This window comes from Pseudoduganella dura (assembly GCF_009727155.1).
Taxonomy (GTDB): Bacteria; Pseudomonadota; Gammaproteobacteria; order Burkholderiales; family Burkholderiaceae_D; genus Rugamonas; species Rugamonas dura.
On the sequence record NZ_WNWM01000002.1, the window covers coordinates 2,471,286 to 2,586,628 of the forward strand.

Annotated in this window: 84 protein-coding genes (2 of these 84 cut by a window edge); 20 read left to right on the plus strand and 64 right to left on the minus strand. The window is 67.0% G+C overall.

Annotated features, from left to right (window positions below):
- The 3 genes in view from fdhF to GJV26_RS10870 are tightly spaced (at most 9 nt apart) and all read left to right on the plus strand, a layout consistent with a single transcriptional unit that may run on beyond the window.
- A protein-coding gene (fdhF, locus tag GJV26_RS10860) for a formate dehydrogenase subunit alpha (protein WP_155708831.1) crosses the window boundary here: on the plus strand, positions 1–2,275 show its 3' portion. It extends 599 nt beyond the left edge of the window; 2,275 of the gene's 2,874 nt are visible here — the last part of the coding sequence; the start codon falls outside the window, past its left edge; it ends in the stop codon at positions 2,273–2,275.
- A 9-nt stretch (positions 2,276–2,284) separates the two neighbouring features.
- Complete coding sequence (locus tag GJV26_RS10865; RefSeq protein ID WP_155708832.1) at positions 2,285–2,566, plus strand: formate dehydrogenase subunit delta; 282 nt, start codon at positions 2,285–2,287, stop codon at positions 2,564–2,566.
- A complete protein-coding gene (locus GJV26_RS10870) occupies positions 2,563–3,198 on the plus strand; it encodes a DUF6928 family protein (RefSeq protein WP_155708833.1) in 636 nt (211 codons plus the stop codon). The genes GJV26_RS10865 and GJV26_RS10870 overlap by 4 nt, the downstream gene beginning before the upstream one ends.
- A 16-nt stretch (positions 3,199–3,214) precedes the next feature.
- On the opposite strand, the gene GJV26_RS10875 is transcribed toward GJV26_RS10870, so the two are convergent.
- Together GJV26_RS10875 and GJV26_RS10880 are read right to left on the minus strand one after the other, a co-directional pair.
- The gene (locus GJV26_RS10875) at positions 3,215–6,214 is read right to left on the minus strand and encodes a TonB-dependent receptor plug domain-containing protein (protein ID WP_155708834.1); all 3,000 of its coding nucleotides are present in this window, start codon (positions 6,212–6,214) and stop codon (positions 3,215–3,217) included.
- 82 nt (positions 6,215–6,296) lie between these two features.
- Positions 6,297–7,253 carry an alpha/beta hydrolase gene (locus GJV26_RS10880; RefSeq protein WP_155708835.1) on the minus strand — a complete coding sequence of 319 codons (957 nt, stop codon included), beginning with the start codon at positions 7,251–7,253 and terminating at the stop codon, positions 6,297–6,299.
- A gap of 600 nt (positions 7,254–7,853) precedes the next feature.
- Between GJV26_RS10880 and GJV26_RS10885 the strand changes: the two genes are divergently transcribed.
- The gene (locus tag GJV26_RS10885; protein ID WP_173346181.1) at positions 7,854–8,600 is read left to right on the plus strand and encodes an RMD1 family protein; all 747 of its coding nucleotides are present in this window, start codon (positions 7,854–7,856) and stop codon (positions 8,598–8,600) included.
- Between the two features lie 128 nt (positions 8,601–8,728).
- Positions 8,729–10,381 carry a DUF4394 domain-containing protein gene (locus GJV26_RS10890; protein WP_155708837.1) on the plus strand — a complete coding sequence of 551 codons (1,653 nt, stop codon included), beginning with the start codon at positions 8,729–8,731 and terminating at the stop codon, positions 10,379–10,381.
- A gap of 18 nt (positions 10,382–10,399) precedes the next feature.
- Here GJV26_RS10890 and GJV26_RS10895 read toward each other — a convergent pair whose 3' ends face one another.
- Positions 10,400–11,110: an anti-sigma factor gene (locus tag GJV26_RS10895; protein WP_155708838.1), complete on the minus strand. Its 711-nt coding sequence runs from the start codon at positions 11,108–11,110 to the stop codon at positions 10,400–10,402.
- The gene (locus tag GJV26_RS10900) at positions 11,107–11,664 is read right to left on the minus strand and encodes a sigma-70 family RNA polymerase sigma factor (protein ID WP_189441796.1); all 558 of its coding nucleotides are present in this window, start codon (positions 11,662–11,664) and stop codon (positions 11,107–11,109) included. The genes GJV26_RS10895 and GJV26_RS10900 overlap by 4 nt, the downstream gene beginning before the upstream one ends.
- Before the next feature lie 278 nt (positions 11,665–11,942).
- Between GJV26_RS10900 and GJV26_RS30205 the strand changes: the two genes are divergently transcribed.
- Positions 11,943–12,674: a PEP-CTERM sorting domain-containing protein gene (locus GJV26_RS30205; RefSeq protein ID WP_229419261.1), complete on the plus strand. Its 732-nt coding sequence runs from the start codon at positions 11,943–11,945 to the stop codon at positions 12,672–12,674.
- Positions 12,675–12,713: 39 nt separating this feature from the next.
- Here the strand turns inward: GJV26_RS30205 and GJV26_RS10910 are convergent, their stop codons facing one another.
- From GJV26_RS10910 to GJV26_RS10945, 8 genes are all read right to left on the minus strand, one after another.
- A complete protein-coding gene (locus GJV26_RS10910; protein WP_155708839.1) occupies positions 12,714–13,493 on the minus strand; it encodes an enoyl-CoA hydratase in 780 nt (259 codons plus the stop codon).
- A 123-nt stretch (positions 13,494–13,616) separates the two neighbouring features.
- On the minus strand, positions 13,617–14,813 hold the full coding sequence (locus GJV26_RS10915) for an acetyl-CoA C-acyltransferase (RefSeq protein ID WP_155708840.1): 1,197 nt from the start codon (positions 14,811–14,813) through the stop codon (positions 13,617–13,619).
- Between the two features lie 27 nt (positions 14,814–14,840).
- Positions 14,841–17,255, minus strand: a complete 2,415-nt coding sequence (locus GJV26_RS10920) for a 3-hydroxyacyl-CoA dehydrogenase/enoyl-CoA hydratase family protein (protein ID WP_155708841.1) — start codon at positions 17,253–17,255, stop codon at positions 14,841–14,843.
- A 17-nt stretch (positions 17,256–17,272) separates the two neighbouring features.
- Positions 17,273–19,063: an acyl-CoA dehydrogenase C-terminal domain-containing protein gene (locus tag GJV26_RS10925; RefSeq protein ID WP_155708842.1), complete on the minus strand. Its 1,791-nt coding sequence runs from the start codon at positions 19,061–19,063 to the stop codon at positions 17,273–17,275.
- Between the two features lie 89 nt (positions 19,064–19,152).
- Complete coding sequence (locus GJV26_RS10930; protein WP_155708843.1) at positions 19,153–19,740, minus strand: TetR/AcrR family transcriptional regulator; 588 nt, start codon at positions 19,738–19,740, stop codon at positions 19,153–19,155.
- A gap of 346 nt (positions 19,741–20,086) precedes the next feature.
- Positions 20,087–20,467 (minus strand): RNA-binding S4 domain-containing protein, encoded by a 381-nt coding sequence (locus tag GJV26_RS10935; protein ID WP_155708844.1) that lies wholly within the window; start codon positions 20,465–20,467, stop codon positions 20,087–20,089.
- Between the two features lie 21 nt (positions 20,468–20,488).
- Positions 20,489–21,658, minus strand: a complete 1,170-nt coding sequence (gene clsB, locus GJV26_RS10940; protein ID WP_155708845.1) for a cardiolipin synthase ClsB — start codon at positions 21,656–21,658, stop codon at positions 20,489–20,491.
- A 4-nt stretch (positions 21,659–21,662) separates the two neighbouring features.
- Complete coding sequence (locus GJV26_RS10945) at positions 21,663–22,472, minus strand: endonuclease/exonuclease/phosphatase family protein (protein WP_155708846.1); 810 nt, start codon at positions 22,470–22,472, stop codon at positions 21,663–21,665.
- A gap of 243 nt (positions 22,473–22,715) precedes the next feature.
- Between GJV26_RS10945 and GJV26_RS10950 the strand changes: the two genes are divergently transcribed.
- Complete coding sequence (locus GJV26_RS10950; RefSeq protein ID WP_155708847.1) at positions 22,716–23,138, plus strand: hypothetical protein; 423 nt, start codon at positions 22,716–22,718, stop codon at positions 23,136–23,138.
- Positions 23,139–23,161: 23 nt separating this feature from the next.
- Here the strand turns inward: GJV26_RS10950 and nudB are convergent, their stop codons facing one another.
- The 9 genes from nudB to ubiE form a co-directional block, all read right to left on the minus strand.
- Positions 23,162–23,620: a dihydroneopterin triphosphate diphosphatase gene (nudB, locus tag GJV26_RS10955; protein ID WP_155708848.1), complete on the minus strand. Its 459-nt coding sequence runs from the start codon at positions 23,618–23,620 to the stop codon at positions 23,162–23,164.
- A 194-nt stretch (positions 23,621–23,814) separates the two neighbouring features.
- A complete protein-coding gene (gene aspS, locus GJV26_RS10960) occupies positions 23,815–25,620 on the minus strand; it encodes an aspartate--tRNA ligase (RefSeq protein WP_173346182.1) in 1,806 nt (601 codons plus the stop codon).
- 44 nt (positions 25,621–25,664) lie between these two features.
- On the minus strand, positions 25,665–26,252 hold the full coding sequence (locus GJV26_RS10965) for a DUF502 domain-containing protein (RefSeq protein WP_189441800.1): 588 nt from the start codon (positions 26,250–26,252) through the stop codon (positions 25,665–25,667).
- Positions 26,253–26,268: 16 nt separating this feature from the next.
- Positions 26,269–26,592 (minus strand): FmdB family zinc ribbon protein, encoded by a 324-nt coding sequence (locus GJV26_RS10970; RefSeq protein ID WP_155708850.1) that lies wholly within the window; start codon positions 26,590–26,592, stop codon positions 26,269–26,271.
- A gap of 231 nt (positions 26,593–26,823) precedes the next feature.
- The gene (locus tag GJV26_RS10975) at positions 26,824–27,441 is read right to left on the minus strand and encodes a methyltransferase (protein WP_155708851.1); all 618 of its coding nucleotides are present in this window, start codon (positions 27,439–27,441) and stop codon (positions 26,824–26,826) included.
- Positions 27,442–29,010 (minus strand): ubiquinone biosynthesis regulatory protein kinase UbiB, encoded by a 1,569-nt coding sequence (gene ubiB, locus GJV26_RS10980; protein WP_155708852.1) that lies wholly within the window; start codon positions 29,008–29,010, stop codon positions 27,442–27,444.
- On the minus strand, positions 29,007–29,633 hold the full coding sequence (locus GJV26_RS10985; RefSeq protein WP_155708853.1) for a ubiquinone biosynthesis accessory factor UbiJ: 627 nt from the start codon (positions 29,631–29,633) through the stop codon (positions 29,007–29,009). The genes ubiB and GJV26_RS10985 overlap by 4 nt, the downstream gene beginning before the upstream one ends.
- 114 nt (positions 29,634–29,747) lie before the next feature.
- Entirely contained in the window at positions 29,748–30,749 is a 1,002-nt protein-coding gene (locus GJV26_RS10990; protein WP_155708854.1) for a Tim44 domain-containing protein, read from the minus strand.
- A gap of 20 nt (positions 30,750–30,769) precedes the next feature.
- The gene (gene ubiE, locus GJV26_RS10995) at positions 30,770–31,504 is read right to left on the minus strand and encodes a bifunctional demethylmenaquinone methyltransferase/2-methoxy-6-polyprenyl-1,4-benzoquinol methylase UbiE (RefSeq protein ID WP_155708855.1); all 735 of its coding nucleotides are present in this window, start codon (positions 31,502–31,504) and stop codon (positions 30,770–30,772) included.
- Between the two features lie 254 nt (positions 31,505–31,758).
- Here ubiE and GJV26_RS11000 point away from each other — a divergent pair, with 254 nt between their 5' ends.
- A complete protein-coding gene (locus tag GJV26_RS11000; RefSeq protein WP_155708856.1) occupies positions 31,759–32,016 on the plus strand; it encodes a hypothetical protein in 258 nt (85 codons plus the stop codon).
- 69 nt (positions 32,017–32,085) lie between these two features.
- Here GJV26_RS11000 and GJV26_RS11005 read toward each other — a convergent pair whose 3' ends face one another.
- Together GJV26_RS11005 and GJV26_RS11010 are read right to left on the minus strand one after the other, a co-directional pair.
- Positions 32,086–33,402 (minus strand): LLM class flavin-dependent oxidoreductase, encoded by a 1,317-nt coding sequence (locus GJV26_RS11005; RefSeq protein ID WP_155708857.1) that lies wholly within the window; start codon positions 33,400–33,402, stop codon positions 32,086–32,088.
- Positions 33,402–35,708 carry a TonB-dependent receptor gene (locus GJV26_RS11010; RefSeq protein WP_155708858.1) on the minus strand — a complete coding sequence of 769 codons (2,307 nt, stop codon included), beginning with the start codon at positions 35,706–35,708 and terminating at the stop codon, positions 33,402–33,404. Before GJV26_RS11010 ends, GJV26_RS11005 begins: the two co-directional genes overlap by 1 nt.
- A 153-nt stretch (positions 35,709–35,861) precedes the next feature.
- Between GJV26_RS11010 and GJV26_RS11015 the strand changes: the two genes are divergently transcribed.
- Together GJV26_RS11015 and GJV26_RS11020 are read left to right on the plus strand one after the other, a co-directional pair.
- The gene (locus tag GJV26_RS11015; RefSeq protein ID WP_155708859.1) at positions 35,862–36,935 is read left to right on the plus strand and encodes a LacI family DNA-binding transcriptional regulator; all 1,074 of its coding nucleotides are present in this window, start codon (positions 35,862–35,864) and stop codon (positions 36,933–36,935) included.
- Positions 36,936–36,957: 22 nt separating this feature from the next.
- On the plus strand, positions 36,958–37,899 hold the full coding sequence (locus tag GJV26_RS11020) for a sulfonate ABC transporter substrate-binding protein (protein ID WP_155708860.1): 942 nt from the start codon (positions 36,958–36,960) through the stop codon (positions 37,897–37,899).
- Positions 37,900–37,970: 71 nt separating this feature from the next.
- Here the strand turns inward: GJV26_RS11020 and GJV26_RS11025 are convergent, their stop codons facing one another.
- From GJV26_RS11025 to GJV26_RS11050, 5 genes are all read right to left on the minus strand, one after another.
- Positions 37,971–39,686, minus strand: a complete 1,716-nt coding sequence (locus tag GJV26_RS11025; RefSeq protein ID WP_155708861.1) for a methyl-accepting chemotaxis protein — start codon at positions 39,684–39,686, stop codon at positions 37,971–37,973.
- A 325-nt stretch (positions 39,687–40,011) separates the two neighbouring features.
- Positions 40,012–40,434: a gamma-butyrobetaine hydroxylase family protein gene (locus tag GJV26_RS11035; protein ID WP_155708862.1), complete on the minus strand. Its 423-nt coding sequence runs from the start codon at positions 40,432–40,434 to the stop codon at positions 40,012–40,014.
- A 6-nt stretch (positions 40,435–40,440) separates the two neighbouring features.
- A complete protein-coding gene (locus GJV26_RS11040) occupies positions 40,441–40,905 on the minus strand; it encodes an HIT family protein (protein ID WP_155708863.1) in 465 nt (154 codons plus the stop codon).
- A complete protein-coding gene (locus tag GJV26_RS11045) occupies positions 40,905–44,918 on the minus strand; it encodes a DUF3683 domain-containing protein (RefSeq protein WP_155708864.1) in 4,014 nt (1,337 codons plus the stop codon). Before GJV26_RS11045 ends, GJV26_RS11040 begins: the two co-directional genes overlap by 1 nt.
- Before the next feature lie 244 nt (positions 44,919–45,162).
- Positions 45,163–45,657 (minus strand): YqaA family protein, encoded by a 495-nt coding sequence (locus GJV26_RS11050; RefSeq protein ID WP_155708865.1) that lies wholly within the window; start codon positions 45,655–45,657, stop codon positions 45,163–45,165.
- Between the two features lie 271 nt (positions 45,658–45,928).
- On the opposite strand from GJV26_RS11050, the gene ilvA reads away from it, so the two are divergent.
- Positions 45,929–47,461 carry a threonine ammonia-lyase, biosynthetic gene (ilvA, locus tag GJV26_RS11055; protein WP_155708866.1) on the plus strand — a complete coding sequence of 511 codons (1,533 nt, stop codon included), beginning with the start codon at positions 45,929–45,931 and terminating at the stop codon, positions 47,459–47,461.
- Positions 47,462–47,475: 14 nt separating this feature from the next.
- Here the strand turns inward: ilvA and GJV26_RS11060 are convergent, their stop codons facing one another.
- A complete protein-coding gene (locus tag GJV26_RS11060) occupies positions 47,476–48,588 on the minus strand; it encodes an RNA-guided endonuclease InsQ/TnpB family protein (protein ID WP_229419262.1) in 1,113 nt (370 codons plus the stop codon).
- Between the two features lie 207 nt (positions 48,589–48,795).
- On the opposite strand from GJV26_RS11060, the gene queF reads away from it, so the two are divergent.
- From queF to rapZ, 5 genes are all read left to right on the plus strand, one after another.
- Positions 48,796–49,629: an NADPH-dependent 7-cyano-7-deazaguanine reductase QueF gene (queF, locus tag GJV26_RS11065; RefSeq protein WP_155708867.1), complete on the plus strand. Its 834-nt coding sequence runs from the start codon at positions 48,796–48,798 to the stop codon at positions 49,627–49,629.
- A gap of 317 nt (positions 49,630–49,946) precedes the next feature.
- Complete coding sequence (locus GJV26_RS11070) at positions 49,947–50,429, plus strand: PTS sugar transporter subunit IIA (protein WP_155708868.1); 483 nt, start codon at positions 49,947–49,949, stop codon at positions 50,427–50,429.
- Between the two features lie 34 nt (positions 50,430–50,463).
- A complete protein-coding gene (gene hprK, locus GJV26_RS11075; protein WP_130186459.1) occupies positions 50,464–51,399 on the plus strand; it encodes an HPr(Ser) kinase/phosphatase in 936 nt (311 codons plus the stop codon).
- Positions 51,400–51,850: 451 nt separating this feature from the next.
- Entirely contained in the window at positions 51,851–53,104 is a 1,254-nt protein-coding gene (locus tag GJV26_RS11080; protein ID WP_155708869.1) for a cation:proton antiporter, read from the plus strand.
- Between the two features lie 53 nt (positions 53,105–53,157).
- The gene (rapZ, locus tag GJV26_RS11085) at positions 53,158–54,021 is read left to right on the plus strand and encodes an RNase adapter RapZ (RefSeq protein ID WP_155708870.1); all 864 of its coding nucleotides are present in this window, start codon (positions 53,158–53,160) and stop codon (positions 54,019–54,021) included.
- Between the two features lie 130 nt (positions 54,022–54,151).
- On the opposite strand, the gene GJV26_RS11090 is transcribed toward rapZ, so the two are convergent.
- The 10 genes from GJV26_RS11090 to GJV26_RS11135 form a co-directional block, all read right to left on the minus strand.
- A complete protein-coding gene (locus GJV26_RS11090) occupies positions 54,152–55,798 on the minus strand; it encodes a diguanylate cyclase (protein ID WP_155708871.1) in 1,647 nt (548 codons plus the stop codon).
- 355 nt (positions 55,799–56,153) lie between these two features.
- Positions 56,154–57,140, minus strand: coding sequence for an amidohydrolase family protein (locus GJV26_RS11095; RefSeq protein WP_155708872.1), 987 nt, complete (start codon positions 57,138–57,140; stop codon positions 56,154–56,156).
- 7 nt (positions 57,141–57,147) lie between these two features.
- Positions 57,148–58,230, minus strand: a complete 1,083-nt coding sequence (locus GJV26_RS11100) for an enoyl-CoA hydratase/isomerase family protein (RefSeq protein ID WP_155708873.1) — start codon at positions 58,228–58,230, stop codon at positions 57,148–57,150.
- A gap of 157 nt (positions 58,231–58,387) precedes the next feature.
- Positions 58,388–58,762 carry a ribosome hibernation-promoting factor, HPF/YfiA family gene (gene hpf, locus GJV26_RS11105; RefSeq protein ID WP_155708874.1) on the minus strand — a complete coding sequence of 125 codons (375 nt, stop codon included), beginning with the start codon at positions 58,760–58,762 and terminating at the stop codon, positions 58,388–58,390.
- Positions 58,763–58,853: 91 nt separating this feature from the next.
- Positions 58,854–60,329, minus strand: coding sequence for an RNA polymerase factor sigma-54 (locus GJV26_RS11110; protein WP_155708875.1), 1,476 nt, complete (start codon positions 60,327–60,329; stop codon positions 58,854–58,856).
- Positions 60,330–60,335: 6 nt separating this feature from the next.
- Positions 60,336–61,100 carry an LPS export ABC transporter ATP-binding protein gene (gene lptB, locus GJV26_RS11115; RefSeq protein ID WP_229419263.1) on the minus strand — a complete coding sequence of 255 codons (765 nt, stop codon included), beginning with the start codon at positions 61,098–61,100 and terminating at the stop codon, positions 60,336–60,338.
- On the minus strand, positions 61,097–61,744 hold the full coding sequence (gene lptA / locus GJV26_RS11120; RefSeq protein WP_155708876.1) for a lipopolysaccharide transport periplasmic protein LptA: 648 nt from the start codon (positions 61,742–61,744) through the stop codon (positions 61,097–61,099). Before lptA ends, lptB begins: the two co-directional genes overlap by 4 nt.
- A gap of 30 nt (positions 61,745–61,774) precedes the next feature.
- Positions 61,775–62,368 (minus strand): LPS export ABC transporter periplasmic protein LptC, encoded by a 594-nt coding sequence (lptC, locus tag GJV26_RS11125; protein ID WP_155708877.1) that lies wholly within the window; start codon positions 62,366–62,368, stop codon positions 61,775–61,777.
- 31 nt (positions 62,369–62,399) lie between these two features.
- Complete coding sequence (locus tag GJV26_RS11130) at positions 62,400–62,942, minus strand: KdsC family phosphatase (protein WP_155708878.1); 543 nt, start codon at positions 62,940–62,942, stop codon at positions 62,400–62,402.
- On the minus strand, positions 62,942–63,940 hold the full coding sequence (locus GJV26_RS11135) for a KpsF/GutQ family sugar-phosphate isomerase (protein ID WP_155708879.1): 999 nt from the start codon (positions 63,938–63,940) through the stop codon (positions 62,942–62,944). The genes GJV26_RS11130 and GJV26_RS11135 overlap by 1 nt, the downstream gene beginning before the upstream one ends.
- 167 nt (positions 63,941–64,107) lie before the next feature.
- On the opposite strand from GJV26_RS11135, the gene GJV26_RS11140 reads away from it, so the two are divergent.
- Both GJV26_RS11140 and GJV26_RS11145 read left to right on the plus strand, forming a co-directional pair.
- Positions 64,108–66,081 (plus strand): monovalent cation:proton antiporter family protein, encoded by a 1,974-nt coding sequence (locus GJV26_RS11140; protein ID WP_155708880.1) that lies wholly within the window; start codon positions 64,108–64,110, stop codon positions 66,079–66,081.
- Positions 66,082–66,092: 11 nt separating this feature from the next.
- Positions 66,093–66,422: a YnfA family protein gene (locus tag GJV26_RS11145; RefSeq protein ID WP_155708881.1), complete on the plus strand. Its 330-nt coding sequence runs from the start codon at positions 66,093–66,095 to the stop codon at positions 66,420–66,422.
- Here the strand turns inward: GJV26_RS11145 and GJV26_RS11150 are convergent.
- From GJV26_RS11150 to GJV26_RS11175, 6 genes are all read right to left on the minus strand, one after another.
- The gene (locus tag GJV26_RS11150; RefSeq protein ID WP_229419264.1) at positions 66,397–67,497 is read right to left on the minus strand and encodes a TonB family protein; all 1,101 of its coding nucleotides are present in this window, start codon (positions 67,495–67,497) and stop codon (positions 66,397–66,399) included. The two genes, GJV26_RS11145 and GJV26_RS11150, sit on opposite strands and share 26 nt — an antisense overlap.
- Positions 67,498–67,686: 189 nt before the next feature.
- On the minus strand, positions 67,687–68,346 hold the full coding sequence (locus tag GJV26_RS11155; protein ID WP_155708883.1) for a TonB family protein: 660 nt from the start codon (positions 68,344–68,346) through the stop codon (positions 67,687–67,689).
- A 328-nt stretch (positions 68,347–68,674) separates the two neighbouring features.
- Positions 68,675–69,760, minus strand: a complete 1,086-nt coding sequence (locus GJV26_RS11160; protein ID WP_229419265.1) for a TonB family protein — start codon at positions 69,758–69,760, stop codon at positions 68,675–68,677.
- Between the two features lie 16 nt (positions 69,761–69,776).
- Positions 69,777–70,904: a GGDEF domain-containing protein gene (locus GJV26_RS11165; protein WP_155708885.1), complete on the minus strand. Its 1,128-nt coding sequence runs from the start codon at positions 70,902–70,904 to the stop codon at positions 69,777–69,779.
- An 11-nt stretch (positions 70,905–70,915) separates the two neighbouring features.
- Positions 70,916–71,767 (minus strand): MOSC domain-containing protein, encoded by an 852-nt coding sequence (locus tag GJV26_RS11170; protein ID WP_155708886.1) that lies wholly within the window; start codon positions 71,765–71,767, stop codon positions 70,916–70,918.
- Between the two features lie 221 nt (positions 71,768–71,988).
- Positions 71,989–73,710, minus strand: coding sequence for an NYN domain-containing protein (locus GJV26_RS11175; protein WP_229419266.1), 1,722 nt, complete (start codon positions 73,708–73,710; stop codon positions 71,989–71,991).
- Between the two features lie 126 nt (positions 73,711–73,836).
- On the opposite strand from GJV26_RS11175, the gene GJV26_RS11180 reads away from it, so the two are divergent.
- The gene (locus GJV26_RS11180) at positions 73,837–74,385 is read left to right on the plus strand and encodes a nuclear transport factor 2 family protein (RefSeq protein ID WP_229419267.1); all 549 of its coding nucleotides are present in this window, start codon (positions 73,837–73,839) and stop codon (positions 74,383–74,385) included.
- A gap of 3 nt (positions 74,386–74,388) precedes the next feature.
- On the opposite strand, the gene GJV26_RS11185 is transcribed toward GJV26_RS11180, so the two are convergent.
- From GJV26_RS11185 to GJV26_RS11225, 9 genes are all read right to left on the minus strand, one after another.
- Positions 74,389–75,429 carry a Rieske 2Fe-2S domain-containing protein gene (locus GJV26_RS11185; protein WP_155708887.1) on the minus strand — a complete coding sequence of 347 codons (1,041 nt, stop codon included), beginning with the start codon at positions 75,427–75,429 and terminating at the stop codon, positions 74,389–74,391.
- A complete protein-coding gene (locus GJV26_RS11190; protein WP_173346183.1) occupies positions 75,429–76,544 on the minus strand; it encodes a GNAT family N-acetyltransferase in 1,116 nt (371 codons plus the stop codon). Before GJV26_RS11190 ends, GJV26_RS11185 begins: the two co-directional genes overlap by 1 nt.
- Positions 76,535–77,683, minus strand: a complete 1,149-nt coding sequence (locus GJV26_RS11195) for an ATP-grasp domain-containing protein (protein WP_155708889.1) — start codon at positions 77,681–77,683, stop codon at positions 76,535–76,537. Before GJV26_RS11195 ends, GJV26_RS11190 begins: the two co-directional genes overlap by 10 nt.
- Positions 77,676–79,034: a F390 synthetase-related protein gene (locus tag GJV26_RS11200; protein ID WP_155708890.1), complete on the minus strand. Its 1,359-nt coding sequence runs from the start codon at positions 79,032–79,034 to the stop codon at positions 77,676–77,678. The genes GJV26_RS11195 and GJV26_RS11200 overlap by 8 nt, the downstream gene beginning before the upstream one ends.
- Positions 79,018–79,866, minus strand: coding sequence for an MBL fold metallo-hydrolase (locus GJV26_RS11205; protein ID WP_173346184.1), 849 nt, complete (start codon positions 79,864–79,866; stop codon positions 79,018–79,020). Before GJV26_RS11205 ends, GJV26_RS11200 begins: the two co-directional genes overlap by 17 nt.
- Positions 79,863–80,870 carry an NAD-dependent epimerase/dehydratase family protein gene (locus GJV26_RS11210; protein ID WP_155708892.1) on the minus strand — a complete coding sequence of 336 codons (1,008 nt, stop codon included), beginning with the start codon at positions 80,868–80,870 and terminating at the stop codon, positions 79,863–79,865. Before GJV26_RS11210 ends, GJV26_RS11205 begins: the two co-directional genes overlap by 4 nt.
- Before the next feature lie 44 nt (positions 80,871–80,914).
- Entirely contained in the window at positions 80,915–81,913 is a 999-nt protein-coding gene (locus tag GJV26_RS11215; RefSeq protein ID WP_229427921.1) for a 3-oxoacyl-[acyl-carrier-protein] synthase III C-terminal domain-containing protein, read from the minus strand.
- Between the two features lie 297 nt (positions 81,914–82,210).
- Entirely contained in the window at positions 82,211–83,371 is a 1,161-nt protein-coding gene (locus GJV26_RS11220; protein WP_155708893.1) for a hypothetical protein, read from the minus strand.
- Positions 83,372–83,409: 38 nt separating this feature from the next.
- Entirely contained in the window at positions 83,410–84,978 is a 1,569-nt protein-coding gene (locus GJV26_RS11225; protein WP_155708894.1) for a hypothetical protein, read from the minus strand.
- A gap of 24 nt (positions 84,979–85,002) precedes the next feature.
- Here GJV26_RS11225 and GJV26_RS11230 point away from each other — a divergent pair, with 24 nt between their 5' ends.
- A complete protein-coding gene (locus GJV26_RS11230; protein WP_155708895.1) occupies positions 85,003–85,344 on the plus strand; it encodes a hypothetical protein in 342 nt (113 codons plus the stop codon).
- A 35-nt stretch (positions 85,345–85,379) separates the two neighbouring features.
- On the opposite strand, the gene ychF is transcribed toward GJV26_RS11230, so the two are convergent.
- From ychF to GJV26_RS11280, 10 genes are all read right to left on the minus strand, one after another.
- A complete protein-coding gene (gene ychF / locus GJV26_RS11235; protein WP_155708896.1) occupies positions 85,380–86,471 on the minus strand; it encodes a redox-regulated ATPase YchF in 1,092 nt (363 codons plus the stop codon).
- A 99-nt stretch (positions 86,472–86,570) separates the two neighbouring features.
- Complete coding sequence (locus GJV26_RS11240; RefSeq protein WP_155708897.1) at positions 86,571–88,166, minus strand: sensor domain-containing diguanylate cyclase; 1,596 nt, start codon at positions 88,164–88,166, stop codon at positions 86,571–86,573.
- Positions 88,167–88,222: 56 nt separating this feature from the next.
- Positions 88,223–89,107, minus strand: a complete 885-nt coding sequence (locus GJV26_RS11245; protein WP_155708898.1) for a 4'-phosphopantetheinyl transferase family protein — start codon at positions 89,105–89,107, stop codon at positions 88,223–88,225.
- Positions 89,079–89,834, minus strand: a complete 756-nt coding sequence (locus GJV26_RS11250; protein WP_173346185.1) for a thioesterase II family protein — start codon at positions 89,832–89,834, stop codon at positions 89,079–89,081. The genes GJV26_RS11245 and GJV26_RS11250 overlap by 29 nt, the downstream gene beginning before the upstream one ends.
- A gap of 11 nt (positions 89,835–89,845) precedes the next feature.
- Entirely contained in the window at positions 89,846–91,069 is a 1,224-nt protein-coding gene (locus GJV26_RS11255; RefSeq protein ID WP_155708900.1) for a DUF711 family protein, read from the minus strand.
- A 2-nt stretch (positions 91,070–91,071) separates the two neighbouring features.
- The gene (locus GJV26_RS11260) at positions 91,072–91,263 is read right to left on the minus strand and encodes an MbtH family protein (protein WP_155708901.1); all 192 of its coding nucleotides are present in this window, start codon (positions 91,261–91,263) and stop codon (positions 91,072–91,074) included.
- Between the two features lie 37 nt (positions 91,264–91,300).
- Positions 91,301–98,884, minus strand: a complete 7,584-nt coding sequence (locus tag GJV26_RS11265; RefSeq protein WP_155708902.1) for a non-ribosomal peptide synthetase — start codon at positions 98,882–98,884, stop codon at positions 91,301–91,303.
- Between the two features lie 27 nt (positions 98,885–98,911).
- Positions 98,912–104,464, minus strand: a complete 5,553-nt coding sequence (locus GJV26_RS11270) for a type I polyketide synthase (protein ID WP_173346186.1) — start codon at positions 104,462–104,464, stop codon at positions 98,912–98,914.
- A 31-nt stretch (positions 104,465–104,495) separates the two neighbouring features.
- Entirely contained in the window at positions 104,496–108,557 is a 4,062-nt protein-coding gene (locus GJV26_RS11275) for a non-ribosomal peptide synthetase (protein ID WP_155708904.1), read from the minus strand.
- Between the two features lie 18 nt (positions 108,558–108,575).
- Positions 108,576–115,343, minus strand: partial view of a non-ribosomal peptide synthetase/type I polyketide synthase gene (locus tag GJV26_RS11280; RefSeq protein WP_173346187.1) — the 3' portion only. The gene runs 4,044 nt beyond the window's last position; 6,768 of the gene's 10,812 nt are visible here — the last part of the coding sequence; the start codon falls outside the window, past its right edge — the gene reads right to left on this strand; its stop codon occupies positions 108,576–108,578.

The following is a 115,343-nucleotide window of genomic DNA, read 5'->3' on the forward strand; positions in this document are numbered from 1 at the left end:
GCGCGTGTCGGCCGGCCAGAACGAGGCATTCATGGAATCGGAGTGCGTATCATGCGGCGCATGCGTGGAAGCCTGCCCGACGGCGACGCTGACCGAAAAGTCGGTGATCTGGCTGGGCCAGGCGGAACACCGCGTGACCACCACGTGCGCCTATTGCGGCGTGGGTTGCTCGCTCAATGCCGAGATGAAGGGCAACGAAGTGGTGCGCATGGTGCCGGCGAAGGACGGCAAGGCCAACGAGGGCCACGCGTGCGTCAAGGGACGCTTCGCGTGGGGCTATGCCACGCACCGCGACCGCATCACGAAACCGATGGTCCGCGCGAAGATCACCGATCCGTGGCGCGAGGTGTCGTGGGACGAGGCGCTGGACTACGCGGCCAGCGAGTTCCGACGCATCCAGGCGAAACACGGCCGCGACGCGATCGGCGGCATCGTATCCTCCCGTTGCACGAACGAGGAAGGCTACCTGGTACAGAAGCTGGTGCGCGCCGCGTTCGGCAACAACAACGTGGATACCTGCGCGCGGGTGTGCCACTCGCCCACCGGCTACGGCCTGAAGCAGACACTGGGCGAATCGGCCGGCACGCAAAGCTTCAAGTCGATCGAGCATACCGACGTGGTGCTGGTGATCGGTGCCAACCCCACCGATGGCCACCCGGTGTTCGGTTCGCGCATGAAGAAGCGGCTGCGCCAGGGCGCGCGCCTGATCGTCATCGACCCGCGCCGGATCGACCTGATCAAGTCGCCGCACGTGCGGGCCGACCACCACCTGCAACTGCGGCCGGGCACCAACGTGGCCGTGCTGTCGGCGCTGGCGCACGCGATCGTCACCGAGGGCCTGCTGGCCGAGGAATTCATCGCCGAGCGCTGCGAGGACCGCGCCTTCCTGCAATGGCGCGACTTCGTCGCGCAGCCCGCCAACTCGCCGGAAGAAACCGCAAGCGTGACCGGCGTGCCGGCGGCGCAACTGCGCGCCGCGGCACGGCTGTACGCCACCGGCGGCAACGCGGCGATCTACTACGGCCTGGGCGTGACCGAGCATGCGCAGGGCTCCACGGCCGTGATGGCGATCGCCAACCTGGCGATGGCCACGGGGAACGTGGGCCGCGAGGGCGTCGGCGTCAATCCGCTGCGCGGCCAGAACAATGTGCAGGGCTCGTGCGACATCGGCTCGTTCCCCCACGAGCTGCCCGGCTACCGCCACGTTTCCGACAGCACCGTGCGCGGCATGTTCGAGCAGGCCTGGGGCGTGCCGCTGCAGGACGAACCCGGCCTGCGCATCCCGAACATGTTCGAGGCGGCGCTGGACGGCAGCTTCCTGGGCCTGTACTGCCAGGGCGAGGACATCGTGCAGTCCGATCCGAACACGCAGCACGTGACGGCGGCGCTCTCCGCGATGGAGTGCATCGTGGTGCAGGACATCTTCCTGAACGAGACGGCGAAATACGCGCATGTGCTTCTGCCGGGCTCGTCGTTCCTGGAAAAGGATGGCACGTTCACCAATGCCGAGCGCCGGATCTCGCGCGTGCGCAAGGTGATGCCGCCGCGTGCCGGGCTGGCCGACTGGGAAGTGACGATGGCGCTGTCGAACCGCCTTGGCTATCCGATGACGTACCGGCACCCTTCCGAGATCATGGACGAGATCGCGCGGCTGACACCCACGTTCACCGGCGTCAGCTACGGTCGGCTGGAGCAGCTGGGCAGCATCCAGTGGCCATGCAACGACGCCGCGCCCGAAGGCACGCCGACGATGCACGTGGACACCTTCGTGCGCGGCAAGGGCCGCTTCATCATCACCCAGTATGTGGCCACCGCCGAGAAGGTCACGCGCAGGTATCCGCTGATCCTGACCACCGGCCGCATCCTGTCGCAATACAACGTGGGCGCGCAGACGCGGCGCACCGAGAACGTGCAGTGGCACGCGGAAGACCGGCTCGAAATCCACCCGCACGATGCGCAGGAACGCGGCATCCGGGACGACGACTGGGTGGGGATCCAGAGCCGCGCCGGCGAAACGGTGCTGCGCGCGCTGGTGACGGAGCGGATGCAGCCGGGCGTGGTCTACACCACGTTCCATTTCCCCGAATCCGGTGCCAACGTGATCACCACGGAGAATTCCGACTGGGCCACCAACTGCCCCGAGTACAAGGTGACGGCCGTGCAGGTGATGCCGGTGCAGCAGCCTTCCGAATGGCAGCGCGAATACCGGCGCTTCAACACGGCCCAACTGGGACTGGCCGATCCGGCGGCTGTCTCGCCATCCATTGCCCTCTGAGGTGCAGCGATGAACATCGACAACCTGGTCACGATGGCCAACCAGATCGGCACGTTCTACGCCTCGTTCCCGGACCGCGACGAAGCCCATACCGGGATTGCCCTGCATATCCAGCGGTACTGGGCACCGCGGATGCGGCACCGGCTGTTCCTGCACGTGGACAGCGAACGGGGCGAGGGCCTGGACCCGATCGTCCTGAACGCCCTCGCGGCGCATCGTGCCGGGCACGATGCGCCGGCGGACAATACCTCGGTGCCCGAGGACGCCGATACCGGCGGCGACGCGGGATGACGCGATACACGGGCCCGATGCGCTGGGAGATGTCCATCGTGTGCGCAACGGATCGGCCGGGCAGCTTCGGCCCGGGCACCGGCAACGACGTGGCCTCGGCGGCACGCATCCAGCGCGCACTCGCCGGAGATGGCTACGAGTACGGCGGCGAAGTGACGCTGTGGAACGCCCTGCATCCGGACGAGGATGCGATGTTCATCGGTGTCCGCCCAGGGGGCGTGCTGGTCTGCCATGCCGACCTGGCGGGGGCACTCATCCACGGCAACGCGTGGTCGCGCATCAACCGCAGCCTGCGCGGCAACTACCGGGAAACGGTGCTGCGCTGGTTCCCGGCCGGAGATGTCATGGCGATGGCGCTGCACTGCGTGCCGAACCTGTGGGGTTTCAGCGCCTACCACGCCGGCCGGCGCATCCGTACCGTGGCGGGTTCGGCCGAGGATGGCCTGTTCGCGGACAGCGGCGTGCCGCTTCCCGAGGAACTGCCGCTGCGCGCGGGCGCCGTGCCCGGCCTGCTGGACGCGCCGGCGGCCGGGGAGGAGCTGGTGCTTGCCGTCTCCGCCAGGATGTTCGGCGCCTGCATCGACCGGCTGGCCGGCACCGGGCCGGTGCTCAGTCATTTCCACAGGCGCTGACATCGAACGCGGCTCCTCAGAAGTTCATGCGCACGCCGGCGCGGTAGGTGCGGCCAACCGCGTCGTAGATGGCAGGATTGAGGGCAAGGCTCAGGTTCGTTTGCGGAACGAGCACCGGATCGCGGTCCGCCAGGTTGTCGATCTTGACGTACGCGGTCACCTGTTTCGAGAAGTTGTACGTGCCGCCGAAATCGATGTAGACGGCGCCCGGCATGTGGTTGTCGAAGATGGTCGGGTGCGCCGCGGTCGGCAACGGACAATTCGCCTGGCACTCGATGTATTCATTGTTGAACACCCCCGCGCTGATCCACCGTTCGGTCAGCGCGACACCGAGCTTGCCGTCCAGCAGGCCGTCCCACGACTGCGTCAGCAGCGCCTTCCATTTCGGCGTGGCGCCCGTCATGTTGCCCGCGCCCTCGCTCGGCGTCGTGCCGGGCACGCCCGGATCGGAGATCGCGTGGATCGTCCGGGATGCGAGGCCGCGCAGCGTCACGCTGCCCGGCAGCCCGAAGTCCCGCATGTTCCGGCGCCAGGCGGCTTCGACATCGACACCCCGCGTATGCAGCGAGGCGAAGTTGAAGCTCTGCGCCAGCACATAGTTCGTGCCCGCCGGGCCGTCGATCGAGACGGCGGAGCACACTTCCTGGTTGCCGCCGTAGCACAGGTCGACTTCCTGCTGGGGGTTCAGGGAACTGATCACGTTCTTCACCTCGATGTCGAAGTAGTCGACCGACAGGTTGAAGTTACGCGCCCAGCCCGGCTGGCTCAGCACGATCCCGAACGAATTGTTGCGCGCCGTTTCCGGCTTCAGGTTCGGGTTGCCGACGTTGCGCTGCTGGATCTGGATCGACGAGCCCTGCGCATTGTTGACCGCCTGGTTGGTCACCGTCATGGCGGCGTACAGCTCCGACAGGTTGGGCGCGCGCACATCCTGCGAGCTGACCGCGCGCAGGCGCAGGCCGTCGACCGGGGTTTGCCAGGTTGCGCCGACCTTCCAGGCGCGCGCATGGCCGGCGGTGCTGTATTTCTCTTCGCGGTCGGCGAGGTTCAGGTTCGCCTCGCCCAGCGTGGCCGACTTCAGGAACGGGATATTCACTTCGACGTAGGCTTCCTTCACGTTGAAGCTGCCCTGGCCGTTGTGGTAGTTGCCCGCGAACCAGTTGTCGCCCGTCGCGGACAGCGTGGGGTCCTGCGGATATGCCGGGCCATATGGCGACTCCCCGCTGGCGCCGGCGCCATAGGGATCGCCGTGCACGGCGTATTTTTCGCGGCGGTATTCGGCGCCGAACGCCAGCGATACCGGGCCGGCCCAGCCCTGCGCCAGCTCGCCGTTGACGTTGACGCTGGCAACGTTCTGGGTCGACTCCGTATGCTGCATCGGGCCGTTGCGCGGCGCGATGTAGTTCCAGCCCGCCATGTCGATCGGCACCTCGCCGAAGATGTTGACGGGCTGGCAGCCGGCCGCGCGCGCGGCGGCGCTGCGGCAGACCGCCCGGCCGGTGGCCGGATCCCTGACCGCGTCGATGGCGAAGTTGTAGCGCGGATTGAGGGTAATGTCGCGCACGTGGATCACGGTCGTGTTTTCGCCGTGCTCGGCATACGCATCGTACGACCAGTCCTTGCCGAACAGCGCGAATTTGCCGTTGGCGCCCACCACGGCGCGGCGCTGGGTGCGGGTCGGATGCACATTGATGTTGGCCGGGAACTGCGCGTTCGCGGTACCGACCTGCATGGTGCCGCCCGGATAGCCGGCGGTGCAACCGGCGGCCACCGATGGCGGCAGGAAGGCGTTGTCGCACCGGATCGACAGGTTGCCCTGCTTGGCCGCGCCCGGATTCGGCGAGAACACGGATTTGACCTGTGCCCAGTTGCCGGTCACGTAGATTTCATTGTCCGCGTCGAGGTTCCAGGATACCCGGCCATACGCGACCTGGCGCTTGAAGTTCATCGCCAGGTTGGTGCCGGCGCCAACGCTGCCGGAACGGTCGCCGCCGATGCAGAAGTTGCCGACACAATCCGTGCCGTACTGGAACGGGTATGGCGTGCCGCCGGGGCCGAACGCCGTGCCGCGCAGCGGTCCGCTGGTGATCAGGCCGTATTTCGCGTACTGGATGTGCTGCGCGTGCGTGATGCTCCGGTAGCGCGGTGCGCCGGCGGCCTGCATGGCCCTGGTCGATTCCTGCAGGGCGGGATTGTTGTACCACGTGCGGCCGTTCGCGCCCACTTCGCCGAAACCCGGCGAATCGATGCCGTTCTGCTTGGTGAATTCGCCGCTGACCGTCACGTGCAGGCGGTCGTCCAGGAATCCCTTGCCCCAGGCGGCTTGCAGCGTGCCGCTCTTGTCGTCGTCGTACCTGGTCATGCCGCCCGCGACGTTGGCCTTGAAACCGGTAAAGCGCTTGTCGGTGATGAAATTGACCACGCCGCCGACCGCATCCGATCCGTAGGACGCCGAGGCGCCGCCCGTCACGACATCGACGCGCTTGACCAGCAGTTGCGGGAACTGGCTGACATCGGTCACGCCGGTGACGTTGGCGCCGACCACGCGCTGGCCGTCCAGCAGCGTCAGCGTGCGGATCGTGCCCAGTCCGCGCAGCGACAGCGACGACAGGCCCTGGATGCCGCTGGACGTGCTGAAGGTATTCGTGGTGCGGCCCGTGCTGCCCTGCAGCGCCGGCAGCTCGGTGAGCGATTCGAACATGTTCGGCTTGGCCGCCCTGTCGAAGTCGGCGGCCGTCAGGCTCGTGGTCGGCGTGGGCTGGGTGAAGCCGCGCGCCGCGATGCGGGACCCGGACACGACCACCGTGTTCGCCGGGCTTGCGGCCGCGGGTGCCGGTGCCGGTGCCGGTGCCGCCGGGGCCGCGGCGGCATCCGTCGTTCCGGCGCCTTCCTGTCGGACATCCGGCGTGGCTGCCTGCCCTGCCTGCGCCTCCGTGGCATGGCCGGGCAGCCACGGGATGCCGCAGGCGCTGGCCACGGCAAGGTTGATCAGGGTTCGCTTGAATGGTGTCTGCATGTCGTCTCCAGTATTTTTTTAGTGGCAAAACGAGCGGGCGCAGCGCCGCAAGGCTGCGCCCTGCCCGCGGCCGCGTGGCGGGCTAGCCCCGGGCTTTCAGGTAGCCGTGCATGCCCAGCCAGCGCACGTAGCTGTCGAACCAGCCGGTGCTGGTGGTGGGCTTCGGATACATGCCGAATCCGTGACCGCCCTGTTCGAACAGGTGGAACTCCACCGGACGCCCGGCCTTGCGCCAGTTGTCGATCAGCCCGTAGCCGGCGCTGGCGAAGAATGGATCGTCGGCAGCCAGCGCGACGAACAGCGGCGGCGCATCCGCCGGCACGGCGACCGCCGACAGCGGGCCGTAGATATTGCCGATGAAGGCCGGCTTCGCATCCTGGCCGTGCAACGCTGTCGACATCGTCAACATGGCGCCGGCGGAAAAGCCGAGCATGCCGATGCGGTCGGTATCGACATGCCACGCGCCGGCGCGCGAACGCACCAGCGCGAATGCGGCGCGGGCATCGACGATCTGGGGCGCATAAGTGGCGGCGGGGTCCTGCGGTGCCGGCGGCCGCTTCGCCGTCGCCGAGAACATTTCCGCCATCGAACGCTCGAATCCGGCCATGTCCGGCGGGGTCTGGTTCAGGCGGTACTTGAGCACGAATGCCGCCACGCCCCGGTCGGCCAGTGCCTGTGCGACATCCCAGCCTTCGTTGTTCATCGACAGCGTGCGGAAGCCGCCGCCCGGTGCCACGATTACCGCCGCGCCGGTTGCCTTCCCCGCCGGCGGCAGGAACGGCGTCAGCGTGGCGATGGTGACGTTGCGCGCGAACACGCTGCCATACTGGCTGTGCCAGCTCTCCGGCGCCGCCCCGCCCGGCAGCGGGCCCGTGCCGAGGGTGATCGCCGCCGCCTGGTGCGGGGTCGCGATCGGCACCATCCTGTCGCTCTGCGCCATCGCAGGCGAAGCCATCGCCCATGCCAGCGCCATGGCTCCCGCTACCGATCTCGCCATCGCATGCACGGCGCCCGGTCCATCCAACCGTCCTGGGTTCATCCTTGTCTCCTTTGTTTTTTGAATTGGCATCCGCCAAAGCGCCGCCGATGACAAAGATAGCGCAAACATTTATGGTACGGCGATGTTAGTGACAATGTTGTAGACAAGGCACAGCATGCGTCCGGGCCATCGACGATCACCGCGCTGGAATGAAATCGTTGTCATAGAGTGAAAGCAAAATTTCCCGGTCGGCGGATCCCGCCACTGACGTATCGATTTCGTTATCACAACAATCGAAAAATTGATTGGCTTTGGCGGGGATTTCTTCTATCGTCCTAAGGTAGCGTTATCAGCCAATGCGGAAAACAGTGGAATTCCATGCGGACGTTGCGCTGGGCATTGTCGATGCGGAAAATACGCCGGGCGGGGGTGACAGGGCGATATTCGCAAGGCGAGACTACGGTGCGGACGCGTCTTCCGATATGATGTCGCCGTTTCAGCATCACCTGCGCAGCGAAAATCATGGAAAGCCAGAACAACAGAAAACGGATACGCTGGACTCCGCGCCCGCGTACCCGGCCCGGACTTCACGTCAAGACAGAAAAACTGCCGTTCCAGCGGCCGGTCATCCCGCACCACGCGTTCACGGCAAGCGCCATCATGGCCGCCGAACGCATCGACGTGCGGGCGATCGCCGAATTCGAGATCATTGCAAAGTCGCCCTTCCTGGTCAGGCTGGGCCACGGCGGTATTGCCGCGATCTTCCGATACGGGGCGCTCGTGCTGTTCAACGCTTCGGCCGAGGAAAAGGCCCGCCTGCTGGAAACGATCGCCGCGCACTCGGCCGGTCCCGGCGACATCGGCGCGGAAGAAGCCACCATGATTCACGTGAATCCCGAGGACGAGGAAGGTCCATCGGGGCCATACATCAACATCAAGAACGCGGACCGCCTGCGCCTGCAGCTCATTGCCGAGGTCATGGCAAAGGCCACGATGCTGTCGTTCCAGGAACGCCGGGCCGCGCGCGATTTCGACCTGAGCGAGCCACTGGCGCGCGACCTGGCCGAGGATGGGCGCTTCTCCGCGAAGCCTTCCGAGCTGCTGAAGGCGGTCGGCAACATGCTGCTTGCCGATAACCGGCTGAACGGCCGGGCCGGTGTTCTCGACCGCCCCGACCTGTTGTGGGATAACCCGGGGCTTTCGGGGATGTATGCGCGGCTGGAAGGCGACTACGAACTGCACGACCGTGCGGCGGCACTGGACCGCAAGCTCACCACGCTGGCGCATACCTCGGAAACGCTGGTCGACACGATGCGCTATCACAGCTCGCATCGGCTGGAAGTGGCGATCCTGCTGCTCATCTTCGTGGAGCTGTGCCTGGGGCTTTACGGGCATTTCGGCCATTGACCGGCAGTTGCGCCTGCCGGTAAAAAAAATCCGGCAGCGCTGCATCCGATCGGCCGCCTCGCGCGTAGTACAAGTTCCAACATTGCCGACCCGGCAGCTGTTGAGCTTACAACTACCGAGGACAGACCATGAACACACCACGCCATTCCACGCTTGCCCTTGCCGTTTCCATCGCGCTGACCCTGGCCGCCTGTGGCGGCAGCAGCAACCATAACGATACCGGCACCCCGATGCCGACGCCGACGCCGGGCGTGCCGGTGGCCCCGGGCGATGTCTTCGCCCTGACCGCCGGCAACAGGCTGATCTCGTTCAACCGCGATACGCCGGCCACGGTGCGCACCACCGCCACGGTCTCCGGACTGCAGGGCGGCGAGAACCTGCTCGGCATCGATTACCGGCCGGCGGATGGCAAGCTGTATGGCGTGGGTTCGACGGGCCGCCTGTATACGATCGACACCGAGAGCGGCATGGCAACGCTGAAATCGACGCTGGCGGCCGATGCGGCCGACACGACCGCGCCATTCACGGCGCTGGCCGGCACGGACTTCGGCGTGGACTTCAACCCGGTCGCGGACCGGCTGCGCATCGTGAGCAACACGGGCCAGAGCCTGCGCATCAACGTCGACACCGGCGCCACGACCACGGATGGCGCGATCAACGGCGGCGCCGCGACGACGCAGGTCACCGCATCGGCCTATACGAATTCGTTCGCCGGCACCGGCACCACCACGCTGTATGCGCTCGACACCGTCACCGACACGCTGTACATCCAGAATCCGCCGAACAACGGCACGCTGGCCACGCCGGCACCGCTGGGCATCGACGCCGGCAGCGCCAACGGCTTCGACATCGATGCACGCACCAACATGGGCTACGTGATCGCCACCGTGGGCGGCGCGCGCAACCTGTACAGCATCAACCTGGCGGCGACCTCGAACGCGGCCACGCTGGTGGGCGCGGTGGGCGGCACGGAAGACATCCGCGGCATCGCGCTGCGCCCCGCCGCCGCGCCGGTGGTGCACGGCCTGACCGACGACAACCGCCTGGTCGGCTTCAAGGTAACCACGCCGAACACGATCGACACCACCGTGGCCGTCACGGGCCTGGGCGGCGGCGAAACGCTGCTGGGCATCGATTACCGGCCGAAGGATGGCCTGCTGTATGGCATCACTTCCACGGCGCGCATCGTCACGATCGACCCCGCGACGGGCGTCGCCACCGCGAAGGCCACGCTGATGGCCGATGCCGCCGATACCACGGCGCCCTACACGGCGATTGCGGGCACCGCCTTCGCCGTGGACTTCAACCCGGTGGCGGACCGCCTGCGCGTGATCGGCAACGGGGGCCAGAGCCTGCGCATCAACGTGGACACGGGCGCGACGACGACCGACGGCGCCATCAACCGCGCCAGCGGCGCGGCCACGGTCACGGCCGCCGCGTACAACAACAGCATCGCCGGCGCGGCGACGACGATCCTGTACGACCTGGACAGCGCCACCGACGTGCTGGCGATGCAGACGCCGCCGAACGACGGTACGCTGGTGGATGTGGGCCGGCTGGGCGTGGATGCCGCCGGCGACGGCGGCTTCGATATCGCCGGCGGCGGCAACGGGCTGGTGCTGGCGGCGCTGCGCACGTCGGCCGGCGGCGCAAGCACGCTGTACCGGATCGATTTGCTGTCGGGCGCGGCGACGCCGGTCAATGGCGCGGCAACGCCGGCCACGTCGGTGATCGGCAATGGCATTCCGGGGCTGCGCGATATCGCCATCGCGATCAAGTAAGCAGCCCGCGGGCCGCGCCTACATCACCTTGACGGCGCGGCCGATGTACAGGATCGGTCCGGTCGGGCGGCCGATCGGCGAGCCCTGCTCCGGTTCCAGCGTGATCTCGAACAGCTGGTTCGGCTGCAGCGGCGGCAGTTTATCCAGGCGCACATTCACGGCCTTGCCCGGTGTGACGAGGCCCAGCGAGACCGGCCCCTTCCAGCCATCGGCCTTGGTCCACAGCTGCAGCGCGCGCTGCGCCGGCACGGCCGTCCTCACCAGCGGTTCGAGGCGGATCGTGTTCGAACCGGTGGCGCGGATCACCCAGCCCGGCGCCGCCGTCGAAGGCGTGGCCAGCACCACCATGTAGCCCGGTGCTTCCGGCGCCTGCATGCGCACGCCCACCACCACCGCCATGATCGCGGCGGCCGCGAACCCGCCGGCGGCCAGGCCGCGCCACAGGTCGAGCTTGTTCCACCAGCCGGTTTTCGGCGCCTGGCCGCGCGCAGGCGCCGCTGCCTGTGCCTGCACCGTGCTGCGTTCGATACGCTGCCACAGCGCCGCGGAAGGTTCGACCGGTCCGGCAAGGCTGGTCAGCGGCAGCAGCCGCTCTTCCCAGTACCGGACGGCGGTGCGCAATGCCGGGTCATCGGGCAGCGCCCGCTCGACCTCGCGCCGCCTGTCGGCCGACAGCGTGCCGAGCACGTATTCGCCGGCCAGTTCGTAAGGATCGCGGACCGGGCTCATACCATGCACTCCCGCAGAGCGCTCAGGCCGCGCTTGATCCATGCCTTGACGGTGCCCAGCGGCGACTTCAGCCGCTCGGCGATTTCACTGTGCGAGCAGCCATCCACATAGGCATACAGGATGCTGTTGCGCTTGGCGGCATCGAGCTGGGTCAGGCAGTGCTCCAGCCGGCCGAGATCCTGCCGCAGCTCGAACGCATCGGCGATCGAAGCCGCGCCATCGGCATCGAGCGCTTCCAGCGTTTCCTCGTCGTCGACCAGTACTTCACGCGAGCCGCTGCGGATCGCGTCGAGCGCCTGGTAGCGCACGATCGTGTAGATCCAGCCGCGGCCCGCGCCACGCGCCGCATCGAAGGTGCCGGCTTTCGTCCAGATGCTGACGAAGGCATCGTGCACCACGTCTTCCGCGGCCTGCCGGTCGCGCACGATGCGCAGCGCCACGCCCAGCAGCCGCGGCGCCTCCTGGTCGTACAGGTTGCGCAGCGCCTGCCGGTCGCCGCGCGCACAGGCGCGCAGCGCGGCTTCGTAGTCGAATTGGTCGGATGCGATGGGCACGGTAGTCCGTCGTCAGGTGGCGGGCGAACCATGGCCCGGGTGTGGGCGATTATATATGGATGAGGCAGGCCGGTGCGCACTCAACCGGATTCGACTACCTATCCGATAGTAATTGTCGGAAACCTTTACAAGGAGACCTGAAGTTACAGCACCCGTAAAAATGCATTGTCGATTTATTGAGAAAGATCAATCCGTTAGCGCTTACCCATTGAATTGGCACATGTCTTGCCTAGTGCTGCCCTGGGTGTCCTGATTGTTCAACGATAAATGGAGTAACAATGCACAAGTTCAAGAAAATAGTCGTGGCTGCTGCCATGACCATCGCGGCCAGCGCCACGGCGGCCCCGATCACCGTCGGCGGTGTAACGTGGGATCCGGATTATCCTCTCGATTTCGCCTCCTCGTCCGTGCAACTGCATCAGTTCGTCGCACCGGACGGCTCCGTCAGCGGCTTCGGGATCGTGTCGACGATGAACGGCTATTCGCAAGACCAGTTCTGCCCGGGATGCGAGCTGACAATCGTCTACGGCGGCTATAACTTGATCGGTTCGGCTGGCAATACCAACCTGTTCACCGGCGGGTACATCAACATCTACCGCAATGACGGCCCTTCGACGATCGATCCCAACGACCCATTGACAATGAATGCGGGCAATACCGGCATTGGCGAACTCTGGCTCAGTCTCAGCGGCCATACCTACAACGGCACGACACTTCTCGGCACGCTCAACGCGCTGAATCCGCCCAATGGCAGCGGCCTGGGCCAGCTCGATGTCGCCGGCGGCGTGGCCGCGGCCTACTTCGACACGAACCAGCAAATCGACGGAGCGGACGTGGCGTTCTCGTCGAGTTTCACGCAACCGTATCCCGGTTCCAGCGGCATCGAACATATCGTAGGCACCGGCAACCTGTTCGGCCAGACCATCGTACCGGTCCCTGAACCCGGGTCGCTCGCGCTCATGGGACTGGGGCTGGCGGGACTGGCGGCAATGCGCCGCCGCAGGCAGTAACGGGCGCCGGCGCGGAGAGCGCCGGCGCGGGGCCGGATTTCAGGCGAACTTCGTGAAGTCCGGCTTGCGCTTTTCAAAGAAGGCCGTGAAGGCTTCATTCGCCTCGGCGCCCTGCAGCATCTCGAAGAACAGCTTGCTCTCCTCGGCGATGATCGCCTCCAGCTGCGCCTTGCGCGAAGCCGTCATCAGCCGCTTGGTGGTGCGGATCGACGCGGCCGGCAGCGCCACCAGCTTGGCGGCCTGCGCGCGGGCATGTTCCAGCACGTCGGCGGCCGGCAGCACCTTCGACACGATGCCCATGTCATATGCCTCCTGCGCGGTGAACGGCTCGCCCAGCATCAGCTTCTCGGCGGCGCGCGCGTGGCCGCCGGCCAGCGGCATCAGCAGCGACGAACCGAATTCCGGGCACAGGCCCAGCTGCGTGAACGGCACGGAGAACTTCGTGCCGTCGGCCGCGTAGACCAGGTCGCAGTGCATCAGCAGCGTGGTGCCGATGCCGATGGCCAGGCCGCTGACGGCGGCCACCACCGGCTTGGCCGAGCCGGACAGCGCGCGCATGAACTGGAACACCGGGCGGTCGCCGAACGCCACGCCGTCGTTGGCGCGGGTGGTCTTCATGAAATCTTCCAGGTCGTTGCCGGCCGTGAAGGCTTCCGGCTTGCCTGCCAGCAGGATCGCGCGCACTTCAGGGTCGTCCTGGGCGGCGTTGATCGCATCGGCCAGCGACTGGTACATGCTGGAGGTGATCGCGTTCTTGCGCTCGATACGGTTGAACTCAAGCGTGAGGATGCCGTTTGCCTTGGTGACTTCGATTGCCATGTCTGTTTTCCTTTGTTTCGATGATGACGGCGCGATGAGGACTGTGCGATGACGGCGGCGCAATGATGAAGGGCGCCGGGATTGTGTCCGCGGCGCCCTTTTCAATTCAGCCAGCCGTGTGGATTACACGCGCTCGATGATCCCGGCCGCGCCCATGCCGGCACCCACGCACATCGTGACCATGCCGTACTTCAGGTTGTTGCGGCGCAGGGCGTGCACGACGGTCGCGGCGCGGATGGCACCGGTTGCGCCGAGCGGATGGCCCAGCGCGATCGCGCCGCCCATCGGGTTCACCTTGCTCGTATCAAGATTCAGGTCGCGGATCACGGCCAGCGCCTGCGCCGCGAACGCTTCGTTCAGTTCGATCCAGTCCAGCTGGTCCTGGGTGATGCCGGCGGCGGCCAGCGCCGCGGGAATCGCCACCTTCGGGCCGATGCCCATGATTTCCGGCGGTACGCCGCGCACGGCGAACGACGAGAACTTGGCCAGCGGGGTCAGGTTGTGCTCGCGCAGGATCTTTTCGGAGACGACGATCAGCGCGCCGGCGCCGTCGGACATCTGCGACGACGTGGCGGCCGTCACGGTGCCCTTGGCGGCGAACACCGGCTTGAGCTTGCCCATCGATTCCATCGACGCATCGGCGCGCGGGCCTTCGTCGTTCTCGACCAGGCGTTTCGAGACCTTGATCTCGCCGGTGCGCAGGTCCGGCGTGCGGGTGACGGCTTCCACCGCGGTGATCTCGTCCCTGAACAGGCCGGCCTGCTGGGCGGCGATGGCGCGGCGGTGCGATTCCAGGCCGAACGCATCCTGGTCTTCGCGGGAGATCTTCCACTGCTTGGCCACGTTCTCGGCCGTCAGGCCCATGCCGTACGCCAGGCCCACGTTCTCGTCCCTGAACGTTTCCATATTAATGGAGGGGTGGTGGCCCATCATCGGCACCATCGACATCGATTCGACGCCGCCGGCGATCATCACATCGGCTTCGCCGACGCGGATGCGGTCCGCCGCCATCGCCAGCGCGGTGATGCCCGATGCGCAGTAGCGGTTGACGGTGACGCCGCCCACGGTGTTCGGCAGGCCGGCCAGCACCACGGCGTTACGGGCCACGTTGAAGCCCTGCTCCGCTTCCGGGAACGAGCAGCCGATGATCGCGTCGATGATCAGCGCCGGGTCCAGGTTCGGCACGGCGGCCATGGCGCCGCGGATCGCGTGCACCAGCAGGTCGTCCGGGCGGGTCTTGTTGAACACGCCGCGCGGCGCCTTGCCGATCGGGGTGCGGGTCGCGGCGACGATGTATGCGTCTTGAAGTTGTTTGCTCATGTCATTTTTCCTTGATGTAGCCGCGGTTTAGTTGCGCACCGGTTTGCCGGTCTGCAGCATGCCCATGATCCGCTCCTGCGATTTCGGGTTGTTCAGCAGCTCGAGGAATGCCTTGCGTTCCATGTCCAGCAGCCACTGCTCGCTGACCACGCTGCCCTGGTCGATGTCGCCGCCGCTCACGATCTCGGCGATCATGTCGCCCAGCTTGTAGTCGTGCGCGGAGATGAAGCCGCCGTCGCGCATGTTCACCAGCTGGCCGCGGATCGTGGCCCAGCCGTAGCGGCCGGTCACGGTCACCGGGCGCTGCAGCGGCGCGCGGTAGCCGGCATCGAACATCGAACGCGCGGTGACTTTCGCCACGTGCAGCAGTTCATACGGGTTGAAGACGATGATGTCGTCTTCCTTCAGGTAACCCATCGCCTTCGCTTCCAGCGCGGATTTCGACACGTTCGCGGTGGCCGCGTTCATGAAGCCCGTTTTCAGGAATTGCAGGATGTCGTTGCCCTTGGCTTCCTTGAAGGCGCGCACGGCCGCCTCTTTCAGGCCGCCGCCGGCCGGGATCAGGCCCACGCCCACTTCCACCAGGCCGATGTACGACTCGATCGACGCCACGCGGCGCGATGCATGCAGCGCCAGCTCGCAGCCGCCGCCCAGTGCCAGGCCGGCCACCGCGGCAACGACAGGCACGTTCGAATACTTCATCGCCATGAACGTGTTCTGCAGGTCGCGGATCAGCGGATCGAGCGCCTTGGCGCCACCGGCCATGAAGGCCGGCAGGGCCGACTGCAGGTCGGCGCCGGCGGAGAACGCGCCGCCTTCGGCCGCATCGGTACCCCAGATCACCAGGCCCTTGAAGTTCTTCTCGGCTTCGGCGAGACCGCGCTTCAGGCCGTCGATGACGCCCTGGCCGATCACGTGCATCTTGGTCTTCAGCGAGATCACCAGCACGTCGTCGCCGGCGTGCCACAGGCGCACGTCATTGTCTTCGAACACGGTGGTGCCGGCTTTCGACGGATCGGCATCGCCGGAGCCCAGTACCGGTGCGCGGAATGCCTGGCGTTCATAGACGGCCAGGTCCGAACGCGGCACGTAGCTGCCGGACTTGGCGGAGTACGAACCTTCCGGCGTGTGCACGCCCTTCTCGATGACTTTTTCGTCGAACACCCAGGCCGGCAGCGGCGCATCGGTCAGCGCCTTGCCTTCTTCGATATCCTGCTTGACCCACTCGGCGATCTGCTTCCAGCCGGCGGCCTGCCACGTTTCGAACGGGCCCACTTTCCAGCCGAAGCCCCAGCGCATCGCGAAGTCCACGTCGCGCGCGTTGTCGGCGATCGTGTCCAGGTGATAGGCGATGTAGTGGAACGCGTCGCGGAAGATCGCCCACAGGAACTGGCCTTGCGGGTTGGTCGATTCGCGCAGCGCCTTGAACTTCTTGACCGGGTCCTTTTCCTTCAGGATGCGGGCGATGATGTCGGCGGCCTTGCCGCCGCCGGCCACGTATTCGCCGGTGGCCGTGTCCAGGCGCAGGATGTCCTTGCCCACTTTCTTGTAGAAGCCGCCGCCGGTCTTCTGGCCCAGCGCGCCCTTCTCGATCAGCTTCGCGAGAACGTCAGGCGTCTTGTACACGCCGAAGAACGGATCGTCTTTCAGGTTGTCCTGCATCGTCCTGATCACGTGGCCCATCGTGTCCAGGCCCACCACGTCCGCGGTGCGGAACGTGCCGGACTTGGCGCGTCCCAGCTTGGAACCGGTCAGGTCGTCGACCACGTCCACCGACAGGCCGAACTTCTCGGCTTCGTGGATCGTGGCCAGCATGCCGAAGATGCCAACGCGGTTGGCGATGAAGTTCGGCGTGTCTTTCGCGCGAACCACGCCCTTGCCCAGCGCGGACGTCAGGAACGTTTCCAGCTGGTCCAGGATTTCCGGGCGCGTTGCCGCGGTCGGGATCAGTTCCACCAGGTGCATGTAGCGCGGCGGGTTGAAGAAGTGCACGCCGCAGAAGCGCGCCTTCAGTTCCGCGTCGAAGCCTTCGGCCAGCTGCTCGATCGGCAGGCCGGACGTGTTCGAGGCGAAGATCGCGTTGGCGCCGATGTGCGGAGCCACTTTCTTGTACAGGTCGTGCTTCCAGTCCAGGCGCTCGGCGATCGCTTCGATGATCAGGTCGCAATCGGCCAGCTGGTCCAGGTTGTCTTCGTAGTTGGCCACCTGGATCAGCGACGCGTCTTCCTTGTCGCCCAGCGGTGCCGGCGACAGCTTTTTCAGGTTCTCGATGGCGCGCAGGACGATAGAATTCTTGCCTGGACCGCCGGAGGCATGCTCCGGCTTGGCAGGCAGGTCGAACAGCACGACCTGCACCTTGGCGTTCACGCAGTGGGCGGCGATCTGCGCGCCCATCACGCCGGCGCCCAGAACGGCGACTTTTTTCACACTGAAGTTTGTCATTTCTATCCCTTGGTCTGTTAGAACAGGTCGGCGTCCAGCGCCATCAGGTTCGATGCGCCCGAGCGTGCCTGGCGGATCAGCATTGCGGTTTCCGGATACAGGCGGCCGAAGTAGAAGCGCGCGGTCTGCAGCTTGGCTTCGTAGAACTTGTCGCCCGAATCCTTCTTCTCCAGCGCGATCTTGGCCATCTGGGCGAAGAAGTAGGAGAACACCAGGTGGCCGGCAACGCGCAGGTAAGGCACGGCGGCGGCGCCCACTTCGTCCTGGTTCTGGAAGGCCTTCATGCCGATTTCCATCGTCAGCTTGGTGAGTTTCTCGCCCAGGTCGCCCAGCGGGGTGACGAATTCGGACATCGCTTCATCGGTGCCGTTGTCTTCGACGAACGCGCGGATCTTCTCGCCGAACTTGCGCAGCTTCGAGCCGTTGTCCATCAGGATCTTGCGGCCCAGCAGGTCGAGCGACTGGATGGTGTTCGTGCCTTCGTAGATCATGTTGATGCGGGCATCGCGCACATACTGCTCCATGCCCCATTCGGAGATGTAGCCGTGGCCGCCGAACACCTGCATCGCTTCGGAGGTGGCGATCCAGCCGTTGTCGGTGATGAAGGCTTTCACGATCGGGGTCAGCAGCGCCACTTCGTCGCCGGCTTCCTTGCGCACTTCCTCGTCGGGGTGGTTCAGTTCGCGGTCGATCTGCAGGGCCACGTAGCTGGTCAGCGCGCGGGCGCCTTCGGCGAACGCTTTCGCCGTCAGCAGCATGCGGCGCACGTCCGGGTGCACGATGATCGGGTCGGCTGGCTTTTCAGGGGCCTTGGCGCCGGACAGCGAGCGCATCTGCAGGCGGTCTTTCGCGTAGACCAGCGCGTTCTGGTACGCCACTTCGGTCAGGCCCAGCGACTGCATGCCCACGCCCAGGCGGGCCGCGTTCATGAACACGAACATGGCGTTCAGGCCCTTGTTCGGCTGGCCGATGATCCAGCCTTTCGCGCCGTCCAGGTTCATCTGGCAGGTGGAGTTGCCGTGGATGCCCATCTTTTCTTCGATGGCGCCGCAGAAGATCGGGTTGCGCTCGCCGATGCCGCCATCGGCCGTGGGCAGGAACTTCGGCACCAGGAACAGCGAGATGCCTTTCGAGCCTTCCGGTGCGTCCGGCACGCGGGCCAGCACCAGGTGCAGGATGTTTTCGGACATGTCGTGCTCGCCGGCCGAGATGAAGATCTTGTTGCCGGTGATGGTCCAGGAGCCGTCGTCGTTCGGCAGCGCCTTCGAGCGCAGCAGGCCCAGGTCGGTGCCGCAGTGCGGCTCGGTCAGGCACATCGTGCCGGTCCACTCGCCGGACACCAGTTTCGGCAGGTAGGTCTTCTTCTGCTCGTCGGTGCCGTGTTCCTTCAGGCACTCGTACGCGCCATGCGACAGGCCCGGGTACATCGTCCATGCCTGGTTCGACGAGTTCAGCATCTCGTAGAACGAATTGTTCAGCACCACCGGCAGGCCCTGGCCGCCGTATTCGGGATCGCATGCCAGCGCCGCCCAGCCGCCTTTTACGTACTGCTTGTACGCTTCCTTGTAGCCCTTCGGCGTGGTCACGGTCTGCGCCGCGGCGTCGTGGTGGCAGCCTTCGCGGTCGCCGGAGTGGTTCAGCGGGAACAGCACTTCGGACGTGAACTTCGCGCCTTCTTCCAGCACCGCGTTGATGATGTCGGCATCGGTTTCGGCGTGGGCCGGCAGTTCCTTGAGCTGCTCTTCAACCTTCAGGAACTCATGCAGAACGAATTGCATATCCCGGATTGGCGCGACGTATTGACCCATGTTTATCTCCTGCGACTAACGCTTTGTGTGATTGGTTGCCGGCCTTGCGGGCCGGCGATTGATATGACTGTTAATGCAAAACCGGTGAATCAGGACTGATAACTTTCGACCAGGCGGTTGAAGCCCACCGTGGCCCGCTCGACCGCCCCGGGAATGCGCAGGAAGCGGGCATCGTGATGCACGGCCAGGATCAGGCCATACATCTCGTACACCAGTTGCTGCGCATCCGTGTCCGCCTTCAGGTGGCCGCATTCGATCGCCTGCTGCGTGGCGCGCAGCAGCGCTCCCTGCCAGGCGCCGACCATCGTCACCAGCGCCTCGCGGATCGGGCCCGGACGGTCGTCATACTCGACGGCGCCGCTGATGTAGATGCAGCCGGATGCGATCTCGACCGATACGCGCTTGACCCAGTGCGCGAACATCGTCTTCAGGCGTGGCAGGCCGCGCGCTTCCTTGATGCTGGGGTAAAACACTTCTTGTTCGAAACGGCGGTGGTAGAGCTTCAGCACTTCCAGCTGTAAATCTTCACGCGAGCCAAAGTGGGCGAATACGCCGGATTTACTCATGTTCATCCGGTCCGCCAGCAGGCCGATGGTCAGCCCTTCCAGCCCATCGCGGCTGGCAAGGTCCAACGCCACGTCGAGGATGGCGGCGCGGGTCATTTCGCCCTTGCGCATGAATTTTGTCGAGGTGTTAATGGCTAAAGTGCTCACTTTGGCATCCGGCTTCGGGAGAGATAGGAACTCCGATTCTCCCTCGGCACATTTGCTTCGTGTGAAAAAAATTACGAACGCTCGTACTATTATCCAGGGCCGGATAAATGTCAAACGGGATCGTTAGAGGTGGCGTTCTATTTTGCACCCGGCGTTGCGCGCGGGGGTTGACAGGGGATTTGGCGATGGAAGAACGAGTTGGCATTACCGCTACAGGTGCGCCGGCGGCACACCGGTGTCAGACGCCATTTCCGGGGAAATTCACCCCGGAAATGGTGCCGGACACCTGGCTTTCTTGCATCACGGGTGCTTATTCGCCGTGGTTGAAGCGTTCGTGCTCGCGCCGGTCACGCTTCGTCGGGCGCCCCTTGATGTCGGCCGCCGGTTCATGGAACAGCTTGCGCCGCTCCGATTCCTTGACGCGCCGGGCGATCGATTCCTCGCTTTCCTCGTACAGCGTGCGGGCGATCGGCGCGCCCTGCCGCTGGTCGGAGAGCCCGACCACGAGAATGTCCCACTCGTCCGAGCCATTGTCGATATGGAGCTTTTCGCCAAGCTTGACGAGACGCGCCGGCTTCACCCGGTCGCCGTTGACCTTGACCTTGCCGCTGTCGATCGCGTCGATGGCCAGGTTGCGCGTCTTGAAGAAGCGGGCGGCCCACAGCCATTTGTCGATCCTTACGTTATCCATTGCTTATCAATCCTTCCTTCTTCAAGCGTACTTTCCCGGCGCAAAAATGCGCATCAGCGTGCGGTACACCACGTAGGCGATCTCGTAGCCGATGCGGCGGAAGTGGCCGACGTGTTCGTATTCGTGGGCATGGATTTCCACGCCTTCGGTGATCGCCACCTCGATCTGCCCCCGCAGGCTCTTGGCAAAGGCGGCATCCTTGATCACGACATTCGCTTCCTGGTTCAGGAACAGGCTCAATCCGTCCACGTTGGAAGAACCGACCGTGGCCCATTCATCGTCGATGACGGCCACCTTCGCGTGGAGCTGGGTCTTGTGATATTCCACCAGCCGCACTCCGGACGCAAGCAGCTTCGGATAAAACGAGTGCGCCACCGCATCCTGCAGCCAGTGTTCGCCCACGCCGATCAGCAGGATCACCTCGACGCCCCGCTGCGCCGTCTGCGACAGCGCGCGCCGGAACTTGCGGCCCGGCGCGAAGTACGGGTTCGCCAGCAGCACGCTCTTCTTCGCGCGCCCCAGCGCTTTCAGGTAGGCTTTCTGGATGGTATGGCGGTTGCGCAGGTTGTCGCGCACCACGAAGCCGGCCTGCACGGTGGTGCTGGCTTCGACGGCGGCCTGGTTGGCGCGCCGCGTTTCCTTGTACAGGCCGATCCGCTCCGTCAGCGGCATCTTGCCCAGGCGCCGCCATTGGGCCACGGCTTCGCGGTGGATGCTCGCCACCAGCGGCCCCTTCACCGCCACGGCGAAATCCCAGCGGGGTGCCGAAAGGCTGATGTTGTGGTCGTAGTCGCAGAACATGTCGTCGTTGATGTTGATGCCGCCCACGAAGGCGATGCAGCGGTCGACGACGCAGATCTTGCGGTGCGTGCGCGTGATGCCGCGCCTGAACCATGGATTGAAGATACGGTGCTCGACCCCCGCCGCGAGCGCCTGCGCATGCATGCGCTGCACCCGCCCGGCGCCCGTGCCGAACCAGTCGGTGATCATGCGCACCGTAACGCCCCTCTGCGCCGCCCGCATCAGCGCGGCCAGCACGGCCTGCCCCGTTTCATCGTCCGCGAAGATATAGGTCTCGAAATAGACGTCGTACTGCGCGGCATCGATTGCTTCCATCAGTGCCGGGAAGAATTCGGTGCCGCAGTGCAGGAGTTTCACTTCGTTGTCGGCGATGAAATCGACGGATCGCATAACGCTATAGCAGTTTCAGGGTAGCGACGAGCGGCGCGTGATCCGACAGTTTCGCCCAGATCGGGCCATGCAGGACCTGCGCCGATTCTACCTCGAAGCCGCGCACGTAGATACGATCCAGGCGGAAGAAAGGCAAGGCGGATGGGAAGGTGCGGGCCGGACGAAGCGCCGACTGCCTCCGGGCCAGGGTACGGACCAGGTCGCCCAGGCTGGAGCCCGCGCCGACTTCGTCGAAGACCTCGACCACTCCCAGCGCCTTGCGCAGTTTGGCGCTCAGCGTGTTGCGCCAGTCGTTGAAATCGCCGGCGATGATCACCGGCTCGTTATTGGGTGCGGACAGCTTGACCGCTTCGATCAGCGCCTCCACCTGCCGCACGCGGCTGCGTTCGAACAGGCCGAGGTGGATCACGTAGCAATGCACATTCCCTTTCGGCGTTTCGACGACCGAATGCAGGATGCCGCGCGCTTCGTACGCATGGTCGGAAACATCGGTGTTCGTCCATTTCGCGATCGGATAGGCCGACAGCAGCGCGTTGCCATGGTGACCATGGTCGTACTGCGCATTCAGCCCATAGACGGACTGGTGCGATTCGCCCGCGAAGAATTCGTGCTGGCCGCCTCCCGGCCAGTGCTTGGCGCCGTGATGCTCCTCGCCGAAGCGGGCGGCAATCCGGTCATGCTGGCCCTGCACTTCCTGCAGGAAGATCAGGTCGGCTTCGAAAGCCGCGATGGCCTGCTTGAGCGCCAGCACCCGCGGCTTGCTGCGGTAGGAAACGCCCTTGTGGATATTGTAGGTGGCGACTTTGATCTTCATGAAACCATTCTAGCCCCAACCGTGTTCTTTGATCGCGGGCAATCGTGCGCGAGGGACACGATTGGGCACGCCGGGCCGCCGATCCCCCCAGTGTACTCCGACATCGGGCCTTCCTGCCCAGCCTGATGCAATTGTGTACCCTGCGCACATAAAATTGCTGCCGATCGCCGGGCAATCGCCTATAGTCTGATCAACAGAGGAACCTTCAGGTTCCCATGACAACCGATGTGAAAGGGAGATGATATGGCGATCGGGACTTTCTGCACGACTCTCTGCACTGCCCTGGCCACGCTGGCGGCAGTCCCTGCATGGGCTTCCGGGCCCGCGCCAGCTCCGCACGCGGCAATTGCCGCCACCACGGGCGACGCATACCGCAATCTCGTCACACCCCGGCAGTTCGCCGAACGCACGGTGCTCGATACCACGACATTCGACCTGGCCGGCAGGCCGGCCATGCTGGTGCCGCCAGCGCTGCCGGGCACCGACGGCAGCGCCGATCCGGTAACGCAATTCTGGCAGACGGCTACCGGCGGCACGGCGTCGCACCCTTACGGCCCGGAAGAACTCCAGCCTGCGCCGGAAACCGGCAACCTGCCGCTGCTCGGCGCGGCCGCCATTGCGCTGCTGGTGGCGCAGTTGCGGCGATCGCGCTGGCCCACGGTGTAACGATCCCGGTGTAACAGCCTCGGTCAGCGGCCCAGCACCCGGGGAAGCTGCAGCAGCGCTTCGGCATTCGACGCGCTGAAGCACTTGTCCGCCGCCTCGAGATGGGGCAGCCACACATAGGCGGTGTGCTCGCGCGGCGCCAGCGTGACGGGAATGTCGCGCGGCACTTCCACGCTGAACACGTGCTCGGTGTTGTGCGTCACGCCGGGCGCATAGCGGTGGCGCCAGACCGGGTAGATTTCGTACACGTTCGACAGGTGCCAGTCGCGCAGCGCAATGCGTTCGCCATCGGCCGCGATGCCGGTTTCCTCGAACAGTTCGCGGGCGGCGGTCGCGAGCAGGGGCTCGTCCACGGCGTCCAGCGAGCCGGTCACCGACTGCCAGAAACCAGGATTGCCGGCGCGTTCGATCAACAGCACCTGCAGGTCGGCCGTGTGGATGACGACCAGGACGGATTCGGGGATTTTGTGAGTTTTTTGCATATTTCCGGCAAATCAGGCGGAAAAAAAGGCGCCAGAGCGCCTTAGGATATACAACGTTGAGGGACCTCGAGAAACCGTAGCGAGCGGCGTCAGGTCTGGTCGAGACGCGCAGCCGTATGTCGATACGGCCGGTCCGCCGGAGCGGAGCATCGCAGACCGGAGCTGGCGTCGCGCAGTAGGTTTATCGAGTGTCCTTACCCAGCCACTTTCGGCTCGGTTGCGCGCAGGCGGATATGCAGCTCTTTCAGCTGCTTCTCGTCCACTTCCGAAGGCGCGTGCGTCAGCAGATCCTGGGCGCGCTGCGTTTTCGGGAACGCGATCACGTCGCGGATCGAGTCCGACTTCGTCATCAGCGTGACGATGCGGTCCAGGCCGAAGGCCAGGCCGCCGTGCGGCGGCGCGCCGTACTGCAGCGCGTCGAGCAGGAAGCCGAACTTCAGGCGCGCTTCCTCGGCACCGATCTTCAGCGCGCGGAACACTTTCGACTGCACGTCTTCCTTGTGGATACGGATCGAACCGCCGCCCAGTTCCCAGCCATTGAGCACCATGTCGTAGGCCTTGGCGATGCAGGCGCCCGGATTGGTTTCCAGCATGTCTTCATGGCCGTCTTTCGGGGCCGTGAACGGATGGTGCGTGGCGGTCCAGCGGTCGCCTTCCTCGTCGTATTCGAACATCGGGAAGTCGATCACCCACAGCGGTGCCCACACGTCGTCGAACAGGCCGTTCTTCTTGCCGAATTCGCTGTGGCCGATCTTCACGCGCAGCGCGCCGATCGCGTCGTTGACCACTTTCGCCTTGTCGGCGCCGAAGAAGATCAGGTCGCCGTCTTCGGCGCCCGTCAGTTCCAGGATCTTCGCCAGTGCTTCGTCGTTGATGTTCTTGACGATCGGCGACTGCAGGCCGTCACGGCCCTTGGCCTTCTCGTTGACCTTGATGTAGGCCAGGCCCTTGGCGCCGTAGATGGCGACAAACTGGGTGTACGCGTCGATTTCCGAACGCGGCATCTCGGCGCCCTTCGGCACGCGCATGCCAACCACGCGGCCGTTCGGCAGGTTGGCGGCGGCGGCGAACACCTTGAAGTCGACCGATTTCATCACGTCGGTCAGTTCGGTGAACTGCAGCTTGACGCGCATGTCCGGCTTGTCCGAGCCATACAGGCCCATCGCTTCCGAGAAGTTCATCACCGGGAACGGGTTCGGCAGGTCGATGTCCAGCGTGTTCTTGAAGGTCTTGCGGATCATGTCCTCGAACAGGTCGCGGATTTCCTGCTCGTTTAGGAACGAGGTTTCGCAGTCGATCTGCGTGAATTCCGGCTGGCGGTCGGCGCGCAGGTCTTCGTCGCGGAAGCACTTGGTGATCTGGTAGTAGCGGTCGAAGTTCGCCACCATCAGCAGCTGCTTGAACAGCTGCGGCGATTGCGGCAGCGCGAAGAACTGGCCGGCGTTCACGCGGGAAGGCACCAGGTAGTCGCGCGCGCCTTCGGGCGTGGACTTGGTCAGCGTCGGCGTCTCGATGTCGATGAAGCCCAGGTTGTCCAGGTACTTGCGCACTTCCATCGTCACCTTGTAGCGCAGGCGCAGGTTGTTCTGCATCTGCGGACGGCGCAGGTCCAGCACGCGGTGCGTCAGGCGGGTGGTTTCGGACAGGTTGTCGTCGTCCAGCTGGAACGGCACGGCCACGGAGGCGTTCAGCACTTCCAGCTCCGAGCAGATCACTTCGATCTTGCCCGACTTCAGGTTGTTGTTGACGGTGCCGGCCAGGCGATCCTTGACGAGGCCGGTGACGCGCAGGCAATACTCGTTACGAACGGACTCGGCCGCCTTGAACACTTCCGCCTGCTCGGGATTGCAGACGATCTGAACCAGGCCTTCGCGGTCGCGCAGGTCGATGAAGATCACGCCGCCGTGATCGCGGCGACGGTGCACCCAGCCGCACAGGCTGACGGTTTGGCCCAGCAGGGCTTCGGTGGTGAGCCCGCAGTAATGAGTACGCATTGACATAATTGATTCTCGTTCAGGTTGAATTGGTGTTGTCACTCGGGCGCTTACTCAGGAGCAACCACGCCCATCGACACAATGTATTTCAGGGCGGCGTCGACGGTCATGTCGAGCTCCACCACGTTTTCGCGCGCCATCATCAGGAAGAAGCCGGAGGTCGGGTTCGGCGTCGTCGGCACATACACGCTGACATAGTCTCCCACCAGGTGGTTTTTGACGTCGCCACCGGGAGTCCCGGTCAGGAACCCGATCGTGTACGAGTTCGCGTGCGGGTAAGGGATCAGCACGGCCTTGCGGAACGCGTTGCCGGACGACGAGAACAGCGTGTCCGACACCTGCTTCACGCTGCCGTACAGCGAGCTGACGACGGGAATGCGGTGCAGCAGCTTTTCCCACAGCTTCAGCACGTAGTTGCCGATGAGGTTGTTGGCCAGCAGGCCGACGACGAACACGATGAGGATGGTCAGGATCGCGCCGAAGCCGGGGATCTCGAACCCGACCAGCGTGCGCGGCTGCCAGCGCTCGGGCACGAACAGCAGCGACTGGTCCAGCGTGCCGATGATGATGTTCAGCACCCACGCCGTGATGGCGAGCGGCACCAGCACCAGCAGCCCCGTCAGGAAGCACTTGCGGATCGTGTTCATCGGCGCCTTACTTCTTGTCACCGGAACCGGTGGCAGGCGCCACGGTCGGGGACGCGGCGGGCGCGGCAGGGGTCGCGGCGGACGACGATTCGGCTTTCGACCCGTCGGCCTTTGCCGCACCGCCGGCCACGCCGGTGGCTGGCGCATTGCCGCCACGGAAATCGGTCACGTACCAGCCCGTGCCTTTCAGTTGGAACCCGGCCGCGGTCAGCTGCTTCTTGAAGGTGGACTTGCCGCAGGAAGGGCATTCCGTGAGCTGCGGATCGGAGATCTTCTGCAGCACATCCTTGGCAAAGCCACATTCCTCGCAGCGGTAGGCATAGATAGGCATCTGTTACTCCGCAAAAAACATCAAAAACCCTGAATTATAAGTGCTTTTGCGGACACAGCCTCAAATGCCGTGAGGAAAATCGGTGACAGCCATGGTTTTCCGGGATATTCCGGATGACGGGAAGGTCCGCCGCGGCGGCTTGCCACCGCGTCACACCCCGGCTTCCATCACGGTCGAGCCCATGTCATGGGGTCAGGCCCCTTGACACGGGCTCGACCGTGAAATGCCGCATTACCGCCGCCGCCACTCCATCCAGCGTTCCTTGCCTTCGAAGACGGGCAGCGAATCGGGCACGGGTTCCTCCTCCACGAGCGTGAAATATGGCGCCAGCAGCGCATCGAGTTCGGCGCGGGCGATGCCGAACGGCGGGCCTTTTTCCGATTCGTCGAAGAAAAAGTAACCGGCCAGCAGGCCATCGTGCGGCAGCAGTTCCGCCCAGCGCTGCACGACCCGGAGCCGGTGCGCGGGCGGCAGCGCGCACAGGAAGGCACGCTCGTAGATGACATCGGGCGGCCGCGGCGGCTGGTAGGTGAAGAAATCGGCCTGCACGATGCGCTCCGGCCAGCGCCGCACCACCTGCTGCGCCCGTGCCACGGCGTTCGGCGAGAAATCGATGGCGGTGGCTTCCCAGCCCGCCTCGCACATCAGGTCCAGCTCGTAGGCCGAGCCGGCGCCGGGGATCAGTGCCACCGGCGACACGACATGCGCGTCGGCCGCCGCGTCGCGCGACGCCACCAGGCTGCGCAGCTGCTCGGGAATGCCGCCCTGGTCCCAGGGCATGAATTGCCGGGCAAAGCGTTCATCCCAGAAGCCGGGATCGAGAGGGTCGCGCGTGTCGAATTCGGGCATTCACAGTACTCCATGCCAGCGCAGGTAAGCCTGGAAGCCGATAGCCCCGGCCACGAACGCGCCGACGAAATAAACGAAAAAGCTCAGCAGCCGGTTGGTGCGGCGCTGCTCCTCGGCGAGCTGCTGCAGCAACGTGTTGGTGGTCTGGTCGCGCTCGCCCAGTGCCGTCAGCGCCTGGTGAGTGAGACGGGGCAGCTGCGGCAGGATGTGCGAATAGCGCGGCGCTTCCGCCTTCAGTTTCTCCACCAGGCCGCGCCACCCCACCTGCTCGGACACCCAGCGCTCCAGGTGCGGCCGGGCCGTCTTCCACAGGTCCAGGTCCGGGTCGAGCACGCGGCCCATGCCCTCGATGTTCAGCAGCGTCTTCTGCAGCAGGACCAGCTGGGGCTGCACCTCCACATTGAAGCGGCGCGACGTCTGGAACAAGCGTAGCAAAATCTGGCCGAACGAGATGTCTTTCAGGGGCCGGTCGAAGATCGGCTCGCAACAGGCGCGCACGGCCGCCTCCAGCTCGTCGACCCGGGTGTTCTTCGGCGCCCAGCCCGATTCGATGTGCGCCTCGGCCACCCGCTTGTAGTCGCGGCGGAAGAACGCCAGGAAGTTCTGCGACAGGTAATCCTTGTCGTAATCGTTCAGCGTGCCCACGATGCCGAAGTCAAGCGCGATATAGCGGCCGAACGTGGCGGGATCGATGGACACCAGGATATTACCTGGGTGCATGTCGGCATGGAAAAAGCCGTCGCGGAACACCTGCGTGAAGAAAATCTCCACGCCGTCGCTGCTGAGCTTTTTCATGTCGACGCCCGCTTCCACCAGCCGGTCGATCTGCGATACCGGAATGCCGTTCATGCGTTCCATCGTGATCACGTCGCTGGAACAATAGTCCCAGTACATCTCCGGCACCATCAGCAGGTTCGAATCGGCGAAGTTGCGGCGCAGCTGCGCGGCATTGGCGGCCTCGCGCATCAGGTCGAGCTCGTCGTGCAGGTATTTGTCGAACTCGGCGACGACTTCCTTCATCTTCAGCCGGTGCGCATCCTTCCACAGCCGGTTGATCACGTCCGCGGCCAGGTGCATCAATGACACGTCTTCGTCGATCAGCTTCTTCATGCCCGGGCGCAGCACCTTGACGGCCACCTGCGTGCCGTCCTGCAACGCGGCGAAGTGCACCTGCGCGATCGAGGCCGATGCCACCGGCACCCACTCGAAACGGGCGAACAGCTGGTCGGGATGGGCACCCAGCGAGCGTTCGATCTGCGCCACGGCCAGTTGCGAATCGAAGGGCGGCACGCGATCCTGCAGTTTCGACAGTTCGGCAACGATGTCCGGCGGCATCAGGTCGCTGCGGGTGGACAGCACCTGCCCCAGCTTGACGAAGATGGGGCCCAGGTCTTCCAGCGCCATGCGCAGGCGGATCGCCCGCGCCGTGGAGATGTCGCGCCAGAAGAACGCCGTGTCGAAGAAGCGGTTGATGCCGGGCCGGTCGAAACCGGAAATGGCGATTTCGTCCAGCCCGTATTTGACGATGACACGCAGGATTTTGAACAGGCGAAGGAATTTCAGGATCATCGAGGGTCGGTGCTCTTCTTGTTGAATTTCTGTTCCAGCTTTTCCAGCCGCTTGGCAAAACGCTCGACATCGTCACGCAGGCGCGTCACGTCGCCGGCGAACGCCTGGGCCGTCACGGGGCGCACCAGCACAGGATTCTCTTCCAGGAAATACTCCGCCACGTTTTCCGACACCTTGCGCTGCCCCTGCCGGATCGAGGCGACGACCGATTTCACGCCCGATACCATGCGCACGGCGGCCATCGGCCCGACCAGCTTTTCCAGGTCATGTTCGGCTTCCCAGCGCAGCGACTGCGACAGCCGCGAAATCGCATTGGCGAACTCGGCATCGCCCTCGATCTGCACATAGGAAAAGGCCCGCTCGCGGTTTTGTGCGATCAGCGGCAGGTCGGAAAGCTTCAGCCGGATCGTCACGGCGGCGGACTGCCCGGCATCGGCGGCCTCGACCATGCCATCGGCGGCCACGCGCAGCCGCAGCTCGACCGGCGACGCATCGATGCGGGCCACCTTGCCCGCATACTGCTTCAGCTCGGCGCGAGCCCACGGCTCCTGCGCCAGCAAGTGGTTGATCGTGGCGGCCGCCGGCATCGACAGCGTCGGCAACGCATTGGGAAATGGGAACATGTAAGGTGCTGCCAATAAGGGACACGAAAAAAACAAAACCGCCCAGGAAATCCGGGGCGGTTTCGATCTTACCAGTTTGCAGGGCATTGACCCTGCACGATGGAATCAAATGGTTCAGGCAACCTGCTGGATACCACCCAACAGCCAGCCGCTGTTGCCGTTGACCGGCTTGATCAGGTTCCACACTTCGTTCAGCGGCTCCGGCAGCGCGTCCGGAGCCGGCTTGGTGCGGCCGGAGAATTGCACCGAAGCCACGTATTCCGTACCGGTGTTTTCGATGCCCAGCAGTTCGGCTTCGAGTTCCACCACGTCGGTGTAGTCATCCTTGCCGCCGCGTTCCTGGATCTGCAGGCGCAGTTCCGCAAACACTTCCGGCGTGGTGAATTCACGGATGTCGTTGATGTCGCTCTTGTCCCAGGCGGCCTGCAGGCGGATGAAATTGCCCTTGGCATGGCGCAGGAACGCCGCCTGGTCGAAGTCCGCCGGCACGCCCCACTGCTGGTGCGGCTGTTGCACGTTCGATACCGGTTTGTTCAGGTCGATGCCCGACGACGCCGGCTGGAAGGCCGACGGCTGCAGGCGCGAGCCGATTTCCGGCGTTGCAGAACCGCCCTGCGATGGAGCATTGCCGAAGTTGCCGTTATTGCCGCTATTGCCACCGAAGCCGCCATTGCCGCCGCCGAAAGCGGTGGCCGGCTGCGCGCGCGAACCTTGCGACTTGCCCTTGATCAGGCGCCAGATGAAGAAGATGGCGGCGGCGATCAGTGCGAACGTGAGCATCGTGGCGATCGCACTTGCCAGCGCGCCGCCGAGGCCGAAGTGCGACAGCAGCGCGCCCAGGCCAAGGCCCAGCAGTGCGCCGCCGAGCAGGCCCTTCCACATGCTCGGGCGTTTCGCCGGCACCGCCGGGGCCGCCGCGGGCTGGTTGGCCGGACGGGCCGCGTTCTGCTGCTGCGGCGTGGCCGGCTGCGCCTGGCGCGGCGCCATGTTCTTGACGCCCTGCGACTGGCGGCCGAACGATTTGCCGCCGCCCATCGGCCGCGCGGCAAGCTCCGCCGTCATCGAGATGGCGGCCAGCGCCAGGGTGGCGCCAACGAGGAGTTTTTTCAGTTTCATGGCTCTGTCCTAGGATGAAGTTACAGTTTGATGCCGGTGTGCAAAGCGGCCACACCCGCCGTCAGGTTGTAATACTGGACCCGCTCCAGTCCTGCCGCCTGCATCATCGTCTTCAGGGTTTCCTGGTCCGGATGCATGCGAATCGATTCCGCGAGATAACGGTAGCTTTCCGAGTCGTTCGCGATGCGCTGGCCCAGCCAGGGCAGCACCGAGAACGAATACAGGTCGTACGGCTTCTTCAGCGGCTCGGCGACCTTGGAAAATTCCAGCACCAGCAGCTTGCCGCCCGGCTTGAGCACGCGGCGCATTTCCGCCAGCGCCATGTCCTTGTGCGTCATGTTGCGCAGGCCGAACGCCACGCTGACGCGGTCGAAATAATTGTCCGGGAACGGCAGTTTTTCGGCATCACACAACAAGATGGGGGTAACGAGGCCCTTGTTCAAGAGCCGGTCGCGGCCCACCCGCAGCATCGACTCGTTGATATCCGTGAGCCATACCTCGCCCGTCGGCCCCGCCTGCCTTGCGAACGCCTTGGCCAGGTCGCCCGTGCCGCCGGCGATGTCCAGCACCTTCATGCCGGGCCGCACGGCCGCGTTGGCGATCGTGAACGTCTTCCAGATGCGATGCAGGCCGCCGGACATCAGGTCGTTCATCACGTCGTACTTGGCGGCGACGGAATGGAAGACCTTGGCGACTTCCTTTACTTTCTCATCCTCGTTGACGGTCTTGTAGCCGAAATGGGTGGTGTTGGTCATGTGTAGGCGAATACGGGACGGGTTGATCTTCCGGCATTATACAAGCGCCATCCGCAGGGGAGCGCCGGCTGCGAAGCGGGCCTTCCCGGGGGCTGCCCGTGGCGCACGCCCGGGCCTGCTGCAAGACACATTGCCGTATTTACAATTTCCAACACTTTTTCAAATTCATGTCAACCGCCCTCCGCAAGGCCGCGTTAAGCGAGCAAGCCGGTCTGTTCGACGCGGCATCTGTCTACTGAATACGGAGGAAGGCAATGGAGCTTCAACATCAACTGCCCAAGGATATTGATTTCCCGGAGATCGATGAGGCAACCCGCCAGATGATCGACGCCACGGACGCGCAGGCGCGCCGGGCCCAGGGCGGCAAGCCACCGAAACCGATGGCATTCAACGCCGAAGCGATCCGCACGCTGCCGCCGGCTGCCCGCGCCGCTTTCCGCTACATCTGGGAACGCGAACAGCGCCGCTACGAGGAATTCGTGCAGCGCCGCAGGACCGCCCAGGTCAACTGAGGCCGATGATCAGGGTGCCGCGAGGCACCCTGTTTTGTCATGGCGCTGTCCGGGCGCACAGCGCCTTTGTCATTGCCCCGGATGTTGCAGCCCCAGGTGGCTGCGCAGCGTGCTCCCCTCGTAACGCGTACGGAACAGGCCGCGCCGCTGCAATTCCGGCACGACATGGCGCAGCACATCGTCGAGCCCGCCCGGCAGCGTCGGCGGCATCAGGTTGAAGCCGTCCGCCGCCCCCTCCTCGAACCATGCCTGCATCTGGTCCGCCACCTGCGCGGCCGTGCCGATCACGGTAAAGTGGCCGCGGCCGCCCGCGATGCGCCCGTACAGTTGCCGGATCGTTAAATTTTCCCCTTGTGCAATCGCCGTCAGCAATTGCTGCCGGCTGCGCTGGCCATCCTGCGTGACCGGCAATTCCGGCAGCGGCCCGTCCAGCGGGTAGCCGGACAAGTCGAAGTTGCCGATCATCCGGCCCAGCAGCGCCAGGCCCGCCTGCGGCTCGATCAGGTCCTGCAGCAGGCCGAACTTGTCCTGCGCCTCCTCTTCCGATGCGCCGACGATGGCAAAAATGCCGGGCGTCACGCGCAGGCTGTCCGGCGCGCGGCCGTGCCGTTCCACCCTGCCCTTCATGTCGCGATAGAACGCCTGCGCATCGGCCAGCTTCGACTGCGCCGTGAACACCACGTCCGCCGTGGCCGCGGCCAGGTCGCGGCCCGTTTCGGAACTGCCGGCCTGTACCACGACCGGCTTGCCCTGCGGGCTCGGCGGCACGTTGAGCGGGCCGGACACGGCGAAGTGCTCGCCGCGGTAATCCAGCCGGCGCACCTTCGACGCATCGAGCAGTCTGCCCGCCGCCTTGTCGTCGACGAATGCGCCGTCATCGAAGCTTTGCCACAGGCCGTCGACGACGTCGTGGAATTCGCGGGCCCGCGCATAGCGCGCGGCATGGTCCACGTGCCGGTCGCGGCCGAAGTTGGCCGCCTCCGCGGCATTGTCGGAGGTGACGAGGTTCCAGCCGGCGCGGCCGTTCGAGATGCTGTCGAGCGAGGCGAACTGGCGCGCCACCGTGTACGGCTCGTTGTAGGTGGTGGTGGCCGTGGCGATCAGCCCGATGCGGCTGGTGACGGCCGCCAGCGCCGACAGCAGCGTGACCGGTTCCACCGACGGCGCGCCGGTCAGCGCCACGCTGTCGGCCAGGAACACCGCGTCCAGGCAAGCACGCTCGGCGTTCTGCACCACGTCGCGGTACACCTCGAACGGCGTCGACGCCAGGTCGGTATCGGGATGCCGCCACGCGGCCACGTGATGGCCGTAACGCATCAGGAAGGCGGTCAGGCTGAGCTGCCGCCGCGGTGTCGAAGCCGGTGCGGGTACGTATGCGTGCGCCATCAGAACTCCTTGCGCGCGGTGATGCCGAAGTAGCGGCTGTCGTCGCGCGGCACGCCGCGGTACACGTAGCCGGTGCTGGTCACCAGGTTCGTCGCATACGATTTGTTGGCCAGGTTCTTGCCGACCAGCGCGATGCGCCAGCCGGCCGCCGGCTGCGCCAGTTCGATGGCCGCGTTGACGATGCCGTAGCCCGGCTGGATCGCATCGGGCGACTGGAACAGGTCGAACTGCGTGCGGCTCTGGTACGTGTAGTCGGCGCTGAAGTTCACCTCTTGCCCATTTGCCAACGGTACGTTGTAGCCGCCGCGCACGAAGCCCTTGAAGCGCGGCGCGAACGGCAGCGTCTTGCCGTTCAGGTTGCACGACGCGGCCGCCGCCGCCGGGCAATTGAACGCATCCACCTGCGCATCCGTCCAGGCGAACGCGCCGGTGAAGGTCAGCTGCGGGGTTGGCCGCGCGGTCACGTCGAGCTCCACGCCGCGCGTGGACACGTCGCCCGCGTTGACGAGTCGCGTGACGACCGCGCCGGCCACCGTGTCATAGAAATTGGCCTGGTAGTTCGAGTAATCGGTGTGGAACAGCGCCACGTTGGCCGTCAGCCGGCGGTTGAACGCGGAGGTCTTCAGGCCCAGCTCGAACGAGCTCGACGTTTCCGGCGCCAGCGCCAGCGTATCGCGCGGCAGCATGTTGAAGAACACGTTGTAGGCCGGGCCCTTGTAGCCGCGCGACCAGGTGCCGTATGCCGTCACGGTGGACGAGAAATCGTGCTGCAGGCCGAGGCGTCCGGACCAGGCATCCGTATCCGTGCCGCCATCGCTGCGCGTGCCCGGCTGCACGCCAGCGAACGCGGTGTTCTGGGTGGAGGTGCGCACATGGTCGTACGACAGTTCGTCGCGCGTCCAGCGCGCGCCGCCGATCACGCGCCATGCGGGGCCGATGTGGAACGTGCCTTCGCCGAAGGCGGAATAGCTGTCGCTCTCCACGCCGTAGTCGGCACGGCCGCTGTTGGTGGCGGCCGTGGCGGGGTTCGTGGTCACAATGCGCCGGTAGGTTTCGCGATCCTTGCCGTGCAGGTAGAACAGGCCGGCCACGTAGTCAACCTCGCCCAAGGAGGACAAGGCGATGCGGGGCGACGCCACGCGCAGCTCCTGCGACACCTGCGTGAACTCCAGCGTGCCGATGTCGCGGGTGGCCGGGAACGCGCTCGTGATGCGCGCCGTTTCGGTGCTGTTGCCGATCGGCGAAGTGGTGGTGTTCTGCGTGTTGTCCCACGCGCGCCACGCGGTGATCGAGGTCAGCGTATAGCCGTTGCGGCGCCAGTTCACCTGCGCGGAGATGCCCTTGTTGGTATCGTCGATCGCGTTTTCCAGGTCGGCGTTCACCTGGCGGTTTTCCGTGCCCGCCACGACCGGCAGCAGCGCCTGCGCGAACGGCGCGCTGGTCTGCCTGTAGGCCGCCTGCGTGGGCGAGCTTGCCGATTTCAGGTAATCGGCGATCAGCGAGATGTCGGTGTCGGCGTTCGGCGTGATGTCCAGCCGCCCGCGCACGCCGCGGCGCTCGTAGCCGTTTACCTTGCCGCCGCCGGCATGCACGTTGGTCACGTTGCCATCGTAGTCCGCGTAGGCCGCGTTGATCGAGGCGCGCAGCACGCCAGGCTGCAATGCGCCGCTGACACCGGCGCGCACGCGCTTTTCGTGCCCGGTGTAGGCGGAAGCGTCGACATAGCCCGTCAGCTGCTCCGAAGGGGTGCGGCTGACGATGTTCAGCACGCCGGACGAGGCGTTCTTGCCGAACAGCGTGCCCTGCGGGCCGCGCAGCACTTCGATGCGGTCGATGTCCAGCAGGTCGATCGTGGCCTGGCCGGGGCGCGCGTACACCACGCCGTCCACCACCGTCGACACGGTGGGTTCGACACCGGGCGAGGTGGAGATGGTACCGATGCCACGAACGAACAGGGTCGAATCCTTGTTGCCGCCCTGCTGGCGGAACGCTGCGCTCGGGATCTCCTGCACCACCGTGTCGATGCTGGTGCGGTTGGCCAGTTCGAGCTGCTCGCCGCTGACGACGGACACCGCCAGCGGCACCGACTGCAGCGAAGCCGAACGGCGCGTGGCCGTGACGGTGACGGATGCCACCACCGCTTCGCCCCGCGCGGCGGGCTCCGCGGCCGCAGCAGGGTCCGCGGCCGGAGCCGGCACGGGCTCGGCGGCGCCGGCAAGCTGCGCGCCGAGCAGCAGGCCGGCGGCCACGCCGAGGTGGATGTTCCGATGTGTGTTCTTTTGCTTACCCGCTTGCTGCCGTTTCATGAGATCCCCAATATGCGAAAAACCGTTCTGCACCTGCGTAAAACCAGCTTGGTGCCCGATGCGAAGACTGCTAGACTTTTTTATATGGTACCGATACCGTCGCAGTGTCGGCCAACGCAAAAATGAAGTCAAAGAATCAAATGGAGCATCGATATGTCGTTTGAGAATAAGGTTCCGGAAAACAGCGGGCCGCCGAAGAAACGCCGCGGTTCCGGGCGCGCCACGATCCACGACGTGGCCAGGCTGGCCGGCGTGGGCTCGATCACGGTATCGCGCTACCTGAAGAAGAACGGCTATGTGTCCGACGAACTGGGCGCGAAGATCGATGCGGCGGTCGCGCAGCTGAACTATGTGCCGAACCTCGCCGCCGGCGGCCTTTCGTCGGCGCACAACAAGGTGGTGGGCATGGTGGTGCCGAACATCTCGGGGCCGATCTTCGCCAGCACGATCCAGAGCTTCAACGACACGCTGAACCGCCACGGCTACCAGGTGCTGCTGGCATCGAGCTACTTTTCGGACGAGCAGGAGGAAAATGCGGTGCGCGCCTTCCTCGGCTGGTCGCCGGCGGCGCTGGCCGTGGTGGGCCGCTTCCACACGCGCGGCACCGAGGCGATGCTGGCGGCGGCGGGCATCCCGGTCGTCGAGACATGGGATTACGCGCCGCGCCGCAAGCCGATCCAGGTGGGCTACTCGAACCGCGAAGTGGGCGCGCAGTCGGCGCGGCACCTGCTGGCCAAGGGCTACAGGCGCATCGCCTTCGCGCAGAACAGCGTGGCGGGCGACCTTTCCGCGCTGGACCGGCGCGACGGCTACGCGGCCGTGCTGGAAGAGCACGGGCTGGAGCCATGGACCTATGCGCCGACCGAGGCGGCGCCGTTCGAAGCGGGCCGGCAGGCACTGGAGGCACTGACGCGCGGCCGCAGGGGGGAGCGGAAGCCGGCGGATGCGATCATCTTCGCCAACGACAACCTGGCCGCCGGCGCCCTGCTCGCATCGCAGCGGGCCGGCCTGGCGGTGCCGCAGCGCTGTGCGCTGATGGGCTTCGGGGACTACGCGTTCTCGCCGCTGCTGCTGCCGAGCCTCACCACCATCCGCCCGCCGGGCCGGGAAATCGGCGAGATCGCCGCGCAGCGCATCCTGCAGGCGCTGGGCGAATTGCCGGCCGATCCGAAGCCGGCGCGGCTGAACCTGCTCGATTGCGAACTGATCGAGCGCGAAAGCACCTGAACACCACGAACAAGGAAATCGCATGACGAAGATATTGACCGCACTGCTTGCCCTCGCGCTGCTCGGCGCCCTGCCCGCACGGGCCGTTGCCGCCGAACCGGTCCGGATCGGCTTCCAGAAAGGCGGCGGGCTGCTGACGGCGCTCAAGCGCCAGGGCGCCGTCGAGAAGGCGTTCGCCCCGGCCGGCACCACGGTGAAATGGATCGAGTTCCCGGCCGGCCCGCAGATGCTCGAAGCGCTGAACGCGGGCAGCATCGACTTCGGCACGACGGGCGCGCCGCCGCCGGTGTTCGCGCAGGCCGCCGGCATCGATGTCGTCTACGTGGGCGCCGAGCCGCCGCCGGTCGCCAGCGAGGCGATCATCGTCAAGCCGGATTCGCCGATCCGCACCGTCGCGCAACTGAAGGGCAAGCGGATCGCCTTCGCCAAAGGCTCGGGTTCGCACCTGCTGCTGGTGGCCGCGCTGAACAAGGCGGGGTTGACGATCCGCGACGTGAAGCCGATCTTCCTCGGCCCATCGGAGGCGCGCGCCGCGTTCGACGGCGGCAGCGTCGATGCATGGGTGGTGTGGGACCCTTACCTGGCGGCGGCGCAGAAGGCCTACAGCGCGCGCGTGGTGGCCGACTACACGGGCCTGTTGCAGGCGAACGGGTTCTACCTGGCCTCGCGCGCGTTCGTGAAGCGTTCGCCGCAGGCGGTGGGCACGCTGCTGCAACAGATCGCGCTGGCCGGCAAGTGGGCCAACACGCACCGGAAGGAGATGGTCGCGATCATGGCCCCGCAGGTGGGCGTGGCGCCGGACGTCATCGCCACATGGCTGGGTCGGCAGACGGCGGGGGTGGTGCCGATGGATGCGGCGATCGTGGCCAACCAGCAGAAGGTGGCCGACCTGTTCTACCGGGAGAAGCTGATTCCGCGGCCGGTCACGATCGCGACGCAGGCCTGGACGTGGCAACGCCGCTAAGCGACGCTGCCGTCATGACGAAGCCGGCGGCGCCACCGGGCCGCCGCCGGCTTTCGTGAAGCGCCTTCAGCTCAGAACTCTTCCCACTCGTCCGCCGCGGGCGCCTTGCTCGGCGCCGGCTTTTGCGGCCGTGGCTGCGGCGCTTTCGCCGGCGCCACGCGCGATGCGACGGCGATGGCGCGCCGTGGCGCCGCCGGTGCGGGCGCCCGCGACGGCGCATGCGCCGCGCCCGCGTCGCCCGACAGCTTGAAGGCGCTGACGGCGCTCAGCAGGTTTTCCGTTTCGTGCTGCATCGCCTGGGTGGCGGCGGCCGCTTCCTCGACCAGCGCGGCATTGCGCTGGGTGACTTCATCCATCTGCGTGATCGACTGGTTGACCTGCGCGATGCCGTTGCTCTGCTCGCGGCTGGCCTCGGCGATGTCGACGACGAGGCCCGTCACGCGTTCCACGCTCGTCACCATCTCGTTCATCGCCTGCGCGGCCTGACTGGCCAGCATGGTGCCCGAGCCTACCTTGTCCACGGAATCGGCGATCAGCCCCTTGATTTCCTTGGCCGCCGCGGCGCTGCGCTGCGCCAGCGTGCGCACCTCGGAGGCCACCACCGCGAAGCCGCGGCCCTGCTCGCCGGCGCGGGCCGCTTCCACCGCCGCGTTCAGCGCCAGGATGTTGGTCTGGAACGCGATGCCGTCGATCACGCCGATGATGTCGACCACCTTGCGCGACGACGCGTCGATCGCCGCCATCGTCTCGGCCATCTGGCCCATCACGACCCCGCCGGCGGCCGCCTTCGTGGAAGCCGCTTCCACCAGTTCGCGGGCCTGCATCGTGTTGTCGGCGGTGCTTTGCACGGTACTCGTCAGTTCTTCCATCGTGGCCGCGGTTTCCTCGAGCGCGCTGGCCTGGCTCTCGGTGCGCGACGACAGGTCCTGGTTGCCCATGGCGACTTCGCTGGCGGCGGTGCCGATGGCCTGCGCCCCGCCACGCACGTTCGACACCATGTCGATCAGGCTTTGCTGCATCTTCCCGATGCCGCTCATCAGGCGGTCGATCTCGTTGTTGCCTTTCGCTTCCACGCGCGCGGTCAGGTCGCCGTGGGCCACGCCGTCGAGCAGTGCGACGGCACGCTCCAGCGGCGCGATGACGAGGTTGCGCAGGAAGAGGTGCATGCCCACCACCAGCGCCAGTGCACCGGCCAGGCCAATCGCCACGAGCCACAGCACGAGGCGGTATTCGCCGTCACGCTCCCGCATCAGCGTTTCGCCGCGTTCCGTGTTCTGCTTCTGGAATTTTTCGAGCAGCGTGGAGATCTCGGCGCCGCGCGGCGTCAGGTCGCGGCTGTTTATCGTGGCGAAAGCGGCGATGTCGTTGCGGTTCAGCTCCGTGATGGCGCCGTCGAGGGTGTCCAGCAGGCGGGTGGACGCCGCGACGAGGTCGTTGCGCAACTGCGCATCCGTGCCTGCGGACGGTGGCGCGGCGACGAACGCGGCCAGCGCCTTGCGGGTGCGGGCCAGGTAGTTGGTGGCGTTGCCGAGCGCGCTGCCGTTGGTGTCCACCTTGCCGCCGTCGCGCGCTTCCGAATAGGCCCGGTTCAGGCTGGAGCGGACGCGCGTGGCATCCTTGTAGATATCGTTGATCGCCTGCGTTTCCATGGCGATGTCCTGCACCAGCGACAGCGCACTGTTGGAACGGTTGATCATGAATACACCGAGCGCGGCGCCGATCGCGATCATCGCGGTGAACAGGCACAGCGCAGCCATCAGGCTGGCGCGGACAGTAAGTTTGGGCATGGGGATCTTCCTGTGAAAGCGGAGCGGTTACAGAACCATATTCTCATGCTCCACTTCGGTGCGCACAATATCGCGCAGACAAGAAGTAGCCTGCCAGCAACAAAATAATGTCTTTCCGGCGTCGATCCAACGATCGTCATCCCATTTGGCAATGTATTACAAAAAATATTGCCGACAACCGGGGTCAGACCCCGATTTTTGGAAATGTTGCCGAAAACTGGGGTCTGACCCCGGTTTTTGGAAACATCGCGGAGGATTGTCGAGCTGGTGGGATGCGATACGACCCGGTACCGCGGCGATGCGGGACCGGGTGTTCAGGCGGCGTTCAGTGCCGGTGGCCACAGCCCTGGTGGGCGTGAGTGTCGGTACCGTGGAGGACGGCGCCGGGTTCGCGGCCGGTGTCGCCGAAGAAGCCGGCGGCGTGCAGGCGGCCGATGTAGTCGTGCCAGCGCGCATCGAGGTTCGCGCCCAGGTCGTACAGGTACTGCCACGTGTAGAGGCCGGAAGCGTGGCCGTCGGTGAAGATCGGCTTCAGCGCGTACTGGCCCACGGGCTCGAGGTCGGTGATGCCGACGTCGCGCTTGCCGACCTGCAGCGTTTCCTGGCCGGGGCCGTGGCCCTGCACTTCGGCCGACGGCGAATACACGCGCAGCAGCTCGAACGGAATATTGAAGGAAGCGCCGTCGTCGAAGGCGATCTCGAGGTAGCGCGACTTGTTATGCAGCGTCAGGGCAGTAGGATTGGCCATGGCAATTCAGCTCGAAAGGGGTTCGGACAGGTCGTTCAGGCGTTCGCGGATCGTCGCATGCAGCTCGGGCAGCAGCGACGATCGTACCGCAATCGCCGCCGCGTCGGGATCGCGCTGCCGCGCCCCCCACGTGGGGTTCGGGAAGTGCACGTCATCCGCATAGCGCGGGATGACGTGCCAGTGCACGTGGGGCGTCATGTTGCCGAAGCTGGCCACGTTGACCTTGTGCGGCGCCAGCACGTCGCGCTGCGCCGCCTCGACGGCCCATACGGCCCGCATCACGCGCTCGCGTTCGCCGGGCGCCAGGTCGGTCATTTCCTTCACGTGCGCATTCCACACCACGCGCGTGAAGCCGGGATAGCCCGGTTCGTCGACGGCGACCACCGTCAGCGCATCGTCGCGCCAGACGATGTTGCCGGCAACCTCGCCCGCGGGAGACGCCGCCAGCAGCGCGCACAGGTCGCACGCCATCAGACGAGCACCCGCTCGATGCCGCCGTCGTTGGCGCGCTTGACGAACTCCGGCAGCCAGTTCTCGCCCAGCAGGTGCCGGGCGATTTCCACCACGATGTAGTCGGCGGTGGTACCCGAATCCTCGTTGTAGCGCGACAGGCCCTGCAGGCACGACGGGCAGCTCGTCAGGATCTTGACGTTGCCGTCAAAGCCGTCGGCGCGCAGCTTGTCCGAACCCTTGACCATTTCCTCTTCCTTGCGGAAGCGCACCTGCGTCGAGATGTCGGGGCGCGTCACGGCCAGCGTGCCGGATTCGCCGCAGCAGCGGTCGTTCTTCTCGATCTTCACCGTGTCGATCGTCTGCACGAGCGAGTTGACCGTCTTGAGCGGATCCTGCAGCTTCATCGGCGTATGGCAGGGATCGTGGTACATGTAGCGGGTACCGGTCACGCCTTCGAGCTTCACGCCCTTCTCCAGCAGGTACTCGTGGATGTCCATGATGCGGCAGCCCGGGAAGATCTTCTCGAACTCGTAGGAGGACAGCTGGTCGTAGCACGTGCCGCAGGAAACGAGGACCGTCTTGATGTCCAGGTAGTTCAGCGTGTTGGCCATGCGGTGGAAGAGGACACGGTTATCCGTGATCATCTTCTCGGCCTTGTCGTAGTCGCCCGCGCCGCGCTGCGGATAACCGCAGCACAGGTAGCCCGGCGGCAGCACCGTCTGCACGCCCACTTCATACAGCATCGCCTGCGTGGCCAGGCCCACCTGCGAGAACAGCCGCTCGGAGCCGCAGCCCGGGAAGTAGAACACCGCCTCGGTATTGGCGCTGGTCTTCTTCGGATCGCGGATGATCGGGATCATCTTGTTGTCCTCGATATCGAGCAGCGCGCGCGCCGACTTCTTCGGCAGGTTGCCCGGCATCTTCTTGTTGATGAAGTGGATCACCTGCTCGCGCACCGGCGGCTTGCCGGTGGTCGGCGGCGGCGCCTTGGTCTGCTGGCGCGCCACCTTCTTGAAGATCTCGTTGCCCAGGCGCTGGGCCTTGGCCGCAACGCCGGTGATCGCAAACCGCGCCGCGTTGATGGTGGCCGGGTCGGATGCGTTCAGGAAGAACATCGTTGCCGCCTTGGCCGGCTTGAACGAACGCTTGTCCATCTTGCGCAGCAGGTTGCGCATGTTCATCGACACGTCGCCGAAGTCGATGTTCACCGGGCACGGCGTCACGCACTTGTGGCACACGGTGCAATGATCGGCCACGTCCTCGAACTCCTCCCAGTGGCGGATCGAGATGCCGCGGCGGGTCTGTTCCTCGTACAGGAACGCCTCGATCAGGGCCGACGTGGCCAGGATCTTGTCGCGCGGCGAATACAGCATGTTCGCGCGCGGCACGTGCGTGGAGCACACCGGCTTGCACTTGCCGCAGCGCAGGCAATCCTTGATGCTGTTGGCGATCTCGCCGATATCGCTTTGCTGCATGATCAGCGATTCGTGGCCCATCAGGCCGAACGACGGCGTGTACGCGTTGCGCAGGTCGGCATCCATGCCGGGCAGGTTCAGCAGCTTGCCCTTGTTGAAGCGGCCTTCCGGGTCGACGCGCAGCTTGTAGTCGCGGAAGTCGCCGATCTCTTCCTCGGTAAGGAATTCCAGCTTCGTGATGCCGATGCCGTGCTCGCCCGAGATCACGCCGTTCAGCGAACGGGCCAGCTTCATGATGCGGGCCACGGCCTGGTGCGCGTCCTGCAGCATCTCGTAATGGTCCGAGTTCACCGGCAGGTTGGTGTGCACGTTGCCGTCGCCGGCGTGCATGTGCAGCGCCACGAACACGCGGCCGCGCAGGATCTTCTTGTGGATCGCCTGCGCCTCGTCGAGGATCAGCTTGTACGCGGCGCCGTTGAAGATCTGGCGCAGCACGGCGCGGATATCCTGCTTCCAGCTGATGCGCACGGTGCGGTCCTGCACCACGTCGAACAGCGTGGCGTCGGGCTGGCGCTGCAGGCGTTCCTCGAACACGCCGGAGAGTTCCTGCAGGCCGAGCTGGTACAGTTCGAGGCGCGCGGCGTCGAGCGGCTTGTCCAGGTTCGCCAGGATGAATGTCCAGCGTTCCTGCACCCCGTCGAGCAGCGCGAGCGCCTGCTGCGGGCGGTCGCCCAGCATCTCGGCATCGCCCACGTGATCGTCGGTCGCGTCGTCGCTCTTGCCGACCGGGAGGTTGCCCGCCGCGACGAATTCGCGCAGCGCCTGCGCCAGCTGCAGCTTGTTCTTGATCGACAGCTCGACGTTGATGCGCTCGATGCCGTCGGTGTATTCGCCCATCCGGTTCAGCGGAATGACGACGTCCTCGTTGATCTTGAACGCGTTGGTGTGCCTGGCGATCGCCGCGGTGCGGGCGCGGTCGAGCCAGAATTTCTTGCGCGCCTCGGGGCTGACGGCGACGAAGCCTTCACCCACGCGGGTATTGGCCAGGCGCACCACTTCCGACGCGGCCAGCGCCACGGCATCCTCGTTGTCGCCGACGATGTCGCCGAACAGCGCCATCTTCGGCAGCACGCCGCGCTTCGATTTCGTCGCGTAGCCGACGGCGCGCAGGTAGCGCTCGTCGAGGTGTTCCAGGCCGGCGAGGCGCAGCGTGGCGAACTGCTCGCCCTGCGCCGGCAGGCCGTCGAGGTAATCCTTGATCTCGACGATCGACGGAATCGCGTCGCGCGCCTGGCCGAAGAACTCGAGGCAGACGGTGCGCGTGAACTTCGGCATCTTGTGCAGGATCCAGCGGCCGGACGTGATCAGGCCGTCGCAGCCTTCCTTCTGGATGCCCGGCAGGCCGGCCAGGAACTTGTCGGTCACGTCCTTGCCCAGGCCTTCCTTGCGGAATGTGCGGCCGGCGATCTCGAGAATTTCAGTCTTGAACGGCGCGCCCTTCGCTTCGCCCTTCGCGTTCGGGTGCGTCCATTCCAGCTTGAAGCGGGCCAGCGGCGTGTCGTGGATCTTCGACAGGTTGTGGTCCAGGCGCGTGACATCGAGCCAGTCGCCGTTCGGATCGACCATGCGCCACGATGCCAGGTTGTCCAGCGCGGTGCCCCACAGCACGGCCTTCTTGCCGCCCGCGTTCATCGCGATGTTCCCGCCAATGCACGAGGCGTGCGCGGAAGTGGGGTCGACCGCGAACACGAAGCCGGCCTTTTCGGCGGCGCCGGAAACCTGGTTCGTGATCACGCCCGCTTCGGTGTAGATCGTGGCGTATTCGCGTTCGAGGCCCGGCAGCACCTTCATTTCCACCGCGTCGATGCGCAGCAGCTTTTCGGTGTTGATCACGGCCGACAGCGGCGTCAGCGGAATCGCGCCGCCGGTGTAGCCGGTGCCGCCGCCGCGCGGGATGATCGTCAGGCCCAGTTCGATACAGCCCTTCACGAGGCCGGCCATTTCCTCTTCCGCGTCGGGCGTGAGCACCACGAACGGGTATTCGACGCGCCAGTCGGTGGCATCGGTGACGTGCGAGATGCGCTTCATGCCGTCGAAGCGGATGTTGTGCTTGGCCGTGTAGCGGCCCAGCACCTTGACCGCGCGCTTGCGCAGGTCGTACATGTGGCGGAATTCCTCGCCGAAGTCGGCCACGGCCTTGTTGGCGGCGGCCAGCAGCTTTTCGACATTGGCGGCACGCCTTGCGGCCACTTCGCCCGGCTCGTCGCCATCGACGGCCATGCGCCGCTTGTCCACCTCGGACAGGCGGTGATGCAGCGCATCGATCAGCGCCTGGCGCCGTTTCGGGTTGTCGAGCAGGTCGTCCTGCAGGTACGGATTGCGGCGCACCACCCAGATGTCGCCCAGCACCTCGTACAGCATGCGCGCGGAGCGGCCGGTCTGGCGCGCGCCGCGCAGCTCGTCGACCAGTTGCCACGCCTCTTCACCCAGCAGGCGGATGACGATTTCGCGGTCGGAAAACGACGTGTAGTTATACGGAATTTCACGGAGGCGGCTCGGCGCGTGGCCGTCCGGCGATTCTGCAAGCAGGGCCTGGATTTGTGCTGGGGCGTTCATTATGTGGGGACAGAGGACGCTGAGAGAGTCCATTTTAACTTATTGCGGCGCACCACGCCCCAACAGCCCTGCTTTTTGACAGGTTCCGTTTACGTCAAGTGACAGAATATTATTTGGTTGCCGGAGTGAATCATCGAAACGGATGCGGCTCATGCAGGTAAAAATGTCAAGAAAATGCGCGGATTCCGCTTGGGCAAAACAAAGTGTCTACGCCAAACCATGTTCTTCGCCGGTACCGTGCGGCTCAACCGCCCAGCATGTGCACCAGCGAGCGCCAGAAGCCGTCGGGGATGTACAGCAGCGCCACCGTCATCGTCACATACCGCCCGAATTTGCCGATCGCCATGTAGCCGACCGCGGGCCAGAACGGCAGTTTCAGCCAGCCGCCCAGCGTGCACAGCGGATCGCCGATGCCGGGCACCCACGACAGCAGCATGGTCTTGGCGCCATAGTGCGACAGCCAGGCGAACCAGCGGCTCTCGCGCTCCCGGGCAAATGCGGCCTTGGCGTAATAGCCCATCCAGTAGTCGACGATGCCGCCCAGCGTGTTGCCGCAGGTGGCCACGAGGATGGCGGGCCAGAACAGGTCGGGATTGGCCTTACAGACGGCAAAGACAGCGGGCTCGGAGCCGAGGGGGACGAGGGTCGCGGAAACGAAAGCGATGATGAAGACCGACGTCAGACCCACTTCCGGCGCGGCCAGGAAGGCCAGCAGCCAGGCGATTGCAGATTCGATCATCGAAGATTTGGCGGGTAGCGTGAGCTTCACATTATAATGTTCCGACCCCTGTCAACCCCGCACGAATGAACAGGCGCGCATCACCTTGCGCCACCTGCCCTCCTTCGCGCACTTGCCCGGTTACCGCCGCCGGCCCCTTGCAGTCATCTGCACGCATCTGCATTCACCTGCACTCACCTGCATCGCCTTTGCATTGCCTGCACATCGTCTGCAATCCTGCACCGGCCATCCGCCGTCCGCCATCCGCCTGGATTCATACTGCCCGACGACCATGACTATCGATTACCTGAAGAAGATCCTGACCGCGCGCGTCTACGACGTTGCCCACGAAACGCCGCTGGAGCTGGCGCCGACCCTGTCGCAGCGCTTCGAGAACCGAATTTACTTCAAGCGCGAGGATATCCAGGACGTCTTCAGCTTCAAGATCCGCGGCGCGTACAACAAGATGGCGCACCTGTCCGAAACGCAGCTCAAGCGCGGCGTGATCTGCGCATCGGCCGGCAACCATGCCCAGGGCGTGGCGCTGTCCGCGGCCCGCATGGGTTGCCGCGCCGTCATCGTGATGCCGACCACCACCCCGCTGCTGAAGATCGAGGCGGTCAGGGCGCGCGGCGGCAACGGCGTTGAAGTGGTGCTGCACGGCGAGTCGTACACCGATGCCTACAACCACGCGCTGACGCTGGAAAAGGAACAGAAGCTCACGTTCGTGCACCCGTTCGACGATCCGGACGTGATCGCCGGCCAGGGCACGATCGGCATGGAGATCCTGCGCCAGCACTCCGGCCCGATCCATGCGATCTTCGTCGCGATCGGCGGCGGCGGGCTGATCTCCGGCGTGGCCGCGTACATCAAGCAGATCCGCCCCGACATCCGGATCATCGGCGTAGAAACGATGGATGCCGATGCGATGGCGCGCAGCCTGAAGGCCGGCGAGCGCGTGACGCTGCCGGACGTGGGCCTGTTCGCCGACGGCACCGCGGTGCGCCTGGTGGGCGAGGAAACGTTCCGGCTCGCGCAGCAGTACGTGGACGATGTGATCATCGTCGACACCGACGCGATCTGCGCGGCCATCAAGGACGTGTTCACCGATACCCGCTCGATCCTCGAACCTTCCGGCGCGCTGGCCGTGGCCGGCGCCAAGGCCTACGTGGAGCGCGCGGCGCTGACCAAGAACCCGATCCGCAACGAGACGCTGGTCACGATCACGTCCGGCGCGAACATGAACTTCGACCGGCTGCGCTTCGTGGCCGAACGCGCCGAACTGGGCGAGTTCCGCGAAGCCGTGTTCGCCGTGACGATGGCCGAACAGCGCGGCAGCTTCAAGCGCTTCTGCGAACTGGTCGGCCCGCGCAACGTGACGGAATTTAACTACCGGATCAGCGACCAGGACCAGGCCCACGTGTTCGTCGGCGTCCAGATCGCCGACCGCGGCGAATCGAGCGCGCTGGCGCGCCGCTTCGAGGAACACGATTTCCGCACGCTGGACCTGACGCACGACGAACTGGCCAAGTCCCACCTGCGCCACCTGGTCGGCGGCAAGAGCGCGCTGGCGCGGGACGAGCTGCTGTACCGCTTCGAATTCCCCGAGCGCCCGGGCGCGCTGATGCGCTTCCTGGACAGCATGGCGCCGAACTGGAACATTTCGCTGTGCCACTACCGCTCGCAGGGCGGCGACGTGGGCCGCATCCTGATCGGCCTGCAGGTGCCGCCGGAAGAAATGGACGAGTTCGCCAAGTTCCTGGCCACGCTGGGGTACCGGTACTGGGACGAGACGCAGAATCCGGTGTACAAGATGTTCCTTTGACATCCTCCCCCACCTTAGCGGAGAGCTGCCGCGTGCGCGGTAAGGAGGGGGATTCCTACAGCTAGCGTCGCATGTCCGCGACGGAGTATGTTCTTTGCGGCGTTCACATCACGATCGTGAATGGCGCCGCATCGATTGCACGTCCATACTCTTATTTCAAGATCTTTCAGCCCTTTCGGTCCGCTGCGTGCCTCGCACACAGAACAGTCTTGAGTAGAAAACGCTTCGTCGACCTTATCGAACCATACACCAGCGCTATCGCTTTTGTACCTGAGCATGGCTCTAAATTGCGACCAGCCGGCATCGAGAACGGATTTCGCCATTCTGGTCTTCGCCAAGGCGGACGCGTTGACATTGCCAACGAAAATGGCACCGAACCTTTGTACAAGTTCGGTACTTCTCACATGGTGCTGGTGCTTGCGCTGGTTCGCGATGCGCGCGTGGATCGTCTTGACAAGCCTTTTCTTTCCTGCACGATGGGCCATCGCAAGCTTGGCTTCGTGGTGCAGATAGTGCTTCAGCGCCTCGATCTTTTCGCCATTCGAGAGCGTGGCGAAATGCTTCAATCCCAAGTCAATCCCGACGGCATTCGTTGCGGCCGATCGAGGCTCGCGCGCTACCTTGACATTGATGTTGATATACCAGCGGCCGCGCGCATCCTCTGAAAAGGAACCAGCACCCAATTGATATTTCGAGAGACCGTAGCTGTCCCAAAGGCCGAGTGCCTGATCGATTCCCGACATCCATAGTTGGCCATTTCGATAACGTAGCGCCGAAGCCTTGAACGGTATCCAGCCGAGGGAGCGGCGAGCACCACTTGATTTCCGCCAACGCAGCTTCGCCTTGTTGAACTGCTTGCGTCGCCTGGCATATTCCTGGCCTATCGCCTGGATGGTTTGAGAGTGCAGCGGGACACCTTCCTTACTGGCGCCAGTTGTCATTTTGTCGAGATCGTACCCTGACAAAAACCGCCGCTCGCGCTGCCATACCTTGTAGGATGTTTCGTTACAATAATTCCAGCACTGATTTACCCAAAATGCCTTTGCACGCAGTACGCAAGCGTGCTTGTCCTTCAGCCGAAGCCGGAGCACACGCATTATGTCAGAAGCAGCACTTGAGGTATTCATACTGGCTTTTACTGTATGAATCAGCATAGCAAGCTATAACGAAAACTCAATAGGCCAAGAATATCCGCGCTGACATCTCCGCCCTGAAGGATGGAGCTTTACACGCTTTTTGGTAAATTGGGCACCAGCGCAGTCCTGAAAACCGGGACTGTCCCGGGTTTGGGTTTTCCGCTACCATGGCAGGCTGTCCCGTCCTGAAGGCATGCCATGTCGAACGCTCCCGAACACTCCCCACTCGGCAAGAACTCCGCTTACCGCACCGATTACGCGCCGGAACTGCTGTTTCCGATTCCGCGCATCGGCAAACGCGACGAGCTCGGCCTTTCGGGCACACTGCCGTTCTTCGGCGTCGACCTGTGGAACGCCTACGAACTGTCGTGGCTGAACATGCGCGGCAAGCCGCAGGTGGCCGTGGCGCGCATCACGGTACCGGCCGATTCGCCGAACATCATCGAGTCGAAGTCGTTCAAGCTCTACCTGAATTCGTTCAACCAGACACGGCTGGGCGGCCCGGAGGCGTTGCGCGACCTGCTGCAACAGGACCTGTCCGCCGCCACCGGCGCGAACGTGCACGTGGTGCTGACGATGCAGGAGGAGTTCGGCAAGCTGCAGATGGGCGAACTGGAAGGCATGCTGCTGGACCGCCTCGATATCGAAGTCGACAATTACTCGCCGCAGCCGTCGATCCTGCGGGCGAACTTCGACGAACTGCCGGTCGAGGAAACGCTGGTGTCGCACCTGCTGAAATCGAATTGCCTGGTCACCGGCCAGCCGGACTGGGGCAGCGTGCAGATCACCTACGCGGGTCCGCAGATCGACCAGGAAAGCCTGCTGAAGTACCTGATCGGGTTTCGCGAGCACAACGAGTTCCACGAACAGTGCGTCGAGCGGATCTTCGTCGACATCCTGCGCGAATGCAAACCGTCGCACCTGACCGTGTACGCCCGCTATACCCGTCGTGGCGGTCTCGACATCAATCCATGGCGCAGCAATTTCACCCGGGCCGGCCGCCCGACGAATTTCCGCAACGCAAGACAATGATTGAGCCATCGCAAAGCTGGCCACTTGGGAGTATGCTCAGCTGCAGGATGCAAACGGCACGATCCTGAAAAACGCGCAATAATTGGTCAAACCCGGCTGCTGCAAGTGAATAGCCGGTGTTTGCCATTGTTTTGACGTGGAAATAGCGTAGTGCGGGATCGTGGTCATTCCGATCAATTTTCAACCTGGACAGGACGAGCCGGCCACCGGCCCGGCACAGTTGCCGGTCCGAGCAATTTCGGGTTACACGGCGAACAAACAGGCCTATAATTCTGCTCGCCAGCCATCTTTGTGCGCCGCACCAATTACGTCGCGTTATGAACAACCTGAGTAAAATTCTATCCGCCGAAAACGTTCAGCTCGACCTGGAAGTCTCCAGCAAGAAGCGCGCTTTCGAACAAGCAGGCCTGATCTTCGAGAACAATTGCGGTATCGCCCGCTCGACCGTTTCGGACAATCTGTTTGCCCGCGAACGTCTCGGCTCCACCGGCCTAGGCCACGGCGTAGCCGTGCCGCACGGCCGCGTGAAGGGTGCGAAGACGCTGAAGTCGCCGCTGGCGGCGTTCGTGCGGCTGGCCGAGCCGATTCCGTTCGAATCGCCGGACGGCAAGCCCGTGAACCTGCTGTTCTTCCTGCTGATTCCCGATCACGTGACGCAGCAGCACCTGGAAATCCTGTCCGAAATCGCGGAAATGTTTTCGGATGATGCATTCCGGCAGGCGCTTGCCACCGATCCGGATCCCAGTTCCGTCTATCGCCGTATCGTCAACTGGCAACCCAGCCTGCAGGCGGCGGGTTAAACTGGAGCTTCTATTCTTTCCATAAGATAAGCCCATGCTGCAAAATCCCCTGACGATCCAACGCCTGTACGACGACAATCGGGAATCTTTGCAACTGGGCTGGTTCGCCGGCTTTCCCGGCGGCGAACGCACGATCTCCGGCGACGCCGCTTCGGCCGCCGACCAGGTGGGCCACCTGAACACGATCCACCCCGGCCGCATCCAGGTGTTCGGCCACCAGGAAATCAACTACTACCACCGGCTTAAGGCGCTCACGCGCGCCCATGTCATCGGCGAGCTGATCGCCGGCGGCCCGCCGGCGCTGATCGTCGCGCAAGGGCTGGAAACGCCGCCCGACATTCTCGCGATCTGCGACGAAAAGAACATTCCGCTGTTTTCCACGCCGTTGCCGGCGGCGCAGGTGATCGACTTCCTGCGCGTGTACCTGTCGAAGAAGCTGGCGCAACGGATTATCATGCACGGCGTGTTCATGGATGTGCTGGGCGTCGGCGTACTGATCACGGGCGATTCCGGCCTGGGTAAAAGCGAGCTCGGCCTGGAACTGATCTCGCGCAGCCATGGCCTGGTGGCCGACGACGCGGTCGAGTTTTCCCGCATCGCGCCCAACATGATCGAAGGCCGCTGCCCGCCCCTGCTGCAGAACCTGCTCGAAGTGCGCGGGCTGGGGCTGCTCGACATCAAGGCGATCTTCGGCGAGACGGCGGTGCGCCGCAAGATGCGCCTGAAACTGATCGTCCACCTGGTGCGCCGCTCGGCGCTCGAGGAAGAAGTCGAACGCCTGCCGTTCCAGTTCCCCACCGAGGATGTGCTGGGCCTGCCGATCCGCAAGGTCGTCATCCCCGTCGCGGCCGGCCGCAACATCGCCGTGCTGCTGGAAGCGGCCGTACGCAATACCATCCTGCAATTGCGCGGTATCGATACGCTGCAGGAGTTCATGGAACGGCAACGGCAAGCGATGAGCGGGGACTGAAGTCCCCTCCATCGCAACGTTGCCAAGGAGTGATCGCTTGCAAGCGATCACCGTTCCACAGGCGCGGGGCGATGCCCCACGAATTCCCTGTTCCACCAACGGCAAGCGATGAGCGGGGACTGAAGTCCCCTCCATCGCAACGTTGCCAAGGAGTGATCGCTTGCAAGCGATCACCGTTCCACAGGCGCGGGGCGATGCCCCACGAATTCCCTGTTCCACCAACGGCAAGCGATGAGCGGGGACTGAAGTCCCCTCCATCGCAACGTTGCCAAGGAGTGATCGCTTGCAAGCGATCACCGTTCCACAGGCGCGGGGCGATGCCCCACGAATTTCCTGCTCCACCAACGGCAAGCGATGAGCGGGGACTGAAGTCCTCTGCAGTATTAACTCATCGCTGGCGCCGCATTCGCTAGCAAGCCGATACCATCGCCGTTTGGACCTGGGTTCTTCCATGGCGACTTACCAGTGGTTCCTGCTGATCGGCTGCCTGATGCTGGCGCGCGGGCTGTGGGGAACGCCGATCGCCCATCTGCCGTTCACGTCGGCGATGATCTACCTCGCCGTCGGCCTGGCGCTGGGCCCGCTCGGCCTGGGAATATTCTCGTTCGATCCGCTGGAGACGGCGCCGCTGCTCGAAGTGCTGACGGAAGTGGCCGTCCTGATTTCGCTGTTCTCGGCGGGCATCAAGATGCCCGTTCCGGTCTCGGTTCCGCGCTGGCTCGCACCGATCCGGCTGGCATGGGGCGCGATGGCGATCTCGATCCTGCTGATGACGCTGTTCGCGTATTACGTGCTGGGCCTGCCGCTCGGCGCCGGCGTGCTGCTCGGCGCGATGCTGGCGCCGACCGACCCGGTGCTGGCAAGCGACGTGCAGCTGCGCCACGCGGGCGACCGGGACCCGCTGCGGTTCACCCTCAGCTGCGAGGCCGGCATGAACGACGGCAGCGCGTTTCCGTTCGTGATGCTGGGCCTGGGCCTGCTCGGCCTGCACGACCTGGGCCCGTACGGCCTGCACTGGCTCGGCCATGAACTTCTGTGGGGCACCATCGGCGGTATCGCGATCGGCGGCGCCTGCGGCGCCGGCCTGGCGCGGGCGAGCCACGCGTTGCGGCAGTGCAGGCCCTCCCACGAGGTGCTGGACGACCTGATGGGCCTGGGCCTGATCGCCGTCGCCTATGGCCTGACGGTATCGGCCGGGGCATGGGGCTTCCTCGCTGTGTTCGCGGCAGGGGTGGCCCTGCGCCAGACCGAGCTGAAGCTGGCGGCACGCTGCGGCAAGGCCATCGTCACCGAGAAAGGCGTGGAACCGGTCCAGGACACGATCTCGGCCAACTCCCTGCTGTTCAAGGAGCACCTGGAGCGGCTGTCGGAGCTGACGCTGGTGCTGCTGCTGGGCGGCGCGGCAGTGGTCTGGATCGACGACTGGCGCGGCTGGGCCACCGCGCTGTTCCTGTTCTTCGTGGCCCGGCCGGTCAGCGTGCTGGCCGTGCTCGGCGGCGGCAATCCGCGTTCGCGGGCCATCACGGCGTGGTTCGGCGTGCGCGGCATCGGCTCGCTGTATTACCTGATGTATGCGATCAACCACGGTTTGCCGGAACCGCTGGCGCGCAGCCTGACCGGCATCACGGTGGCCGTCATCATGCTGTCGATCGTCATGCACGGCACCAGCGTGACACCGCTGCTGGACCGTTTCTGGCGGCGCTGAGCGCCGCTCGTGCGGCCATCGGGGTCCGCGCTCTTTTCAGGTATCATTCGCGCATGCGCATCGTTCTCATTACCGGTATTTCCGGCTCGGGCAAATCGGTGGCCCTGAATGTTCTCGAAGACACCGGCTATTACTGTGTAGATAATCTGCCGCCAGCCTTGCTGGCCAGCCTCGTTGCCACGCTGGCCGACGAAGGCACCGCCGCGCTGGCCGTGGCGGTCGACGCGCGCAGCGCCGCCTCGCTGGCCAGCCTGCCGGCGGACGTGCGCAAGCTGCGCGAACTGGGGCATGACGTGAAGATCATGTTCCTGACCGCGAACACGCATTCGCTGGTGGCGCGCTTCTCGGAAACGCGGCGCAGCCATCCGCTGTCCCACGAACTGCGCCCCGGCCAGAATCCGGCCGCGCGCCGCACGCTGATCGAATGCATCGGCGAGGAACGCGAGCGGCTGTCGGCCATCGAGCAGCTCGGCCACGTGATCGACACATCGGAAATTTCGGCCAACAAGCTGCGCGCCTGGATCAAGGAACTGGTCGAGAGCGAGAATGCGCCGCTGACGCTGTTCTTCGAATCGTTCGCGTTCAAGGTGGGCGTGCCGCAGGATGCCGATTTCGTGTTCGACGTGCGGGCGATCCCGAACCCGTACTACGACCTGGCGCTGCGTCCACTGAACGGCCGCGACGCGCCCGTCATCGCCTTCCTCGATGCGCAACCGAGCGCGGAGGAAATGTTCGGCGACATCCGCGGCTTCATCGAGAAATGGCTGCCGGCATTCAAGACGGACAACCGCAGCTACCTGACGGTGGCGATCGGCTGCACCGGCGGGCAGCACCGCTCGGTGTACATGGCCGAGCGGCTGGCAAGGCATTTCAATGCGGCGGAGCGGGTGGTGCTGCGGCACCGTGAGCAAGCCTAGCTAGACGGTGCAAAGGAGTGTGCGCTTGCAAGCGCACACCGCTGCGCCAGCGACGAGCAGGGCTCGTCGAAACCATGGCTACGCCATCGCGAACAAAACTAATAAACTTGCGCTGCGCGAGAACCCCTTCTCAGGCAGCCATCTGGACGTTATTCCTGCCGCGGCGTTTCGCTACATACAGTGCCGCATCGGCAGCCCGGACCAGGGCGTCGCCATCCAGCCCGAAGACCGGGTGGCTCGCGACGCCGAACGAAGCTGTCACCGGTGGGATATCACGCCCATCGTGCTCTATCCGCACGGCTTCGATAGCCTGGCGGATCATCTCCGCCCGTTCCATCGCCATGCCTTCCGAACAATCAGGCATGACCACGATCATTTCCTCGCCGCCGTATCGGCAAACGATGTCCGCCTTTCGCACCGCGGCTTTCGTGGCCGTGGCGACAGCCTTCAAGACCACGTCGCCAGCATCATGCCCAAAGGTATCGTTCAGGCGTTTGAAGTGGTCGACATCGAACATGATCACGGAGAGCGACGCCTGATTTCGCACGCTACGAGCGAGCTCGCGTTTCAGTGACTCTTCAAGGAACCTGCGGTTGTACAGGTCGGTCAGCGGATCGATAATCGACTGTTCACGCAAGGCTTCCCGCAGCCGGACATTGGACAATGCAAGCGAGACCTGTTCCGCCAGTACGTTCACCAGCTCACGATGCAGCTCGAAATTCTTGTCTTCCAGCTGGTCTACCTTAACCGACATTAACCCCAGTACCGCGCCCTGGGTCACCATCGGGATACAGAGATGGTGTTTTCGCGGCTCGCTGAGCAGGTGGTGGCAGCATAGATCGGTATCGATGTGGTGATCATGAGCTCGACCGAAGCGAAGTGCCCAACAGTCTTCTGATGAAATGACGGAATCCGCCTCATCGTGGCCAAAATTCGCCAGCGGCTCCAGAACTTCCTGGGAATCACGGTACAGGTAAACCGTCCCGGACACGTTTGGCAACAAAGCCGTAAGGCATGGCGTCAGTACCGCCGAGGTGTCATTGAGCGTCTGCACCGAGTCAAGAGCCTGTAGCAGGCGGGCACTGCCCGACATCATCGAGTTGCGCGTTTCAGCCAGCACAACAGCTTCTTTCAGCTTATCAGCAGCAAGCGCACGATCTTTGAGAAGCCGGCGAACGCTCAATACCGCCGTCCCAAGCAGTAAAGCATTGAACAAGCCCGCAAAGGCACTGTAATACGCAACCTGGGCCGATCCATCCACCAGGGTCTTCCGGGCGAGATTTCGTCGCTCTGCCATCAACGTAATCTGCTTGCCGATGAGGGCCCTCAGCTTGTCCATTTGCGCTTTGCCAAGCGCGGTCGATGCATACAGGCTCTCCGGTGTCGCGCCATGGTTTCTGCGTGCAAAAATGCTATCGGCTGCGTTCGACAGCTTGGCGTCGGTGAGCTCGTTTATTTGCCTGATCGCCTCTCGCTCATTGTCATCCAGTGCCCCCTTCAGGAGCTCGCGCTTCAATGACGGAATCTCGAGAACTGCTGCTGTGTATGGATCGAGAAAAGCGTCCATCCCGCTGAGCGCGAAGCCTCTCTGACCAGACTCCACATCCCGCAACATACCCAGGAGATCTGTGTAGGCTGTCTGGCGATCTGCCGCAATTTTGAGCTGTGGTACACCTTCGCTGACGCGATTGTTGATAAAAAACGGGATAGCTGCCACGACGGCAGAGACAACGACTGCAACTATGGCGATATGTCGAACACGAGCTTCGGCAGGCATAACAAAAATCGTATAACCAGGGAGGTTTGGCCTGGTATTGAAGAAGCTGCGGGGATGGAGCAGGGACTGCACTTTACCATGATACAAAGCAACTATCAGGTCAATAGCCCTTTACAATGAGAATTAGTTGCCAGGGAACAACTAAACTAGTGGTGTATCGGACAACCGGACAGGAAAAAGCCGCGTGGCGGCCCGACCATCGCCCGTCCTGTCGTACCGATGCAGGACGAACACCCGGCATTCACTGGAACTGGGCATCGTGGCGCCGCCCCCCGTCTGGCAACGGAAAGCACTGTTCCGCAGTGCGCGAAGCATGCGCCGCGAAATCCCTGCCTTGAACCTCCAGCGACGGCCGCTACCGCATATACGGCGCCAGGTTCCCCGCGATCTTCGCGAATTCCGCGTCCGTCAGCGGCAGTTGCCGGAACGCGGCCCAGCTTTCGCGGGGCCGCAGGTTCTTGCCGGCGGCGGCGTCCGAGCCGAACAGGATGCGGTCCGTGCCGATCTGCCGGATGCGCTGCGCCAGCTTCGCCTGTTGCGCCGGCGTGATCTCCGGGTTGGCCATCGTGGCCACGTCGAACCACAACCGTTTCGTGCGCCGGTCGTGCGCATCCACCGCGGCGGCCAGCACGCCCAGCGCCTCGTCCGACGGCGCGTCGTCGTAGCCTGGGCCGGTGCCGGCCAGGTGCGCCACCTGCACCGTCACGTCCGGCGCGGCGGGCAGCAGCTGTTCGAGGAAGACGCGGGCCTGGGCGGCGCCGTACGGCCGGTGCTTCGATACCGATGCCCGCATGTGCACGGCGATCGCCATTTTCTTCGCGTTGGCGGCCGCGAACACGTCGCGCAGCCGCGCCGCATGCTCGGGCAGCTCCAGCTGCACATCCGAGTTACCGAAGTGCAGCTTCAGGCCGTGCTTCAGCCCGGGCAGCGCCGCGCAGCGCTCCAGCTCTTCGAGCGCATAGTCCTTCAGCGGGTTGACGCTGCAGAAGGCCAGCAGCCGGTCCGGGTACATGGCCGCCTGCGCCCCGTTGAAGTCGTTCTCGGCGCGCACCTTGGCCTGCTCGTCGTCGATCCTGCGCGACGGGCTGCCCCACACGTAGGCGACCGACAGCAGCACGGCGCGCCGGATGCCGGCCGCATCGAGCAGCGCGATCACATCCTTCGCGGCGATCGCTGGCGGCCCGCCGGCCCCGGTATCGAGCAGCCGCGCCATCGCCGGACTGAACAGGTGCTGGTGGTGATCCGCAACGGGCACCGGGCCGGCGGCCGGCGACGGGTCCGCGCCGAAGGCCGGCGCGGCCAGCGCGGCGGCGGAGAATGTCAGGAAAGCGCGGCGGTGCATGGCGGCCTCACAGGTGGCGCAACGGGTGGGCCCACGTGGGCCAGGCAGGTTCGAAGAAGCGCGCCACCATGTCGTCGGTCACACCGTCCAGCGACGGCGGATTCCAGCGCGGCGCATTGTCCTTGTCGATCGCCAGCGCGCGCACGCCTTCGATCACTTCGCCGTGCTCGAACGTGCGGCGCACCAGGTTGCGCTCCATGCGCAGGCAATCGGCAATGCCCATCGTGGCACCGCGCCGCATCATCTCGAAGGTCACGCGCATCATCAGCGGCGAGCGGCGCTCCATCGCGGCCAGCGCGGTGCGCGCCACCGGATGATCGTCACTGCGCAGCGAAGCGACGATCTCGTCCACCGAGCGGTGCGCGAAATGGTCGTCGATCAGCGCGCGGTGCGCCTGCAGCGCGGACGGGCCCGCTTCATGGCGCAGCGAGCGGCCGAACAGCGCCACCGCTTCGCGCAGGCCCGCACCCGCCGTGGAGCCGACCAGGTCGGCCAGCTGCGGCAATTCGGAGGCCGGCACGTAGTGGTCGGCCAGGCCGCAATACAGGGCATCGGGCGCGTCGATCGCCAGCGCCGTCAGTGCCAGGTACACGCCCAGCTTGCCGGGCGCGCGGGACAGGAAGTAGCTGCCGCCCACATCGGGAAACAGGCCGATATTCACCTCCGGCATGGCCAGCCGCGTGCGGTCCGTCACCACCCGCACGCCGCATTGCGGGCCGCCCTGGGCGATGCCCATGCCGCCGCCCATCACCACGCCGTCCATCACGGCCACGTAGGGTTTCGGAAAGCAGTGCACGAGGTAGTTCAGCGCATATTCCTCGGTGAAGAAATCCTCGATCTGCGCGCTGCCGCCCTGCGGCGTGGCGCGACCGGCCGCGTGGAAGAAGCGGATGTCGCCGCCCGCGCACAGCGCCTTCTCGGTGGTGCTGCGGATGACCACGGCGGAAATGTCGTCATTGTCGCGCCAGTCCAGCAGGGTGCCGGTAATCGCCCGAATCATGTCGAGCGACAGCGCGTTCATGGCCTTGGGCCGGTCGAGGGTAATGAAGCCGGTGTCGTTACCCACCTTGGCATGGACGTGGTCGGTCATGGTGTCTCGTATCGTTGTCGTTATGGCCCCATTCTAGCCATGGATGCGAACCATGTGGCGGAAAGCTTTGCCCCGAATGTAAATGGGACACATGATGCGGATATAACAAAGGGCGCATTGCAAGCGCCCTTCTGTTGCACGGTACCTGCGGCGGTCGTTATGCAGCCGGCGCGGGAATCTCGCTCTCGCCTGCGCTCTCGTTCTCGCTCAGGTGCTTGATCGTTTCATGATTGTGGTTCTGCACTTTATCCTTGTGCTTCATGACCTGGCGGTCCAGCTTGTCGATCAGCGTGTCGATCGCCGCATACAGGTCGTGCGCGACACTTTCCACGAACACGGTCTTGCCCGACATGCGCAGGTTGATTTCCGCCTTCTGCCTTTTTTCCTTCTCGGTGAGATTATCTACACTCAGGATCACACTTACATCGATCAATTGATCGAAATGACGTCTAACGCGTTCCAGCTTGCTCTGCACATACTCGCGAATGGCAGGGGTTACGTCGATATGGTGTCCACTGATGGTCAGATTCATACACACACTCCTAAAGAAAATATTGCAGGTTCATGCGGTCTCCATTGACAAGACATGGAGGCGTAGAGGAACCCGAGCACAACCAGGATTTCTACAAGGACTTGCGGAGGCTGACTGGGGGAATTTTCAATGCTTCGCGATATTTGGCAACAGTGCGTCGCGCAATCACCATGCCTTGTTCACCCAGCATGTCCGCAATCTTACTGTCGGATAAAGGGTTCTTCGGGTCTTCGGCTCCTGTGAATTGCACGATCAGCGCCCGTATCGCAGTCGAGGAAGCTTCCCCACCAGCTTCGGTTGCGACATGGCTGCCAAAAAAATACTTCAACTCAAACATGCCGTGCGGGGTCAGCATATATTTTTGAGTTGTTACCCGAGAGATAGTGCTCTCGTGCAGGCCCAGTGTATCAGCAATTTCACGCAACACAAGGGGCCTCATTGCCACCGCGCCATGCGAGAAAAAGTTCTTCTGCCGCTCGACAATGGCCTGGGCCACCCGGAGGATCGTGTCGAAGCGCTGGCGCATGTTCTTGATCAGCCACTTGGCTTCCTGCAGCTGGGCATTCATCTGCGTTTCGCCCTTGCCCTGCTTGAGCAGGCTGGCATACAGCGCGTTGACGCGCAGGCGGGGCATCACGTCGTTGTTCAGCGTGACGATCCAGCCGTTGCGTCCCCGTTTCACGACGACATCCGGTACCACGTAGTCTGACACGTCGGCCGCGAACGCGGCGCCCGGATGCGGGTTGCACTGGCGGATCACGGCCTGCGCTTCGCGCAGGTCTTCGTCGTCGCAGTCGAGCGCCTTCTTCAGCTTGTTGAAATCGCGCTGCGCGAACCACTGCAGGTGTTTCTCGACGATGCACAGCGCCATCCGCCGCGTGACCAGCGGCACGCCCGACATGCGCCGGATCTGCAGCGCCAGGCATTCGGAGGCGTTGCGCGCGCCGATCCCGGCCGGGTCGAAGCTCTGCAGCAGCTTCAGCGCGGTGCGCAGCTCGTCGGCCTCGATTTCCAGTTCCTCGGGCAGGCGGGCATGGATCTCTTCCAGCCCTTCCTCGAGGTAGCCGTTGTCGTCGAGCGCATCGATGATCAGCTCGACCAGCCCACGGTCGCGCGGCTCCAGCACGGTCACGCGCATCTGTTCCATCAGGTGCTCGCGCAGGCTGCGGTGGCTCGCTTCGAGCTGGGGGCGGGAATCGTCGTCGTCCGGGCCCTTGCCGCTGCCGGCATTGCTCCAGTCGGTATCGCCGGCGCCGGCATCGAGGCCTTCGCCGTCGCCGCCTTCGAACGGCTCGGGTTCGGCCGCCGCCGGCGCATCCTGTGCCGGCGGCCCTTCCGGCGGCGCTTCGCCGTTGGGCTGCGCATTGTTGATGGCGCCATCGCCGAGCAGGCGCACCGAGCGGTCGAGCGGATCGTCGAGCCTCTCGAGCAGCGGGTTATCGGTCAGCAGCTGCTCCAGTTCCTGGTGCAGCTCCAGCGTGGACAGTTGCAGCAGGCGGATCGACTGCTGCAGCTGCGGTGTCAGCGCGAGGTGCTGGGAGGTGCGGAGTTGCAGAGACTGTTTCATGGCTGATCACATACGGAAATGTTCACCCAGATACACGCGGCGTACCGACTCGTCCGCAATGATGTCGTCGGGTCGGCCGGAGGCCAGTACGCTGCCCTGATTGATGATATACGCCCGGTCGCAGATGCCCAGCGTTTCGCGCACGTTATGATCCGTGATCAACACACCGATGCCGCGCCCTTTCAGGAAACGCACGATGCGCTGGATTTCGATCACGGCGATCGGATCGACGCCGGCGAACGGCTCGTCGAGCAGCACGAAGCGGGGGTTGGTGGCCAGCGCGCGCGCGATTTCCACGCGGCGGCGTTCGCCGCCGGACAGCGACAGCGCCGTGTTCTCGCGCAGCTTCTCGATCTGCAGGTCGGCCAGCAGCGCGTTCAGGCGCTCGTCGATCTCCGCCTTGCCGAGCCCCTTGCCGTCGACCTTCTGGATCTCCAGCACGGCGCGGATGTTTTCCTCCACCGTCAGCTTGCGGAACACCGACGCCTCCTGCGGCAGGTACGACAGGCCGAGGGTGGCGCGCTTGTGGATCGGCAGGCTGGAAATATCGGTACCGTCGAGGTCGATCGTGCCGGCATCCGACGCGACCAGCCCCACGATCATATAGAACGACGTGGTCTTGCCGGCGCCGTTCGGGCCCAGCAGCCCCACCACCTCGCCGCATGCCACCTGCAGCGACACGTCATGCACCACCTGGCGCTTGCCGTAGCTCTTTTGCAGCCCGCGCACGAGCAGCGTGCTTTCGCAGCCTTCCACCGCCTGCGCCATCATTGCCCCGCTGCCGGCGCGGCCGGCGGTTGGGTGGAGGATGGGGCAACTGCGGGTGCACCAGCGGGCGCACCGGCGGGCGCGTTGGCGGGCGTGCCCGCGGGTGGTTCCGTGCGTTTCGGCTGGATCACCATCGTGCCGCGGCCGGCGCCCGGCTTGTCGGCCCCGGTGCTCGTGTTGCGCACGCTGAAGAACTCGCGGCGGCTGTCGTACGAGATGAACTCGCCTTCGACCTCGTCGCTCGGCTTCTTGCCTTCGAGCCGGCGGATCTTCGCCTTCGAATACATCTTCACCAGTTCGGCCTTTTCATCGTACTCGATGCGGTCGGCCTCGCCTTCCATCCACTGGTCGCCTTCGCCGTCGCGCTTCTGGCGGAATGCCACCTTCTTGCCACCGCCGGTCAGCGTGGCCAGCTGGTAGCCGTCCGGCGTGTAGGTGACCACCGCCTTGTCGGCCTTCATCCGCAGCGTGCCGCGGGTCAGCGTCACGTCGCCGGTGAAGGTGTACACCTGTTTCACATCGTCCGCATCGAGGCGGCCGTAGTTGATTTCGGTGGGCTTGTACGAATCGGCCTTCTCGGCGGATGCAATGCCCGCCGCTCCCAGGAGCAGCACCGGCAATAGCGCCGACAGCATGAGTTTCTTCATTTCGATTCCTATCTGCGAATTCTGTTTGACCTATTGCCTCGGACGGGGCGGATACACGATGGTGCCCTGCCCCAGCGTCAGCTGGCGCGTCGCATTGTTGGCTTTCATGCCGATGCCGGTGGCGGTGGCACCGCCGCTTTCCATCCGCACCGGCAAGTCGGTTTCCATGCGGTCTTCGTCCGGGTAAATCGTCAGCTTCTCGGTGGCCAGGTGCATGTCGCGCGCGGCGGGCGATGCGGCCCGGTCGATCTTCACGTTCTTCGTCAACGTCACCCGCGTGTTGTCCTGGTCAACGCGGGCCTGCTCGGCGTGGATATCCATCGGCGGCTTGTCGCCGGCAATGCTGCGCACCACGGGCTTGACGATGTCCGACGAATCGTCGGACGGGCGGTGGGTCAGTTTATCACCCGAAATGATGTAGCTGGGTTGCCCGGTCTTCGTCATGCGCACGAACGAGAAGTGTTCCACGATGTAATCCGGTTCGTCGACCTTGATGCCGGCCTCCATGGCCTCGCCGGTACGGTTCATCAGCTCGACCAGCCAGAACGAGCCGAGGGCGCCGAACAGCGCGAGCAGCATGCCGATCGACAGGCGGTAACGGTGTGCGGTTCGCTGGTTGCGCATGGCTTCTCCCATTTGATGTCAACCCCGCATGTCAGATCAGGAACTGGGCCAACACGCGGTCGTAGCTGCCCTGCGCGCGCAGCACGAGTTCGCACGCTTCGCGCACGGCGCCATGGCCGCCCGGATTCTTCGTCACGTGATGCACGCGCGCCAGCACTTCCGGCCGGCCGTTCGGCACCGCCAGCGCGAGGCCCACGCGCGTCAGGATCGGGATGTCGACCACGTCGTCGCCGATGAAGGCCACCTGCTCCTCGGTGAGGTTCTGCTGGGCCAGCAGCGCCTTGAACGGCGTGAGCTTGTCGTGCCCGCCCTGGTGCACGAAATCGATCGTCAGGTCCTTCGCGCGGGCCGTCACCTGCGGCGAGCGGCGCGCGCTGATGATGGCCGTCAGCACGCCGGCTTCCTGCAGCAGCTTGATGCCCAGGCCGTCCTGCACGTTGAAGGTCTTGAACGCCTCGCCTTCGGCGCCGTAATGCAGGGAGCCGTCCGTCAGCACGCCGTCGACGTCGAAGATGAACAGCTTGATTTTCGCGGCGCGGGCCAGGAGGGCCGCGTCGATCACCGTGGATTTCATCAGATCACCTTTGCGCGGGTCAGGTCGTGGATGTGCAGCGCGCCGACCAGCGTGCCGCTGTCGTCGACCACCAGCATCTGGTTAATGCGGTGCTCTTCCATGATGGCGACGGCGTCGACGGCCAGGTTGTCCGGCCCGATCGTGCGCGGGTTGGGATGCATCGCGTCGCCGATGACGACCTTGCCGAAGTCCTGCACCTTGTCGATCATCCGGCGCAGGTCGCCGTCCGTGAACACGCCCACCGGGCGGTATTGTGCATCGACCACGGCGGTCATGCCCATGCCTTTTTGCGTGATCTGCATCAGTGCATCCGGCAGCCGGGTATCCGTCGCCACCGCGGGGATCGCATCGCCCTGGCGCATGATGTCGCGCACGTGCGTCAGCAGGCGGCGGCCCAGCGCGCCGCCCGGGTGCGAGCGGGCGAAATCCTCTTCCCTGAAACCGCGCAGGTCCAGCAGCGCCACGGCGATCGCGTCGCCCAGCGCCAGCGTCACGGTCGTGGAGGCGGTCGGCGCCAGGTTCATCGGGCAGGCTTCCTTGGCCACGGAAACATCCAGGTGCACGTCCGCCAGTTTCGCCAGGCTCGATTCCGGCTTGCCGGTCATCGAGATCACCGCGCCGCCCATCCGCTTGACCACCGGCAGGATCGCCATCAGTTCGGTACTTTCGCCCGAATACGAAATCGCGATGAACGCGTCGTCCGGCGTGACCATGCCCAGGTCGCCGTGCGCCGCTTCGGCCGGATGCACGAACAGCGCCGGGGTGCCGGTGGACGCCAGCGTGGCGGCGATCTTGCGGGCGATGTGGCCGGATTTGCCGATGCCGGACACGACAACGCGGCCCTTGCAGTTCAGCAGCAGCGTGACGGCTTTCCCTACGCTTTCATCCGTTTCCAGACGAGAATGCAAAGCGATCAGCGCATCCGCTTCGATCTGCAGGGCTTCGCGCGCCAGCACCAGCGCACGGCTTGCGGTTGTTGCATCAAAAGCTTTCAGCATTGTTTTTTCATGGGTTACACTCATGCCGAAAGTATAGCCGAATTGGGAAAGCAAAAAACTTGCCAGATGTTACAAACATGGAATAACCGGCGAACCAACCGGCCCCCTGCCCGCGCACCGGGGCGGCCAGCCCAGCGCACCGTTCACGGATATTTCCCTTCATTGGCATGTTTTCCCCTCTCGAACTGACCCTCCTGCTGCTGGGCAGCGCCGTGCTGGGCGTGGTGGCCTTCCGCATGCTGCACCTGCCGCCGATGCTCGGCTACCTGGCCGTCGGCATCCTGATCGGCCCGAACGCGCTGGGCCTGGCCGACGACAGCCACGCCACCCATGCGCTGGCCGAATTCGGCGTGGTCTTCCTGATGTTCTCGATCGGCCTCGAATTTTCGCTTCCCAAGCTCAAGTCGATGCGCAGCGACGTGTTCGGCCTGGGCATGGCCCAGGTGGGGCTGACGATCGTGGCCACCCTGGCCTTCGGCTGGCTGATGGCCCGCGCCCTGCCGCCGTCGATCCACATCTCGTGGCAGGCCGCGTTCGCGCTGGGCGGCGCGCTGGCCATGTCGTCGACGGCGATCGTCGTCAAGATGCTCACCGAGCGGCTGGAGCTGGAATCGGAACATGGCCGCAAGATCATCGGCATCCTGCTGTTCCAGGATATCGCCGTGGTGCCTCTGCTGATCCTGATCCCGGCGCTGGCGAAAAACCCCGACAACCTGCTCGTCACGCTGGGCTGGGCCGCGCTGAAGGCGGTGGTGGTGCTGGTGGTGCTGCTGTTCTTCGGCCAGAAGCTGATGCGCGGCTGGTTCACGGTGGTGGTCAAGCGGCGCTCGCAGGAGCTGTTCATGCTGAACCTGCTGCTGGTGACGCTGGGCGCGGCCTGGATCACCGAGCGCGCCGGCCTGTCGCTGGCGCTGGGCGCCTTCGTGGCCGGCATGCTGATCTCCGAGACCGAATACAAGCACCAGGTGGAAGAGGACATCAAGCCGTTCCGCGATGTGCTGCTGGGCCTGTTCTTCATCACCATCGGCATGCTGCTCAACGTGCGCGTGGTGCTGGAAAACTGGTGGCTCGTGCTGCTGCTCCTGGTGCTCCCGGTGGCGCTGAAGTTCGCGCTGATCGCCGGGCTGGCCAAGCTGTTCGGCTCGTCGGACGGCGTGTCGATGCGCACTGGCCTGGCGCTGGCGCAGGCCGGCGAATTCGGCTTCGTGCTGCTGAACGTGGCCGGCGGCATGGAGCTCGTCGACCCGTTCGTGATCCAGGTGGTGCTGGCCTCGATGGTGCTGTCGATGCTGGTGGCGCCGTTCCTGATCGAGCATTCCGACAAGCTGGTGCTGAAATTCTCCAGCAACGAATGGATGATGCAGTCGCTGAACCTGACCAAGCTCGCGGCGCGCACCATGTCCACCCAGAAGCACGTGATCGTGGCCGGCTTCGGCCGCAGCGGCCAGAGCCTGGCCACGCTGCTGCAGGAGGAAGGCATCGACTACCACGCGCTCGATCTCGATCCGACCCGCGTGCAGGAAGCCCGCCTGGCAGGCGCCAGCGTGTCGTATGGCGACGCGGCGCGCCGCGAGAGCCTGGTGGCCGCCGGCATCTACCGCGCCAGCGCCCTGGTGATCACGTATGCGAGCACGCCGTCGGCGCTGAAGGTGCTGCACCTGGTGCACGAGATGGCGCCCACGCTGCCGGTGATCGTGCGCAGCCACGACGACTCCGACCTCGATCGCCTGAAGGCGGCCGGCGCCGCCGAAGTGGTGCCGGAACTGATGGAGGGCAGCCTGATGCTGGCCTCGCACGCGCTGGTGATGCTGGGCGTGCCGCTTCGTAAAGTGGTGCACCGCGTGCAGGCCGCGCGCGAGGAGCGCTATGCGTCGCTGCGCGGCTACTTCCACGGCATCAGCGATGTGGGCGACGACACCGAAGCGACGCGGCTGCACACGGTGACGCTCACGGAGGCATCGAACTGCGTGGGCCGCACCGTGGGCGAGCTCGATGTCGAGGGCGCCGAGGTGATGGCGATCCGGCGCGGCAAGGGGCGGCTCGAGGGCGCGCCGGGCACGGTACTGGAAGCGGGCGACGTGGTCGTCCTGCGCGGCAACGCGCAGGCGGTGGCGCGCGCCGAGCACCAGTTGCTGGGCTGACGGCGGCTGCCATGGAGATGTTGAGGATTGCCTTGCTGTTCGCCGTCACGGCGCTGGCCGAAATCGCCGGCTGCTACCTGCCGTGGCTGGTGCTGAAAGGCGGCCGGCCCGCGTGGCTGCTGATGCCGGCGGCCGCTTCCCTGGCCCTGTTCGCCTGGCTGCTGACGCTGCACCCGGCCGCCGCCGGCCGCACTTATGCGGCGTACGGGGGCATGTACATCGCCGTGGCGCTGCTGTGGCTGCGCTTCGTGGACGGCATCGCGCTCACGCGCTGGGATGCGCTGGGCGCCGCCCTGGCGCTGGGCGGCATGGCCGTCATTGCGTTGCAGCCGCGGGTTTAGCGACCGCATTCCCGGCCGGCTCCGTGCCGGTGCGCCCGAGGATCGTCCGGGCAGCCAGCCGATCTTCCGACAGGCCGACTCCCTGGTCGTACAGGTTCGCCAGCGCGCGCTTCGCGTCGCCGTTGCCGCCGGCCGCCGCCCGGGCATACAGGGCGAAGGCTTTTGCCCCGTCCTGCGGCACGCCGGTGCCCCGCTCGTAGCAGCGTCCCAGCATGACACGGGCCGCCGGTTCGCCACGCTCGGCCGCGCGCTCCAGCAGTGCGATCGTGCCGGCATCCACGGTGCCGCGCCGCAGCTGCAGCGAAGCCAGTTGCGCCTGTGCCGGCGGATGGTCCTGCTGCGCGGCCTTGAGCAGCCATTCTTCGCCAAGCGCCTCGTTCTTCGTGACACCGTCGCCGCGCAGCAGCAACATGCCATAGATCGCCTGGGCGTTCGCGACGCCGCGCTCCGCGGCCTGCGCGATCCAGCGCGCCCCCTCCACCTTGTCCTGCGCGATGCCGCGGCCCTGGAACAGCATCGACGCCAGCAGTTCCATCGCCTGGACGTCGCCGCCGTCGGCCGCCTTGCGCAGCCACCAGGCCCCCTTCTCCGGGTCGTGCGCGCCGTTCGCCGCGGTCATATAATGCTTGGCCACCCGCAACGCGGCGGCCGCATCGCCGCCTTCGGCCGCTTCGCGGTCGGTTTCGAACGCGGCCGCGGCCGCCGCCGGGTCTGCCGCCTTCTTTTGCAGCGTCCATACGTACTGCAAGTTCATCCACGCCGCCTGCGGCTTGCCGTCCCGCGTGGCCGGCACGAAGCGGCACTTCATGATGCCGTCGCGGGCCGCCATGTCCAGCAGCGGAAAGCCGCTCGACTTGACGATCTTCGAATCCGTCACCGCGCCGCCCTCGCTGATCATGAACGCCAGCGTGACCTTGCCCTGCTGCTCCTGCCGCAGGGCCTCCTTCGGCCACACGGGCTTGTCGCATGTGTCGAAATTGGCGATGGCCGGCGTGTTGGCGGCAAGGGCGGGCGCGGCGCACAGCGCCGCGGCGATGATGGACAGGGACGTGCGGGCGAGGCGGGCGAGGTGCATGGTTTCTCCGTGCGTTGGTCGGTATTGTCGTGCGGTGCACGCCATATTACCGCCAGCCGGATACGCCTCGGGTACCGTTTTTTACTTGCAAATCAATAGCCTGGAGCGTTTGGCGTTCGAGTCACTGGTGTCGGACGCCAGCGACTCGAGCACTGCATGGAGTCTCGGACGTCCCAAGTGATCAACGAACTAGCGGTTCACCACACCAGCCGCGGCAGGGTCCGGCAATATGCCCAGCCCCTGCTCGTGCAAGCGCGCCAGCGCTTCCGCGGCCGTGCTGTCGCCGGCCTCGGCAGCCCTGCCGTACCAGGCCGCCGCCGCGACATGATCCACGGGCACGCCCTTGCCTGCTTCATAACGCGCAGCCTGCCACAGCTGGGCCGTCACGTCGCCCCGCACGGCGGCCTTCGTCAGCAGTTCGATCGCCCGCGGCGTGCCGCTGTCGGCCTCGGCGGCGATCGCGGCTTTCTGCGTGGCGCTTGCTGCCGCGTAAGCGTTCTCGCGATCGGTGGACGCGGACGATCTCAGGGTCCACACATATTGCATCCTGATCCAGGCAGCGACCGGCTTGCCATCCTTCACGCGCGGCGTGAGGCGGCATTTGGCCATGCCGTCGCGCGCGGCCACGTCCAGCAGCGGGAACCCGCTGGACTTCACCACTTTCCAATCCCGCACCGCTCCGTCTTCATCCAGCAAGTACGCCAGCGTGACCTTGCCCTCCTGTTCGAAGCGCAGCGACTCCCTGGGCCAGACCGGCTTTTCGCACGACTGCGCCGGCGCGGCGAAAACCGATGGGGTCACGACCATCGATGCCAGCACGGCAGCGCAGGACAAACGTAATTTTTGCATCCGCTTCGTCTCCTTCATGTGGAAATGATTGAGCGTTGTGGCGCACCACCCGGTGCTTCGGCCACGCGGGCTTGCCGCAGGCATTGAAACCGGGGATGGCCAGCACGCGCGGCGATGATGGATATGGGCGGGAGAGAAAGGCTGATCAAGCGCGCAAGGCGCCCGGAGTCTCCGTGCGTTGGTCGGCATTATCGGACGGTGCACGCCATATTACCGCCAACCGGACTTGCGGCGATCAGCCTTTTTTTACTTGCAAATCAATAGCCTGGAACGTTTCACGGCTACCGGCGCCGCGCACCGCGGACGGCATCGCCAGGCGGCATGGCCGTTATTGCGCCGCAGCCGCGGGCATGACAATATCGGTCGGCGGCTCCTCGGCCAGCCCGAGGATGGTCCTGGCGGCCAGACGGTCTTCCGGCAGGCCCATGCCCTTGTTGTACAGAATGGCCAGCGTGCCCGTCGCTTCGGCGATGCCGCGGGCCGCCGCCCTCGCATACAGCGCGAACGCCTTCGACCCGTCCTGCGTCACGCCGGCGCCGATCTCGTAGCAGCGCGCCAGGAACATCCAGGCCGACGCGTTGCCCTGGTCGATGGCGCGTTGCAGCAGCGCGATCGTGTCCGCGTCCACGGTGCCGCGCGCCAGCCGCAGTCCCACCAGTTGCACCTGCGCGTGCACATGGCCCTGCCGCGCCGCCCTGGTTACCCATTGCTCGCCCACCGGTTCGTTTCTCGCGACACCGTCGCCATGCATCAGCAGCAGGCCATAAAACGTCTGCGCGCTCGGGCTGCCCGCTTCCGCGGCCCGTTCGAGCCAGCGCACCGCCTCCACCTTGTCCTGCGTTACGCCGTGGCCTTCGAACAGCATCGAGCCCAGGAATTCCATCGCCTTCGGATCGCCGCCGGCGGCCGCCTTGCGCAGCCACCTGCCGCCCTCCTCCTTGTCGACCATGCCTTCCTCGGTGAGCAGAAAGTGTTCCGCCAGCCGCAACGCGGCGGCGGTATCGCCGGCGCCGGCGGCTTCGCGGTCGGCCCCGATCATGGCCGCCAATGCCGCCGGGTCGGGTGCCACCGGTTCCCGCTTCCATACGTACTGCATCTGCTTCCACGCGGCCCGTGCCTTGCCATCCTGCGTCGCCGGCACGAAGCGGCATTTCATGATGCCGTCGCGCGCGGCCATGTCCAGCAACGGAAAGCCGCTGGACTCGACGACTTTCGAATCCGTCACCGCGCCACCCTCGCTGATCATGAACGCCAGCGTGACCGTGCCGTGCTGCGACTTCAGCACGGACTCTTTTGGCCACACGGGCTTGTCGCAGGTGCTGAAATCGGCAACGGCCGGCGTGGTGGCGGCAGGGGCGGGCGCCGCGCACAGCATCGTGGCGACGATCGACAGGGCCAGGCGGGCAAGGTGCATGGCTTTCCGTGACAACTCAGTAACCGGCATGGCGCACCACCCGGTCCCGTCCGCCCGCCTTGGCCTGGTACAGCGCGCCGTCGGCGTGGGCGATCAGTTCCCGGGCGGCGATTTCCGGCACGCTGACGATGGCGCCCTCGTCGGCCGCGGCAAGGCAGGCCACGCCGATCGACGCGGTGATCGACACCTGCAGCCCGCCCGCCAGCACGATCATCGCGGAGGCGATGCCGGCGCGGATGCGTTCGGCCACGAAGGCGGCGCTGTCGAGATCGGCGTCGATCAGCAGCACGACGAATTCCTCGCCGCCGAAGCGGGCCAGCGCATCCGACAGCCGCAACTCGCCCTTGATGCGGTTGGCCACTTCGCGCAGCACCTCGTCGCCGCCCTGGTGGCCCACCGTGTCGTTGACGCGCTTGAAGTGGTCGATGTCGATGTACATCAGCGACAGGTCGTAGCGCTGGCGGCGCGCCCTGGCGATTTCCTCGAGCAGGCGGCGGTCGAGGTAGCGGCGGTTGTACACGCCCGTCAGCGAATCGGTCAGGCCGATGTACTTCAGCATCTCGTTGCTGATCACGTTTTCCAGGCAGATCGCGATGATCGACGCCATGTGCTCGACGAAATCGGTGCCCAGGCTCGGCGTGAAGCGGGCCGGGTCGATGCTGCCCAGGTTCAGCGTGCCGATCATGCGCCGGTTGCGCAGCAGCGGCACGATGGCCACGCTCTGCAGCGGGTGCGCCGGGCCGGGAAAGCGGCGCGCATCGCGCACCGCGTCGTAGGTGCCGAGCAGCGGCTGCGGAGCGGCGGTGCCGTCCGCGGCCCCGAGTTCGAGCTGGCTGGTGCCGGCCACGAACAGCAGGTCGGGAAACGCGGAAAATTCCACCCCCAGCCGTTCCATCACGGTGCGGATATCGTCGCCTTCGTCGACCAGCGACAGCGTGACGCTTTCCAGCTCGGAGATCACGGGCAGCGTGCGGAAGATGCTGCCCACCAGGTCGGGAAAGTTGGTGGCGCCCACGATCTCCAGGTCGAACGCCTGGTGCCGCATCATGATGTCGTGGTTGCGCTCGGCCTGTTCCAGCATCCAGGCCATGCGGGCGCGCAGCGCGCGGTTTTCCGCGGCCAGGTCTTCGTTCGTGTCTGCCATCGGCTGCCCGCTCAGAATGCCAGCTCGGCGTGCACTTCCTGGCCCACGCGCACGGCATGCCCGTCGCCTTCGAGCAGGATGCTGTTCATGCCGAAGCAGATGCCGCCATCCACTTCCGGCTTGGCGCGGTAGCCTTGCAGGATGTCGAGCGGATCGGGGCCGGGTTCGCCGGTGGCCTGGTCGATCGACGGCACCGGGCAGCGCGGGCACGGCTTGACCGGTTTCAGCACCACCTCGCCGGCGCGGAACGTGTCGACATAATCTTCCTCGTAGGCATCGATGCCGTCCACCACCAGGTTCGGGCGGAAGCGGTTCATCGGCAGCGCCGCGCGGCCGGCCCGTTCCAGGCGCTCGTTCAGGTCGCGCAGCGAACCGGCGCCGATGACGAGGATCGGATAGCCGTCCGAGAACAGCGTGGTCGCCTCCACGCCGCCGGTCCATTTCGGGCTGACCAGGCGCAGCGCGCTCGGGTGGAAGCGCACCAGGCGGCATGGCACGCCGAGGTAGTTGCCGAACCAGGCGGCCGTCAGCGCATCGCAGTCGTACGCCGGCAGCGTGTCGTCCCATACCTGCACGGTCAGCGTGGGCGCCGTTTCCGGGTCCGGCAGGCCGAGCGGGATCTCGAGGCGCAGCATGCCCGGCGCGCGCAGCTCGAGCGTATCGCGCTTGAGCCGCGGCGTGACCAGCGCCAGCTTCGGATGCTCGCGCTGGGTCAGGTAGTTGCCTGCCGCATCGACCACCATCCATTCCCGGTCGTAGATCTGCTCGGACATCAGGCCGGCGCGCGTCAGCGTGGCGGTCTGCAGCGCGATGCCGCCGCAGGACTTGATCGGATAAAGGGTGATTTCGGACAGGATTGCCATGGACGTGCCGCCGGAAGGTTCTGATGCCGTGCAGTATGGCAGCAAAGAAGGCGGCAGTAAATTGCGGATGGCCGCGGATGGTGACCGATGGTTGCCGATCGTTGTTGCCGGTTGCCGAAACGGCGGCGGAAAAGAAAATCGCCGGCACATGGCCGGCGATCGGGGGGCGAAATCGTCGCCGGCAGGCGCCGGCGATCCTTTGCATCGGGCAGCAGCCCCGGTCAGCCTTCGCTGTCGCCTTCGGGCTTGCTCTTCGGCTTGCGCGGCAGCCTGCTGCGCGAAGGAGTGCGCTGCTTCTTGACGGGCTGCGGTGCCTCGTCGGCTTCCGGCGCGGCCGGCTCCGCCGGCGCAACCTCTTCCCGGGCGACCGGTTCCGGCGCCGGAGCGGGCTCCTCTTCCGGTTCCGGAGCGGGCACGGCTTCGGCGCTGGCCGCGGCCGCTTTCGCCGCCTTGCTGGTGCGCGCAGGCTTCTTGGCCGTCGCCTGCTTGCGTGCCGGCGTGCGGGTGCGCTTGGCCGGCGCGGCTTCCGCCGGCTCTTCCGCTGGTGCTTCGGCCACCGCTTCGGCTTCCGGCGCGGCGTCGGCTTCGGTTTCGGTTTCGGCATGCAGCGCGGCCAGCGCCTGGGCCGCCTGCTGGGCGGCAGAAGCGGCCGAAGCCGCCTCGGCGGCCCGTGCACGGCGCGTTTCCTTCACTTCGCGGGCCATTTCTTCCAGCGCGCGCTCGGCCGATGCCAGCTCGCTGGCGTAATCGGCGGCGGCGGTTTCGAGCGCCACGGCCACTTCGTCCGCATCGAGTTCGGCGCCGTCGGCGATTTCCTCGCCCAGGTCTTCCGCCAGGTCCTCGCTCACCTCGTCGGCCACGTCATCAGGCACCTCGTCAGCCACGTCGTCGCTGGTTTCATCGCCGGCTTCGTCGTTCGCTTCGCTGCGCGTGCCCCACGGTCCGGCTGGTGCCGCGGCTTCCACCGCTTCCACCGCTTCCGGTGCGCCGGGACGGCGATTGCGCCCGCCGCGGTTGCCACGGCCGCGGCGCCCTTCGCGCGCGCCCTGGGCTTCCGCTTCGGGTGCCGGCGTTGCCGCTTCGCCCGTCGCCACATCGGCATCCGCCAGATCGACGGTTGCCGGGATCGCCGCGGTGCTGCTGCGGTACACGTAGGCGCCGGATTTCTCGTCGCGGCCGAATTCGAGCAGGCCGCGCGCCTTCATTTCCTCCAGCAGGTTGCCGAACGTGCGGAAGCCGTAATAGGCTTCGTTGAAGTCCGGCTTGCGGCGCTTGATTGCTTCCTTGAGCACCGATGCCCAGATCTTGCCGCTGTCGCCCCGTTCGGCGATCAGCGCGTCGAACGTTTCGTAGGCGATGTCCAGCGCCTCGGCGCGGCGCTTCTCCGATTCGTCGCGCTTGCGCTTTTCCTCTTCCGGCGAGCGTTTCGGCTGCTGCACGTCGCGCACGTCGCGGCGCTGGCGCCGGCTCTCGCGCACCAGGTCGTCGTAGAAGATGAATTCGTCGCAGTTCGCCACCAGCAGGTCGGACGTGGAATCCTTGACGCCCACGCCGATCACCTTCTTGTTGTTTTCGCGCAGCTTGGAGACCAGCGGCGAAAAGTCGGAGTCGCCGGAAATGATGACGAAAGTGTTGACATGGGCCTTCGTGTAGCACAGGTCCAGAGCGTCCACGACCATGCGGATGTCGGCCGAATTCTTGCCGGAGATGCGCACGTGGGGGATTTCGATCAGCTCGAAGTTCGCCTCGTGCATCGGCGCCTTGAACGCCTTGTAGCGATCCCAGTCGCAGTAAGCCTTCTTGACCACGATGCTACCCTTGAGTAGCAGGCGTTCCAGCACGGGCTTGATATCGAATTTTTCGTAGTTCGCGTCGCGCACGCCGAGCGCCACGTTCTCGAAGTCGCAGAACAGCGCCATGCTGACATTATCGTTGGAAGCCATGAGTCTCTAGGGTAGAAGTGAAGCCGCTGATTATACAGCCAGCCTTGCGGGCAGCCACGCGCGCCTTGTATCCGGCTATCCGCGCCGCTGAGGTATGCTCGCCATTTCGCCAGCCAGGAGGATTCGATGCGCTTGTTCCACCCCATGTTCGCCGCTGCCGTTACTACTACCGTTGCCACCGTGGCCCTGGCTGCCCCCGCCCGGGCGCAGCTGCCCGATGCCGCCGCGTTCACCCGGCAGGTGAACGCCTTCGTCGACGGCTGGCACGACGATGCGGCCCACACGCGCCCCGCGTATTTCGACAAGATCGCCCCGAACGGCGTCTATATCGGCACCGACAGGAGCGAAGTCTGGACGCGCGACCAGTTCAGGGCGTGGGCAAAACCGTATTTCGACGCGAAGAAGGCGTGGAGCTTCACGGCGCAGAAGCGCAACGTGTATTTTTCGTCCGACCGGCGCTACGTGTGGTTCGACGAACAGCTGAGCACCCGGATGGGCACCTGCCAGGCCAGCGGCGTGCTGCGCAATACCGGTAACGGGTTTTTGATCGAGCATTACCAGCTGTCGCTGGCGGTGCCCAACGCGCTTGTGGACGGGTTCGCCAAGGCAATCGCGGAGTTTGAAGCGAAGGACAAGGCGAAGGACAAGGCGAAGGACAAGGCGGCGGACAAGTAGCGGCTAGAGGTACAGCACCACATCCCGCTCGAACGTTTCCCGGCAGAATTGCGTGCCGGGTTGCCACAGTGCGGCCAGGTAGGGCCTGGCCAGGTCCAGCCGTGTCGAGACGGCGGCGCTGTCGCCGAAACGCCGCCGGTTGGCCGCCTGCAGCTCGACGATGCGCTGGTCCTGGCGTGCCACCCTGGCCAGCAACGGCTGGACGAACAGGCGCAAGGCCCAGCGTGGCGCCCGGCGGCCGGCCACCGCCACGTTGGCGAATACATGAGTTTCATCGGGCGCGGCCGGCGTGAAATGCAGCGTGATATCCACCGCGCTGCCGTTCCGGTAGCGATACTCCAGGCGGGCTGACGCCGCGCCGGCGAACACGGCGCACTCGGAAACGCGCGGCGATTCGAACAGGCGGTACAGCCAGCCGCTCTGCTCCTCCTGGCCCCGATAATCGATGCGAAAGCCCTCGTCCGTCGTTCGCACCGCGGCGGCAACGGGCCGGCGCCGGCCGTCGCGCCGCACCAGGCCGGGATGCACCGCGTGGGTATGCAGCGGGTCGAGGAAGTTTTCGAGCGCATCGAGCACCGGCGCCTTCCAGCAAGCCTGCCATTGCAGCGAACTGCCTCCGGCCAGGCCCGCGATCATCGAGGCGGGAGGCGTATCGGCGAGCGCGGGCCGCGCCGGGTCGGCGCCGGCCGGCGCCGCCAGCCGCACCCAGACCAGGCCATCGTGCTCCTGGCACGCGACCGTCCTGGCGCTCACGGCCGGAGCGGCCGTGTCCGGCGCCAGCCCCGGCACCGCGGTGCACCGGCCATCGCCGCCGAAGGTCCAGCCGTGGTACGGGCATTGCAGGCCCTGCGCGGTGATGCGGCCGCACGACAGCGGCACCTGCCGGTGCGGGCAACGATCCTCGAAGGCGAAAACGCCGCCGGCCGGCATGCGCCCGACCACCAGCGGCACTCCCAGCACGGTCACCGCAAGCGGCCGCGCGCGCAGGCGGTCCGAGCGTGCCGCCACGAACCAGTGGCGCCGGATCGCGACCGGCCAGTCCATCACAGCTCCAGCCTGCGCATCATCGGCACGCCGATCCCCTCGGCCATGCCACGCAAGGCACGCAAAGCCGCCCGCCGCGGCGCAGGGAGGTGCCGGCTCAGCACCGCGCTGTATTCCAGCGCGGGGCGCCCGCCCCGCAGGCGCTTGAACCGCGCCGCGCCGGCGCTCAGGTTGACCTGCAACCCGTCGCGCCGTGCCGTGTCGAGCACATGCGCCATCAGCAGCCGGTACAGGCCCAGCGCCTGCGGCAACGCGGTATCGTAGCCGACGATCGGCGCGGTGATCGTGCCGCCCTGGCGGAACGTGCCGACCACCGCCTGCAGCACGCCGCCATCGCACAGGCCCCAGAAATCCAGCAGGCCAGCCGCGTGCCAGCGTTCCATGAACGCGGCCGTGTAATGCGGGTTCAGGCGCGAATACTTGTCCAGGTACAGGCAGCCGTACAGGGCCTCGGCGCGGGCGAAATCGGCCGGCCCGAAATCCGCCGATACCCTGGCGGCCAGCGGCGTGCCGCCCAGCAGCTTCAGGTCGCGCCGCAGGTTGGCGTGCCTGGCGCGCGGCAGGTCGTCGAACAGGTAGACCTGCCGGCTGGGCAGCAGGTCGAAGCCCAGGCCGCGCAAGGCGGCGATCCAGGCGCCGTCGTGCCGCGCATTGAGCGAGCGGAACCAGATCGCATGCCCGGGCCAGCGCCGCAGCGCTTCGTCGACGATGCCGGCCAGCGCATCCGCGTCCCGCGCGGGCTCGAAGGCCGGGTACAGGTTCGTGCTCAGCATCCAGTTGTTGATGGCCACCGCCTGGTCGGCCCGGGCCAGCGACAGCACGCCCCGATAGCCCCGGCACAGCGCCTGCAGCGGCCACGCGAACGGCGGCGGCACCGTGCGGCCGATCTCCTCGATGACGTAGCTGCCGTAGGTCGCCACCGGAGAGCAGACCCAGGCGTTATCCGGCTCGGCATGATTGATCGTGCACGGAAACGTCAACCCGCCATGCCGCAGCAGGGTGGGTTCCGTCGCCAGGTTGCGCACGAACGGCGGCGTGGGCCGGCCGGCATGGATGCGGCCGAAACGCTCCGCGCGGTCGTTGAAACCGGCGCCGGATGCCGGGCTCACGCCCATGCGAGATCCTCGCCGTCCCATTCGATATCGCTGGTGGCCGCTTCGCGCAGCGTGCAGCGCTGCCGCCATGCGGTGCGGGCGAACCAGGCCATGTCGAGCAGGGCGCCCGCCGCCGGCGCGCGATCGCCCGGCGCGGTGATCACATCGCGGGCGCCCCGCGCGTCGCGAAGCCATTGCCCTGCCCTGCCGCCTGCCAGCGCCTGCGCGAAGCCGGCCGAAACCATCACCGGCGCCAGCATGCGCGCCTGCGCGCCTTGCGGCGTCACGCACGCCGGATGGGTACCGTCGAGCGCGGCCGGCACGGCATCCTGTTCCGAAAACAGGTGCAGGCCGCTGGTGGCGCGCGGATTACATTCGAGCACGCGCGGGTGCCCGTCGCCGGTATCGATCCAGTCGAACGAGATCTGCCCGGTGAAATCGAGCCTGGCCACCAGGGCGGCGACGAACTGCCGGATCGGCTCGCAGGCATGGGGCGCGAAGTAATAGCTGGAACTGCGGTGCAGGCGGTGCACCGGCCGGTACAGCGCATGCGCGGTCAGGCGGCCCCGCGTGGCGACGCTGTAAGAACACAGTTCGGTGCCCTCGCAGTATGCCTGCGCCACCCAGGCGCCGAGCGCCGGCAGCGGCGCGGCCGTGGCGGGCATTCCCCGCGGATGCAGCCGCACGTGCACGCCGAAGCGCGAAAACTCCGGTTTCAATACCAGCGGCCGGCCAGCCGCCCAGTCGCGCGCCTGTTCCACGCTGTCGACCAGCGCCGTGGCCGGCGCATGGCTGCCCGCCAGCCGGGCGAATTCCCATTTGCTGTGCAGCAGCCGCAGCTTGTCGAAGTCGTCGGCCACGATGCGGCACCCGGCCGGCAACGCCGAACGGTAGCGCGACAGGAAGAACACCTCTTCGCAGGTGGGCACCACCATGTCGATGCGCTCGCGCGCGATGGCGGCGTTCAGCCCGGCGACGAACGCCGCCGGCGCATGGCGCGGCGGCGCCAGCCGCACCGTGGCCGCCACCGCGCGCGACCAGCCGGCCAGGCGGCACGACACGCTGTCGGCCACCACCACGCGCCAGCCTTGCGCGGCGAAGCGCCGGGCATGGTCGAGCGCGACGGGGGCGCGGCCGCCGAGGATGAGCACACTACGCATGGGAAGGCTCCGCCGTGACAAAATCGGCCAGCACGGGGCGCACCGCGCACAGGATGCGGCGGCGCTTGATGTGTTCCGCCGTGTCGGCGAACGGCATCGGTCGGCACACCGGCGCGGTCAATCCCTGCCGCCCCGCCGCCAGCTGCAATGCCTGCACGATCCCGTCGAACGATGCCCCGTCGTCGCCGGCAACGCCGATGCGCAGCGCGGCGCCATGCTGTTCGATGCGGTAGTCCGGCAATGCCCGCGGCGCGATGGAGATCGCGTGGCGGATCATGTCCGGATACAGCGCCGACAGTTCGCCGCCGTCCGCGGCCGGCAGCCACAGGATATCGTCGCAGCGCCCTTCCACCGCGTCCAGCGCCAGCGCGGCGCTGCCGCAAGGGCACGGCGTGGCACGCACGCGCAGCGTGTCGTTCAGGCGGTAGCGGATGAAGTGCTGGGTGGTGCGCGTGAAATCCGTCACGATGGGCACGAAGCGTGTGCGCCCGGCATCGAGCCACTCCGGCTCGACATGCACGAATTCCTCGTTCAGGTGCAGCGTGCCGTGCTCGCACGTATGGCCCAGGAAGCCTTCGGTGCACTGGTACAGCTGGTGCACCGGGCCGCCGAATGCCCGTTCGATGCGCTGCCGGTCATCCGGCTCCAGCACCTCGGCCACGGCGATGACCTTGCGCGGCGCAAGCTGCAACCGCCCTTCCAGCGCCAGCGCGGCGATCCTGCCGAGGATGCGCGCCGGCGCCACGAGGATATCGGGCGCCTGGGCCTGCAGCGCGGCCAGGTGCGCGTCGAGCCCGCCCAGCAGGTCGTAGAAGCGGAAATCGATGCGGCGGCTCGCCAGCGTGCCATACAGGTTGCTGTTGGCGCGCATGAAGAATGCCACCCGGAGCGGCTGCCGGCCCCACAGCAACCGGCGCAGCAGGTCGCCCGTCAGCACCCGCGCCAGCATGATGCCGGCCCAGCGCAGCTGCTCGCGGCGCGCCACCATGAACACGCCCCGCGGCCCCTGCGTGCCGCTCGACAGGCCGACGGTCACGCCCTTGATCAGCGGCCGGAAATCGCGCGAGGCTTCGGCGGCCAGCGCGGTGGCGGTGGCTTCGTCGAGGCCGATGCCCACGTTGTTCAGGGCCGCGAAGTTGGCCAGCATGGCCGGCTTGTCCATCACCGGCAATTGCGGCAGCGCGGCGCCGATGTGATCGCGGTAGTACGGCAGTTGCGGCAGGCGCCGGCGCAGGAAGGCATCGACCCGCTTTTGCTGCCACGCCAGCAGCGCTTCGCGCGAACGGAAGCGCAAGGCCCGCGTGCGCAGGAAATAAAACACCACGATGGCCAGTTCAGCGAGTCTCGTCATAGTCTTTCCACGTTTGGGCGCAATGCGAAGGGATCAGCCAGGGGGCACCGCTGCCGGCATCCATCCGCCGCAGGCGCCGGAAGGTTTCTTCATACCGGTCGCTGCGGTCGAAGATGCGGCGTGCCAGCCAGCCCGGCCCGCGATCCGCGCGCAGCGCCGCCAGGCCCCAGCAGGCATCCGCGCTCATGAACACCAGCCGATCGCATTCTTTGCGGAAGACGATGCCGATCTGGCCGCGGCTATGCCCCGGCAACGGCACCGCCAGCACGCTGCCGTCGCCGAACAGGTCGAAGCCGTGCTCGAACGGCGCCAGTTCCGGCGGCAGGGCCACTTGCGCGGCATCGTCGGCATAGGCCACGCGCTGGCGGAAATCGGCCGGCAGCAGCGCCGGCAGCGTGCCGTGCACGAGGTTGCCGAACCGCGAGCGCGCATCCATCGCCTGCACTTCGGCGCGCATGGCGATCAGGCGCGCGGCGGGAAAGTCGCGCACGCCGGCGATGTGGTCGCCGTGCAGGTGCGACATCACCACATGCGTGATGTCGCCGGGCGCGATGCCGAGGCGCTGCAGCTGCGCGGCGAGCACTTCCTCGCGCGGCAACGTGAACGGCGTGGTCCAGCGGTACAGGCGTTCTGGGAACGGCTGCGTGGCATCCTGGAAATGGCTGCTGTAGCCGGTATCGAACAGGATCCAGCCGCGCTGTGGATGGCGCAGCAGGCCGCACAGCGCCGGGAACATGACCGACGCCCACCGGCCGCCGCGCTGGGCCACGCATTCCGGGTGCGTGCAATGGCCCGCCTTCATCAGCCGGAACTCAACTCTCGGCATCGTCATGCGCCCTGCCCTTTCCACCATGCGGCTGTGCGGGCGATGCCTTCGTCGAGGCTTACGGCGGGCGCGTAGCCGAGGCCGTCGCGGGCATTCTTCAAGTCGAGCGTTTGCGAGAACGCGATGGTGCCCAGCGAATAGCGCGTGACCGGCGGTTCCCAGCCGGGCGCCAGCCGCGCGCCCAGTTCCAGCGCGCGCACGGCCAGGTCGGCCAGCCAGTATGGCCGGTGCACCGTGTCGACCGGCACGCCGAACCCGGCGGCGATGCGTTCGAACAGCGCCGCCACGGCGATCGGCTCGCCGTTGCTGATGTTGTACACGCGCGTCCGCGCGGCGGCGGGCACCCGCAGGGACAGCAGCACCGCATCGACCGCGTTGTCCACGTACGTCATGTCGAGCAGCGCCCGGCCGCCGCGCAGCAGCGGCACGCGGCCATGCCGCATCAGTCGCAACAGGCGCGGCAGCAACGCCGCATCCCACGGGCCGAAGATGGCGCGCGGGCGCAGCACCACGCCGTGCGGCAACGCCGCGGCCTGCACGAGCCGTTCCGCTTCGCGCTTGCTGCGGGCATATTCGTTGACGGGCGGCGGCAGCGGCGCATCCTCGGCGATGCCGATGCGGTCGCGGTAGTCGAAGTAGATGCTGGGCGTGGAGACATGCACGAGGCGCGAAATGCGGTGCGCGGCGCACGCCGCCAGCACTTCCGCGGTGGAGGCGACATTCCCCTTCCGGAACGCCGCTTTCGTGCCCCACGGCGACGCCAGCGCGGCGCAGTGGACGATGGCATCGGCGCCCTCGGCCGCATCGCGCAGGCAGTCTTCCGCACCGGCGGTGCCATGGTCGATGCCGATGTAGCGCACGCGCTCATGCGCCTGCGGAACCGCCGCCAGCACCTGCGCCGCGGCGGCGCCATTGCGGCCGGTGAACACCACTTCGGCCTGCGTGGACGCCAGGCGCCAGACGAGGTGGCGGCCGAGGAAGCCGGTGCCGCCGGTAACGAGGATTTTCATCGGAGGCTTGATGGGTTGTTCAACATGTCAGTCAAATACGTCGCTCAATAGGTCAAGACCATGCCGCCCATCGTCAGCCCGGCGCCGGTCCCGATCAGCATCAGCTGCTCGCCGCGCCGCACGCGGCCTTCGGAGAGCGCCAGGTGCAATGCCGTGGGCAGCGATGCCGACACCTGGTTGCCGTACCGCGCGAAGATGTCCACCAGCCGGCCGTCCGGGATGCCCAGGCGCTTGGCCAGATGATCGAGCGCCAGCTGGCTGGCCTGGTGCGGCACTACGGCGGCGATGCGGTCCATGGCCGTTCCGGCCTGGTCCAGCAGGCGGCGGGCGAAATCGGGCAATTCCGCGGCGACGAGCCGGAACACGGATTTACCCTCCATCCGGAACAGCGACAGCGGCTCGATCGGCCCGGCGACCCGGCGCGGATGGAACCGCGACCCGCCCGCGGGAATGCGGCAGTGATTTACGCCGGCGGACAGGGTGACCATGCTGGAGCTGAGCAGCGCCCCCGTCTCGCCGGGCAGCGCCTTGCGGATGACGACCGCCGCCGCGCCGTCGCCGAAGATGCCGCCCTCCTTCAGCCGGGTCCAGTCGAGGCCGAAGGTGGCGATGTCGGCGGATACCAGCATCACGTGGCGGTAGCGCCCCGCCTCCACCAGGTAACTCATCACATCCAGGCCGGCCAGAAACGACAGGCAACTGGCGCCGATGTCGAACGTGGCGGTGCGCCGGTGATCGAGCCCCAGCTCGGCGTGGACCAGCGCCGCGTTGTAGGGCAGCGCCTGGTCCATGGTGGCCGAGGCGGCGACCAGGCAATCGATATCCTCCCAGCGCAGCCCGGCATCGGCCAGCGCCGCTTCGCAGGCCCGGGCTGCCAGTTGCGCGGCCGTTTCGGTGGTGGACAGGAAGCGGCGCTCCACGCCCGTCTGCCGGAACGTGGTGCCGGTGCGCAGCCCCAGCTCGCGATCGAGCTCGGCGCTGCTCACCTGCCGCGCCGGCACGGCCATGCCGCTGCCGACGATTCGTGTGGTCCTGGAGTTCACCTGCTGTTACCTCATCGATGCTGTGCCGGGTGGCACGATGGCGTCCATGATAGGCACCTGATGATGCAAAGCAATAAGTTTCTCGTTTGTGGCACGTTGGTGCAACAGAGTATCGGATTTCGATACCTTGGATGGCGATCTGTTGCAACATTGGACGCGCATGTGCTGTTGCGACTGAAGGCTTCCGGAATCGTTCCTGACTTGCCACAATAGCCAGCGTGCCGGATGTATTCTTCGTCGTCAAAGGTTCAGGGCACCTGGCGTAGCCGCTGCCAGAGGGTTGAAGAGGTTCGAGCTTTAGTCGGCCCAGGGCAGCGCGTGCAGGAACGTTTCCCGCTCCGCTCGATCATAGAGAGCGAATTTCGCGATGTGCGCATGCGTTTGTTCTTTTATCCAGTCGTCAAACTCGTCATCCCCATTCGTTGAGCCCGAGGCGCGCACGTTGTTCCTCATCTCCTCAATCTTTTGCTCCGTAAAATAGGTCGACAATGCGCCACGTGGAGCAGTTTTCGACCACAGTTTCGCCGAGAGGTTGGCTGTATTAATTTCAACGACCAACGCTGAAAAATCCTCGCGCAACAGGGACTGTAAAGTCTTGAGTTTTCGACTATTGCTGCGGCTGAACGAATCGCGATGCATCACGTTGTAGTGGGGCTTGAAATAATTGATGAGCGCTGCTTCAGCCAGAAGGATGCGTTCCTTGCGGTTGAACGTTTGCCGCCCTGTTTTCAACAAATGCGCCTGTTCTTCCTGCGAAGTGGCACTTGGCTCGACCCAAGAGGCACCGGCGGAAGAAAGTATGTTCTTGGAATTACCGTATTGAAATCCCAAGAGCAGGATTTCGTTTTGCCCACCTTGATCGGCGGACTCCGCAAGGATTCTCTGGAGCGTTGTGTGCCTGCTCAGTCGGTCAACCGACAGGCTATTTCCGAGTTTGCCAAAAGTTTGCCCGACATACAAAACCTCCAGGCGGGTTCGATCCCCGAGCTTGTGCTTGCTATGTGGAATCAGGGCGCAGCTGGGTACCAGCACTCGCTGCCCTCGTTCATCGAGCAATTCGACAGCATGGCCAAACGGATCGGCGGGCCTTGCGTCCACAAGCTTCATTGGGAGCCCGTCCGGGCCGGTCATTCCTGTGTCGGGATAAAATTTTTCGGACTCCCACTCATGACAGCTGTCGCCATAGACAAGGAACTCTCCATGGATTCCATCCTGCTTCAACTTGATCGAGTGGGGATCCACCGCAATGCGCCTGCGTCGGCACACAAGATATATGTTGGTTCCTTCAAGCGCTGCCCGAAAATGTGGGTGAGTACCAAAGCGATAAATGTCCGAAGGTCTGAACTGGGCAGGACCAGCGGAAAAAAGATTCAGGCCGGCCTCTGCCAGGTATTTGCGCTTGATATCAGCGCCGGCCTCGATATGCGGGTTGATTCCAGGGTTGCATGGCTTATCCATTGTGCTCCCAGTCGCGTTGTTCCTGCAGGTCTGTTACTTCACTTGGGCAGCGCCGTCAGCATTTCCGCCAGCGCCTTCTGCGAATGGTCGTTCAGCTTGCGCGCCATCTTCAGGTGCAGCGTGGCCAGCCGGTCCGCCGCCTGCGCTTCGAGGATCACCGGCTGCACCATGCGGTTCGCGGCCTCGTGGAACTGCCGTTCGGTGGCATCGAGCTGCGCCGTCAGTTCCTGGCGCGCCGTCTCCAGCTGCTGCCGGAACGCCTTTTCGAACATCTCGCGCTGGTGGCCGATTTCATTGTTCTTTCGTTCCGCCGGATTCATCATCCATTTGAAGACGCCGGCCACCAGCAGCGCGCCGCCGACGATGGGCGCCACCGGCGCGATCACCGGCATGACCACGGCCGCACCGAGGAAATAGGCCGCCGCGCCGGTGCCGATGGCCGCCGCACCGCCCGCCTTCAGCGTGATGTTGGTGGCATCCTCGGCGCCATTCTTGAACCGCGTGCCCCAGCGCAGCGCAGGCGCCGCGCCCGCCAGCTCGGTGTGATGCAGCCGCTTCAGGATCGTGCTGCGCGACAGGACCATGTCTTCCTGGAACATGCGCAGATCCTCGTGGATCAGCCGAAGCGATTTCTCGCGCCGGGAAATGATCCGGTTCACCCGGCGCTCGAGTTCCTTGCCGAACGTGGAGCTGGCGATGCTTTCCCAGACCACCCCGCGCTTCCACTCGTCCGTGTTGAGGCGATCGACGACTTCCTTTTCGAACGCATTGCCGGCGTCGTGGATATATTCTTCCAGATCCTCGTCGAAGGTTTCGCGTTCGAACGCGATGCGCGCGTCGGCGATGGCCAGGCGCTGGCCGACCTGCTTTTGCAGTTCATCGGCCGAGTCGAGGAAGCCGACGGCCGTGTCGCGGTTGTTTTCAAAGTCCGCGATACGCTCGTTGAACGCGGCGATATCCTGGCTGACGCGCGCGCATGCCGCGCTCATGAGTTGGGCCAGTTCCGCCTTGTCCAGCGTTCCCTGTTCGAATTCGAGTACGGCAGCGGCGAGGCGCACGTCACCGGTGGCGCGAACGCACAGGTCGGCGAGGTCGGCATATTTGCGGCCCTTCAGCATGCGCACCGAACCCAGGCTTACCTTGTTCCAGAGGGTTTGCTCGTCTGCAGGGAAGGCTTCCAGCTCGCCCGGGCGGAGTTGATGGCGCAATGCGTCGGCAAAATTCTTGGCCATTTCCCGGCTGCGGGTGCCCTGGATGGACAGCAGGCCATTGGCCGCTTCGAACGCCGCTGCCGCGGTTGCCTGCTCGATGCCGGCGGATGCGGTGTGGAGGTCGGCGAAGGCTTCTTTCCAGGGGAGCGGGTGTTCGACGTATTCCAGCAGGACCACCCGGGCCAGGGCGGAATCGTTCAGCAGCGAGGCTACATCGTTCAGTGCGTTGAAGTCCGCGACGTTGAGGATGCCGTCGGAGCTGGCGATGGCGGCTACTGCCCTTAGATACGCTGTGGGGAAGGTGGTGTCGGTGGAAACGTAGTGCCCCAGCTCGCGGTGTTGCCCGGGGGGTTGCTGGGCGAAGTTCGAGAAGTTTGCTGGTGGGGTAGTTGGCATTGGCTTCCTCAGATAGGTGCGGGCTTGCAGCACGATGTGACCGGCATTCTACTGCGGCAATGCATTGCGACCGGCGTTCGATTCGCCTGCCTCGCGATCGAAAAAGCGGATGCTGCGAACACGAGACAGCAATCGAATGCCGTTTTGCAACAGCGTGAAATGCAATGCATCGGTCCGACGAAGATTAAGATGCTCGACAAGCAGCTCGCCACTGAAACAACCGCATCTATACTCTGTACCGAAAAACCCTGGCATCAGGTGCGCGCGCGAATATGCGAACAATCATGGGTAGTCGGCCTATCACATTCAGCAGCGTTCTTACCGAAGAAAAAACCCTGGTTCCATATGGAAGCCAGGGTTTTCTAGTGTTCATCGAAATCCACCAGATTCCGACCAAATCCTTACACGTTAAACAAGAAATTCAACACATCCCCATCCTTGACAACGTATTCCTTCCCCTCAGCCCGCATCTTCCCCGCCTCCTTCGCGCCAGCCTCACCCTTGTAGGTGATGAAGTCATCGAAAGCAATCGTCTGCGCCCGAATGAACCCGCGCTCGAAGTCCGTGTGAATCACACCAGCCGCCTGCGGCCCGGTATCCCCCACATGAATCGTCCACGCGCGCACTTCCTTCACGCCAGCGGTGAAGTACGTCTGCAGCCCCAGCAGCTTGAAGCCGGCGCGGATCAAACGATCCAGGCCCGGCTCGTCCATGCCCATGTCGGCCAGGAACTCGGCCTTGTCCGCATCTTCCAGGTCGGCGATTTCCGCTTCGATCGCGGCGCAGATGGCCACGATCGGCGCGTTCTGCTCGGCCGCGTAGGCGGTCAGCTGGTCCAGCAGCGGGTTGTCCTTGAAGCCGGTGTCGGAGACATTGGCCACGTACATCGCCGGCTTGGCCGTGATCAGGCACAGCGGCTTGATGATGTCCATCTCGTCGGCCGACAGGCCCAGCGCGCGCACCGGCTTCGCTTCGTTCAGCGCCGGCAGCACGCGTTCCAGCAGTGCCACCAGCTTGGCCGCATCCTTGTCGCCGGAGCGGGCTTTCTTGTTTTCGCGGTGGATGGCTTTTTCCACCGTGCCCATGTCCGCCAGCGCCAGCTCGGTCTGGATCACGGCGATGTCGTCCAGCGGGCTGACCTTGCCGGCCACGTGGATCACGTTTTCATCTTCGAAGCAGCGCACCACGTTGACGATGGCGTCCGTTTCGCGGATGTGGGCCAGGAACTGGTTGCCCAGGCCTTCGCCCTGCGATGCACCGGCCACCAGGCCGGCGATGTCGACGAATTCGACGATGGCATTGACGATGCGCTCGGGCTTGACGATCGCGGCCAGCTGGTTCAGGCGCGGGTCCGGCACCTCGACCACGCCCACGTTCGGCTCGATCGTGCAGAACGGGTAGTTCTCGGCGGGGATGCCGGCCTTGGTCAGCGCGTTGAAGAGGGTGGACTTGCCGACGTTTGGCAGGCCGACGATGCCGCATTTGAGACTCATGGAATTCCTTGTGAAATGTGTAATGCCGTCGCCGGCAGTGCTGTGCGCGGTGCGGAAAATAGTCGCATTATAGCGCCCGCCTGCTGCCGCGGCGCGGTGTCAGGCGCTTGTTACCACCCGGTCGCGGCCGCCGCGCTTGGCCTCGTACAGCGCGGCGTCGGCGCGCCGGATGAGCTCCGCCATCTCCTCGCCCGGCCCCGCCACCGCCAGCCCGATCGACACCGTGACGGTCAGCGTGCCGCCCGGCACCGGCGTGCGGATGGCGCGCACCCGGTCGAGTATCCGCTCCGCCACGGTCAGCGCGGCGGCGGCATCGGTGCGGGGCAGCGCGATGATGAATTCCTCGCCGCCGTAGCGGGCCGCCACGTCGCCGTCGCGGGTTTCCTCCTGCAGCACGGCGGCCAGGCGGCGCAGCGTCTCGTCGCCCACGGGGTGGCCGTGTTCGTCGTTGACGCGCTTGAAATGGTCGGCGTCCACCAGCATCGCCGCCAGCGGCTCGCCGTGGCGCTGCGCCGTGCCCAGCAGGCGCTCCAGGCTCTCCATGAAGTGGCGGCGGTTGAACAGGCCCGTCAGGCTGTCGGTGGACGACTGCACGCGCAACTGGTCCGATAAAGCCGTCAGCGCGTCGTGCTGCCGCGCGAGGGCCGCATGCGCCCCTTCGAGTTCGGCGCGCGAGCGCTCCCGCTCGGCAAGCCGCAGGCGGAACTGCCACAGGTACAACAGCGACAGCGCGGCCAGCGCGACCGCGCCGGCGGCCAGCAGCGCCATGCGGGCCGCCGCCACATCCACATCTTCCAGCGGCAGCAGCAGGTTCACGTGCCAGTCCGTCTCCGGCACGGGCCGGCGTACCATGTAGTAATGGCCCGATTCGCCGATATCGACGATGGCGGCGCCGCTGTCGAGCGTGCGCTTGGTGCGCAGGTCCAGCGGCGCGCGCAGCACGCCGTCGTATTGGCGGGTGCGGGCCACGCTGGCGCCGTCGCTGGCCGACAGCGCCTTCAACGGCCGGTATTGCCAGTCGGCGCGCGAACTGAGGAACGCCACGCCGCCGGCATCGGTCACCAGCACCTCCCCGCCGTAGTCGCGCACATCGGGCATCGTCAGGTCGGCCTTCACGACGGCCACGCCCAGCACGCCGCCATCGTCCTTCGTCACCAGCTGCGACAGGAAGTAGCCGGGACGGTGCGACGTGGTGCCCATCGCGTAGAAATGCGCGTCGCCGTCGGCCAGCGCACGGGTGTAATACGGCCGGTAGGCATAGTTGACGCCCACGAAGCTGATCTTCTCGCGCCAGTTCGACGCGGCGATGCCGGTGCCATGCGCATCGAGCATATAGAGCACGGTGGCACCGGTGCGCTCGCGCTGCCGTTCGAGATAGGCGTTGGCTTCGCGGACCAGGGCGGAATCGCGCGGGTGGCTGAGCGCATCGCGCAGCGTGCGGTCGTTCGCCAGCAGGTGCGGCAGGTAGGTGTAGCGCCTGGGCGGCGCGAACAGCTGCATGGCGAAACGCTCCAGGCGGGGCACGGCGGCCCGCTCCAGCCGCCCGACCTGATTCTGCCATGTTATCAAATACGCCAGCAGCGCGGCCATCCCCGCGGCCAGCACCAGTGCTGGAACGAGCACCAGCGGCGCCAGTCCCGCCCCGGCGAGGCGCTGGCGCCACGCGGATACGGGCGGACTGTCGGAGGCGGTCATCTGGCTTATTGCTGGAGAGAAAATTATTTCCGAGTATAAGCCAGCATTCGCGGCATTCACATTGAAAGGCAGCCGTTCTCCCGCAATGTTGGCGGCAGGTTATCGATCAGTTGCGGCAAAGCCTCAACATGGACTTTCGGACATCGCTTTCCCACCGTTTCGGACCGGCTGGCAAAGGCCCGCGGCCGATAACTGCCAGCCCCCAGCCGCACCTGCGGTGCCGGCAGCACGGCGCCGGTGGCCTGCAGCTGCCACGTGGTCGGCGACTGCCGGTCGCCCGTCACCCGCGCCCACGCGCAGACCAGGTCCGGCGCCAGCTCCGCCTGGCCGAAGGCGAACGGCCGGCCGGCCAGCGAAGCGGGCACCGTCAGCGGCACGATCGCGTCGGCATCAAACAGCGCCGCGAACGCGTCCAGCGGCAGCGCCAGGCCGCTGCCCTCGGCCTTCAGCACCGCTTCCTTCAATGTCCAGAAGCGCAGGAACAGCCGGTCGTAGCCGCAGCGCGGGCTGGCCAGCAGCTGGATCTGCTCGGCGCGGTGGAACAGCCCTTGCGCCACCAGCGGATCGGCACGGCCCGGCACCACGGCTTCGATATCCACGCCGGCCGGTGCCCCGCCGCCCGCGAGCAACACGGCGGCGCCGCGGCAATGCGCCAGGTTGAAGGTCAGCTCCGGCCGGCCGCACAGGGCCGGCTTGCCCCAGCGGTTCGTTTCGAACGCCAGCCGTTCCGGCGCCGTGTGCGCCAGCTCGGCCAGCACGCGGCGCAGCAGGAACCGGCTGGCGAGGAAATCGGCGCGGTCGCCGTCGAACACGAAGCGCCGCGCCTTGTCGCGCTCGGCGGCGCCGAGCCAGCTTTCCGCCTGGGGCAGCGCGGCCGCCACGTCGGCGGTGCGCACCCACACCAGCAGCGGTTCAGTCCCAGGCAACGGCAAGTTCTTCATGGATCGATTCCCCCAGGGTTTTCAGCACCGCGTCGCGATTGTCGTGGATGAAGAAATGGGCGCCGTCGAAGTGGTGCATGTCGAAGCCGGCGTCGGTCTGTTTCGCCCAGCCGCCCATCTGGCTGGCCGGCACGGCATCGTCGGCGCGGCCGGCCAGCGCCGTGATCGGCACCGGCAAGGCCCGCGCGGCGTGGTAGCGATACGTCTCGTGCATGCGGAAGTCGGCGCGCAGCATCGGCAGCAGCACTTCCATCGTTTCGCGGTGGCGCAGCACCGCGTCCGGCGTGCCGCCGTATTCGCGCAGCGCGTCGATGAATTCGTCGTCCGGCAGCGGGTGCAGGTCGCGCTTCGGGTTCGGCAGGTCCGGCGCGCGGAACGCGGAGACGAACAGCCTGCGTGGCGGGGCGATGCCGCGGGCGAGCAGCGAGCGCGTGAGCTCGAAGGCGATCAGCGCGCCCATGCTGTGGCCGAACAGGAAATACGGCTTGTCGGCCAGCGCGGCCACTGCCGGCACCAGGCCGTCGATCATGGCGGCCATCGTCTGCACCGGCGGTTCGAGCATGCGCCGCTCGCGGCCCGGCAGCAGCGCCGCATGCAGTTCCACGTCATCGAGGCCGCCAAGCCATGGCCGGTACAGCGTGGAACCGCCGCCCGAACTGGGCAGGCACAGCAGGCGCGCAGCGGCATGCGGGGCGGGACGGGAAAAATGGGTAAACCAGGGATTCACGATGATTCTCCTCAGGCTGCGCGGCGCAGCGGTTCAAAGACGCCGACCCGCTCGGTCGGCATGAAGGTGGGCGCATCGAGGTGCAGCACCGATGTGTTGACGATAAAATCGTGCTCGAAGCGGGTGATGCCGCGCGCGTTCGTGGTGCTCGGCAGCAGCCGCGCGATCAGCGGTTTGCGCCATTTCTGCGCGATGGTGGAAATCGCCCGCACCAGCGTCGCCAGCCGCGCCGGATCGCTGTCGGCGGAAACGGGAATCATGTCCAGGCCGCAGCCGCACACGGTGGAATACAGCAGCAGGTCCTTCACGCCCACGTCGCCGCTGGCGGTGGCCTCGGCCAGCCGGGTATCTTCCAGCACCGACAGCATCGTGCCGTTGAAGCCCACCATCGGCAGGCTGGGCAGCGAGTGCTGCAGCATGTCGTTGATCGCATACAGCGCGAACATGAAATCGAGCTGGCCGATGCGGCTGCCGTTCAGGCTTTCCACCACGGCCACGGCGCTGGTCTCGTCGCCGGGGAACGGCGCCAGCGACAGGTCGAAGCCGAGGAACCGCACGCCCTGCTCGCGCGCCAGGCGCACCAGCACCGGCAGCACGCGGGCCACGCGGCCCGTCAGTTCCCGGCGGCAGGCATCGAGCCGGTCGGCGAAGTTGTCGTGCCGGCCGCACGCTTCCAGGAACGGGCCGGCCAGTTCCAGCGCCACCGAGAAGCCCGGCGCGCCGTCGTGCCAGGCGGCGGGGAAATACGGCGTGGCCGGCTTGATCCACGCCAGCGCGGCGAAGCGGAAGTTGTCCTGCTGCCGCGCCGCCGTGGAACCCAGCCGCGCCATCGTCTCGGCGGCGGCCGTCACCGCTTCGTTGTGCAGGCCCTGCTGGCCCGCCACGCTCATGTTGGTGAACACGTGGCGCGTTTCGCCCACGATCGCGTCGATCAGGTCGACGCGCCGGCCCACGCTGGCCTGGCTGTCGCAGGCGGGGCCCGGCAGGCAGCACCAGATATCCTCGCCCAGCGCCTGTTCGAGCCGCACGGCCACGCGGCCGGCGGTGGCGGCATCGCCGTCGGGCAGCCATTGTTCGACCGGCGGCGCCACGTAGCGCAGGCAGCGTGCCGACAATGCCGTTTCGTCCAGCAGGCGCCGGGCGTGCGCGAAGAAGCCGCGCACCCGTTCCGCCGTCGCTTCGGGGGCCGCGCCGTCGAGGGCGTGGCCGAAGGTGATCGTGCGCAGGATCGGCATGATCACCGCTCCCCGCCGGTGCGCAGGCTGAGCGGCCGCATGTCGGTCCACAGCGTTTCGATGCGCTCCAGGCACGCTTCGCGGCTGGCCGGTTCGCCCACCGTCGTCCAGCCGGCGGGCACCGGGCGCCAGGCCGGCCATACCGAATACTGTTCCTCTTCGTTGCGTACAACATTGAATGCCGTCGTGTTCATGATGCTCTCCAGGTATATGTAGTATTTGATTTCGGGTTCAGCCGAAGAAGCCGCGCTTGCGCGGCGTGGCCGTGCGCCCTTCGGCGGCGAAGATGGCGGCGAGGTAGTTTTGCCAGGCATCGGCGCCGATGCGCGACTCGCGCACGCCAAGGGCGGCAAGGCGGCGCACGGTCTGCGCTTCCCTGATCTTCAGGCGTTTTTCTTCCGGCGCGCCGGCGTCCGTGTCCCACCAGAAAAGGTAAGGGGCGAACGGAAGAGGCTCGACCGCGCTGTGTTCCTTGATCGCATCGACCCACTCGCGGATCGGCACGCGCCGCAGGCCGGCGCCGGCGCAGTCCACGAAATCGGGCAGCAGCCGGCTCCAGTCGCGCCGGTCGTCGCCGATCAGGTGGTGCACGCCGGTGCCGGTGTAGTCCGCGGCCAGCGCCGTGATGGCGCGCGCCGCGTGGTCCACCGCGATGCACTGCTCGACCAGCGGCCGGTCCGGGTAGCTGCCCACCTGCAGGCAGGTGCGCACGAACAGCGCCACGAAGTCGTCCGTGCGGCCCGTGCCGGTGCGGCTGTCGACGACCACGCGGCCCAGCCGCACGATCCGCGCCGGGATACCGGCGCGCACGGCGCGGCGCACCATCAGCTCGGAAACCCACTTGCTGGCGTTGTAGCCCTCGCGGGCGCTCTGGCCCTTGCTTTCGACGGCGAAATCCTCGTCGACGGTGCCGCCCGTGCCCTCCCCCTGCAGCACACCGGCGGTGGACACGTAGACGAAACCCTTGCGCTTCGCCGTGGCGGCCAGCTCCAGCAGCCGGCGCGTGGGTTCCACGTTGTCGTGCCGCAGCGCGTGGTAGGGCAGCACGTGGTTCAGGCGCGACGCGTTGTGCACGACCAGGTCGACGTCGTGCGCCAGCGCCGCGTAGGCGTCGCCGTCCATGCCGAGCCGCTCGCGCGACAGGTCGGTGGTCACGATGCGCAGCCGTGGCGCGAACGCGTCACGCCACAGGCCATACTGGGTCAGGTTGTCGCGCAGGCGCCGCAGGCCGGCTTCGGCATCGGCGGCGCGCACGTGGCAATGCAGCGTCACGCGCGGCCACTGGTCCAGGATCTCGGCCACCAGGTAGGCGCCGACAAAGCCGGTGGCGCCCGTCAGCAGCACGTGCTCCAGGCCGGACGCCACCGGCGGCAGCGGGGCCGGCAGCGCGATGGCCGATTCGGCTTCGCCGTCGAGCCAGCTTTCCGCCGCGTCCCGCGCGCGGGCCTCGTCGGCATGGTCGATGCGGAACGCCATCGCCCGCACGGTGGGTTCGGCGAAGAATTCCGGCAGCGTGACGGTGTGGCCCAGTGCGGAGCGAACCTTTGCCACCAGCTGCGTGGCGGTCAGCGAATTGCCGCCCAATGCGAAGAAGTCGGCCGTGGCGCCCACCCGCTCCACGCCCAGCAGTGCGGCCCACACCTCGGCGACCGCCTGTTCCGTGGGCGTTGCCGGCGCCACGTAGTCGCCGACGCCGGCGGCGTCCGCATCCGGCAACGGCAGCGCGCGGCGATCCACCTTGCCGTTGGCGGTGACCGGCCAGCGCTCCAGCACCACGTACGATGCCGGCACCATGAACGCCGGCAGCCGCTGCGCCAGCCAGTCGCGCAGCGTGGCCGGAGAAAGATCGGTACCCGTCACGTAGGCCACCAGACGCTTGTCCACGCCCTCGCCCAGCGCCAGCACCAGCGCGCCGGTGACGGCCGGGTGCGCGGCCAGGTGGGCCTCGATTTCGGCCGGTTCGATCCGGTAGCCGCGGATCTTCACCTGCTCGTCCATGCGGCCCAGGAACTCGAGCTCGCCGCCCGCGTTCCAGCGCACCTTGTCGCCGGTGCGGTACAGGCGCGAACCCCGCAGTTCGCCATCCCTTGCGAACGGATCGGCCACGAAGCGTTCGGCGTTCTGCTCCGGCGCGTTCAGGTAGCCCTGCGCCACGCCGGCGCCGCCGATGTAGAGTTCCCCGGCCACGCCCACGGGCACCGGTTCCATGGTGTCGTCCAGAACGTAGGTTGCCGTGTTGGCGATCGGCCGGCCGATCGGCACCGCGTTGCCGTGTACATCATCCTCGGTCACCCGGTGGGTGGCGGCGAACGTCGTGCATTCGGTCGGGCCATAGCCGTTGACCAGCACACCGCCATTCGCCTCCATTGCCCGCAGCGCCCTGGCGGCATGTGCCGGCGACATCGCTTCGCCGCCGGTGATCAGCTGGCGCACGCCGGCCAGCGCGTGCGGATACTGGTCGACCATGCTGTTGAACAGCGTGGCCGTCAGCCACAGCGTATCGATGCGCTGCCGGCCGATCAGCGCCGCCAGCCCATCCAGGCCCACCACGCCGGCCGGCGCCTGCACCAGGCGGCCGCCGTTCAGCAGGCAGCCCCAGATCTCCAGCGTGGAGGCATCGAAGCCCACCGGCGCATACTGGAGGAACGTGCGTCCGGCCGACAGGTCGGCGAAATCGGTGCCGCGCACCAGCCGCACGATGCTGCGGTGCCCGATCATCACGCCCTTCGGCCGGCCGGTCGTGCCGGACGTGTACATCAGGTAGGCCAGCGACAGTGGATCGTGCGGCAGGTCCGGGTTGGCGTCGCTGCGCGTTGCGATCTTCGCATCGTCGATCCGCACCACTTCGCCCCCGAACGGCGGCAGCAGCGCGGCGCCATCCGCGTCGGTGATCACCGCGGCGGCCTGCGCGTTTTCCAGCATCCAGGCGATGCGTTCGCGCGGATACTCGGTGTCGAGCGGCAGGTACGCGCCACCCGCCTTCAGCACGGCCAGCAGCGCCACGATCAGCTGCGGCGTGCGCGGCAGCGCCAGGCCGATCACGCGGCCCCGGCCGGCCCCCTGCGCCAGCAGGTGATGCGCCAGCCGGTTGGCGCGGCGATTCAGTTCGTCGTAGCTCAGCTGCGCGTCGCCCTGCACCAGCGCGATGTGCGCCGGCGCCAGCGCCGCCTGCTGCGCGAACAGGCCGTGCACCGTGGCGGCCGGCAGCGTGGGGCGGGCACCCTGCGCCAGCGCCAGCATCTGTTCGCGCCGCGGCGCTTCCAGCAGCCGGTAGTCGCGCAGCGGGCGGTCCGGCGCCAGCGCCACCTGCCCCGCCAGCAGCGCGAAGGCGTCGGCCAGCCGGGCGACCGTCTCCGGCTGGAACAGGTCGCTCGAATATTCCCAGTGCGCGCGCAGGCCGCCATCGGCACCCTCGTACAGCACCAGCTGCAGGTCGAAGCGGGATATCCACTCGGTGCTGTCGATCAGCGAGGTGTCTTCATAAGCACGCTGCAGTGCGAAGCCGACCTGGAAGAACGGCAGCGTGCTGGCGCTGCGCGGCGGATTGAGCTGGTCCACCAGCAGTTCGAACGGCAGTTCCGCATGGTCGTAGGCGCCGCGCGCGGTGCGCTGCACGTCGTCCAGCAGGGCGGTGAAGCTTTGCGTGCCCTCGACCCGGGCGCGCAGCACCAGCGTGTTGACGAAGAAGCCGATCAGCCCTTCGGTTTCTTCCAGGCCGCGGTTGGCGATCGGGCTGCCCACGTTGAAGTCGTGCTGGCCGCTGAAGCGGAACAGCAGCAGGTCGTACAGCGCCAGCCACGTCATGAACGCGGTGGCGCCGGCGCCGTCGGCCACGCGGCGCAGCGCGGCGCAGGTGGCGGCCGGGATGTGCGACACGTGCAGGCCGCCGCGCGTGGAGCGCTCGGCCGGCCGCGGCAGGTCGTACGGCAGGGCGATGTGGGGCTGGCTGCCTTCCAGCGCGCCGCGCCACCAGTCGACCAAGCTGCCGAGCTTGTCGCCGGCCAGGTCGGCGCGCTGCCACAGCGCGTAATCGGCATACTGCACCGGCAGCGGCGCCGCCACGGGCGCACCGCCGCCCGCGAACGCGGCATAGGCAGTTGACAGCTCGCGCATCATCACATCCATCGACCAGCCGTCGGTGGCGATATGGTGCAGCGTGACGAACAGGACGGCCCGCTCGTCCGTCTGCGCCAGGCGGTAGCGGGCCACCGGCCCGTTGTGCAGGTCGAACGGTTGCGCCGCCTCGCCGGTGGCGATGGCCGACAGCCGCGCGGCCGCGTCGGCGGCGCCGCGCAGGTCGTCGACCGCGAACGGCACGGTGGCCGGCGGCATCACTTCCTGCCACGGCGTGCCGTCCGCTTCGGGGAAGCGGGTGCGCAGCGTTTCATGGCGCGCATGCAGCCAGTCCAGCGAGCGCTGCAGCGCGGCCCCGTCGACCTGCCCGGCGAGCGGCAGCGCGTTCGGCACGTGATAGGCCATGCTGGAAGGATCGTACTGGTGCAGGAACCACAGCCGCGATTGCGAGAACGACAGCGGCACGCGTTCCGGCCGCGGGCCGGCCACGATGGCCGGCGCGTTCGGGACGGCCTGCCCTGCACCGGCACAGGTATTGGCACAGGTATTGGCACCGGCAGCGCGCAAGGCCGCCGCCTGCCCTTCGATGGTCGGGTGCTCGAACAGCGTCGACAGCGGCACGCGCACGCCAAACACCTTCTGCAGCCGCGCATAGGCCTGCGTGATCGACAACGAATGGCCGCCCAGGTCGAAGAAGTTGTCGGTCACGCCGAAATCCTCGTTGCCCAGCACGGCGGCCCAGATGGCGGCCAGCTGCGTCTCGATCGCGTCGCGCGGGGCGATCCGTGCGCCGCTGCTGTCGTTCGCCGGCGGCACCGGCAGCGCGCCGCGATCGAGCTTGCCGTTGGCGTTCAGCGGCAGCGCGTCCAGCGGCACGTACTGCGCCGGCACCATGTATTCGGGCAGCCGTTCGGCCAGGTACGCACGGCACGCCTGCTGGAGCGCCGCGGACCACGCGCCGCCTTCGGCCGGCACCACCCAGGCGACCAGCCGCTGCCCGTCCGGCGCCACGCCGGCCACGGCGTCGAGCACCTGCGGATGGCCGCGCAGTTCGTGGCCGATCGCATCGAGCTCGATGCGGTAGCCGCGCAGCTTCACCTGGAAATCGACGCGGCCGTGCACGACCAGCGTGCCGTCCGGCCGGAAGTAGCCGAGGTCGCCCGTCAGGTACAGGCGTTTGCCGTTCATCGAAGGATCGGGCAGGAACGGGTCGGGCAGGAATTTCTCCGCGCTCATCCGCGCGTTGTTCAGGTAGCCGGTGCCGACCGAGCCGCCGGCAATCGCCACTTCGCCCGTCACGCCCAGCGGCAGCCGGTTGCCGAAACGGTCCAGCACATGCACGGCCAGGCCGGGCAGCACGCTGCCCACGGTGACCGGCGCGGCCAGGTCGACGAACTCGTCGCGCGTGAAGCGGTGGGTGGTGCACAGGTCGGTGCATTCGGTGGGGCCGTAGGTGTTGATCAGCTCCGCGCGGCACGCGGGCGACAGCAGCCACGGCGCCAGCCGCCGCTTGTCGACCGGTTCGCCGCCGACGAACAGCCGGCGCAGGCTGGCCAGCGGTTCGTGGTGTGCCGGCTCCGCTTCGGCCAGCGCGTAGGCCATGCTCGGCGTGCAGTTGATCCAGGCGATGCGGTGCTCGCGCACCATCTCGCGCGCCAGCAGCGGGTCGAAGTGGCGGGTCGGCGCCAGGTGCAGCGCGCCGCCGGTGGTCAACGCGCCCCACACGCATTTCTGCGCCAGGTCGAACGTGATCTTGTTGACCAGCAGGCAGCCCTCCCCGGCCTCGAAGCCGAACTCGCCGTTCCACCACTGGAGGAACCGGGTGAAACTGTCGTGGTACACGCCGGCCGCCTTCGGCTTGCCGGTCGAGCCCGAGGTATGGATCACGTACAGGATGCGGTCCGTGCGCACGGCCGGCCATTGCGCCACGCCGCCCCTGCCGCCGGCCTTTCCACCCTGGCCGCCGCGCATTCCATCAATATGATCTTCGTTGTCTTCGTATCCGGTCAGCAGCACCGTCAGGCCGGGCACGTCGAACAGCGCGGCGTGGGCATTGTCCGTCACCAGGTGGCGGATCTTCAGGTCGGCGATCATCTGCGCCAGCCGCGCCGCCGGCAGCCGCACGTCGAGCGGCGCATAGGCGCAGCCCAGGCGCGCGATCGCCACCAGGGCCGCGATCATCGGCACGCACGGTTCGAACGCGAACGCCACCGTGCCGCTCGGCTTCACGCCGGCCGCCAGCAGGCGCATCGCGATGCGGCGCGCATGCAGGTCGAGCTCGCGGTACGTGGCGCGCTCCGCGCCGGCGGCAACGGCGAGCGCGTGGGGGCGCTCTTCCACCTGCCGGGCCAGCAGTTCGCCCAGTTCGGCATTTTCACTGCCGGCGGCGGGACGGTGATTCCAGCCATCCTGCAGCGCCAGGTCGGCGGCGGGCGCGATGGCCAGCGTGCCGGCCGGCGCATCGGTATCGGCCAGCATCCCGTCCAGCAGCGTGCGGTAATGTTCCAGCATGCCCGCCACGGCGGCGCCGTCGAGCTGGCGCGCGTCGTACAGCGCCTTGACGCGCATGCGGCCCACCGGGTCGATGACGACGGCCAGCGGGAAGCTGGTCTGCTGCCACACGGTGACGTCGGGCAGGCTCACGCCTTCCGTGTACGGGAACGACTCGATCGCCAGCATTGAATCGAAGAGTGCCCGGCCGCGCGGCACGCCGCTCCAGCCGGCGATATCCGTCAGCGATGCGTGTTCGTGCTCCCGCTGCGCCACCAGCTCGGCGCCGAGGCGCGCGGCGAACGCGCGCACCGGCTCGGCCGGGTCGATGCGCACGCGCACCGGCACCGTGTTGATGAACAGGCCGATCATCGCATCGGCCCCTTCCAGCTCGGCCGGGCGGCCGGCCACGGTGGCGCCGAACACCACGTCGTCCTCGCCGCTGTAGCGCGCCAGCAAATGCGCCCAGGCCGCCTGCAGCAGCGTGCCCGGCGTGACCCGCAGCGCGCGGGCCGTTTCGCGCAGCCGCGCACCCAGCGCTTCGCCCAGCTCGATGGTCGCACTGGCGCCCTGCGCCGCAGTGCTAAAATCTCCATCGCCGGCCGCGCGGACCAGGCCGAGCGGCGTGGGCGCATGGAAACCGCGCAGGCGGCAGCGCCAGAACTCTTCCGCCGCCTTCATGTCGCGGCCGTTCAGCCACGCCAGGTAGTCGCGGTAGGCCGGCGCGGGCCGCGGCTGCCAGTCTTCGCCCGCCTCCAGCGCGGCGTAGGCGGCGCGCACGGCGCCCAGCACCGCGAATGCCGACCAGCCGTCCAGCAGGATGTGGTGATAGGTCCAGAACACCACGCTGTGATCCGCGCGGTGCAGCAGCGCCTGGCGCAGAAGCGGGGGCCGGCGCAGGTCGAAGCCGCGTGCCGCCTCTTCCGCGCGCAGGGTGTCGAGCCGCGCGGCGAACGCCGCATCGTCGTCGCCGGCGGCATCGATCTCGCGCACGTCCATCGCGGCTTCCTTCATCACCACCAGCAGCGGGTGGTCGAGCCCCTCCCATGCGATCGCCGCGCGCAGCGGCGGATGGGCCGCCAGCGCCATGTTCCATGCCCGCTGCCACAGCGCCGCGTCGATCCGCGCCGGCGCCGGGCAGGCGAACTGCTCCACGTAGACGCCGCTGCCCGGCGCCTCCAGCGTGTGGAACAGCATCCCCTGCTGCAGGGGCGTCAGGCGGTGCACTTCGAAAATGTCCTTCTTGTTCATGCCGTTCTCGCTTGGTTCGGTACAGGGTCAGTCGGCCAGCGCATCGAGCACTGCTTCCAGGTCGTGGGCGGTGTCCGCCGCGACGGATTCCGCCGGGACCGCCGGCGTGGCGGGAGAGGGGGACGAAGCGGCGGCGGCATCGGCGGCGGCGGCCACCGCGGCCAGCTCGGCCACCGTCTGGTGCTCGAACAGCTGGTTCGGCTTGAGCAGCACGCCGTGCTTGCGGGCGTGCGACACCACCTGGATGCCGATCACGGAATCGATGCCCAGGTCGAAGAAGTTGTCGTGGATGCCCACCGGCGTGATGCCCAGCGCGCCTTCGATGACGGCCACCAGCACCTCCTCGATGGCGTTGGTGGGCGGCGCCACGCACACATCCTCGCGCACGATCCTGGCCTTCTGCTCGCCGGCCTTGGCGGCTTCGGCCAGGCGGGCGGCGCGCATCCGGCGCAGCAGGGCGTCGACCGGGTGCGGGTTCAGGATCCAGTGCCCGCCGCCCTTCAGCGCCAGCGCCCGGGCGAACAGCGCGCGGCCTTCCTGCGGCGAGATCGAGCCGTCGTCGACTGCCGGCGCGGCGGCGGGCCTGGCGTCGAGCGCGCCGGCGGGTACCCGGCGCAGCTGGAAGTCGGCCACTTCCGCCAGCGGCGTGCCGTCCGGCGCGTACAGCGCGATATCGAAGCGCAGCACGTCGCGGTCGGCCGACATGCCGCGGTACTGCACGTGGCTGTACAGGCGCTCGCCGAGCCGGCCGTGCACCTTCAGCGCGCCATACGTGAACGGCAGGTATTCGTCTTCCAGCCCCAGGTCGAGCCGCGCCAGCAGGTGGCCGGTGATCGGACCGGTGGCCATGTCGAGCAGGGCGGGATGCAGGCCCAGCGCCGCATCGTCGGCCACGCCGTCGGGCAGCGCCAGTTCGCCCAGCAGTTGCCGGCCGCCGAGGCGGATGCGGCGCACCACCTGCCAGTGGCGGCCCAGGTCCAGGAAGCCCTCGCCCACCATCGCCGCCGCGCCGCCGGGGAACTCCAGCACCTCGTCGCGGCACTCCTCGGCGATGGTGGCGAGATCGGCTGCCGGCGCGGCGTCAGCGCCGCCGGCAACCACCGCCGACAGCACCGGCGCGTCGCCTTCGCGCACTTCAATGGCATAACCGCCGGCATGGCCATTGCCGGCCGGCTGGAGCACCACCTCCACCGTGACCAGCCGGTCGGCCGGCACGAACAGCGGGCGGTAGAAGAACACGTCGGACAGCGTGCACGCACCGTCGGCACCGGCCGTTTCCCGCCAGGCGGCGCGCACCATCTCGATCAGCGCGGTGCCCGGCATCACGGGAATGCCGTTGATGCGGTGATCCTGCAGCGCCCAGTGGTCCTGCGCCCGCAGGTGGGCGGTGAAGCGCACCGCACCACTCTCTTCCGTCCGGCCGAACAGGTACGGGTGGCCGAGGGCGCGGCCGGCCGGAAGGTCCGGTGCGGAAGCCGTGTGGCCCATCGCCACGGCCATCCCCACTTCGCGCCAGCCGCCATAGGCCAGCGACAGGGTGCGGCGGCCGCGCGCGCTGCGGCTGCGCGCGAACGCATCGAGGAAGGCGTTGGCGGCCGCGTAGTCGGCCTGGCCCACGCCGCCGATCGTGCCGAACAGCGACGACACGGCAACGAAGAAGTCCAGCGGCTGGCCGGCCAGCGATTCTTCCAGCGCCAGGGCGCCGAGCACCTTCGGCGCCAGCACGGCATCGGCCTGTTCGCGGGTCTTCAGCGCCATCACGCCGGCGCCGGCGATGCCGGCCGCATGCACCACGCCGCACACCGGCGGCAGCGCCGCCACCACGCGAGCCACCATCGCGCGCACGTCGGCGGCACTGGCGATATCGCAGCGCTCGGTGACGACACGCACGCCGCGCGCTGCCATCCGCTGCAGGCGGCGGATGCGCGCGGCACCCGCAGCATCGTCCGGATGCGCGGCCAGCCAGGCGTTCCAGCCATCCTGCGGCGGCATGCCGCTGCGGCCCACGAGCACCAGGTTGCGCGCGCCCCGCTCGACCAGCACTTCGGCGAATTCCAGTCCCAGGCCACCGAGGCCGCCGGTCACGATGTACGTGCCGTCGGCCGCCAGCGCCGCGGGCACCGCCGGTTCAGGCACCGTCATCGTTTCGACGTGCGCCAGCCAGCGGGCGCCGTGGCGCGCGGCCACGAACTGCTCGCCGGGGCCGGCCGGCGCATGCGGTTCGGCATCGAGGCGGGCCAGCTCGTCGAGCACCAGCTGCGGCACGTCGCCGGCGGTGCCGGCATCGAGCACGCGGCCGAACAGCGCGCGGCATTCGTGGCCGATCGACAGGTGCGCGCCCAGCAGCGTGGCCTTGACGGCGTCGACCGCTTCGCCCGGCTGCACGTCGAACAGTTCGGACACCACCGACAGCAGCGGCAGCCGGGCCGTCGCGCCGTTGCCGAACGCCTGCGCGAGCGCCAGCAGCGTGTGGAAGCCCTGCTCCATCGTGGCGGCGCCGTTGGCCGGCGTGTCGCCGCCATGGGCCGGCAGCAGCCAGGCGTGCACGATGACATCCGGCTGGCCGGCATGCGCCGCCAGCTGTTCCCAGTCCGCCGCCACGGCCGGGCGCACCCAGTAGGCGTCCAGGTCGGTCACGCCGAACGCCGGGCCGGGCTCGGCGCACGCCACGGTGGCACCGGTGCCGCGCAGCGCGGCGGCCAGCGCGTTGCCCTGCGCATCGTCGTGCGCCAGCAGCAGCACGCGCCGGCCGGCCAGCGCCGGCACCGCTTCCAGCCACGGCTGGCGGCGCCAGGAAGCCGCGTGGAACCACTCGCCCAGGTCGGCGCCGCGGCGCAGGTTCCCGTCCCCCTGCATGCCGTCCGGCGCGGCCGGCGGTTCCATCCAGTGGCGCTCGCGGGCGAACGGATAGGTGGGCAGCGAGATGCGCCGGCCCAGGTTGCCCGCGTCGACCGCCGCGTAATCGAGCGCGTGGCCGGCCGCCCACAGGTTGCCCAGCCCCTGCAGCAGGAAGCGGTCGCCGGCCATCGCGTCCTGCGGGTGGCGCATCAGCGGCACGGCAACCGCCGCCGGTTTCGCGCCGGCCGCCGCGCCTGCCCCCGTCAGATGGCGCACGAAGGTGCTCAGCACGCCGGCCGGCCCGGCTTCGACGAGGAAGCCGAAGCCGTCCTTCACCAGCGTTTCCACGCCGGCCTGGAACAGCACCGGCGACAGCAGGTGGCGCACCCAGTAATCCGGATCGCCCGCCTCGGCAGCGGTCAGCCAGGTGCCGGTGACGTTGGAGACGACCGGGATGGCCGGCGCGCGCGGCGCGGCGGCGGCGACGGCGGCGCGGAACTCGGCGGCCAGCGGACGCATCATCGCCGAATGGAACGCGTGCGACGTCTGCAGCTTGCGGGCGCCCACGCCGGCCGCTTCCAGCTCGGCGGCCAGCGCGTCGATCGCCGCCAGCGGGCCGGACACCACGCTGGCGCGGGGGCTGTTGACGGCGGCCAGTTCGATTTCCTCGCGCAGCCATGCCCGTGCCACGTCTGCTCCGCCGCCGATCGACAGCATGCCGCCGGCCGGCATCGCCTGCATCAGCCGGCCGCGCAGCGCCACCAGGCGCAGTGCGTCGTCCAACGCGAACACGCCGGCCAGCGTGGCGGCCACGTATTCGCCCAGGCTGTGACCCAGCAGCGCGGCCGGCTCGATCTGCCACGCCCGCAACTGCGAAGCCAGCGCATACTCGACGGTGAACAGCGCCGGTTGCGCATAGCGGGTTTCGCGCAACTTCGCGTTGGCTGCCTCGTCACCCTGTTCGGCCAGCAGCAGCGCGGCCAGGTCGGTGTCCACGTGCTTCGCCAGCGTGGCGCAGCACGTGTCGAACGTGGCGCGGAATGCCGGGAACAGCGCGTGCAGCTCGCGCGCCATGCCGGCGTATTGCGCGCCCTGGCCCGTGAACAGCAGCGCCAGCTTTTTCGCGGCCGGCAGCGCGGCCACCTTGCCCGGCTCCTGCGCCAGCGCCTTCAGGCCTTCGACCAGCGCGGCCGTGCCGTCCGCCGCGATGGCGCCGCGCATGTCGAACGCGCGGCGGCCCTCCTGCAGCGTGAACGCCACGTCGTCCAGGTCCGTTTGCGGATGGCGTTCGAGGAAGTGCGCCAGCTGGCCGGCGGCGCGGCCGAGCGCGCCGGGCGTCTTGGCCGACAGCGGGAACACGCGCAGCTTGCGGCCGGACATCGTGGGTTTCGTGACCGGCGGCTCTTCCAGGATCAGGTGCGCGTTGGTGCCGCCGATGCCGAACGAGCTCACCGCCGCCACGCGCTTGCTGCCCGGCGCCGCGCGCCACTCGTTGAGTTTGTCGTTGACGAAGAACGGGCTGGCGGCGAAGTCGATGCGCGGGTTCGGCGCCTCGAAGTGCAGGCTGGGCGGCACGATGCCGGTGCGCGCGGCCATGGCGGCCTTCATCACGCCGGCCACGCCGGCGGCGGGCGCCAGGTGGCCCACGTTGGTTTTCACGGAACCGATCGCGCAATATGCGTTCTTCGCGGTGTGCTGTCGGAAGGCGCGCGTGAGCGCCGTGATCTCGATCGGGTCGCCCAGCGCCGTGCCGGTGCCGTGCGCCTCGATGTAGCCGATTTCTTCCGGATGGGTGCCGGCCATCTTCAGCGCACGGGTGATCGCGGCCACCTGGCCGTCGATGCCGGGCGCCGTGTAGCCGGCCTTGTGCGAGCCGTCGTTGGTGACGGCCGAGCCGCGGATCACGGCATGGATGTTGTCGTCGTCCGCGATGGCGTCTTCCAGGCGCTTGAGCACGATGACACCCACGCCGCCCTCGGCGAACACGGTACCCTTGGCATCGGCGTCGAAGGCGCGGATGCGGCCGTCGTTCGAGTTCATGCTGCCCTCGGTGTACTGGTAGCCGAGGCCGGACGGCACGGTGGCCATCGAGCCGCCGGCCAGCGACAGGTCGCATTCGCCGGCGCGCAGCGCCTGGCAGGCCATGTGGATCGCCACCAGCGACGTCGAACACGCGGTCTGCACGGTGACCGACGGGCCGGTGAGGTTCAGCTTGTAGGCGACGCGGTTGCTCAGGTAATCCGGTTCGTTGCCGATGCCGGCGATCAGGTCGCGGTCCGATGCGCACATCACTTCGCGGTTGCTGTACACGTTGTTCAGGAAATAGCGCGACAGGCCGGTGCCGGCGAACACGGCGCCCACGCCGTGGTAGCCGTCCGGCGCGTAGCCGGCATCTTCCATGGCGGCCCACGAGGCTTCCAGGAACAGCCGCTGCTGCGGATCGATCAGCTCGGCCTCGTTCGGCGAGTAGCCGAAGAAGCCGGCATCGAACTTGTCGACATCGGGCAGGTGGTAGCCGGCGCCGACCCAGTTGCCGCCGCCGACCTGGCGTTCCACGTACGGCACGGTCAGGTAATCGTGGGCATCGATGCCGGCGCGGATCTCGCCGGGCGTGTAGTGCTTCAGCGCGCTGCGGCTTTCGCACAGCATGTTCCAGAACTGTTCCACGTCCGGTGCGCCCGGGAAGCGGCCGCTCATGCCGACGATGGCGATCTTGCCCGAGTACTGTTGATTCTCTTTCATCTGAATTCCCCTGAATATGGTCATCGTGTGATCATTGCTGGCCGCGGTTGCGGCGGCGGCCGCGCGGCGCGCTGTCGGCGCTGGCGGCGGTGTTGTCGTGGTTGTTATTGGCGTGGCCATCGCCGGCTTCGACATGGCGCACCAGGTCGGCGATGGTCGGGTGGCCGAAGAACATGTCGAGCAGGCTCACGTCGACCGGCAGCCGCGGCTGCAGGCGCGTGTGGATGCGGATCATGTCGACCGAGGTGCCGCCCAGGTCGAAGAAGTTGTCGTCGGGCGCCACCTGCGGCACGCCCAGCACCTCGGCCCACAGCGCGCAGATTTCCGCGCACAGCGGGCTGGCCGGGCCGGCCGGGCCGGCACCTGCGGGCGCTGCGGCGGCGCGGCGCGCGGCCGGTTCCGGCAGCGCCTTGCGGTCCACCTTGCCGTTGGCCGACAGCGGCAGCCGCTCCAGCCGCACGAACTGGCGCGGCACCATGTAGTCGGGCAGGCGCCGCGCCAGGTGGGCGCGCAGGCCCTCCTCGAACGCGGCCTTCGACAGCGGGGCGTCCGGCGAACCCGCCTCGGGGGCTTCCCGGCCCGGCAGGCCGCCGGCCAGCATGTGCAGGTACATCGCGTCCGCCCCCAGCGCGAACGGATCGCCGGCGCGCTCGGCGTCGAAGCCGCCCAGCTGCACCAGGCCCAGGCCGGCGCCGGCCGCGGCGTCCTCCAGCAAATGGCTGATCGCGCCCGCCTCCAGCAGGCACAGGGTGTGCGCCGCGGCGCCGTACTGCGGTTCGATGGCCTGCCGCGAGCCGACCAGGAACAGCCGGAACGCGGCGCCGGCGGCGATCGGCTGGTTGCGGCGCGGGTACAGGCCCATGTCGAGGTCGACATTCGCCGCCACCAGCTGCAGCGCGTTGCGCACCGGGTGGTAGTAGTAGATGCCGGGCTCCACGCCGTCGACGCGGCTGACGTGCAGGTACAGCTGCACCGGGTACAGGCCGCCGGCCGAGGCGTAGCGGTAGCGCGGCATGCCGTCCTCGCCGCCCTGCCGCAGCGGTTCGAGCAGCCGCGCCAGCGCTGCCGGCGCCACCGCGTCCGCCGCGAAGGCACGGGTGGAGCGGCGCACGATCCGCTGCGCCGTTGCAGCCGGGCCGCCGAGCGGCGTTTCGGTGCCGTGCAGCCGGCGCAGGCCCGGCTGCGACAGCACGCCGCGCAGCTTGTCGCCGCCGGCCGGCGCGTCGTCGCGCAGGTAATAGCCGACCAGCTGGCCCGCCTTGCCGGCGCCCACGCTCACGTTGGCCACCGCCGTCTGCACGCCCTGATAGGCATTCATCGCGCTTTCCACCTCGCCCAGCTCCACGCGGTAGCCGTTGACCTTCACCTGGAAATCGATGCGGCCGAGGATTTCCAGCGTGCCGTCCGGCAGCCAGCGCCCCAGGTCGCCGGTGCGGTAAAGCCGCGCGCCGCTGTGCGGGCAGCGCACGAAAGCCTGCGCGGTGCGTTCGGAATCGTTCCAGTAGCCGACGGCCACGCCGATGCCGCCGATGCACAGCTCGCCGGGCACGCCGACCGGGCAGTGGTCCAGGTTGGCGTCGCGCACGTGGAACGTCTGGTTCAGCATCGGCCGGCCGTACGGGATGCTGCGCCATGCCGGGTCCACCGTCTCGACCGGGTAGGCGATCGACCAGATCGAGGCCTCGGTGGCGCCGCCCAGGCTCCAGATGGCGGCGTTCGGGCACCACGTGCGGATCTGCGCCGGCAGCGCCAGCGAGATCCAGTCGCCGCTCATCATCGCCACGCGCAGGCGCAGGTCGGGCCGCTCGGCCACGTCGCGCAGGTAGCCCACGTACAGGTCCAGCAGCGCCGGCACGGTGTTCCACAGCGTTACGCCGTGCCGCGCCATGATGTCAGCCCAGTGCGTCGGTTCGCGCGCGTGGTCCGCCGCCGGCAGCACCAGCGCGCCGCCGGCGCCCAGCACGCCGAAGATGTCCCAGACCGACAGGTCGAAGTTCAGCGCGGAGAGGCCCAGCACGCGATCGTCCGCGCCGACCTGCATGCGGGCGTTGACGTCCGCGCAGGTGTTCAGTGCGCCGCGGTGGTCGATGGCGACACCCTTCGGCGTGCCGGTCGAGCCGGACGTGTAGATCACGTAAGCAAGGTCGGCCGGTGCGCGCAGGGCCGGCAGCGGCCGCGTCGTGCCGGGCTTCAGGCCGTCGAGCTCGATCACGGTGCGCGCCGATGCCACCCGCCGCGTCTTCAGCGTGGCCGCGTCGGTGACGACGGCGGCGGCGCCGGACAGGCGCAGCACCTCGTCGATGCGTTCCTGCGGCAGGCCCGGTTCGATCGGCAGGTAGGCGGTGCCCGCTTCGAGGATGCCCAGCACCGCCACCACCTGCGCGGCCGATTTCGGCAGCAGCACGGCCACCAGCGCGCCGGTGGGCACGTCGCGGGCGCAGAGCGCATGGGCCAGCGCATTGGCTTCGCGGTACAGCGCGCCGAAGGTCAGCATGCGGGTGCCGTCGGCCACGGCCAGGCTGTCCGGCCGCGCGCGGCACTGGGCCAGCAGCGGCTCGTGCAGCAGCCCGGCCGGTACCGGCGTCGCGGTGGCGTTGGCGCGCGCCATCAGCGACGCCTGCGCCGGCGGCACCAGGTCGAGCCGCGGATGCTGCCACGCCGTGCCGTCGCGGGCCAGCCGCTGCAGCAGGCCGGTGAAGGCATCGAACATCGCATCCACGAAACCGTGCTGGAACAGTTCGTCGACACTGTCCCAGTCGATGACGAGGTCGCCGCCGTATTCGCCGGCCTGGCAGTCGAGCCACACCTGCGGCGTCTGCGTGACGGAATACGCGGTATGGCCCAGCCAGTCGAGCGGCACCGAATGGGCAAGCGCGTCGGACGCGCCGCCGCTGTTCAGGGCGCCGGTGAACACGACCGGCATCGTGACCGACTGCGCGCCGCGCTTGCGCTCGGTGAGCTCGCGCAGCACGCGCACGCCGCTGACGGCGCGGTGGTCCAGGTCCTGCCACAGCTGCCGCTGCACGCCGAGCGCGATATCGGCGAACGAGCGCGGCGCGGAAAGGTCGAACGCCAGCAGCGTGACCGTGGTGAAATCGCCGACCAGGCGGTCGACATCCGGGTGGAACGGCAGGCGGTTGAACAGCGTGAGGTTCAGCGTGAAGCGCGGCGATTGCGACCAGCGCCGCACCACGCAGGCATAGATCGACAGCAGCAGCGCGGCCGGCGTGATGCGCAGCGCGCCCGCGCGTTTTTTGAGCGCTTCCCAGTCGCCGCGCGGCAGGCTCAGGCTGCGGTGCGTGAACTTCGGCGCGTCGATCGATTCCGGGCTGCGCGCCAGCGGGAATTCCGGCGGCGGCGGCAGGTCGTCCAGCCGGTCGCGCCAGTAGCGCAGCGAATCCTGGAACGCCCGCGTGCCTTCCATCTGGCGCAGGCCCGCCTCGTAGTCGGCGAACGAGAACGCCAGCGGCGGCAGCTCATGGTCTGGGTGGTCGTGGTAGTGCTGCCAGTCGGCGCTGACCAGGTCGAAGCTGTGCGCATCGAGGATCAGCACGTCGAGCGACAGGTGCAGCCGCAGCACGCCGGCCGGCAGGCGGCTGGCGCGGATCTCGAACAGCGGCCACACATCGGCCGGCAGCACCTGGTGCGACAGTTCGTCGCGCAGCGCCGCCAGCCGGGCCGCGCGCTCCTGCGCCGCCAGGGCGGACAGGTCTTCCACCTTGAAGCGGTAGTACGGCACGTCGGCCAGGATGCGCTGGTTGCCGTCGGACTGCACCACGGCGCGCAGCATGTCGTGCCGGGCGATGACGCGGTTGAAGGCGCGTTCCAGCCGCTCCAGGTCGGCGCCGCGCGCTTCCACTTCCAGGTAGCCGTGCGCGGAAACGTTGCCCATCGCGAAGCTGCCCTGGCGGCCCACCCAGTAGGCCTGCTGGATTTCCGTCAGCGGGAACGGCTTGCGGCGGCGGCCGGCATCCGGTTCCAGCTGGGGCACGCCCTGCCCGCGCGCCACCTCCTCGCGCCGCTCGCGCATGCGCGCCAGCAGCGTTTCCGTTTGCGACCGGGACAGGCCGGCGATCTTGTCGATAATGTCCATGTTTGTCTCCTGGTTTCGTTACGCCGCGCGTTGGCCGGACACTTCGGCCACCAGTTCCTGCAGGTCGTCCACGCCGTCGGCCAGCGCGGCCAGCAGCGCCTGCGACAGCTCGGCCACGGTCGGCCGCGTCATCAGGTCGGACAGGCGCAGCGCCGCGTGCCAGTGCCGGTTCACGTCGAACAGCAGGCGCGTGGCCAGCAGCGAGTGGCCGCCCAGCGCGAAGAAATCGCCGTCGATGCCCACCGCCTCGACGGGCAGGCCCAGGTGCCGGGCGAAGCGCTGCGCCAGGTCTTCCTCGACGGCGTTGCGGGGCGCCTGGCGTGCTTCGCACGGCATCTCTTCCCGGGCGGCGGCGGCCAGCGCGGCCAGCGCGCGGCGGTCGGTCTTGCCGTTCGGCGTCAGCGGCAGCTGCGCCAGCCGGTGCAGCGACGACGGCACCATCCAGCGCGGCAGGCGTTCGGCCAGCGCGGCGCGGATGGCCGCTTCCAGGTCGGTATCGGCGCTGTAGAACGCGGCCAGCCGGGCCGGCTCGCCATGCGCCACCACCGCGCCGGCCGCCACGCCGGGCACGGCGCGCAGCGCCGCGTCGATGGCGCCCAGTTCCACGCGGTGCCCGCGGATCTTCAGCTGGTCGTCGCGGCGGCCCAGGTATTCGACCGTGCCGTCGGGCAGCAGCCGGCCCAGGTCGCCGGTGCGGTACATGCGGCTGCCGGCCACGCCGGACAGCGGATCGGGAATGAAGCGCTCGGCGGTCATGCCGGCGCGGCCCAGGTAGCCGCGCGCCAGGCCGTTGCCGGCCAGGCAGATTTCACCCTGCACGCCCGGCGGCACCGGCTGCAGCGCGCCGTCGACCAGGTACAGCCGCGTGCCCGGCAGCGGGCGGCCGATCGTCACGGCGCCGCCTTCGCCCGGCGCCAGGCGCAGCCACGTGGAATACGTGGTGTCCTCGGTCGGGCCGTACAGGTTGCAGACGGTGAGCTGCGGCCACAGCGCGCGCAGGCCGTCCACCAGCACCTGCGGCAGCGCCTCGCCGGCCAGGTTCATCACGCGCACCGCCGGTGGCAGGCACCCCTGGCGGGCCAGCTCGGCGGCGGCGCTCGGCACGGTGTTGACCAAAGTGACGTCGTCGAAATCGCCGCCCTGGGTCAGCGCCAGCACGTTGTCTGCCAGGATCACCTTGCCACCGTGCGCCAGCGGCAGGAACAGCTCGAACACGGACAGGTCGAAGCACACCGACGTCGACGCCAGCATGCCGGCCCGCTCTTCCTGCGTGAACTCGGCCGCGGCCCAGTCGAGGAAGGTGCAGACGGTGCGGTGCTCGATCGCCACGCCTTTCGGTTCGCCGGTGGAGCCGGACGTGAAGATCACGTAGGCCAGCTGGTGCGGCGAGACGTCGACCCGCGGCGCCCCCGCGGATTGGCCGTCGGGCAGGCTGTCGTCCAGCAAGATTTCGTCCAGTAAAGGCGCGTCCAGTAAAGTCGCGTCCAGCATCAGCCGCGGGCATTCGCCCAGCGCCGCATGGCCGGCCTCGCCGCCGGTGATCACCAGCGCCGCGCCGGACAGGCGCAGCACCGTCTCGATGTACGCTGCCGGATAGGCCGGATCGACCGGCACGTAGGCGGCGCCGGCTTTCAGCACGGCCAGCAGCGCCACCGGCAGGTCCATCGTGCGCGGCAGGCAGACGGCCACCCTGTCTTCCGGCGCGACGCCGCGGGCCAGCAGCGCGTGCGCCAGCCGGTTGGCCCGCGCGTCGAGCTCGCCGAACGTCATCGTTTCGAGCCCGCGGCGCAGCGCCACCGCCGCCGGATCGCGCGCCGCCTGCGCCTCGAACAGCCGGTGCAGGCAGCCTTCGTTGACGGTCACCGGCGCCTGCTGCGCGACCGCTTCCCGTTCTTCCGGCAGCAGCGCGTCGAAGGCGGCGAGCGGCTGTTGCGGTGCGGCGGCGATCCGCTCCAGCAGGCCGGCGTAGCGCTGCAGCATCCGCTGGGCCGTGGCTTCGTCGAACAGCGCCGCCGAATAGGTGAGCACCAGTTCGATGCCATCAAGACCCAGCAGCGCATCGAGCGTGAGCTCGTATTTCGTGTGCGTGGCCGGCGGCACCACGGTGCGCGTCGCCACGCCGGCGCCCTGCCACGCGTCATGCGCCTCGCAGTTGAATAGCACCTGCACCAGCGGCGGACGGGCCGGGTCGCGTTCCAGGGCGGCGGTGCGCACCATGTCGGCGAACGGGAATGCGCGGTGGGACAGCGCGTCGGCCACCTCGGTACGCACGGCGCGCAGGAACGCGGTGAACGGCTGTTCCGCCACCGCCTCGGTCGTCAGCGGCACGACATTGACGCCGAAGCCGACATACGACTCGGCGGCGGAAGCCGGATGCACCGACACCGGCACGCCGATCACGAAACGGGCGGCGCCGCACAGCCGGGCCAGCAGCAGGCGCCAGGCGGCGTTCAGCGTCATGAACGGCGTGGCCTGCGCGGCGGCGCCGAGCCGGCGCACGGCATCGAGCATGGCGGCCGGCAGTTGCAGCGTGACGCGGCCCGCCTCGAAGCGCTGCACGGCGGGCAGCGGGCGGTCGGTGGGCAGCTCCGGGGCCGGCGGCAGTTGCGCCAGCCGTTCGCGCCAGTACGCGGCGGCGGCCGGGTCGATCTCGTCGAGCTTTCGGCATGCCGCGTCGACCGGCAGCACCGGTTTCAGCTGCGCCGTGTCGGCCGTGCCGCCCTCCTTCAGGGCGCCATACAGCGCCCACACTTCGCCGGCCAGGCGGCCGAACGACATGCCGTCGATGACCAGGTGGTGCGCCAGCAGGTACAGCCACGCTTCTCCGGACGGCAGGCGCAGCAGCCACGCGCCGGCCAGCGGGCCGCGGCGCGGATCGAGCGGCGTGCGCTGGCGCACCGCGATCCAGTCGCGCGCGCGCCCCGCCGCGCCCTCGCCCAGCATCGAGAAGTCGACCTGCTGCAGCGCCGAAGCCGCATCCGGCGGCACGACGAAGTTGTCGCCGCCGGCGCCGACCTGGGCGCGCAGCAACGGGTGGCGCATGACGGCGGCCGTCCAGGCGCGGGCCAGCAGGTCGGCATCGAGGTCCCCCGCGATGCCGAACAGGGCACCTTCGTTGTAGGCCGGCGCGATGGCGTCGCCCAGTTCCAGATGCACGAGGATCTGGCGCTGCGCCTCCGACATCGGCAGCGCGATCTCGCGCGCCGGCTGCGCCCGCAGCACGGCCTGGCCGGCGGCCACGACCAGCGTCTGCGGCTGCACAAAGCCGGCGGCGGCCAGGCAATCGTGCCAGCGCTCCGGCGCCAGCAGCGGGTGGGCCGGACGCACGTCGGTATCGGCGCGCTGCCACCAGCCCTCGGTGATGCCGAACACGAGGTCGAGCCAGGCATGCGGATGCGTGCATTCCTGCAGCAGCAGGGTGCCGTCGTCGCGCAGCAGCGCGTTCAGGTTTGCCAGCGCGGTGCCCAGGTGGTGCGTGGCATGGACGACGTTGCCGGCGATGACGACGTCGAACGCGCGTTCGGCGATATCCTGCTCCGCCACGCCGCGTTCGATGTCGAACCGCCTGTACGTGACGCGCGGGTCGGCCAGCTCGCGCTCGGCGCGGGCGAGGAACGCGGGCGACACGTCGGTGAACCAGTATTCGCTGCCTGCCGCGAGGCCGGGCAGCAGCCGGCGTGCGATCGTGCCGGTGCCGGCACCCGCTTCCAGTATTCGCAGTGGCCGGCCGGCGGCGCGTTCGCATGCCAGCACGGCTTCGACCAGCCGGCCGGTGGCGGCGGCGGCCCCCGGCGCTTCGGCGTACAGGCGGGTGAGCCAGTCGAACGCTTCGCCGCGGAACAGCACGTCGACCGCTTCGCGCCGGCCGGCCAGCACTTCCGGCAGCGCGTCGGCGCTGCGGGCGGCCAGCGCGGCGATCGCCTGCGGCAGGCGCTCGTTCATCGCGGCGCGGCGCTGCGGCAGCGTGGCGGCCAGGCGGCGCAGCGCATCGCCGCGGGTCATGCCCAGGTGTTCGAGCATGCGGTTCAGCAACTGCGCATGTACGGGTGCCACGGGCGCCGCCGCATCCTCGCGCCATGCCAGCTTCACGAGCGCATCGGCAAAGGCGGCCAGCGCGAAATCGTCCAGCGCCAGGCTGGCTTCTTCCGGCGTGGCCGCGTTCTTCGCGGGGGCGATGCCGGCGCCGCCATCGGCCGCGAAGAAGCCGCCGGCGCGCATCGCGTTCGCGCTGTCGATCGCGGCGGCCGCGATGCGCTCGATATCGGCATCGGCGTGCGCGGTGGTCAGGAAGCACGTATGGCCTTCCCAGATGTACACGCCGCGCAGCGTCATGTGATAGAAGAACAGGTTCGCCTCGATCGGCTGGAACTCGACGCTGAAATTGTTGAAGAACACGAAGCGCATCAGCGAACCGGCGTGGTCCAGGCGGATCGGGAATTGCGCGGCCGCGAAGTGGGCATTGAGCCGCGCGGCCAGTTGCGCGGTACGGCCGTTCAGCATGTTGTACAGCGCCTCGCCTTCCGCCTCGATGCGCTCCAGCACGGCGATGCACGAGGCCATCGTCAGCGGGTGCGCGGAGAACGTGCCGGCGAAGAACGTGTGCGGCTGGCGCGGCGCCGAATCGTCGCCGTAGCGCCAGGCGCCGCCGTCGATCGCGTCCATGAAGCGCGCGCGGCCGGCGATGATCCCGAGCGGCATGCCGCCGCCGGCCACCTTGCCGTACGTGGCGATATCGGCCCGTACGCCATACCAGGCCTGGGCGCCGCCGGCATGCAGCCGGAAGCCGGTGATGATCTCGTCGAACATCAGCGCGCAGCCTGTTTCGTCGGCGATGCCGCGCAGCGCGTGGAGGAATTCCTTCGGCTGCAGGCCGGGTCGGCGGCTTTGCACCGGCTCGGCGATGATGGCCGCCGCTTCCGGCGCCAGTTCGCGGATCTTCCGCAGCGACGCTTCGGTGCCCCACTCCAGCATCACCACTTCGCGCGCGCTGGACGTCGGCACGCCGGGCGCGCCGGGCTGGCCTTCGACACCGCCCCGGCCGGCACTGGCCAGCGTGGCATCGGAATGGCCGTGGTACGAGCCGGTGAAGCGGATGATGCGGGTGCGGCCGGTCACGGCGCGCGCCAGCCGGATCGCCGTCATCACGGCCTCGGTGCCGGAATTGGCGAACGCCACGCGCTCGGCGCCGGTCAGCCGGGCCACCAGTTCGGCGGCGCGGCCAGAGAGCGGCGACTTCGGCCCGACCTGGATGCCGTCGGCCAGCTGGTTGCGCAGCGCATCGACCACCATCGGCGGGTTGTGGCCGAACAGGCAGGAGCCGAACGCCATCGTCAGGTCGACGTAGTCGTTGCCGTCGATATCGGTGACATGGCTGCCGGCGCCGCGGTCCACCACCAGCGGGTAGATCATTTCCTTGGTGGCGCGCTTGAAGCCCAGCGAGCTGCGGTAATCGGCGAACACGCCGCGATAGCGCTCGGCGTAGGCGCGCGAGCCGGCCGTTTTCGCGGTGTAGGCGCGCGCCAGTTCGTCGATGTGGGCCTGCTTGCGGCTGTCGAGAGCCGGGGCGGCCGGTGCTGCATGTGCCATAGGCGCGGCGGCCGGCTGGATCATCGGCTGCGGCTGCGCGGCGGGCACCTGCGCGGCGGGCGCGGTGCCGCCGGCCTGCGACAGCTGCAACGCGACCACGTCGCGCAGCGTGGCCAGCTGCTGTTCGAACAGGCGGGCCAGGTTGTCGATGCCGGCGGCGGCCGGGGCCGCGGATGCCTGGGGCGCCGCGGAAGCGGCCGGCGCGGCGGGTTCGGCAACCGCCGCCGGTGCCGCGGGCGCATGCGGCGCCAGGTGCGCCGCCAGCCGGTCGATCGTGTCCAGCCCTTCGAACAGCGCGGGCAGTTCGACCCGCACGCCGAAGCGCGTTTCGATGCGGCCGCCGAACTCGGTCAGCACCAGCGAATCGGCGCCGCTTTCCAGGAAGCTGCGGCGGTTGTCCACCGCGTCGGGCGGGCAGCGCAGCAGTTCGGCCAGCGTGGCGCGCAGCCAGCCGGCGGCATCGGCGGTGGCGGTGACGGCAGGAGCGGAAGCCGGCGCAGGCGCGCTCACGGCTGCGGGCGTATGGGGAGCATTCATGACGGGTGCCTCGGAACGGGTAAGCCAGCAGGACGCGAGATCGAACGGGTACGACGGCAATGCGATGGCGGGATCGGCATCGTGGCCGAGCAGCGCGGCCCAGTCGGGCCGGGCGCCGATGCAGTACAGGCGGCCCAGCGCCGCCAGCAGCCCGCGCAGCGCCTCGCCGGGCACGCACGACACCACTTCGGTGCCCGAGGCCGCGCCGCGCCGCAGCAGGCCGGCCAGCACCGGCTGCGGGGCGATTTCCAGCAGCACGTCGGCGCCGTCTTCCTGGGCGGCGGCCACGCAGCCGGCGAAGTGCACCGTGCGGCGCAGGTGGTCGGCCCAGTAGCCGCCATCGACCTGCCCCAGCCGGGTGCCGTGCAGGTTGCCGTACAGCGGGATGACGGGCATGCGGTAGACGATGCCGGCGGCCACGCGGCCGAACTCGGCCAGCACCGGGTCCATCAGCGCGGAGTGGAACGCGGTTTCGACCCGCAGCGGCTGCGCCGTGAACCCGGCGGCCTGGGCGGCAACGCGAACGGCATCGAGCGCGGCGGCCGGGCCGGTCAGCGTGACCACGCCGGGCGCGTTGACGGCGGCCAGTTCGACCTCGGCCGGCAGTTGCGCCAGCCAGCCGTCCAGCAGGTCGGCGCGGCCCATCACGGCCAGCATCGCGCC

What these genes read in the sequence shown, in the direction of transcription:
- GJV26_RS10865 (WP_155708832.1), top strand. Translation starts at nt 2,285, where the DNA reads ATGAACATCGACAACCTGGTCACGATGGCCAACCAGATCGGCACGTTC.
- GJV26_RS10870 (WP_155708833.1), top strand. Translation starts at nt 2,563, where the DNA reads ATGACGCGATACACGGGCCCGATGCGCTGGGAGATGTCCATCGTGTGC.
- GJV26_RS10875 (WP_155708834.1), bottom strand. Translation starts at nt 6,214, where the DNA reads ATGCAGACACCATTCAAGCGAACCCTGATCAACCTTGCCGTGGCCAGC.
- GJV26_RS10880 (WP_155708835.1), bottom strand. Translation starts at nt 7,253, where the DNA reads ATGAACCCAGGACGGTTGGATGGACCGGGCGCCGTGCATGCGATGGCG.
- GJV26_RS10885 (WP_173346181.1), top strand. Translation starts at nt 7,854, where the DNA reads ATGGCCGCCGAACGCATCGACGTGCGGGCGATCGCCGAATTCGAGATC.
- GJV26_RS10890 (WP_155708837.1), top strand. Translation starts at nt 8,729, where the DNA reads ATGAACACACCACGCCATTCCACGCTTGCCCTTGCCGTTTCCATCGCG.
- GJV26_RS10895 (WP_155708838.1), bottom strand. Translation starts at nt 11,110, where the DNA reads ATGAGCCCGGTCCGCGATCCTTACGAACTGGCCGGCGAATACGTGCTC.
- GJV26_RS30205 (WP_229419261.1), top strand. Translation starts at nt 11,943, where the DNA reads ATGCACAAGTTCAAGAAAATAGTCGTGGCTGCTGCCATGACCATCGCG.
- GJV26_RS10910 (WP_155708839.1), bottom strand. Translation starts at nt 13,493, where the DNA reads ATGGCAATCGAAGTCACCAAGGCAAACGGCATCCTCACGCTTGAGTTC.
- GJV26_RS10915 (WP_155708840.1), bottom strand. Translation starts at nt 14,813, where the DNA reads ATGAGCAAACAACTTCAAGACGCATACATCGTCGCCGCGACCCGCACC.
- GJV26_RS10920 (WP_155708841.1), bottom strand. Translation starts at nt 17,255, where the DNA reads ATGACAAACTTCAGTGTGAAAAAAGTCGCCGTTCTGGGCGCCGGCGTG.
- GJV26_RS10925 (WP_155708842.1), bottom strand. Translation starts at nt 19,063, where the DNA reads ATGGGTCAATACGTCGCGCCAATCCGGGATATGCAATTCGTTCTGCAT.
- GJV26_RS10930 (WP_155708843.1), bottom strand. Translation starts at nt 19,740, where the DNA reads ATGCGCAAGGGCGAAATGACCCGCGCCGCCATCCTCGACGTGGCGTTG.
- GJV26_RS10935 (WP_155708844.1), bottom strand. Translation starts at nt 20,467, where the DNA reads ATGGATAACGTAAGGATCGACAAATGGCTGTGGGCCGCCCGCTTCTTC.
- clsB (WP_155708845.1), bottom strand. Translation starts at nt 21,658, where the DNA reads ATGCGATCCGTCGATTTCATCGCCGACAACGAAGTGAAACTCCTGCAC.
- GJV26_RS10945 (WP_155708846.1), bottom strand. Translation starts at nt 22,472, where the DNA reads ATGAAGATCAAAGTCGCCACCTACAATATCCACAAGGGCGTTTCCTAC.
- GJV26_RS10950 (WP_155708847.1), top strand. Translation starts at nt 22,716, where the DNA reads ATGGCGATCGGGACTTTCTGCACGACTCTCTGCACTGCCCTGGCCACG.
- nudB (WP_155708848.1), bottom strand. Translation starts at nt 23,620, where the DNA reads ATGCAAAAAACTCACAAAATCCCCGAATCCGTCCTGGTCGTCATCCAC.
- aspS (WP_173346182.1), bottom strand. Translation starts at nt 25,620, where the DNA reads ATGTCAATGCGTACTCATTACTGCGGGCTCACCACCGAAGCCCTGCTG.
- GJV26_RS10970 (WP_155708850.1), bottom strand. Translation starts at nt 26,592, where the DNA reads ATGCCTATCTATGCCTACCGCTGCGAGGAATGTGGCTTTGCCAAGGAT.
- GJV26_RS10975 (WP_155708851.1), bottom strand. Translation starts at nt 27,441, where the DNA reads ATGCCCGAATTCGACACGCGCGACCCTCTCGATCCCGGCTTCTGGGAT.
- ubiB (WP_155708852.1), bottom strand. Translation starts at nt 29,010, where the DNA reads ATGATCCTGAAATTCCTTCGCCTGTTCAAAATCCTGCGTGTCATCGTC.
- GJV26_RS10985 (WP_155708853.1), bottom strand. Translation starts at nt 29,633, where the DNA reads ATGTTCCCATTTCCCAATGCGTTGCCGACGCTGTCGATGCCGGCGGCC.
- GJV26_RS10990 (WP_155708854.1), bottom strand. Translation starts at nt 30,749, where the DNA reads ATGAAACTGAAAAAACTCCTCGTTGGCGCCACCCTGGCGCTGGCCGCC.
- ubiE (WP_155708855.1), bottom strand. Translation starts at nt 31,504, where the DNA reads ATGACCAACACCACCCATTTCGGCTACAAGACCGTCAACGAGGATGAG.
- GJV26_RS11000 (WP_155708856.1), top strand. Translation starts at nt 31,759, where the DNA reads ATGGAGCTTCAACATCAACTGCCCAAGGATATTGATTTCCCGGAGATC.
- GJV26_RS11005 (WP_155708857.1), bottom strand. Translation starts at nt 33,402, where the DNA reads ATGGCGCACGCATACGTACCCGCACCGGCTTCGACACCGCGGCGGCAG.
- GJV26_RS11010 (WP_155708858.1), bottom strand. Translation starts at nt 35,708, where the DNA reads ATGAAACGGCAGCAAGCGGGTAAGCAAAAGAACACACATCGGAACATC.
- GJV26_RS11015 (WP_155708859.1), top strand. Translation starts at nt 35,862, where the DNA reads ATGTCGTTTGAGAATAAGGTTCCGGAAAACAGCGGGCCGCCGAAGAAA.
- GJV26_RS11020 (WP_155708860.1), top strand. Translation starts at nt 36,958, where the DNA reads ATGACGAAGATATTGACCGCACTGCTTGCCCTCGCGCTGCTCGGCGCC.
- GJV26_RS11025 (WP_155708861.1), bottom strand. Translation starts at nt 39,686, where the DNA reads ATGCCCAAACTTACTGTCCGCGCCAGCCTGATGGCTGCGCTGTGCCTG.
- GJV26_RS11035 (WP_155708862.1), bottom strand. Translation starts at nt 40,434, where the DNA reads ATGGCCAATCCTACTGCCCTGACGCTGCATAACAAGTCGCGCTACCTC.
- GJV26_RS11040 (WP_155708863.1), bottom strand. Translation starts at nt 40,905, where the DNA reads ATGGCGTGCGACCTGTGCGCGCTGCTGGCGGCGTCTCCCGCGGGCGAG.
- GJV26_RS11045 (WP_155708864.1), bottom strand. Translation starts at nt 44,918, where the DNA reads ATGAACGCCCCAGCACAAATCCAGGCCCTGCTTGCAGAATCGCCGGAC.
- GJV26_RS11050 (WP_155708865.1), bottom strand. Translation starts at nt 45,657, where the DNA reads ATGATCGAATCTGCAATCGCCTGGCTGCTGGCCTTCCTGGCCGCGCCG.
- ilvA (WP_155708866.1), top strand. Translation starts at nt 45,929, where the DNA reads ATGACTATCGATTACCTGAAGAAGATCCTGACCGCGCGCGTCTACGAC.
- GJV26_RS11060 (WP_229419262.1), bottom strand. Translation starts at nt 48,588, where the DNA reads ATGAATACCTCAAGTGCTGCTTCTGACATAATGCGTGTGCTCCGGCTT.
- queF (WP_155708867.1), top strand. Translation starts at nt 48,796, where the DNA reads ATGTCGAACGCTCCCGAACACTCCCCACTCGGCAAGAACTCCGCTTAC.
- GJV26_RS11070 (WP_155708868.1), top strand. Translation starts at nt 49,947, where the DNA reads ATGAACAACCTGAGTAAAATTCTATCCGCCGAAAACGTTCAGCTCGAC.
- hprK (WP_130186459.1), top strand. Translation starts at nt 50,464, where the DNA reads ATGCTGCAAAATCCCCTGACGATCCAACGCCTGTACGACGACAATCGG.
- GJV26_RS11080 (WP_155708869.1), top strand. Translation starts at nt 51,851, where the DNA reads ATGGCGACTTACCAGTGGTTCCTGCTGATCGGCTGCCTGATGCTGGCG.
- rapZ (WP_155708870.1), top strand. Translation starts at nt 53,158, where the DNA reads ATGCGCATCGTTCTCATTACCGGTATTTCCGGCTCGGGCAAATCGGTG.
- GJV26_RS11090 (WP_155708871.1), bottom strand. Translation starts at nt 55,798, where the DNA reads ATGCCTGCCGAAGCTCGTGTTCGACATATCGCCATAGTTGCAGTCGTT.
- GJV26_RS11095 (WP_155708872.1), bottom strand. Translation starts at nt 57,140, where the DNA reads ATGCACCGCCGCGCTTTCCTGACATTCTCCGCCGCCGCGCTGGCCGCG.
- GJV26_RS11100 (WP_155708873.1), bottom strand. Translation starts at nt 58,230, where the DNA reads ATGACCGACCACGTCCATGCCAAGGTGGGTAACGACACCGGCTTCATT.
- hpf (WP_155708874.1), bottom strand. Translation starts at nt 58,762, where the DNA reads ATGAATCTGACCATCAGTGGACACCATATCGACGTAACCCCTGCCATT.
- GJV26_RS11110 (WP_155708875.1), bottom strand. Translation starts at nt 60,329, where the DNA reads ATGAAACAGTCTCTGCAACTCCGCACCTCCCAGCACCTCGCGCTGACA.
- lptB (WP_229419263.1), bottom strand. Translation starts at nt 61,100, where the DNA reads ATGATGGCGCAGGCGGTGGAAGGCTGCGAAAGCACGCTGCTCGTGCGC.
- lptA (WP_155708876.1), bottom strand. Translation starts at nt 61,744, where the DNA reads ATGAAGAAACTCATGCTGTCGGCGCTATTGCCGGTGCTGCTCCTGGGA.
- lptC (WP_155708877.1), bottom strand. Translation starts at nt 62,368, where the DNA reads ATGCGCAACCAGCGAACCGCACACCGTTACCGCCTGTCGATCGGCATG.
- GJV26_RS11130 (WP_155708878.1), bottom strand. Translation starts at nt 62,942, where the DNA reads ATGAAATCCACGGTGATCGACGCGGCCCTCCTGGCCCGCGCCGCGAAA.
- GJV26_RS11135 (WP_155708879.1), bottom strand. Translation starts at nt 63,940, where the DNA reads ATGCTGAAAGCTTTTGATGCAACAACCGCAAGCCGTGCGCTGGTGCTG.
- GJV26_RS11140 (WP_155708880.1), top strand. Translation starts at nt 64,108, where the DNA reads ATGTTTTCCCCTCTCGAACTGACCCTCCTGCTGCTGGGCAGCGCCGTG.
- GJV26_RS11145 (WP_155708881.1), top strand. Translation starts at nt 66,093, where the DNA reads ATGGAGATGTTGAGGATTGCCTTGCTGTTCGCCGTCACGGCGCTGGCC.
- GJV26_RS11150 (WP_229419264.1), bottom strand. Translation starts at nt 67,497, where the DNA reads ATGCACCTCGCCCGCCTCGCCCGCACGTCCCTGTCCATCATCGCCGCG.
- GJV26_RS11155 (WP_155708883.1), bottom strand. Translation starts at nt 68,346, where the DNA reads ATGCAAAAATTACGTTTGTCCTGCGCTGCCGTGCTGGCATCGATGGTC.
- GJV26_RS11160 (WP_229419265.1), bottom strand. Translation starts at nt 69,760, where the DNA reads ATGCACCTTGCCCGCCTGGCCCTGTCGATCGTCGCCACGATGCTGTGC.
- GJV26_RS11165 (WP_155708885.1), bottom strand. Translation starts at nt 70,904, where the DNA reads ATGGCAGACACGAACGAAGACCTGGCCGCGGAAAACCGCGCGCTGCGC.
- GJV26_RS11170 (WP_155708886.1), bottom strand. Translation starts at nt 71,767, where the DNA reads ATGGCAATCCTGTCCGAAATCACCCTTTATCCGATCAAGTCCTGCGGC.
- GJV26_RS11175 (WP_229419266.1), bottom strand. Translation starts at nt 73,710, where the DNA reads ATGGCTTCCAACGATAATGTCAGCATGGCGCTGTTCTGCGACTTCGAG.
- GJV26_RS11180 (WP_229419267.1), top strand. Translation starts at nt 73,837, where the DNA reads ATGCGCTTGTTCCACCCCATGTTCGCCGCTGCCGTTACTACTACCGTT.
- GJV26_RS11185 (WP_155708887.1), bottom strand. Translation starts at nt 75,429, where the DNA reads ATGGACTGGCCGGTCGCGATCCGGCGCCACTGGTTCGTGGCGGCACGC.
- GJV26_RS11190 (WP_173346183.1), bottom strand. Translation starts at nt 76,544, where the DNA reads ATGGGCGTGAGCCCGGCATCCGGCGCCGGTTTCAACGACCGCGCGGAG.
- GJV26_RS11195 (WP_155708889.1), bottom strand. Translation starts at nt 77,683, where the DNA reads ATGCGTAGTGTGCTCATCCTCGGCGGCCGCGCCCCCGTCGCGCTCGAC.
- GJV26_RS11200 (WP_155708890.1), bottom strand. Translation starts at nt 79,034, where the DNA reads ATGACGAGACTCGCTGAACTGGCCATCGTGGTGTTTTATTTCCTGCGC.
- GJV26_RS11205 (WP_173346184.1), bottom strand. Translation starts at nt 79,866, where the DNA reads ATGACGATGCCGAGAGTTGAGTTCCGGCTGATGAAGGCGGGCCATTGC.
- GJV26_RS11210 (WP_155708892.1), bottom strand. Translation starts at nt 80,870, where the DNA reads ATGAAAATCCTCGTTACCGGCGGCACCGGCTTCCTCGGCCGCCACCTC.
- GJV26_RS11220 (WP_155708893.1), bottom strand. Translation starts at nt 83,371, where the DNA reads ATGGATAAGCCATGCAACCCTGGAATCAACCCGCATATCGAGGCCGGC.
- GJV26_RS11225 (WP_155708894.1), bottom strand. Translation starts at nt 84,978, where the DNA reads ATGCCAACTACCCCACCAGCAAACTTCTCGAACTTCGCCCAGCAACCC.
- ychF (WP_155708896.1), bottom strand. Translation starts at nt 86,471, where the DNA reads ATGAGTCTCAAATGCGGCATCGTCGGCCTGCCAAACGTCGGCAAGTCC.
- GJV26_RS11240 (WP_155708897.1), bottom strand. Translation starts at nt 88,166, where the DNA reads ATGACCGCCTCCGACAGTCCGCCCGTATCCGCGTGGCGCCAGCGCCTC.
- GJV26_RS11245 (WP_155708898.1), bottom strand. Translation starts at nt 89,107, where the DNA reads ATGAAGAACTTGCCGTTGCCTGGGACTGAACCGCTGCTGGTGTGGGTG.
- GJV26_RS11255 (WP_155708900.1), bottom strand. Translation starts at nt 91,069, where the DNA reads ATGCCGATCCTGCGCACGATCACCTTCGGCCACGCCCTCGACGGCGCG.
- GJV26_RS11260 (WP_155708901.1), bottom strand. Translation starts at nt 91,263, where the DNA reads ATGAACACGACGGCATTCAATGTTGTACGCAACGAAGAGGAACAGTAT.
- GJV26_RS11265 (WP_155708902.1), bottom strand. Translation starts at nt 98,884, where the DNA reads ATGAACAAGAAGGACATTTTCGAAGTGCACCGCCTGACGCCCCTGCAG.
- GJV26_RS11270 (WP_173346186.1), bottom strand. Translation starts at nt 104,464, where the DNA reads ATGAAAGAGAATCAACAGTACTCGGGCAAGATCGCCATCGTCGGCATG.
- GJV26_RS11275 (WP_155708904.1), bottom strand. Translation starts at nt 108,557, where the DNA reads ATGGACATTATCGACAAGATCGCCGGCCTGTCCCGGTCGCAAACGGAA.